Here is a 106,743-nt window from a genome sequence, read left to right on the forward strand (position 1 = left end):
GTCGCGGTAGACGGTGCGCTCGGAGCATTCCAGCTCCTCGGCGAGCTCGGCGGCGGTCATCCGGCCGCGGTTCTGCAGCAGCAGGAGCAGCGAGAGCAGTCGATCGGCGCGCATGGGCCCAGTATGCGGCGCTCGGCGGGCCCGCCGGGTCAGCCTTCCGGGCGCCGCTCGTGCTCGGCGCGGGTCAGGGCGTACTCGACGTCTCCGTGCTCGGACCCGGGGATGGGCGGACCGGGCTCGCGGAACGTGCGCACCGGGCGCATCCCGATCTTCTCCATCACACGGCGCGAGGCGGTGTTGACGGCCATGGTCCGGGCCAGGACGCGGCGCACCGACGGGTCGGCGAACGCGGTGTCGAGCAGGGCGCGCGAGCCTTCGGTGGCCAGGCCGCGGCCCCACCGCGAACGGGCCAGGCGGTAGCCGAGCTCGGGTTCGGCGGGATCGCCGCCGCGCGGGGGGCGCAGGTGGAACCAGCCGGCGAAGGCGCCGTCGGCCTCCTCGGCGATCCAGTACCCGCGGTCCGGGCGGGAGCGGTACCACTCCTGGTAGGTGCGGATCCTGCGGTCGATCTCGGCGGGTGCGGACGGCCGGCCGCCGGTGATGTGGCGCATGACCTCGGGGTCGGCGTCGAGGCCGAGCAGCAGGGGAGCGTCGTCGGGGGTGATGCGGCGCAGCGCCATCCGGTCGGTGGTCAGGAGGACCCGCCCGGGGTGCCCGGTCATTCGGCGCCGCCCCGGGGGCCGTAGGCCGTGAGGAAGGTGGCGACGGCTGCTCGGGCGACGGCGTGCAGTTCGTCGTCGGGGACGGGGCGGGTGCCCAGGGCCGAGCGCAGTTCCATGGGGCCGGTGAGCAGGGCGAGGAGTTGTTCGCTCGCCTGGTCGGGGTCGGGGGTGTGCAGGCGGCCGGCCAGGGTGAGGCGGGCCAGGCGGTCGGCCAGGGCGTCCTGGACGCGGCGGGGGCCGGCGCGCTGGACGTCCTCCAGCAGCTCGGGGAAGCGGGGGGCTTCGGTGCCCAGGAGGCGGCGCAGGGCCTGGGCGCGGCGGCAGGTGTGGGCGCGCAGGATCTCCAGGGCGGCCTGCTCCAGTGCGGCGCGCAGGTCGCCGCCGTGGTCGCGCAGGGGGTCCAGGGCGGTGAGGGAGCGCTCGGCGGTGCGGGCGGCGGCGGCCTTCACGGCCTCCTGGAAGAGGGTGTCCTTGTCGTGGAGGTGGTTGTAGACGGTGGGTTTGGCCACGTCGGCCTCGGCGGCGATCTCGCGGACGCAGGAGCGGCCGTAGCCGTCCCGGGCGAAGACGCGGAAGGCGGCCTCCAGGATGGCCCGGCGCTTGTCGATGCGTCCGCGGGCCTCGGCGGGGGGTTCCGCCTGCGGGGCGGTGGCTCGGTTCACGGGCCCATCGTACCCCTCGGCAACGAAGAGTGAACCGGGAGGTTCATTCCGGTCGGACGCGTGTCCGTTCCGGCGCGGTCTGCTAACCTTCCGCGTCCGATTGGTCCACTCGGGGTAGGCGAATCCCTTGTGTCCTGGGAGGAGGGGCGACCGAATCGCATTCGGAGGCCCCGCCCTTCCTTGAATACGCGGAGAGCCGGGCGCGAAGTCCCGCTGAATTCTCGCTCGGGGCCGCTGACGCGCCCCCGCCGCGGCCCCAGGATGAACCCGTGCCTTCTCCGACCTCGGCCCGCACCACCGGCCCGCAGCAGGCCCTCGCCCCGCAGGGGCCGTCCCCCGTCTACCGCCCGGTCGTCGACCTGGAGTCGGGCGCCGTCCTGGCCGTGGAGGCCCAGGACCCCGCGGCGCCGGCCCCCGACGGCGACGCCGCCGCGCAGGCCGAGCGCCTGGCCCGGCTGGCGCGCCGGGTCGCCTCCGACGAGGCGCTGCTGCCCCTGGTCCTGCCGGTGCCCGCCGCCGCGGCCGCCGCCTCCCCCGAGATCGCCGGGCAGCTGGAGCTGGTCCTGCGGCGCACCGGACGCCGCCCGCGCGACATCACCCTGATGCTCGGCCCCGACCTGGCCGAGCTGCCGCGCGCCGCCGCGGTGCGCGCCGTGCGGCACGTGCGCGACACCGGCTTCCGGTGCGCCTTCGCCACCGCCGCCGTCCCGGTGGACCTCATCCTGGACCTGGCGCCCTTCCTGATGCGCCTGCCGCGCAACCTGGTGGCCGGGCTGCCGGGCGACGAGCGCAGCACCGCCGTGGCCGAGGGCATGGCCCGCATCGCGCGCAGCGCGGGGGTCTACCCGGTGGCGCCGGGGGTCGGCTCGGCGGACCAGCTCGCGGCGCTGCGCGAGGCGGGCGTGCGCCTGGGGTACGGCCCGCTCCTGGCCGACGACGACTGGACCCCGGGCGCCAAGGTGCACCCGCTGCCCGAGATCGCCCCGGGCGGCGCCGCCCGGCGGCGCGAGGGGCCGCCGATCACCGAGTTCATCGGCCCGCCGGTGGCCCTGGAGCAGGACGCCACGGCGGCCGAGGTGCTCGACGCCTTCACCAACGACCCGGTGCTCAACTCGATCATCCTGCTGGACCACCGCGAGCGCCCGGTGGCGGTCCTGGACCGGTCGCGCTTCCTGCTGTCGGTCTCGGGCCCCTACGGGCACGCCCTGCACGCGGCCCGCCCCGCGCGGCGCCTGGCCGACCCGCCTAAGACGGTGCCGCTGCACACCACCGCCATGGAGGCGCTGCGCGCCGCGGGCGCCTCGGGTGAGCGCGTGCACGACGACCTGGTGGCGGTCAACGCCTTCGGCCAGGCGGTGGGCGTGGTGGCCGTGGGGGACGTGATCGCCGCGCTGTCCCGCGGCTGAGCCGGTGCCTTGACCGGGACGTCGTTTGGCCCCGGCCTCTCGGTGACAGTGGAAGGGCGACGGAACGGCACACCCTCGACCACTGTGGAGGTGAGCGGGATGCTGATGCGCTCCGACCCGTTCCGAGAGTTCGACCGCCTCGCGCAGAGGCTGTTCACCGAGGCCCGCCCTGCGGTGATGCCCATGGACGCCTACCGCAAGGAGAACGAGTTCATCGTCCACTTCGACCTTCCCGGGGTCCGGGCGGACAGCATCGACCTGCAGGTCGAGCGCAACGTCCTGACCGTGAAGGCCGAGCGGCCGGCGCTGGAGGGCACCAAGGGGCGCGAGGCCGTGGTGGCCGAGCGCCCGGCGGGCACCTTCTCCCGGCAGCTCTTCCTGGGCGACACCCTCGACATGGAGCAGGTCGCGGCCGAGTACGCCGACGGGGTGCTGACCCTGCGCATCCCCGTGGCCGAACAGGCCAAGCCGCGCCGCGTCGAGATCCGCGAAGGCGGCGGGGCGGCCCAGATCACGCCCTGAGCGTCGCCGTCCGAACCGATTGGGCCGCCCGCCCCCGGAGGGGCGAGCGGCCCCCTTCATGCATGGCACACCTCGATGGCGCGATCCGTGGGGTGGAGGTCGTTGACGCCATGACGCCACCACCGGCACCGTTGTCGACGTGGACAAGCACCGTGTCGTCTTCCTCCTCTTCGACGGCTTCCAGACCCTGGACCTCGTCGGCCCCTGGGAGGTGTTCCGCTACGCCGGACACCTGACCGGCGGCTACGACTGCCGCACCGTGGCCTCCGCCGCCGGGCCGGTCGCCTCCGGCAGCGGGCTGCCCGTACACGCCGGCCACGGGATCGGGGCCGTGGGCCCCGACGGACCGCCGGCCGCCGACACCCTGGTGGTCGTCGGCGGGGCCGGCGTCGACGCGGCCTGCCGGGACGGGGAGCTGGTGCGCTGGGTCGCCGCGGCCGGCGCGCGGGCCCGGCGGGTGGCCTCGGTGTGCAGCGGGACCTTCCTGCTGGCCGCCGCCGGACTGGTGCGGGGGCGCCGGGTGACCACCCACTGGCGCCGCGCCGAGGCCCTGGCCCGCGCCCACCCAGAGGTGCGGGTCGACGCCGACCCGGTGTTCATCCGGGACGGCCGCGTGTGGACCTCGGCCGGGGTGACCGCCGGCATGGACCTGGCCCTGGCCCTGGTCGAGGAGGACCACGGCCGGCGCGTCGCGCACGCGGTCGCCCGGGAGATGGTGCTGTTCCTGCGCCGCCCGGGCAACCAGTCGCAGTTCAGCGTGCCGCTGTGGTCGCGCCAGCCCTCCACCGACCCCGTCCGGGAGGCGGTGGCGGCCGTCCACGCCCGCCTGGGCGACCGGCACACCGTGGGGTCGCTGGCCGAGCGGGCCGGGCTGAGCCCGCGCCACTTCCAGCGGCGCTTCACCGCCGAGATCGGGGTGGGCCCGGCCGAGTTCGTGGAGCGGGTGCGCGTGGAGGCGGCCCAGCGGGCGCTGGCCGAGGGGGCCGACCCGGTGGACGCGGTGGCCCGCCGGTGCGGGTTCGGCACGGCCGAGACGCTGCGCCGCGCCTTCCACCGGCGGGTGGGCGTGACGCCGTCCGAGTACAGGGAGAGGTTCGGAGCCATGAGGGAGCATGCATGACCGCCTATGGGCTGCTGGTGTTCGAGCGCGCGGAGGAGCTGGACTTCGTCGGGCCGTGGGAGGTGTTCGGGGTCTCGGCGATGCTGCGCGACGGGGCCGACACCCTGGAGCTGGTCGCCGAGGAGGCAGGGCCGGTGCGGTGCAACAAGGGCATGCGCGTGGTGCCGGACCGCGCCTTCGCGGACGTGCCCGGGGACCGGGCCGGGTTCGACGTGCTGCTGGTGCCCGGCGGCAACGGGACCCGGACCCAGGTCGGCAACGCCGTGCTGACCGGGTGGCTGGCGGCGGCCGCGGAGCGCGCGCAGTGGGTGGCGAGCGTGTGCACCGGGGCGCTGCTGCTGCACGAGGCGGGCCCGGCCCGGGACCGGCGGGTGGCCACCCACCACGCCTTCGAGGACGCCCTGGAGGAGCGGGGCGGGGTGACGGTGGTGCGCGACGCGCGGTACGTCGTCGACGGCAACCTGGTCACCAGCCAGGGGGTGTCGGCGGGCATCGACATGGCGCTGTGGCTGGTGGGCCGGCTGCACGGCCGGGACCACGCCCGGCGGGTCCGCCGGTACATGCAGTACGAGCCGGCCCCGCCCTACATGGCCGACGAGCCCGGGACCGAATGAGGGGTCCCGGGGCGAAAGCGCCCTAAGGGAAAGGGGAGCGCCCGGAGTTCCTGTCGGCCCCGGCGGCCGGGAATTGTCATCGGAACTCCGGAAGTGCTCCCCTTTTTCGTGTTCCCGGTGTTTCCCGCGTTTGTCGGGCGGTGCGGGTCACGAAAAGGCGTGTCCTGGTGTCCGTGCAGGTCACAACGGATGAATCGGCGGTGGCCCATTGCGGACACGCCTCAGGCCTCCTCTTCTCGTTCCGCCTCTTCAAGGGCCCATTTCAAGCGGGTCGCGCGTCGATATGAATGCAGTGGGCGGCGTCGTTCCCTAACCATTGGAGGAATCATGTCGCTGATCCAGCCGGGCGAGTACTTCATCAGGTGCGCCGAGAACGACCTGTACATCGACCTGTCCGGCGGCAACGCCGACCCGGAGACCCCCGTCATCGGGTGGCACCTGCACAAGGGCACCAACCAGCGCTGGGACGTGCAGCTCAAGAGCGCGCCCAACGTGTTCACCGTCCGCAGCATGGTGGGGGAGGTCTACGTCGGGCTGAGCAGCCTGAAGATCTTCCCGCCGCTCGTCGCCGCCCAGTCCTTCCCCGAGCCCTGGTCCATCGAGCCGGTGGGCGAGGGCAAGTTCCGCATCCACTTCCTGTACATGGACGCCGTGGTGACCCTGCCCGAGGACCGGGAGGGCACCCAGCTCGTCCTGCGGCCGTGGAGGGGCGAGAACCGCCAGATGTTCGTCTTCGAGAACGCCTGAGGGGCCTGAGGGCCTGAGGGGCCCCGCGCCGGCGGATCCGCACGGGCCCGCCGGCGCGGGGAGAGGCCGGTGAGGGGTGGTGCCCCGCCTCCCGCTCACCGGCCCGTCCATGGGGACGGAGAAGCCCGAAGGGGGCGGCGCCGTCATTTCCCGCGCTTTGGGTGAACGTTTCTCCAGAGAGCGTTCGCACTTCTGTGCGTTCGGGTCCGGGCGGTGGCCCCGTGCCGCTTTCCGGGGTCGGGGCATTCGGCTCCACCCTACCTCCCACCAGGGGTTGTCCGGCGAATGTGCGTCTGCCTCAAACCGGCGCGGGCAGGGGGCCGAAACCCCTCACCGGGCACGATCCCCCGCCTTTCCGGCCCATTGCGGTCACCGTCGCCGGCTCCGCCGCTCCGGGGAATCCGCACGTGCAGCAGAATGCGAATACGGGCGTGTGTGCAGGGCGCCCATTCGCCGGCGGCCGATTCCGCATTCGGCGGACACGCCGGGGCCCTGACGCGGCCCCGGCCGCGGGTGGGGCAGTCTTGGGGGCGTGAGAACGGCAGCCGATCGCCCGGACAGAGGCGCAGAAGAGGTACTGGGTTCCATTCCGCGGGCCGCCCGGCGCCCCACCGACCTGCTCGCCGGCGCGGCCGGGGCGGTGGCGGTGGCGGCGGTGCTGGGGCTGGTCTCGGTCACCGCCGAGGGCCACCAGAGCGCCCCGGCCGAGCTGCGCTCGCTGCTGCCGCCCTCGCTGCTGGCCCTGGTCGCCGCCGCCGCCAACATCACCGTGCTGGTGCTGGCCGCGGTGGTCGCGGTCGAGCGGCTGATCCGGCGCTCGGTACGGGACCTGGTGCGCGGCCTGGCCGCCGCGGCCTTCGGCTACGGCGCCGCCGAGGCGGTCAACGCCGCGGTCCTGGCCCTGTCCGGCCCGGCCGGGCCGCCCGAGGCGCTCTCGGTCGGAGCGCACACCGGCCTGCTCGGCGGCCCGGCCCACGCCTACCTCGCCGCCGCCGTGGCCTACACCGGCGCGGTCGGCCGGGTGCACCTGGCCCGGGTGCGCGGTGCGCTGTGGACCGGCATCGCGGTCACCGCCGCCGCGGTCCTGCTGGCCGGGGTGGCCACCGTCCCGGCGCTGGTCCTGACCGCGCTGCTGGGCGGCACGGCCGCCGCCCTGGCCGGGTTCGCCGTGGGGGGCTCGCGGCCCGAGGCACTGACCGGGCCGATGCTGCAGGAGCTGCGCCGGTTCGGCCTGGAGCCGCTGGCGCTGGCCCCCGCCGGGACCGACGCCGACGGCAACCGCCGTTTCACCGCGGACACGGTCGATCGGCGGCTGGACATCGTGCTGCTGCGCGCCGACGACACCGTGCAGGCCCTCAAGCGCCTGGGCGGCCTGGTCCTGCTGCGGGGCCCGGTCGCCCCTCCGGTGCGCCTGGGCCTGGCGCGCCGCCTGGAGCACGCGGCGGTGATGCAGTACGCCGCGCGGGCGGCGGGGGCGAGCGCCCCCGAGGTGCTGGGCATCGGCGACCTGGGCGCCGGATCTGCGGTGCTGGTCTGCGAGCACGCCCCGCTGCGCACCCTGGACCAGGCCTCCGACGCCGATCTGACCGACGCCGCCCTGCGCGGACTGTGGCGGGAGCTGGCGCTGCTGCACCGCAACCGCATCGCCCACGGGTCGATCGGCGGCGAGACGGCGGGCTGGCGGCTGAGCGGCCGCCCCGCCTTCACCGGACTGTCCGGCGGCGGGGTGGCCGCCGCGCCGCTGAAGGCCTCCCTGGACACCGCGGCCCTGCTGTGCGCGCTGGCGCTGCGGGTAGGGGCCGAGCGCTCGGTGCGGGCGGCCGTGGAGGTGGTGGGCCTGGAGGCGGTGGCCGCCGCTCTGCCGCTGCTACAGCCCGCCGGGATGCCGCACGGCCTGCGAAGACGCCTGCGCGGGCGGCCCGAGGTGCTCGGCGGGCTGCGCAGCCGGATCGCCGGGCTCGCCCCCGAGGCACCGGCCCGCCCGGCCCGGCTGGAGCGGATGCGCCCGCGCACGGTGATCAGCGTCGCCGCGGCCACCGTGGTGGGGCTGGTGCTGGCCAACCAGCTGGCCGGGGTGGACCTGTCCACGATCTCCGGGGCCGACGCGGGGTGGGCCGCGGCGGCGTTCGCCGCCGCCACGGCGTGCATGTTCGCCGCCGCGCTGGCCCTGATGGGCTTCGTGCCGCTCCGGCTGAGCCTGTGGACCACGGTGCTGGTGCAGTACGCCGGGTCCTTCGTGCGCATCGCCGTCCCCGCCGGCCTGGGGTCGATGGCGATCAACACCCGCTACGTCACCTGCCAGGGCGCCTCGGCGGGCCTGGCGGTCTCGGCGGTGGGCCTGTCCCAGGCCGTGGGGCTGCTCATCCACGTGCCGCTGCTGCTGGTCAGCGCCTACCTGACCGGGACCGGGCGCTTCACCGACTTCTCTCCCTCGCCGACGCTGGTGGCGGTGGTGCTGGTGCTGGCGTCCGGGGTGGCGGCGGTGCTGCTGGTGCCGCGGCTGCGCGGCCTGGTCGCCGAGCGGGTCCGCCCCTACTTCCGGGGCGTGCTCCCGCAGCTGCTGGACCTGCTGCAGCGGCCGCGGCGGCTGGCCATGGGGGTGGGCGGCACCCTGCTGCTGACCGCCGGGTTCGTGCTGAGCCTGTACTTCTCGGTGCTGGCCTTCGGGGGCAGGGCCGACCTGGCGGCGGTGGCGGTGGTCTTCCTGGCCGGCAACGCGGTGGGGTCGGCCGCGCCCACGCCGGGCGGCCTGGGCGCGGTCGAGGCGGCCCTGCTGACCGGCCTGTCGACGGTGGCGGGGCTGCCGGTGGCGGTCGGGCTGCCGGCGGTGCTGCTCTTCCGGGTGCTGACCTTCTGGTTCCCGGTGCTGCCCGGGTGGGGCGCCTTCCACCTGCTGCAGAGGTGGAAGGCGATCTGAGCCCCCACGGCGGCACCGGGCAGGGGTCAGGGCAGCGGGATCAGCCCGCGCCGGTAGGCCGCGGCCAGGCGGCGGGGGACCAGGGCGCTGCGGCCGCCGACGGCGACCTCGACCAGGTCGGGGGCGGCGGCCCGCCACTGCGAGTGGCGCTTGCGGGTGTTGGAGCGCGACATCCTGCGCTTGGGGACGGCCATGGGGTCCTCTCGGTCGGGCCCCGCCCGGCGGGGCCGGGCGGGGCGGTCGGTTCGGTGCGGTCCGGTGCGGTCCGGTGCGGTCCGCTCCAGGGTCAGGAGCGGCCGTAGCGCTGCCGGAAGCGCTCGACGCGCCCGGCGGTGTCGACCACGCGGCCGCGCCCGGTGGAGAAGGGGTGGCTCGCGCTGGAGACCTCCACGTCCACGACCGGGTAAGTGTTTCCGTCCTCCCAGGTCACGACCTGCTCGGAGGTGACGGTCGAGCGGGTGGGGAAGGCCGTTCCCCCGGCCTTGTCGCGGAAGACGACGGGGCGGTACTCGGGGTGGATTCCGGGCTTCATGGGGTGCTCCTCTCAGCGGTCCTCGCGGAACTCGGTGTGGTGCCCGACGACCGGGTCGTACTTGCGCAGCACGAGGCGGTCGGGGGTGTTCCGGCGGTTCTTGCGGGTCACGTACGTGTAGCCGGTCCCGGCGGTCGAGCGGAGCTTGACGACGGGCCGTTGGTCGCTGCGGGCCATGGCGGACCTCCTCAGGCGGCGGACGGTGGCACCACCCTACAAGGAAATGACAACCGTTTTCATTCCCAAGTCGGGTGGGCGGTGCCGCGGTGGGAGGATCGGAGGGCGCGGTCGCACGCGAGTGCGGGGCGAGGAAGGGGGAACGCGTGGCTGCGGACAGGACCGCCGAACAGGCCTGGGAGGCGCTGGCACGGGCGCACGTGGCGCTGATGCGCCGCTTCCGGGCCGACTTCCGGGGCGCCGGGGTCGGCATGCGCGAGTACGACGTGCTGTTGACGCTGGCCCGCTGCCCCTATGGGGGAGCGCGGCTGTGCGAGCTGAACGAGCGCGTGCTGCTGGACCAGTCCTCCATCAGCCGCCTGGTGGACCGCATGGCGGGGGAGGGGCTGGTCGAGCGCGGCCCCGACCCGCAGGACCGGCGGGGTACGCGCGTGCGGCTGGCCGGCAAGGGGCGGGAGGTCCTGCGCCGGATGGGGCCCCGGCACGCCGCCGCGATCAGGGAGTCGCTGGGCGGTGCGCTGAGCGAGGAGGAGCTGGTCACGCTCCGGGACCTGGCCGAGAAGCTGCTGCGCGCCCAAGGCGCGGAAGGGCCGGGTGGGCGGGCCGACGGCTGAGGGAGGGTGGCGTCCGGTCTGCTGGGGGACGAGCCTCTGATCTACGGCGTACAGGTCGAAATCGCCGGACATCTCCACCACCGGTCGGGGGTCCGCCCCGGCGATCGCCGGACATTTCCATCGCCCACAACTTGATTGCGCACAACTGAATCGGTAGATTCGCATCCGAACGAGGAGGACGGTCCCGACCATGCCCGACGACCAGCCGCGCGACCCGCTCTCGCTGGACGCCCAGCTCTGCTTCGCCGTGTACGCGGCGTCGCGGGCCATCACCGGCCTGTACCGGGACCTGCTGGCCGAGCTCGGCCTGACCTACCCCCAGTACCTGGTGATGCTGGTGCTGTGGGAGCGCGGTCCGGTCCCGGTCAAGGAGCTGGGCGCCGCCCTGCGCCTGGACTCGGGCACCCTCTCGCCGCTGCTGCGCCGCCTGGAGGCGGCCGGCCTGGTGAGCAGGGAGCGCTCGGGCTCCGACGAGCGCGTGGTGCACGCCGCCCTCACCGGGCGGGGGAGCGCCATGCGGGAACGGGCCGAGCGCATCCCCGAACGGGTGCTGTGCGCCACCGGGCTGGACACGGCGGACGCCCGGGCCCTGCACGCGCTGCTGGACCGGGTCACCTCCTCGCTCAGCGCGGACGCGCCGCCCGAGGGCGCCTCCGCGTGCCAACCGCCACCACAGGAGGATCGAGCATGAACGTGCTGTACACCGCCAAGGCCAGCGTCAGCGGCGAAGGCCGCAAGGGCCGCGGGAGCACCGACGACGGGCGCGTGGACGTCGAGCTGAGCGTGCCCAAGGGCCTGGGCGGCGACGACGGCCCGGGCACCAACCCCGAGCAGCTGTTCGCGGTGGGCTACGCCGCCTGCTTCCACGGCGCGCTGAAGAAGGTCGCCCGCGAGGCCAAGGTCGACGTGGACGGCTCCACGATCGCCTCCGAGGTGTCCATCGGCAGCGGTGACGACGGCTTCGGCCTGGCCGTGGAGCTCAAGGTCACCATCCCGGGCCAGGCCCAGGCCGAGGCCCAGAAGCTGGTCGACGCCGCCCACCAGGTGTGCCCCTACTCCAAGGCCACCCGCGGCAACATCGACGTGACGGTCACCGCCGTCGGCGCCTGAGCCTGAGGCGCGGCGACGACCGGGGCCGGGGCGCCGTCGGCGCCCCGGCCCTTCGCCTGCCCTCACCGCGGGGTCAGGGCGAGGACACGCGTGCGGGCTCGGGGGCGGGCTCGGGGGCGCGGACCCCGGTCGGCGCGGCCGATCCGCGCGCCAGGGCCATGGCGGTGACCGCGGCCAGCACCACGGCCCCGCCCAGCCACTGGGACCAGGTCGGCTCGGCGCCCAGCAGCGCCACCCCGACCACGGCGGAGACCAGGGGGAAGGACAGCTCGGCCAGGGTGGCGCGGCTGGCGGCGGTGCGCCCCAGCCCCCAGTAGTACAGCGACAGCGCCGCCAGGCCGGGGATCAGCGCCAGGGCCAGCAGCAGCGGCGCCTGGGCGGCGCCGACGGCCGGGGAGGAGCCGGTGGCGGCGCAGATGCCCAGGGCCACGGGCAGGGCGATGGTGAAGCGGACCGTGGTCACGTGCACCGGGTCCATCGACGCGCCGGCCAGGCGGCCCAGGACGGTGCCGCAGGCCCACAGCACCGCCGCCCCCAGGGCCAGCGCGGCGCCCTTGGCGCTGGTGACCGAGACCGCCAGGGGGTCGGGGAAGGCCAGCAGCCAGGCTCCGGCCAGGGCGGGGACGGCGTAGAGGGCGAAGCGGGGGCGCAGGCGCTCGCCGAGCAGCACCACCGCCAGGACGATGGCGAACAGCGGCTGCATCTTCTGCAGCACCTGCGGGGTGACGGGGTCGCCTGCGGTGAAGGCCAGCGTGAACAGGGTGGTGGCGCCGGCGGAGGAGCCGCCGCCGACCACGGCCATGGCCAGCACGGTGCGCCGCCCGGCGGCGGCCAGGGCGCGGAAGGCCGGCACGGTCCAGGGGGTCAGGCACAGCGCGATGATCGCGTGCTCGTAGAGGACGATGGTGGGGGCGGGCAGTACGGCCGAGAGCGGCTCGCGCATCAGCGCCGAGCTGCCCCACAGTCCGGCGGCGATGGCCACCGCCCACATCCGGTCCCCGTGCCGTGCCGAAATCACGTCCGGTTCCTCCCTTGTCGTCGGAAATCCGGGGGAATCATCGCACCGGCGGGGCGGTGGCCGTGCGGGAAGGGCGGCGGATCCGGGAAAGACGCCATGCGATCGTACGCGCGTGCGAATACTGGTCTCCATGCACGAGAGGAGGCAGTATGACCGTCATGAGCACTCAGGGGACGGGGACCGGTCGGCTCACCGTGGACGACCTCGCCAGGATGCCGGACGACGGCGGCAAGTACGAGCTGGCCGACGGGAGGCTTGAGGTGACCCCCGCCCCCGTCTTCGACCACACGCGTGTCGAAGGGCGCCTGCAGACGTACCTGGGGAATCTCGCCCCTGACGGGTTCGAGGTCCTTCCCGACCCGGGGATGAACCTCCACGGCGACCCGAGCCGCCACCGCCGCCCCGATCTCGCGGTGATCCGGGAGGGGGAGGAGGCACGGCCCTACCTCACCCGTCCGCCGCTGCTGGTGGTGGAGGTCCTCTCCCCCGAGAGCACCATCCGCGACACCCACCGCAAGCGGTCCGAGTACGCCGGGTTCGGCATCGAGTCGTACTGGATCATCGCGCCCTCGGTCGAGAAGACCGCCGTCTTCGAGCTGCGCCTGGACGGCGGCGCCTACCGGGACGTCCAGGAAGCCCTCGACACCGACGTGTTCGCGACCGAGGCGCCCTTCCCCCTGCGCCTCGTCCCGCGCTGGCTCACCGCCGACGGCCCCTGGCGGCACCGCATCGCGGGACAGGAGACGGGGCGGGAGGCACCGGAGGACTCCGAGGACGGCTGACCCCCCGCACACGACGAAGCGCGGCCGGGGCGATGGGCCCCGGCCGCGCTCATGCTCTGCCCCGTGCCCCGGTCAGGCGCGCGGCTCCAGGAGCAGCAGCCGGTCCAGCATGTCCTGCATCGTCACCAGGCCCATCAGCCGCGGGCGCGAGCGCCGGGCCTCGGCCGTCCCCGGCTCGGTGCCCTCGACCAGCACCAGGTGGCTGCGGGTCTCGCGCATGATGCCCAGCGCCGCGTAGATCGGCGTGGTCTCCGCCAGTGTGGGCACCGGCCGCATCAGGTCGGCCGCGGTGGTGCCCGAGGGGCTGGTCAGCGCGTCGCGCACGTGCACCACGCCCAGCGGGCGCTCGCCCTCCAGCACCACCAGGCGCAGGTGGCCCGACTCCCGGGAGACCCGCTTGACCTCCTCCAGGTCGGCGTGCGGGCCGACCGCGGCCATCTGGGCCAGCGGGGTCATCACCTCGCGCAGCGGGCGGGAGTTGACCTCCAGGGCGGTGGCCAGCTGCTCGCGGCGCTCCTCGTCCAGGGCCCCGGCCTTGGCCGAGTGGTCCACCAGCTCCCGCAGGTCGTCGGGGCCGTGCCCGGCGGCGACCTCGTCCACCGCCGAGACCCCCACCCAGTGCAGGCACTTATTGGCCATGCCGTTGAGCACCACCAGCGCCGGGCGGGTCACCCACATGAACGCCCGCATCGGGACCGCCAGCAGCGTGGCCGACTTCTCCGGGTGCGAGATCGCCCAGGACTTGGGCGCCATCTCGCCCACGACCAGGTGCAGGAAGGTGACCACGACCAGGGAGAGCACGTAGGCCAGCGCGTAGGACACCGCGTCCGGCATCCACCCGTGGAACAGCGGCTCCATCAGGTGCTTGACGGCCGGCTTGGAGATGGCGCCCAGCGCCAGCGTGCACAGGGTGATGCCCAGCTGGGACCCGGCCAGCAGCAGGGACAGGTCCCGGGCGCTGCGCAGCGCCGCACGCGCCGACAGGCTCTTCTCGGCGGCCTCCTCCAGCCGGTAGCGGCGCGCCGCGACCAGGGCGAACTCGATGGCCACGAAGAAGGCGCTCAACGCGATGATGACCACCGTCAGCGCCAGGGCCAGCATCGGGTTCATGTCGCTCATGCGCGCACCTCCCGGCGGCTCTCGTCGTCCTCGGGGCCGGGCGCGTCCTCCACCAGCTCCAGGCGGACCGTCTCGGGCACGTGGCGGTCCACGCCCTCCACGGTCAGCAGGACCGAGCGCTCGGGCTCGCCGTCCTCGGCGCCGGGGTGGCGGGGGAGCTCGACGGTGACCGCGTCGCCGTTCTCGGGCAGGCGCCGCAGCCGGGCGATGACCAGCCCGCCGATGGTCTCGTAGTCGCCGTCGGGCAGGTCGTGGCCGAGCAGGCGCTCGACCTCGTCCACGTGCTCGGTGCCGGGCAGCAGCCAGCTGCCGTCGTCGCCGACCCGGGCCGCCCCGTCGTCCTCGGGGTCGTGCTCGTCGGCGATCTCGCCGACCAGCTCCTCGGCCAGGTCCTCGGTGGTGACGACCCCGGCCAGGCCGCCGTACTCGTCGACCACGCAGGCGAACTCCTCGCCCGCGTCGCGCAGCCGGTCGAGCACGTCGGGCAGCGGGAGCGAGGCCGGGACCAGCACCGCCGGCCGCTGGACGTCCTTGACCAGGACGGTGTCCAGGTCGGTCCCGCCCAGGGCGAGCACGTCGCGCAGGCACACCACGCCGGTGACGTCGTCGACGTCGCCGCCCATCACCGGGAAGCGGGAGTGGCCCATGGCCATGAGCTCCACCACCCGGCTGACCGGGTCCTCGGCCTGCACGGTGCTCACGTGCGGGCGGGGGATCATGGCGTGCTCGGCGGTGCGGTCGTGGAAGTCCAGCGTGCGGTCCAGCAGGGTGGACAGCTCGGCGGTCAGGTCGCCGCTCTCGCGGGACTCCTCGACGATCCGCTCCAGGTCGGCCGGGGTGGCCGCGTGCTGGACGTCCTCGACCGGCTCGATGCGCACCGCCTTGAGCAGCAGCACCGCCGCCTGGTCGAACAGGCGGATGATCCACCCGAACAGGCGCAGGTAGATCCCGGTCGACAGGGCCAGCCAGCGGGCCACGGGCTCGGGCTTGGCGATCGCCAGGTTCTTGGGGAACAGCTCGCCGAAGACCATCTGCACCACGGTGGAGAACAGCAGCGCCACCGCGGTGCCCACCGCCAGGCCGGTGCCGGCCGGTACCCCGGCCAGTCCCAGCAGGTCGCCCAGGCCGGTGCCGAGCATGGGCTCGGCGACCGCGCCGACGAGCAGGCCGGTGACGGTGATGCCCAGCTGTGCGCCGGAGAGCATGAAGGAGGTGCGGCCGGTGATGCCCAGCGCCCTCTTCGCCCCGGCGTCGCCCTGGGCCGCGCGGGCCTTCAGGCGGGAGCGGTCCACGGCCATGTAGCCGAACTCTTGGGCGACGAAGTAGCCCGTCGCCAGGGTGATCAGCATGATCACCAGCGCTCCGAGGAAGATGTTCAGCAGAATGCTCACCGCTCACGCTCCATGAGCGCGAGCCCGCCGACGGGGGCGCGGCGCGCCGCCTCGGAGCTCTCACTCCCGGCGCGTGCGCCCGATGGTGATGGCGGTTCCTCGGATTCGGGGGTGCAGCGCCCTCTCGAGGTCAGGGCGCTGCCGGTACTTCGGGACGGGTCCACGAGTCCTCTCTCTGAAACGGGGCCGGTGTACGTACGAGGATACGAACAGGGAGTGGGAGAAATTCCCAGGAGGGGGAGGTTGAATCAGGGCCGGGCCGTCGGATTCGCGGCGTCCCCGCGGGCGTCAGTCCCGGGGCGCGGCGGCGTGCCCGGGCGCGGCCCATTCGCGGCGCCGGGCCTCGGCCAGGGCGATGGAGGCGGCCACCGCGACGTTGAGCGATCCGACCCGTCCCACCTGGGGAATGTAGGCGGTGGCGTCGGCGGCGGCCAGCAGGGCGGGGGAGCAGCCGTGGTCCTCGGCGCCCAGGGCGATGCACACGTCGCCCTCCAGAGGCGCCTCGTGCAGCGGCAGGGCGTCCTGGGCCAGCTCCAGGGCGACCACGCGGAACCCGGCCCCGCGGGCGGCGCGCACGGCGTCGGCGCCGGTGCGGGACCGCTCCAGGCGCATCTTCTGGTCCGATCCCAGGGCGGTCTTGCCGACCTGGGGGTGGGAGACGTCGGCGGTGTTGCCGGCCAGCCAGGCGGCCTCCACGCCGAACACGGCGGCGGTGCGCAGGATGGAGCCCAGGTTGAAGGGCTGGGTGATGGACTCGGCGATGAAGGCCAGGCGGCCCTCGGTGCTCCGGCGCCACTGGCGGTTGAGGCGCTTGACGTCGGTGGGGCGCAGCTGCGTGCTCACCTGTGCTCGGGTTTCCTCGTCGAATGGTCGTGCGGGACCGGCGCGGCCGGTCGCCGCCCTGGTGGGCGGTAGGCGCAAGGATAGCGCCTCAGGGGCGGTCCGCCCGCAGGACCCGGTAGCCGGCGCGGGAGGCGGCGCGCTCGGTGGGCCATCCCTGCTCGTTCAGCCAGCGGTGCAGGGAGTCGGCGCCCAGGTTGCGCTGGACGACCAGGTGGGCCGAGGCGCCGGGGGACAGGCGGGCCAGCCAGGTGGTCAGCAGGGCGTGCAGGGCGGTCTTGCCGATGCGGATCGGCGGGTTGGACCACAGGGCGTCGAAGGGGCCCTGTTCGGATCCGGCGGCGGGGGCGCCGGGGTCCGCGGCGGAGCCGTCGGCGTCGGTCCGCAGGAAGGCGGCGTTGTCCAGGCCGGCGGTGCGGGCGTTGTGCGCGGCCAGGTCCACGGCGCGGCCGTTGACGTCCACCCCCAGCACCTGTGCGCCGGGGGCGCGGGAGGCCAGGGCCAGCGCCACCGGGCCGTAGCCGCAGCCCAGGTCCAGCAGGCGGCCGGAGGCGGGCGGGGCGGGGACCGATTCCAGGAGCACCCGGGTGCCCAGGTCGACCTTGCCGGGGGAGAAGACCCCGCTGTCGGTGTCCAGCCGCAGGTGCACGTCGGGCAGGACCAGGTCGACGCTCCCGGGGCGGTGGGCCGCGCCCGGAGCAGGGGCGAAGTAGTGCTCTGACACGCGACGACGCTACCAGCAGGGCGGGTGCGGGCCCGCCGGGCGGCGCGGCGGCGGGGGAGGCGCGCCTCACAAACCGAGCGGTCGGTACCGTGGGGTCGGCCGGGCCGAGTCCGCGGCCCCGCCCGCCGAGATCCGTCGAAAGGACCCCACGTGCAGCGCTTCACCGGCAAGACCGCCGTCATCACCGGCGCCAGCCGCGGCATCGGCCTGGCCGCCGCCCGGCGCATCGTCGACGAGGGCGGCCGGGTGGTGATCACCGCCCGCAACCCCGAGCCCCTGGAGAAGGCGGTGGCCGAGCTCGGCGGCCCCGGCCACGCCCTGGGCGTGCCCGGCAAGGCCCACGACGCCGAGCACCGCGAGCAGGCGGTGGCCCGCGCCCTGGAGGCCTTCGGGTCGCTGGACGTGCTGGTCAACAACACCGGCATCAACCCGGTCTTCGACGCCCTGGTCAACGTCGAGCCCGCGACCATGGCCAAGATCTTCGAGGTCAACGTCACCGCCGCCGCCTCCTGGACCGCCGCGGCGCACGCGGCCTGGATGAAGGAGCACGGCGGCGCGGTGGTCAACGTCGCCTCCCTGGCCGGCCAGCACCCCTCGCCCGGCATCGCCGCCTACGGTGCCAGCAAGGCCGCGCTGATCAACCTGACCCGCCAGTTCGCCTACGAGCTGGCCCCGTCGGTGCGCGTCAACGCGGTCGCCCCGGCCGTGGTCAAGACCGACTTCGCCCAGGCCCTGTTCGCCGAGAACGAGGACGAGGTCGCCAAGGGCTACCCGCTGGGCCGGCTCGGGGTGCCCGCCGACGTGGGCGCCGCCATCGCCTACCTGGCCTCCGAGGACGCGGCGTGGGTGACCGGCCAGACCCTCACCCTGGACGGCGGCCGCACCCTGGGGGCAGGGGTGGAGTGAGTCACCCTCCGGCGCGGCCCCGGCTCCCGCGGCCGCGCCGGAGCCCCGGTGCGCGGCGGGTGTGCGGCACGTGTGCGGCCGTATGCGCAGGTCGCCCCCGCCGGCCCGCTCCTCGGCCGGGCATTGCAATACCGCGCCCGGCCAAGGAAGATGGGGTTAATCGGACATCTCGCAGCCGGGAAGGCCCGCTGTGGGGGGCGGAGGGGGCTCCGCCCCGGTGCCGACGCCCTGATCCAGGGCACCCGCGAGGACGGGGACACAGCGAAGGACACTGGGGGGTGGCCTTCATGCACACCATGAAGCGCTGGAACATCGAGATCATGCTCTCCGAGGAGAGCGAGGGGGAGCAGGCCCGCACGTGGGCCGACGCCGGACTGCACGCCGAGGACGGCACCGACCTGCACGGGCGGGGGATGGCGCGCAAGCACCCGTTCGACTCCGACGCCCCTGAGATCGGCGAGGAGCTGGCCGTCTCGCGCGCGCTGGCCGACCTGGCCCGCCAGCTCCGGCAGGTGGCGGCCGAGGACATCTCCGACAACACCGGCGCCCCCTGGCGCCCGTGAGCCTCGCCCTGCGGCCGGATGTGGACGCGCTCCGTGGCCGGTTTCTCGACCGCTCCGTGATCCTTCTGATGCAGACTCTGCGCTCATGACCACCTCAACGGGCACGCAGGGCGCTCCGACGGCGCTCACCGGCGCGGCGGCACTGGCCGGCGCCGGTGTCTTCGCCGTGCTCGCGCCCGCCGCCGACGAGGCCGGGACTTGGCTCACGGCGGCGGTCCCCCTGGCCGCCGCCGTGGCCCTGTGCACCGCGGTGTCGACCGCCCGGCTGGCCGCCGCCCACCCGGGCCCAGGCGGCGCGCGCGTCTACGCGCGCGAGCGCCTGGGCGACCCCTGGGGGGCGATCGCGGCCTGGGCCTGGGCCGTGGGCGCCACGGCCGCGGCGGCCGCCATGGCGCTCGCCCTGGCCGACAACCTGGCGCCGGTGGGGGGCCGCCCCGCCGCGCTGGCCGCCCTGGCGGTGGCCGCCGCCCTGTCGTGGGCGGCGGGGCCGGTCCGCCGCGGGGCCGGCCTGCTGGCCGCGGCGGCCCTGGTGACGGGCGTGCTGGCCACGGCCGCCCTGGTCGCCGCCGCCTGGACCTCGGGCGCGGCCGCCCCCGAGCGGCTGGAGCTCGACGGGGCCTGGCCCGGCTCCTTCGGCGCCCTGGGCGCGGCCGGCACCCTCTTCCTCGTCTTTGCCGGTGCCGTGCGCACCGCCGAGGCCGCCCCGCGCCCCCGGCGCGGGGCCGTGCCGATCCTGCCCGCCTTCGCCCTGGCCGCGGTCGGCCTGCTGTACCTGACCGTCGGCGCCTGGGCGGTGGCGGTCCTGGGGCCCTACCGGGCGTCGGCGGGCTCGCCGGTGGCGGCCGCTGTCGCGGCCGCCGACGGCCCCGGCCCGGGGGCGCCCGCGGTGGCCGCCGCCGCGGTGGTGGCCTGCCTGGCCGCGGGCGCGGTCCTGATCTCCTCGGCCGCGCGCACGGTCGGGGTGCTGGCCGGACAGGGGGACCTGCCCGAGGCGCTGCGGGGGCGCACCCGCGCGTGGGCGGCCACGGCCCTGGCCGCGGCGGCCGCGGTGGCGGTGCTGGAGCCCTCGACGGCGGTGGGCGTCGCCGCCTTCGCCCTGCTCGCCTACCACCTGCTGGCCAACGCCTCGGCCCTGCGGCTGGGCCCCGACGAGGACCGCCCGCCCCTGCTGGTCGCGCTGGGCGGCCTGGCCGGGTGCGTGGTGCTGGGGCTGAGCCTGCCGCTGCCGACGGTGGTCATGGCCCTGGCGGCCCTCGGCTCGGCCGCGGCGGCCTGGCTGGCCCGCCGCCTCCTGCACGGCGGAGCCGGCGAGCGCGGCGAGCACCAGCCGGCCGAGTGAGCCCGAGGGGAGGGGGCGGCCCCTCCGCTCAGCCCTGGACGCGGGCCAGGGCCCACAGCACCGCGAACGGAACGGGGACCAGCGCGGCCGAGGCCGCCCAGAGCCGCCGCCGCGGGGAGCCGCGGCGGCGCGGTGCGGCCACGTCCGTGGCGAACACCATGAGTGCGACCACCAGGGCGCTCACCGCACCGAAGAACATCACGACACCGGCGTGGTCGAGGGTGTGCAGATTGCACTCGGTCACCTCGCGCTCGTAGAGGTCGGAGACGTCCCGGCAGTCCATCGGCAGGTATCGGGTCCACAGCCACCAGCCGCACAGCAGGGGCACGATCGCAGGGATCCCCAGCAGGAGGTTCACCCCGACCGGGACCGCCGCTGCGAGCACGCTCCGGACCGGTGCGGGCGTCATCGGCCCGCCTCCTCCCGGAGGCCCTGGCCGGCCGCCTGGTCGGCCAGGAGGCGCAGGCAGTTGCGGTGCAGGTCGCGGGTGAGCGGGTCCAGGAAGAACATCCGCGGCACCGACGGGCGGCGCTCGGGGTCGCCAGGGGCGCCGAAGTCCGCGTGCTCGGCCGTCAGCGCGTGCCCGGCGCGGTTCCAGGCCAGCACCTCGCCGCGCCGTCCCAGGACCACGGCCGGGGCGGAGTCGCCCAGCGACTCCAGCAGTGCCAGCACCCGGCGGTGGGGCCGCTCGGGGGCGGGGCGCGTCAGCCCCGGCGCGGACGGGCGGGCGGCCAGGTTGTCCAGGTGCGCCCGCTCGGCGGCCTCCAGGCCCAGGACCCGGGCCAGCGCGTCCAGCACCTGCCGGGAGGCGGTCCCGGCCTGGTCCTGTTCCAGGCGGGTGTAGTAGCCGGCGCTGACCCCGGCGAGCTGGGCGAGCTCCTCACGGCGCAGGCCCGGAACGCGGCGGGTGGTGCCGTAGGTGCGCAGTCCGGCGTCGGCGGGGGTGACCCGGTCCCGGCGGGACTTGAGGAACAGGCCCAGGGTCTCTTCGTCCATGGCCGCGACCCTAGCCCGCCCGTCCGCGCCCGCGGGTATCCCCGTCGGGTGTACCCACGGCGGTGGTCTGGCTCCTCCCTGCGCACCGCACCACCGTTGTCGCCATGAGCACACGACACGCACCCCCTGAAGCGAAACGATCGCCCGGCCTGAAGGCCTGGCTCGGTCTCGCGATCATCCTCGGACCGGTCCTGCTGGTCGCCATGGACAACTCCATCCTTTACCTCGCGATGCCGCGCATCACCGACGCGCTGACGCCGGCCTGCACGTGGTGGTGGTCGTGGCGGGCCTGCTCCACGCGGGGCTGGGCGTGCTCGCGCTGCGCTGGTTGCCCGCCTCCGCGCCGGCTCCGGACGAAGAGGGGAACGGCGGTTCCCCTGCCGGAGCGCTGGATGATGCGGTCGGCGCGCGCTGACCGCCAGGGGCATGGGAGGGCGGAGCGCCGCCTGCGGGGAACCGTGGGCGGCGCCCGGGCGCGTTAGAAGGGTCGTACTGTTTCGATCTCCCAGCGCTTCACAACGGCGATTGCTTGAATCTACGTTATAAAGCCGCGGATGATATGCCGCGCCACAAACACAACGACACACCACTACAGCGGCAACGACCGAATATGAGGATCCTCACACCGGCCACCGGGCCGCGTTCAGCCGTCCTGCTCGACCCGTTCGGCGCGGCTCAGCAGCGCAAGGCCCTTGCGGGCGGTGGTCGACAGGGGCAGGTGGGGCAGGTCCTCGGGCAGGAACCAGGCGCAGTCGGAGGTGGAGCCGCCCACCTCCTGTACGCGCGGCTCGCCCGGGTCCTCCACGTGGGCGTGGAAGAACACCCACACCCCGTAGACCTCGGTGTCCTGCGCCTCGGGCCCGCGCACACCGGTGCGGTGGTGGTGGACCACCCCCACCATCCGGCCCACGCCCGCGGCCTGGCCGGTCTCCTCGGCCACCTCCCGGCGCAGCGCCGCGCGCACCTGCTCGCCGTGGTCCACGCCCCCGCCGGGCAGGTGCCAGGTGCCCGCGCCGGGGAAGCCCTCGGCGATGCGCGACAGCAGCAGCCGCCCCGCGGGGTCGGTCACCAGCCCGTAGCCGCCCAGCCGGCGCAGCGCCGGCCCCGGCCGCGGCGGCTCCTCGGCCAGCAGCTCGGCCGCCGACGGCGACGGGGCGCCGCCGGGCCAGGCCGCACCGGGCTCGCGGACCGCCGCATACGGGGCGAACAGCAGCCGGTCCACGTGCATCTCCACGGGGCCCTCGGGCCCCTCCAGGCGCACCAGCTCGGCGCGCACGTCCAGGGCCTCCAGGCGCTCGTGCGCCCCCAGGCCGGCGGCGCGCCGCGCCGCCTCGGCCGGGTCCTGCCCGAACAGCAGCCGCGCACCGGCGGCGGCCCCGGCCACGTGCACGGCGGTCCGGCGCACCCGTCGCGCCTCCGGGGCACCGGAGGCGCCGGTGGTCACCGCAGCTCCGGGGCGGCGAGCAGGCCCGCCAGGTCGCCCAGCCCCGTGACCACGCGGACGTCCTGCTGGTCGCGGTGGGCGCCGCGGCGGTCCACCAGCACCGGGTGCATGCCGCCGGCGGCGGCCCCCAGCGCGTCGGCGTGCACCTGGTCGCCCACGTGCCAGCACATGTGGGGTTCCACACCCATCCGGGCGGCCGCGGTGTGGAAGATGCGCGGGTCGGGCTTGCCCGCCCCGGCCGTGTCGGCGCACACCACCGCCCGGAAGTGCCCGGTCAGGCCCATCCGGTCCAGCTTCTGGCGCTGCAGCTCCTCCACCCCGTTGGTGATGACCCCCAGGCCGATGCCGGCCTGGGCCAGCTCGGCCAGGGCCGGGGCGGCGTCGGGGAAGGCCTGCCAGGAGGCGCTGTGCGCCTCCAGGTACTGGCGGTACAGGTCGTCGCAGGCCTGGTCGGGCACCGAGGAGTGGCCGGCCTGCACCGCGAGCGCCCGCACGCGCTCGCGGCGCTGGTCCTGCAGGCCCTGCCGCCCGTCCAGGTAGGCGCCGAAGGAGATCTCGGTCTGCACGTCCCACAGGGTGCGCGCGGCGTTGAAGTCGGGGTGCCCCAGCCGGTCCATGAGGGTGCGCAGGCCCGCGTCGCTGGCCGCCCTATCGTCCAGCAGGGTGTCGTCCAGGTCGAAGAAGATCACCGCGGGCGCGGTGGCGGTATCCGGCATCGTTCCCATTCTCTTGTGACTCGGCTTCGCGCGGAAGCTCTTCGGTCAGCGGCAAACAGGGCTACGTTACCGGTCGAACTGGGACGATGCGCCACCGGCGGTCCGAATGGCGCGGTGCGGGCGCGTGTGCGGGAGCGATGCTGCCGGGCCCGCTCAGGGCAGGCGCCGGGCCCACAGGAGCGACGCCGCGGCGGCCGCGGCGCCGAGCAGCACCGCCGCCCGCACCCACCAGACCACGTTCTCCTGGTATTCGATCTCACTCCCCAGCGAGGAGCCGATGTCCTCGTAGACCCGGCTGAGCTCGGTCTCGGACTCGGCCTCGTAGAAGTAGCCGCCGGTGTCGTCGGCCAGGCGCTCCAGCGCCTCCTTGTCGATGTCGGCCTCCACCGGCTCTCCGTTGATCTCCACCAGCGCCGTGCCGCTGCCGAAGGCGATGGTGGAGACGGGGACCTCGGCCTCGCCGGCCGCTCGTGCGGCCGAGGCCACCGGCCGTCCGCTGGTGTTCTCCCCGTCCGAGAGCAGCACGACCGCCGAGGGCGGGGGGTCCTGGCCGGACTCGGAGTCGAAGGACTCGATGGACTGCAGGGAGGCGAACACCCCCTCGCCGATGGCGGTGCCCGGAGAGATCTGCAGGTTCTCGATGGAGTCGGCCACCGCCTGGTGGTCCTGGGTGGGAGAGGCCACCACCCCGGCGGTGGCCGAGAAGCTGACCAGGCCCACGTTGAACCGGTCGGGCAGCGCGTCGACGAAGCCCACCGCCGACTCCTTGGCCGCGCTGATGCGGTCGGGGTCGACGTCGTTGGCGACCATGGACGGCGACACGTCCATGGCCACCATGATGGTGGCGCGCTCGCGCGGCACCTCCACCGGCATCGCCGGGCGCCCCACGGCCACCGCCAGCGCCAGCATCATCGCCAGGAACAGCGCCGCGCCCACGTGCCGCTGCCAGCCCGGTCCGGTGGGGGCGACCCGGTCCAGCAGCGCCAGGTTGGTGAAGCGCGCGGCCTGGGCGCGGCGCCGCAGCTGGGCCCAGACATAGGCGGCGGCCAGCGCGGCGACGACCACCAGCGCCGCGGCCATCCACCCGGGGGACAGCAGGTTCACGGCATCGTCCTTTCGTCGGCCGGCTCGGTGTTCACCGGATCAGCGGGGCCGGGCCGGGGTGTGGCGGGCCAGGCGGTGGGCGGTGGTGCGCTGGGAGACCACGAACCGGGCCATGTCCACCACCCAGTCCCGGTCGGTGCGCAGCACCAGGTGCGGCACGCCGCAGCGGCGCAGCCCCGCGGCCACCGCGTCGCGCTGGGCCCGGGCGGCGGCGCGGTAGCGCTCGCGCACCCGGGGTGTGATCTTGACCTCGCGGGCCCGGCCGGTCTCGGGGTCGCTCAGCTCGGCCCAGCCCACGTCGGGCACGTCCAGCTCGCGCGGGTCGAGCACCTCGACGGCCAGGACCTGGTGGCGGGCGGTCAGCCGCCGCATGGACCGCTCCCAGGGCGGTTCGGCGCCGTCCGGCGGGGTGTCCAGGAAGTCGGAGACCACGACCCGCAGGCCACGCCGGGTCTGGGAGCGCGCCAGTTCCTCCACGGCCTCGGCCAGACGGGCCCGGCCGGCGGGCCGCGCGGGGCCGGCCGGGGCGTCGCCCCGGGGGGCGGCGGCCACGGTGGCCAGCAGGGTGGTCAGCGCCGAGCGGCCGGAGCGGGCCGGCCAGCGCCGCACCCGGCCCCGGTGCAGGAAGTAGGCGCCGAAGCGGTCGCCGACCTTCTGGGTGAGCACGGTGACCGCGGCCAGGGCGCCCACCGCCACGTCGCGCTTCTCGCAGCCGGCGGTGCCGAAGTCCATGCTGGGCGACAGGTCGAGCAGGGTCCAGGTCTCCAGTTCCCGGTCGGCGACCTGGTCGCGGACGTGGGGCACGGTGGTGCGGGCGGTCACCGCCCAGTCCATGTGCCGCACGTCGTCCTCGCCGGGCAGGTAGCGGCGGGCCTCGGCGGGCTCGCTGCCGGGGCCCTGGCGCAGGCCCAGGTGCTCGCCGTGCAGCAGGCCCTCCATCCGCCGCACGATCCGCAGGTCGAGCCGGCCCAGGGCCTCGTGGGCGCGCGGGTCCAGCAGCGGTGCCGGGCGGCGGAGCGGGGCGGCCACGGCTCAGCCCGCCGCCATCGTCGCGGAGGCCTCGCCGCCGTGCGGCTCGTCCCAGATGACCCGGGGCGGGGGCACCGCCGCCAGCACCCGGTCCACCACCTGCTCGGTGCCGACGCCGTCGGCCAGGGCGTCGAAGGTCAGCACCAGGCGGTGGGCCATGACCTCGCGGGCCAGTTGGCGCACGTCGTCGGGGAGCACGTAGTCGCGGCCGCGCAGCAGGGCCAGGGCCCGGGCCGAGGCCACCAGGCCCAGGGTGGCGCGGGGGCTGGCGCCCACCTCCAGCACCCGCCGCAGGTCGCCCACGCCGTACTGCTCGGGTTCGCGGGTGGCCATGACCAGGCGCACCACGTAGTCGGCGATGAGGCGGTGCACGTGCACCTTCTCGGCGGCCTCCTGCAGCTCGCGCAGGGTGACCGGGTCCAGGACCTGGTGGGCCTGGGGCGGGTCGGTGCTCATCCGCCGCAGGATCTCCATCTCCTCGTGCGCGCGCGGGTGGGGCACGACGACCTTCATCAGGAAGCGGTCGCGCTGGGCCTCGGGCAGGGGGTAGACGCCCTCGGACTCCACCGGGTTCTGGGTGGCGACCACGATGAAGGGGTCGGGCAGGGGGTGGGTCTGCCCGCCCAGGGAGACCTGGCGCTCGGCCATCACCTCCAGCAGCGAGGACTGCACCTTGGCCGGGGCCCGGTTGATCTCGTCGGCCAGGACGAAGTTGGCGAAGACCGGCCCCAGCTCCACGTCGAAGCGCTCGGTGGAGGGGCGGTAGATGCGGGTGCCGACGATGTCGGAGGGGACCAGGTCGGGGGTGAACTGGATGCGGGAGAAGGAGCCGCCGGCGACCTTGGCCAGGGTGGAGACCGCCAGGGTCTTGGCGATGCCCGGAACGCCCTCCAGCAGGCAGTGGCCGCGGGCGATCAGCGCCACCATGGTGCGCTCGACCATGGAGTCCTGGCCGACGATGACCGAGGAGACCTCCTGCAGGGCCGCCCGGAGCAGCCGGGTGGAGTCGGCCGGGGCCTGCTCGCCCGCGCCCTCGGGTCCGGTGCCCTCGGATCCGGAGCCGGGTGCGGCCCGGTCCGCGGTGTCGTCGTCCTGCATTCGTCCAGCCTTTCCGCCGGCGCCCCGCGGGGCGCCGGAAGCCTCGTCGCCGCCCGGCGTGTCGGGCCGCTGTCGCGCCGACCGGGCGGCCGCATAGCATTGGGCCCGCGTTCCCTGCGTCCCCTCCGGACGGCGGATGGATACCGCACGGAGAGTCGGGAATGCTCACACATCGGCGATGCTACCGCCGCGCGGGCGGGCGGGGGCGCCCCGCAGCGGCGCGGCGGGGATGCGGATCGGGGGTGCGCGTGGAGGAGGGTGCTCGGCTGCACGACGGCGACCCGCGCCAGCTGGGCGGCTTCCGCCTGCGCGCGCGCCTGTCGTCCGCGCCGGAGGGCACGGTCTACGCCGCGGTGGACGCGCACGGCGAGCCGGTGCAGGTGGCCCTGCTCAGCGAGGGCGCCGCCGGCGATGCCGAGGCCCGGGAGCGCTTCCGCGCCGCGGTGGCCGAGGGGCGCGGGGTGGGACGGGCGCCGCGGGTCCTGGCCAGCAGCACCCGCTCCTCGGCGGCGGCGTGGGTGGCGGTGGCCGGCGACGGCGGGCGGCGCGGTGCCGCGGCCTACCTGGCGCCGGTCTCGGGGGGCGCCGGGCGGGTGCGCTCGGGTGCGCCGTCGCTGCAGCCGCACTGGGCGGCGCGGGCGGCCCCGGCCTCGGCGCGGTGGTTCTGGCCGCTGCCGGGCGGCGGCGGGGCGGTGGCCTCGCCGCGCGCCAACCGGGCGGTGGTGCTGGGGATGGTGCTGCTGTTGCTGCTGGCGGTGCTGCTGGCGGTGCTGCTGTACTTCTGGCTGTCGATGCTCTCGCAGCAGGCGGGGGCGCAGGCCGAGCCCTCTCCGTCGCCGTCGCCGAGCCCGAGTTCCTCGCCCTCGCCGTCCCCCTCGCAGGAGGGGGAGGAGCGGCCCGAGGACGACGGGGAGAGCCCGGCCCCCTCGCCGTCGCAGGAGCCGGGGGAGGACCTGCCCAGCGTGCCGCTGGACGACGACGACCTGTCCACTCTTCCCCAGGAGCCCCAGAACCTGGCCTGAGGGCCCGGCCCGATCCGGGACGGGCGCCCCCGCCCGGGAGGGACCTTGGGTCCGGCCCGCCCCCGGGGCCCTTTCCGGTGGCGGGGCCGCGGTCTAGCGTCGGCCGCATCCGCGGGGGCGCACCCGCGGCCGTCGGCGGCCGGGCCCCGCGCGGAGGGGGAGGGGACGCGATGCTCGGCGGCCTGTCGCCGGCCCGCGGTGCCGCCGCGGCCGGATGCGCCGTGCTGCTGGTGGCGGCGGCGGGCGCGGCCCTGCTGGTGGGCGAGTTCCCGGTGCCCGGGCGCGAGCTGGCGCGGGCGCTGGCGACCCCGGGGGGCGAGCCGGGGTCGGTGGGCTTCATCGTGTGGGAGCTGCGGGTGCCGCGCCTGGTGGCCGGGGCGGCCGCGGGGGCGGTGTTCGCCGCCGCGGCGGTGCTGCTGCAGGGCGCCTGGGGGGTTCGGGCCATGGACGTGCGCCTGCTGGGCATGGGCGGGGGAGCGGTCCTGGGGGCGGTGCTGGCCGGTCCGGTCGGGCAGGCGGGGCCGCTGGTGCGGGCGGCGGGCGCGGTGGCGGGCGCGCTGGCGGCCGGGGCGCTGGTGACGGCCGCGGTGCGGCGCCTGGGCGTGGCGTGGGGGCCGGCGGGTCGTGCCGTGGCGGGTGCGGCGGTCGACGGGCTGCTCACGTGCGCGGCGGTCCTTGCGGCGGTGCGGGCCGCCGGGGGGTGGGAGGCGGCGGGTGCGGCGGGGCCGGCCTGGGTGGCGCTCGGGTCGCTGTCGGGGGCGCTGGAGCAGGCGGTGCCGCTGGGGGCGCTGTGCGGGGCGGCGCTGGCGGCGGCGCTGGTGTGGGGGGCCTCGGACACGGGGCGGGGGAGCGGTGCGCCGTGGCGGGTGCTGGGCCCGGTCGCGGTGCTGTGCGGGTGCGGGACGGCGCTGGCCGGGCCCGTGGCGCTGGCGGGGCTTCCGGCCGCCCTCGCGGGCCGCTGGATGGGCCGGGGGAGGCCGGTTCGGTCGCTGCTGGCGGCGGCGCCGGTGGGGGCGTGCACGGTGCTGGCGGCCGACGCGGTGCTGCGTGCGGCGGGCGGGGCGGCCGAGCCTGCGGTGGGGGCGGCGACGGCGGCGCTGGGGGTTCCGGTGCTGGCGGCGCTGGTCGCGGGCCGTGCCCAGGAGGGGAGCGCGCACGCGCCGGGCTCCCCGGCCGCCCGCGGGTAGGGCGGAGAAGGACGGGAGAGCGTCCGGCGCCGCAATCCAAATCTACGTTATAAAGGTGGCGGTTTCCGGCCTTCCAGCCCCAAGCACAAAGGAGCGGCTCCGCCGCACCGAACCCCAAGGCGCCACGCCGTGTGGAAGGATCTGGGCCCATGGGTCTGGGAACGTGGCTGAAGCCCTGGACATGGAGGCGTCCGCGCGACTTCGCATCCCGGCCGGCCGCCCTGCAACCCCGGTTGCAGGGCCACCGCCGGCGGGCGGCCGAGGAGCTCGCTCGGGCCGAGGCCGCGCGCACGAAGGCCGCCATGGAGAGTGAGCGCCGGCGCCTGATCGAGCGCATGGCGGATCTGGGCCGGGAGATCCGGGCCGCGGAGCGCGGGGTGGATCAGGGGGCGTGGGATGAGTACCACGACCGGTTCGTGGAACAGCTGGTCGAGCTCGACCGGACCATGGGGCGCGAGGGCGGTGCGGAGGGGGTCCGCGCGGAGCTGCGGCGCCGCATAGACGGGGGCTGAGGGCCGGTGGGCCCTGAAGGCGGAAAACCGGTGGCCCGCCGCTCGGGGCCGCCGTTAGCCTGCACCCCGCCCTGCCCCGCCGTTTCCAGGAGGCCGTCCGTGGAGCAGCAGCCCGTCAGTCCCGAGGACCCCGTGCCCGAGCGCGCCGTCCGTCCGCTGCTGGGGCGCGGCGCCCTGGTCACCGGGGTCAGCCGGCGCGACGGGATCGGCTACGCCGTCGCCCGCCGCCTGGCGGCCTACGGCGCCTCGGTGTTCTGCCACCACTTCGCGTCGCACGATGCCGGGCAGCCGTGGGGCGGCGACGACGTCGGGGCGGTGTTGGAGGGGGTGCGGTCCGCCTGCAGTGATCCGCGGGCGCGGGTCGGGGGCGCGGAGGCCGACCTGGCCGTTGCGGACGCGCCGCGGGAGGTGTTCGGGGCCGCCCGGTCGGCTCTGGGCCGGGTCGACATCCTGGTGTGCAACCACGCCCGTTCGGGCGGCGACGCGGACCTGGCCGGCGTCACCGCGGACATGCTGGACGGCCACTGGGCGGTGGACGCGCGGTCGGCGCTGCTGCTGGCGCGGGAGTTCGCGGCGGCCCGTGACCGGGCGGAGGGCGGGCGTGTGGTGTTCCTGACCTCGGGGCAGGGGCAGGGGCCCATGCCGGGCGAGGTGGCCTACGCGGCGGCCAAGGGGGCGTTGGCGGCGGTCACGCTGACGGTCGCCGATGAGCTGGCCGACCGGGGCATCACCGTCAATACGGTCGATCCGGGGCCGGTGCAGACCGGGTACATCTCCGCGGGGGCCGAGGCGTATCTGATGCACAAGATGCCGATGGGGCGTCTCGGGCGCCCTGATGATCCGGCGCGTCTGATCGCGTGGCTGGCCACGGACGAGGCGTGTTGGATCACGGGGCAGGTGCTGCACAGCGAGGGCGGTTTCGCGCGGTGGCGGGATCCGTCGTGAGGGCCGGCCGGTCCTTGATTGGAACGGGCGGCGGTGAGGTAGGACAGCCGGGGGGTGCGTCGTACCCCCGGTAGGGGACCGTGCCGGGACAGGGCCGGGGCGGGGTGCCGTTCGACCGCGGAGGCGATGGGCCATGGCAGTGCTGGACGACAAGCAGATCGCCGATGGGCTGGAGCTGCTGGAGGGGTGGGAGTGGCGTCCTGAGGAGGCCGAGATCCGCCGGACGGTGGTGATGCCGGACTTCATGTCGGTGATCCACCTGGTGGAGGGGATCGCGCACGCCGCCGAGCAGGCGGGGCACCATCCGGACATGGACGTGCGCTACAACCGGCTGACGCTGCACCAGACCACGCATGCGGCCGGGGGTGTGACGGAGGCCGATTTCGCGCTGGCGGCGCGTATGGACGAGTTGATCGCCGATGCTCTGCCGGGGCAGGGGTCCGGGGAGGGCTGAGCGGCCGGCCGGGCCGGGCGGGTTCACCGGTCGCCGGGGGCGGCCTGTTCGCGGACGGCGAGGTAGTGGGGGCTGTGCATGAGCCCCAGCGTGTTGCCGAAGGGGTCGTTGACCAGGGCGGTGACGAAGCCGTCCTCGCGCTGGGTGGGGCCGTCGAGCGGGGTGGCGCCGAGCCCGGTGAGCCGGTCCAGGGCGGCGGCGACGTCGTCGACGTGCCAGTAGGCGACGGGGCCGAGGGTGCCCCAGGTGGAGCCGGGCGGGGCGTAGCGCCGGTCGACGATGCCGAGTTCGTCGGGGCGGTCGCCGATGCGGAATTCGGCGTAGGCGGTGCGGCCGTCGGGTCCGCTGCGTTCGAAGTAGGGGGCCTGGGAGAGCGCGTGGGTGTACCAGTCCTTGGCGGCGTCGACGTCGTCGGCCCATAGTCCGGCGTTGGCCAGTCCTCGCAGCATGGTGGCGCCTTTCGTGCCGGGTGGGTTCGCGTGGTCCGAGGCTAGGGGTGGTTGCGGACGGCCTGTGTCCTCGTTTCGGGGTGCCATCCGGTGGCGGACAGCGAGGCGACGGGGGCGAAGAGGGGTTCGGGCAGGTCCTCCCAGGGGTGCCAGGACGCAGACGCGGTGGAGGGGCATGGGGCCATGCTCGCATGGGCGGGCGGGGGTTTCTCGGCGGGGAATCGCGGACGGGAATTGATCTCGCCGGTTTCTAGGGTTCCCGTATGGATCACATGAGCACTGACATGGGTACCGGCACCGTTCCTGCGACCGCCGCCGTCACGGGGGGCTCGCGGAGGATCGGGCGGACCCTGGCGGTGCGGGCCGATGGGGGGCTGGTGTGATGCCGGAGGGGTTTCGGGTGGTGCGGCCCCATCGGGCGCTGGAGGGGCTCGTGGCGCCGTATGTGGGTTATGCGCATGGGGCGGATGTGCCGCCGGTGCATCTGGGTTTGCCTTCGGGGTGGGTGACGGTGGTGGTGTCGTTGGGCGGGCCGCTGGAGCTGTTGGGCGGTCCGGGGGCCGAGCGGGGGCCGGTGCGTTTGCAGGCGGCGGTGGGCGGGCTGCACATGGAGCCGGTGGTGCTGGGCCGCCGGGGGCTAGGGCGGGGTGTGCAGGTGGCGGTGCACCCTTTGGCGGCGCGGGCGCTGTTGGGCGCGGGCTCGGCCGAGCTGGCGGGGGCGACGGTGGCGGTGGAGGACCTGGGGGTGCCGTGGCTGCGGGGGCTGGCCGAGCGGGCGGCGGAGGCCGGGGGCGGTCGGGAGGTCTTCGCGGTGGTGGAGGGGGCTCTGCTGCGGGGGCTGGAGGAGGGGGGCGGTTCCGGGCCGGGCGGTGCGGTTCCGGCTGAGGTGGTGCAGGCCTGGCGGCTGCTGCGCGGCGGGGCGCGGGTGCAGGAGGCGGCCGACGGTGTGGGGTGGAGCAGGCGCCACCTGGCCCAGCGGTTCGGTTCGGAGGTGGGCCTGTCGCCGAAGCAGGCGGCCCGTCTGGCGCGGTTCGAGCGCAGTTCGCGTGCGCTTCGCGCCGGGCTGGGGCCGCTGTCGCGGGTGGCGGCCGAGTGCGGGTACGCCGACCAGGCGCATATGACCAACGACTGGCGCTCCCTGGCCGGGTGCACCCCGGCCCGGTGGGTACGCCAGGAGCTCCCATTCCTTCAAGACGGGGCGGTGTCCGAGGGGGCAGGGTGAGGGCATGAGTGATGAGCAGATGGCCGGAGGCGGTGCGGGGCCCGGGGTGTGGCCGTGCCTGGGGTATCGGGACGCCGAGGGCGCGCTGGAGTTCTTGACCGGGGTCCTGGGGTTCTCGGAGGCCTTGACCGTGCGCGGGGCCGGGGGCGTCGTGCACGGCGAGGTCCGCTGGCCCGAGGGCGGGGGGCTGATGTTCGGGACCAAGGAGGAGGCGGTCTCGGGGTGGGTGTACGTGGTCACGGCCGACCCCGACCGGGTGCATGCGCGTGCGGTGGCCGGCGGGGCCCGAGTCGTGGAAGGGCCGGTCGATACCGATTACGGGTCGCGCAACGTGACGGTGGTCGATCCTGAGGGCAATACGTTCACGTTCGGTACCTACCGGGGGACCGAGCCGGGGGGCTGAGCGGGTTCTAGGGTGGTCGGTGCCTGGGGCGCCCCGTCCCTTGATCCCCCGTGAGAGGCCCCTGTTCCCGTGAGCCGTCCGCCTTTGCTGTTCCTCGACGTCGATGGTCCGCTGAACCCTTTCCGGTGCCCTTTTCCGGGGCCTCGGGGGTACGCCAGTCACCGGATGAAGCCCGCGTCCTGGCTGCGGCAGCATCCGGGCGTGCCCGCCGATCGGGTGCGGCCGCTGACGGTTCGGCTGGATCCCGGGATCGGTCCGCGGTTGCTGGGGCTGCCGATGGAGCCGGTGTGGGCGACCACGTGGGAGCACGACGCCAACACCTGGATCGGGCCGCGGCTGGGCCTGCCGGAGCTGCCGGTGGTGGAGTGGCCGGCCGCGCGTGCGGGGGGTTCGGGCGGGCTGCACTGGAAGACGCGGGCGCTGTCGGCCTGGGCGGGGGAGCGGGCCTTCGCCTGGGTCGACGACGAGCCGGGCGAGGCCGACCGCCGCTGGCTGGAGGCGCGGCATCCGGCGCCGTTCCTGGTGGTGCGGGTCGATCCGGCGCGGGGGTTGGGGGAGGAGGACTTCGCACGGCTGGGCGCGTGGGCCGAGCGGACCGCGGCGGCCTGAGGGGCTGGGCGCTGGGGCATCGTTCGGGCCGGTCGGGGGAATCCTGTGCCTGCGGGGCGGGGCGCCCCGGGGAGGGGCTGGTGGCGATGGACCGGTGGGGGGCCGCGCGGGCCCGGGCTCTGGGGCCGATGGTGATCGCGGCGGTCGACCAGTGCCTGCCCACGCAGGAGCGGGTGGTGCACGACCGGCTGGTGCTGCGGCTGCTGCCGCGCGGGGCCCGGTTGGCGGTGGGGGCGTGCCGTGTGGGGGCGGTGCGGGCGTGGGCGGTGCGTGCGGGGGAGCGGCGGGCCCCGGGGGTGTGGGCGGCGGCGCTGTGCCGCCGGCGTTTCGGCGATGACGTGGTGGCCCGGGCGGTGGCCGAGGGGATCGGCCAGGTGGTGGTGCTGGGGGCGGGACTGGACACCCGGGCGTGCCGTCTGGTGGTGCCGGCGGGGGTGCCCGCGTTCGAGGTGGACGGGCCCGGGGCGGTGGTGCGCAAGCGCCTGCGGTTGAAGCGGGCCCTGGGGCGGGTGCCGGTGGGGCTGCGGCTGGTGGCGGTGGGGGCCGATGCGCGGTCGTTGGCCGCGGGGCTGGAGGCGGCCGGGTACCGGTCGGACCGTTCGGCGCTGTTCGTGTGGGAGGGGGCGGCGCGGCGGCCGGGCCGTGCGGGGGCGGTGCTGGGGGTTCTGGAGTCGGCGGCGCCGGGCAGCGGGCTGGTGCTGTGGGGCGGGCCGGGGGCGGAGGCCGGCCGGGTGGGTGCGGTGCTGGCGGGGTCCGGGTGGTGTGAGCGTGAGCGCCTGCGGGGGCCGGGGTATGCCGAGCGGTACCTGCGGGCGGCCGGGCGGGAGGGGTTGGCGGTCCGGTCGGCAGAGTGGTCGCTGTACGCGGTCAAGCGGGCCCGGTGATGCGCGGGGGCACGTGGGGCAGGCGGGGGCGGTGCTCCATGCAGGTGGTGTCGGGGGCGGCGGAGCCGTATTCGGCGTGGAGGCCGTGGGCGTCCTCGGTGTGCAGCATCCGCCGGAAGTCGCGCCCGGGGCCGTTGTCGGTCATCTCGGTGAGGATGGCGCGGCCCAGTCCCCGGCCGCGTGCTGAGGGGTCGGCGTAGACGTCGGCGAGGTAGGCCAGGGCGGCGCCGTCGGAGGCGGTGCGGGCGAAGCCGACCATGCGCCCGGTCGTGGTCCGGTGCTGTGGTCAGTGTGCGCCAGGGCCATGGGCGGTCGGTGCGGGCGGGGTCGTGCGGGCGGGGTCGGTGCTGATGTCGATCCCTTGCATTCGGGGGGTTCCTTTCAGGGGGCGGCGGGGACGTGTGCGGCGGGTTTGCCGGTGAGCATGCGGGTCATGAGGCGGCCGGTGCCGGGCAGGGCGAGCAGGCCCAGCATCAGGCGGCGGGCGTGCAGGCGGGTGCGGGAGCGGGGCAGGAACCAGTGGGCGGTGCGCAGGGCGGCGCGGCGGCGCTGTTCGGCCACGGGGCGCCAGGCGCGTTCGTAGGCGGCCAGGCCGAGTTCGGGGGTGGCGGCGCGGGCCAGGTGCTCGGCCAGGGTGTAGGCGCCGCCGACGGCCAGGGAGGCGCCCTGTCCGGCGAGCAGGGAGACGGCGTAGGCGGAGTCGCCCACCAGGACGGCGCGTCCGCTGGACCAGGAGGGCACGTGGGTCTGGGCGACGTGGTCGTAGTAGATGCGGTCGGGTTCGGGGCAGGCCCGCAGTGCGCGGGGGACGAGCCATCCCAGGCCGGAGCAGGCGCTGCGCAGGGCGGCGCGGGGGTCGTGGGGCAGGTGGGTGTCCTGGGTGCGGAAGACGATGAAGGCGGCGATGAGTCCGTTGCCGAGTCCGTACAGGCCCATCTGGGCGCCGGTGGTGTCGGTGAGGAAGAAGCGGTCGCGGACGTGTTCGTGGACGTGGGGGTCGTGGAAGGTGTAGGCGGCGGTGTGGAAGCCCAGGTGGCGCAGGTGGTCGGGGGTGTCGCCGAACAGGGCGCGGCGGACGGGGGAGTGGATGCCGTCGGCGCCGATGAGCAGGTCGGCTTCCAGGTCGGTGCCGTCGTGGAGGCGGGCGGCGGCGCCGTCGGGGGCGGTGCGGGCGCCGGTGACGCGGGCGCCGTAGCGCAGTTCGACGGTTTCGGGCAGGGCCTGGCGCAGGACGTGTTCGAGGTCGGGGCGCAGGATGGAGATCAGGCCGCCGGTGGCCTGGGCGAAGGCGGAGAAGGGGGCGGTGGCGCGGACGCGGCCGTGTTCGTCGACGAAGGCGGCGTCGCGGAAGCGGTGGCCGGCCTGTTCGATGGCGGGCAGCAGGCCCATGGTGCGGGCGGCGTCGTGGCCGGGGCCGAAGAAGTCGATCATGAAGCCCTGGGGGCGCGGGCCGGGGGCCTTGTCCAGGACGGTGACCTGCCAGCCGTGGTGGGCCAGGCGGTGGGCGGCGGCGAGTCCGGCGATTCCGGCGCCGCTGATGAGGGCTTTCATCGGTGTCCTTCCGGTTCTTGCGGTCCCTGCTGTGCGGTGGGGTCGGTGGGGATGAGGCGGGTCAGGACGGGGGTGACGGCGGCGGAGGTGAGGGCGGGGTCCAGGGTGCGGTGGAGCATCATGCCGTCGACGGCGGCGGCCAGGACGGCGGCGGTGCGGCGGGGATCGGGCACGCCCTGGGCCTGCAGCCGGTCGGTGAGCCGGGTGCGGAACCGGTCGAGCAGGTCGGCCATGGCGGTGCGCAGGGCCTGGTTCCGGGTGGCGGTGAGCATGGCTTCGCTGATCAGGCGGGAGGCGGGGTCGTCGCCGGGGTAGTGGTCCAGGTCGGCCAGGAGCAGGTCCAGGGCCTGGGGGGCGGTGCGGGCCCGGTCCAGGGCGTCGGCGGCGCTGTCGACGACGTTCTCCATGACCTGCAGGGCGGCTTCGGTGAGCAGGGCGGGCAGGGAGGCGAAGTGGTAGTGCACCAGGCCGGGGCCCACGCCTGCGCGTTCGGCGACCATGCGGGTGCTGACCGCGTTCCAGCCCTGTTCGGCGACGAGCTCGGCGGCGGCGTGCAGGAGTCGGGTGCGGACGTGGTGTCCGCGTTCGGCGCTGGTGGCCACGGCCGGTCCTCCTTGGTCGTTCGTTCCGGGCACTCGCCTTGGGCGGCTGCCCAATTCCAGCATGGCACGTCCGGCCCTCCGGTGGGAAGGGGCGGTCCGCGGGCGGTGCGCGGGCCCGGTAGCGTCGTCGCCATGCCGCGAGTCGCCGCACTGATCAGTTATCCCGTCAATGGCTGCGCGGGCACGCCGCTGGAGCGGGCCGTGTCCGCCCCGGCCGGGCTGCCCCACGACCGGGCGTTCATGGTGGTCGATGAGGAGGGGGCCTTCCGCAGCCAGCGCGGGAGCCCGCGCCTGGCGCTCATCCGCCCGGGCGTGGAGGAGGGCGGGCGGCTCCTGCTCCTGGATGCGCCGGGCGCCGCGCCGGTGCGGGTGCCGGTCCGGGCCGAGGGGCCGCGCAGCGGTGCCACCATGCACGGGCGGCCCTTCGAGGCCGTCGACCAGGGCGAGGGGGCCGCGCGCTGGCTCACCGGGGTCCTGGGCGAGCCGAGCCGCCTGGTGCGCGTGGCCCCCGGGCACGACCGCGTGGTCACGGGGCGCTTCACCGGGACCAGCGCCTTCGCCGACAGCTCCTCGGCGCTGGTGCTGTCGCTGTCCTCGCTGGACCTGCTCAACGGGCGCCTGGCCGAGGCCGGGGCGCCGGCGCTGCCCATGGACCGCTTCCGCCCCAACATCGTGGTCTCGGGCTGGCCCGAGCCGCACACCGAGGACGGCGTGCTCACCATGCGCATCGGCGGCACCGGGCTGGGCTTCTCCAAGCCGTGCAAGCGCTGCGCGGTGACCACGGTGGACCAGGACACCGGCGAGAAGGCGGGCCCCGAGCCGCTGCGGACGCTGGCCTCCTACCGCCGGTGGGCCGAGGGCGGTGTGGTGTTCGGCGCCAAGTTCGCGGTCCTGGAGCCGGGGCCGATCGCGGTGGGCGACGAGGTCGAGGTGCACGATTGGGCCGAGGGCGAGCGCGCGCTGGTGGAGCTCGCGGGCCCGGGCCGGGCGGCCCGCGGGTGAGGCGGCGCCCGGCCCGCCGGGTGCTCGGAGGCGGCGACCGCGACCCTAGTGCGGGGCGCCGTCGCCGCCGAGGGACTCCTCCAGCAGCGCCAGGAACGCGGCCGCGGCAGGGGAGGGCGGCAGCGGCCCCCACACCAGGCGCTCGGCCCTGACGGGGGCGTCGCCCACCGGTACCGCCCGAACGCCCTCCAGTCCGGGGACGAAGGGCTCGGGCAGCATCCCCACCCCCAGGCCCTCGCGGACCAGGCGCACCATCGTGTCGGCCCCCGACACCTCGAAGGCGACCTCGCGGTGCAGCCCGGCGGCGGTGAAGGCCTGGTCGGACTGGGCGCGCCCGGCGGATCCCTCGGGGAAGTCGACGAACACCTCGGCGGCCAGCTCGCGCAGGCCCACGTGGTCGCGCCCGGCCAGGGGGTGGTGCGGGGCGGCGATGGCCGCGAGCCGGTTGGTCGCCAACTCGCGCATGCGCAGGCCCGGGACCTGCACGTCGGGCAGCACCCCCAGCAGGGCGGCGTCGAGCTCGCCCCGGCGTACCTGCTCGATCATCAGCTCGCTGCCGATGGTGCGCAGCGCCACCCCGGCCCCGGGGTAGCGCTGGCGGAAGCGCCCCAGCAGTGCGGGCAGGTCCACGGCGGTGACGGTGGGGACCGCCCCCAGGCGCAGCCTGCCCCGGACCTCGCCGGCGGCGGCGCCGGCCTCGGCGCGGGCGCGCTCGGCGGCCTCCAGGGCCTGGCGGGCGGCGGGCAGGAACGCCTCGCCGGCCGGGGTGGGGCGCACGCGGCGGCTGGTGCGCTCGAACAGCCGGGTCCCCAGCTCCCGCTCCAGGCGGGCGATCTGGTGGCTCAGGGCGGACTGGACGACCCGGCACCGCTCGGCGGCCCGGGTGAAGTTGCGCTCCTCGGCGACGGCGATGACGTAGCGCATCTGCTGCAGATCCACACCGTTGATCGTAGTCGTTCATCGATCGGATGAGAACAATGTGTTGGACAGATCGGCCGGGGCGGGCCGACGCTGGGGCCATGACGACGACACCCCTGCGCGCGGCCCCGCCCGCGCACCCGTCCGGGGCCGAGCCGCCCGCCCCCGGCATCGGCCGCGCACTGCTGTTCCTGATGTCGGCCGCCACCGGCCTGGCCGTGGCCGGGAACTACCTGGCCCACCCGCTGCTGGAGCGCGTCTCCGGCGCGCTGGGCGCCGCCCCGGCGGCGGCCGCGCTCATCGTCACCGCCGCCCAGGCCGGCTACGGGGCCGGGCTGCTGCTGGTGGTGCCGCTGGCCGACATCGTCGAGCGGCGCCGGCTGGCCTGCGCGCTGCTGGCGGCCGCCGCCGCGGGCCTGGCCGCCTCGGCCGCGGCGCCCTCGCTGCCGGTGCTGCTGGCCACCACCGCGGCCACCGCCTTCGCCTCGGCCGCCGCGCAGGTGCTGGTGGGCACCGGCGCGGGGATGGCCGCGCCGCGGGACCGGGGGCGCGTGGTGGCGGCGATGATGTCGGGCCTGCTGACCGGTGTGCTGGCGGCGCGCGTGGCCTCCGGGGCGCTGGCCGAGGCCGGGGGGTGGACGGCGCCCTACTGGGCGGCCGCGGCCCTGCTGGCGGCGGCCGCGGCGGCCCTGCGCCTGGCCATGCCGCGCTCGCACCCGCCGGTGCCGGCGGGAGGGCGCCCCGGCTACCCGGCGCTGCTGGCCTCCACGCTGGGGCTCATGGCGGCCGAGCCGGTGCTGCGGCGCCGCGCGGGCATGGCGGCGCTCTCGGCTGCGGGGTACATGGGGCTGTGGACGGGGCTGGCGCTGCTGCTGGGCGGCCCGGCCTACGGCTGGTCGACCACGGCCATCGGCCTGTTCGGGCTGCTGGCGGCCGCCGGCCCGGTGGCCGTGCAGGTCGCCGGGCGCCTGGCCGACCGCGGGCACGTGCGCGGGGTGACCGCGGCCGGTGCGGCGGCGGTCGCGGGGGCCTGGGCGGTGCTGGCGGGCGCGGCCGGGGCGCTGCCGCTGCTGGTGGCGGGGCTGCTGCTGGCCGACGTGGGCCAGCAGCTGGTGCTCAACAGCTCCCAGAACGTGCTGTACGCGCTGCGGCCCGAGGTGCGCAACCGGATGAACTCGGTGTTCATGACCGCGTTCTTCGCCGGCGGGGCGCTGGGGGCGGCGCTGGCCGGGAGCCTGTGGGGCGCGTGGGGGTGGAACGGCGTGGTGGCGCTGGGGGCGGCGTCGGCCCTGGGGGTGGCGGTGCTGTGGGCCGTGGACCGGTGGCGGTGAGGGGCGCGCCCATCGGGGTGCGTGCCCGGGTCCGTCGTCGCATCCGGGGCGGTGTCGATCACGTCGGTCGCCGCGGCCCGCGGGGAGGGCGGTGGTCCTCACCCCTCATCGGCTCTGTGCCGGCCGATGGCCCCCGCCCCCCGTGCGCGGGTTCGATGAGCAGGGGCGGAGCCCGGCGTGCGGCTCCGCCCCGGGCGGGCCTCAGTCCAGGCGGTGGCCGAAGGCGAACACGTCGGTGGGGTCGTGCTCGGCCTTCAGGCGCCGGAGCAGGTCGAGGTCCTGGGCGGGGTAGGCGCTGCGCACCACCTCGGGGGTGCTGTGCGGCCCGCTGGGCAGGAAGGTGGGCAGGCGGCCCAGCGACCAGGGCGCCAGCGCGGAGGCGGTCTCGCGCACGCGGCGCGCCGCCTCGGGGTCGACCTCGGCGCCGGGCATGGTCAGCACGTTGGTGAAGTAGGCCGCCTGGCGGTGGCCGACCATCGCCTGCCCGTCTGCGGCCAGCGCTCCGCCCATGTGGCGCACTTCGGCGATGAGCGGCGCGCCCGGCCCCGGCTCGGCGGCGCGTGCCAGTGCGCCCAGCGCCCGGTGCGGCAGGTCCCGCACGAGCGCGGTGTCCCCGAACCAGGCCACGGGGGTGTCCGGTTCGCCGTGCACGCTGCCGGACTCGCAGGCGGGCATGTCCGTCAGTTCGCCCATGAGCACGGGCCCGGCCTCGAGGCGCCGCACCAGGTCCCGTCCGCGCTGGGCGGGCCCGGTGTAGGCGACGCGCAGGTGCATGACGGTGCGCCCGGTGATCGCCTCGGGGACCCCGGGGGCGTCGGGGACGGGGATCAGCGCGGCCGAGGAGTTCATCTCGGGCGGCAGGTCCCGCGTCCAGGCGGTGTAGGCGCCCAAGGCGGCGGCGGGGTCGGCGGCGTCGAGGTAGAGGCCGCCGCCGAAGAGGCGCTCCAGTTCCACCAGTTCGGTCTCCACCTCGGTCACGGCCGCCAGTGCGCCGCGGCCGCCCAGCAGCCCGCGCACCAGTGCGGGCTCGTCCCGGGGGGTCAGGGTGCGCAGGCGCCCCTGGGCGGTGACGACCTGCAGCCGGCGCACCCGGTCGGCGGCCCAGCCGAAGGTCCGCCCGAGCAGGGGCAGGCCGCCGCCCAGCAGGTAGCCCACCGCTCCCACGTGCGGGGCCGACCCGCCCAGCGGTGCCAGGCCGTGCTCGGCCGCGGCCCGTGCCACGGCGCCCCCGCGGGCGCCGGCCCGGATGCGGGCGGTGCGCCGGTGCGGGTCGATGCCGACCCGGGCCATGCGGTGCGTGGTGATGAGCACGCCCCCTTCTGCGGGCCGGCCGGGGCCGTGCCCGGTGCCCTGCACGGCGGCCGTGAGCCCGTGCTCGGCGGCGAAGGAGACGGCCAGGCGCACGTCCTCGGGGCGTGCCGCCCCCACGGCCAGGCGGGGCCGGTGCGGCTGGGAGGTCTGGAAGTTGGCGCACTCGGCGTCGAAGCCCTCGTCCCCGGCGATGAGGACCGGCCCCTGCACCGCCGCGGCCAGCGCCCGCGCCCGGTGGTCCGGCGTGTCGGTGGTGGTGGTCGTCTGGCTCATGCCCGTCCCTTCGGTGTTGCGGTCCGGCGCCCCGCCTTCGGGGCTCCGGCTGACGGGGGGAGCATTCCGGGCAAACTTGACAGCTTCCGTCATGTTTTCGGGCCATCATGGGGGCATGAAGTCCGACCGGTTGCTGTCGATCCTGCTGCTGTTGCAGACCCGGTCCCGTGTCACCGCCGCCGAGCTGGCCGAGCGCCTGGAGGTGTCGGTGCGCACGGTGTACCGCGACGTCGAGGCGCTCTCGGCCGCCGGCGTGCCGGTCTACGCCGAGCGCGGGCGCCGCGGCGGCATCGCGCTGCTGCCGGGTTTTCGCACCGACGTCAGCGGGCTGACCGCCCCGGAGGCCCAGGCCCTGTTCGTGCTGGCCTCCGGGGGCGCGCACGGCGCGCTGGGGCTGGAGGGGGCGCTCGGTTCGGCGCTGCGCAAGGTGATGGCGGCCCTCCCGGCCCCGCACCGCCCGGCCGCCGAGCAGATGAGCCGGCGCGTCATCGTGGAGGCCGGGCGCTGGCGCAGCGGCGCGCGGGCCGACGCCGACCTGCGCGTGCTGCAGGGGGCGCTCTTCGGCGACCGGCGGCTGCGCCTGGGCTACCGGCACGGCGGCGGCCGCGAGGCCGAGTACACCGCCGACCCCTACGCGCTGGTGGCCAAGGCCGGCATCTGGTACCTGGTGGCCGACGTGGAGGGGGAGCCGCGCCTGTTCCGCGCCGACCGCGTGCTGTGGGCCCGGGAGCTGCAGGAGCCGGTGCGCAGGCGCCCCGGGCAGGATCCGGTGGCGGTGTGGGAGGGGCTGCGCGAGGAGGTGGAGCGCCGCCCGGAGGGGGTGCGGGTGCGCGTGGCGGTGCGCGCGTCCAAGGCGGGGCTGTTCACCCGCATCGTGGGCCCCTTCCTGGTCGAGCCGCCCCGGCCCGAGGCGGGCCGGCAGTGGTGCGAGGCGGTGCTGGCCTACCCCGAGGTGCGGGCCGCGCGCCAGCTCCTGCAGTTCGGCGCCGACGTGCGGGTGCGGGCGCCGCGGGCCGCGCGCCGGGTGATGGCCGAGGGGGCCGCGGAGCTGGCCGGCCTGTACGGGGCGGGGGGCGAGGCGGGGCAGGGGTAGCGGCCTCAGAGCAGGAGGAGGCCCGCCGCCCCGGCGGCGGCCACCACGGCCCAGGCCGGGGCGCGCCAGACCGACAGGGCCGTGAAGGCCGCCGCGGCGACCGCCATCGTCGCCGGGGAGGTCACCCCTTCGGTGAACACCGGGTCGTACAGGGCCGCGGCCAGGACGCCCACCACGGCCGCGCCCGCCCCGGCCAGGGCGGCGCGGGTGCGGGCGTCGGCGCGCAGGCGCTCCCAGTAGGGCAGGGCGCCGGCGACCAGCAGCGCGGAGGGGGTGAAGACCGCGGCCAGGGCCACCGCCGCCCCCAGCAGCGGGCTGCCGCCGACCGGGACCAGCGCCCCCAGGTAGGCGGCGAAGGTGAACAGCGGTCCGGGCACCGCCTGGGCGGCGCCGTAGCCGGCCAGGAAGGACTCGCGGTCCACCGCGCCCGAGCCCACGACCTCGGTCTGCAGCAGGGGCAGCACCACGTGGCCGCCGCCGAAGACCAGCGCCCCGGCCCGGTAGAAGCCGTCGGCCAGTCCCAGGGCGGTGGAGGGGAAGAGGGCGGCGAGCGCGGGCAGGGCGGCCAGCAGGGCGGCGAAGGCGGCCAGGAAGGCCGGTGCGGTGCGGCGGCGCGCGGGGGCGGCGGCCGGGGCGCGCCCGCCCGCCTCCTCGGTCCCGTCCTCCTCGTCCTGTCCGCTCTGGTCGTCGCGGTCGGCGCCGGGGCCGCGCAGCAGGACCAGGCCCGCGGCGGCGCCGGCGGCGATGGCCGCCACCTGGCTCAGGGCCGAGGGCAGCAGCAGGACCAGGACCATCGCGGCCAGGGCGAGGGCGGCCCGGCGCCCCCCGCCGGCCAGGCCGGCGGCCATTCCGGCCAGCGCGTGGGCGACCACCGCCACGGCGGCGGCCTTGAGGCCCAGCAGCCACCCGGCGCCGGGTCCGGGCTCCAGGGCCTGGGCGCCCAGGGCGAAGGCGACCATGAGGGCGGCCGAGGGCAGGGTGAAGGCCGTCCAGGCGGCCGCCATGCCGGCGTAGCCGGCGCGGCGCAGCCCCAGGGCCATGCCGACCTGGCTGGAGGCGGGGCCGGGCAGGAACTGGCACAGCGCGACCAGGTCGGCGTACTCGCGCTCGCCCAGCCAGCCGCGCCGTACCACGAAGGCCTCGCGGAAGTAGCCCAGGTGCGCCACGGGTCCGCCGAAGGAGGTCAGCCCCAGGGCGAGGAAGGCGCGGAAGACCTCTGCGGCGCTCCCGCGGGCGGGGGCGCCGCTCACCGGGGGGCCTGGGGGCGGGGGCGGGGCATGGTCCTCCTCGCGGGCGCTGCGGGGTGTTCGACAGGGGGCAGGCTAGCCGACCGCCGGGCCGTCCGGGGTCCGCCGGTGCCGTGCGCCGCCGGCGGTCGTAGCATGGGCCGGTCGACGTGTCGGGGTGCCGGGGGCGCCGCGGGGAGCGGGAGAGAGGGTGGGCATGCGCACGGGTATTCGCGTGGCCGGGGCCGAGCTGCGCCGGGCGGGGGCCGCCGACGTCGGGGCTCTCGTGGCCCTGGTCAACTCCGCCTACCGGGGCGATGAGGCGCGCAAGGGCTGGACGACCGAGGCCGACCTGCTGGAGGGCCAGCGGGTGGACGCCGAGGGCGTGGCCGAGCTGGTGGCCTCGCCCGGCGTCCTGCTGCTGCTGGCCCAGGATGCGGGCGGTGGGCCGGTGGCCTGCTGTGAGCTGCGCGGGGAGCAGGGGGGCGACGCCTACTTCGGCATGTTCTCGGTCAGCCCCACGGCCCAGGGGCGCGGGCTCGGCGCGGCGATCCTGGCCGAGGCCGAGCGGATCGCGGTCGAGCACTGGGGCGCCCGCCGCATGACGATGATGGTCATCCGCCAGCGCGAGGCCCTCATCTCCTGGTACGAGCGCCGCGGGTACGGGCTGACCGGTGAGCGCGCCCCCTTCCCCTACGGCGACGAGCGGTTCGGCGTCCCGCTGCGCGAGGATCTGGAGTTCGTCGAGCTCGCCAAGGAGCTGAGGGGGCCGTGAGGGCCGGCGGCGGCCCCGGGGCGAGGCGCGCCGGGGCCGCCGCGGGCGCGGGGGCGCCGGCTCAGTCGGGGGTGTCGGGCGGTGCCGCGGCGGCCGCTGGGGCCTGCGGCGCGCCGGGGCCGCCGGCGGCGCCCGGGTCGTCGGGGTCGTGGGGGTCGTGGGGGTCGGCCAGCATGCCCTTCTCCGTCCCGGCGATGATGCGGGTGCCGGTCAGGTCGCCGGTGACGTTGCACATGGTGCGGGCCATGTCGAGGATGGCGTCGATGCCGGCGACCAGGCCCACCGGTGCCATGGGCAGCCCGGTGGAGGTGACCGTCATCGACAGCATGATCAGGCCGGCGCCGGGCACCCCGGCGGTGCCCACCGAGGCGAGCACGCCCACCGCCACCACGGTCAGGATCTGGCCGATGGTCAGCTCGACCCCGGCGATGTTGGCGACGAAGACGGTGGCCGCGCCCACGTAGATGGCGGTGCCGTCCATGTTGATGGTGGCGCCCAGGGGCAGGCTGAAGCCGTAGACGCCCTCGTGCACGCCCATCTTCTCGGCGGCCCGGGTGGAGACCGGCAGGGTGCCGCTGGAGGAGCGGGTGACGAAGGCGGTGAGCATGGGGTCCTTGGCGGCGCCGAAGAAGCGGCGCACGTTGGCCCGGAAGGCGAGCAGCAGCAGCGCGTAGACGCCGATCTGCAGCGCGATGGCGACGTAGACGACGCCGGTGAGCTTGGCCAGCGGCAGGATCGCCTCGGCGCCGGTGTCGGCCATGACGCCGGCGATGAGCGCGAAGACGCCGACGGGGGCGTACTGCAGGACGCCGCGGATGACCAGGAAGACCAGTTCGACGGCGCCGTCCACGCCGCGGCGCAGGAACAGGCCCAGTCCGCGGATGCGCTCGTCGTCGCTGCCGGTCATGAAGGTCAGGGCCAGGCCGAAGACGATCGCCATGAGCATGATGGCCAGGACGTTGCCCTCGACCAGGGCCTGGAAGGGGTTGTCGGGGACGATGTTGAGCAGCGTCTCCGAGAGCGGGGGCCGGTCGGCGGCCTCGGCGTCCTCGCCCTGCACGCCGGACAGGTCCAGGCCGGCGCCGGGGGAGACGGCCAGCGCCAGGAGCAGGCCGATGGCGATCGCGAAGGCGGAGGTGGCCAGGTAGAACAGGAAGACCTTGAAGCCGATGCGCCCCAGGCGCTGCGGGGTGACCGAGGAGACGCCCGCGATCAGGGTGCTGATGATCAGGGGGAAGACCAGCATCGTCAGCAGGCGCAGGAAGATCTCGCCGAGGACCTCCAGGACCTGGCGGGCCGCGTCGGTGTTCCACCCGGCGCCGGTCTGCAGCGCGTTCAGGGCAAGGCCGGCGGCCAGGCCGGCGGCCAGGGCGGCGGCGAGCTTCCAGATCAGGGGAAACTCCAGGTAGCGCCGCCACAGGGTGCGGCGCTGGGTGGGTGGGGACATCGGTGTCCTTCCACGGATCGGGGGCACGGAATGCGGGGTTTATACCGGTTTCGCGGCGGTGTACACATCACAACCCCGTCACTGTGCGGCGCACTCGTGAACACGGAGCGCACTTCCCTGACAAATCCGGCAGGCCGGACGGGGCCGGGCGGGGCGCGGTCAGCCTCCCTCGCCGGGGGCGGCGGTCCACGTCTCGTGCAGGTGGTGCCACAGCAGCCCGTTCCGCGCGCGGGGCCCGCGCACGAACAGCACGGTGCTGCGCCGCGCCGTGCGCCCGGCGGCCCGGGCCTGGTGCTCCTCGTAGGCGGCGGCCACCAGCGCACCGTCCTCGGCGACCACGCGGGGCCCGCGGATGCTCAGCTCCAGGTCCGGGGCGCTGCCGTGCGCGCCGGGCAGGGCCTTGCGCAGGGCGCGGGCGTCCAGGACCTCGCCGCCCGGCGCCAGGAGCCGGAAGCCGGGGGTGTGCGCGTCGAGGAAGGCCCCGAGGGCGCCGGGGTCGGCCCTGCCGCGCAGCCATGCCTCGATGAAGCGGTGGTGCTCGATGATCTCTGCGATGGCGCCGTGCACGGCCTGCTCCCCGCCCTTCCGTCCGCCGGTGGCACGCCCCGGCCGGGTGCGGGGGCGTGTGGGGCTTCCAGCCTGCCCCGGCCTGCCTGTACCGTCGATGAACGCGAGTCCGATCCCGTTGAAGGATCGTCCATGAGAGCCGAAGACCCTCCCGTGCGGGCCGAGGGCCCCGCCGTCCCGGAGGACCTGCTCAGCGCCGTGCTGGCGCCGGTGCGGCTGCGCGGCGTGTACTCCAGCCACTGGTCGGTGCGCGCGCCCTGGAGCGTGCGGGGGCGGCGCGAGCCGTGCGCGGTGGTGCACTACCTGTGCGAGGGGTCGTGCGCGGTGAGCATGCCCGGCCGCGCCTCCCCGCTGTGGCTGGGCCCCGGCGACCTGGCGCTGTTCCCGCACGGCGCCGAGCACACGCTGGCCGACGCCCCCGCGACGGCGGCGGTGCCGCTGGAGGCGCTGCTGCCCGGGCGCCGGCCCGGCTCGGTGGGCCGGGTGAGCATCGACGGGCCCGGCGAGGCCGCGCGGCTGCTGTGCGGGGGGCTGCACTACGACGAGGCGGCCGCGCCCCCGCTCTACCGGGCGCTGCCCGAGGTGGTGGTGCTGGAGGCCGCCGCGGTGGCCGGCGAGCCGCTCCTGCAGGCCGTCCTGGAGTGGCTGTCCGCGGGCGCCGACCGGGGGGCGCCGGGGGCCGAGCTGGTGGAGCTGCGCGCCTTTGAGACGGTGTTCGTGCTGGCGCTCAGGGTGGCCGCGCTGCGCGCCGGGGTCTCATCGCCCCTGCTGCGCGCCCTGCGCCACCCGGGCATCGCCCGCGCGCTGCTGGCCGTGCACACCCGCTTCGCCGAGCCGTGGAGCCTGGAGGCGCTGGCGGCCGAGGCGGGCATGTCGCGCTCGGCGTTCGCCTCGGCCTTCCGGGGGCTGGTCGGCGAGACCCCGGGCGCCCACCTGCTGGGCCGGCGCATGCAGGAGGCGGCGCGCCTGCTGGGCGAGACGCCGGTCGCGCTGAGCGCGGTGCCCGAGCGCGTGGGGTACGGGTCGACGGTGGGGTTCCACCTGGCCTTCCGCAAGCGCTTCGGGGTGACGCCGGGGGAGTACCGGCGCCGGTGCGAGGGCGACGGGCAGGACGGCGGCCGGGAGCGGGCCCTGCCCGAGTGAGCGCTTCACCCCTGGTCGGAGCGGCGGCCGCGGTAGGAGCGCATCTTGTGGCGCGCCCCGCAGACCTCCATGCTGCACCAGCTGCCGTTGTTGGCCGGTGAGCGGTCGTAGTAGACCCACCGGCACTCGGGCGAGCGGCACACCTTCAGGCGCGCGCTGCGCCCGGCGAAGCGCCCCAGCGCCAGCGCCGCCACCACGCGGGCGGCGACGGCGTGCACGGGGTCGCCCGCGGCCTCGGGCAGGGTCGCCCGCCCCTGGCCGTCCCACCGGGGCGGGCCCAGGAGCTGTTCGGAGAGCGCGCTGAGGCGGGCGTGGGCCTCCTGCCGGCCTTCGAGGTGGTCGCGCACCGTCTCGCGGACGCGTACCAGGAACGACAGGCCGCCGCTGTCCAGGGCGCAGCCGGCCTGGATGTGCCCGTGCTCGTGCAGCCAGGAGCGGGCCCCCTCGAGGCCGGAGAGGGAGTCCTCCCCGTAGAGGAGGCGCGCCGAGTTGCAGAACTCCTCGATGACCAGCAGGTCCTCCGGCGCCGGCGGGCGGTTGTAGGCCATGCCGCACAGGTTACCCCCTTTACTGCGGTGTCGGTAACGGGCTAGTGTTACCGTCAAACAGCCAAAGACGGTAACGGAGTGGTGATGGGAACCGAGTGGACGCTGGACCGCACCTTCGACTCGCCCAACGGGACGGTGCGCTGGGCCCGCAGCGGGCAGGGCGACCCGCTCGTGCTCGTGCACGGCTGGCCCTTCTCCTCCTACATCTGGCGGGACCTCGCCCGGGCGCTGAGCACCCGGCACACCGTCTACGTGTGGGACCTTCCGGGCTACGGGGCCTCGGAGCGGTACGAGGGCCAGGACGTCTCCCTGGCCGGGCACCAGCAGGTCTTCGCCTCCCTGCTGGACCACTGGGGGCTGGAGCGGCCGGCGGTGGCGGCCCACGACATCGGCGGGGCGGTGGCCCTGCGCACCGCGCTGCTCTCGGGGCGGCGCTTCGAACGGCTGGCCCTGGTCGACGCCGTCGCCGCCGGGCCCTGGGGCAGCCCCTTCTTCCAACTGGCCAACCGGCAGGCCCCCACCTTCGCGCAGGTGCCCGCGCACCTGCACGAGGCACTGGTGCGCGCCTACATCGCCGACGGGGCCGACCGGCAGCTGCGGGAGGAGACCCTGAAGGCGCTGGCCCGCCCCTGGACCGGCGCGCACGGGCAGGCGGCCTTCTACCGCCAGATGGCCCAGGCCCACCAGCGCCACACCGCCGAGTACGAGGACCGCCTGGGCGAGCTGGACCTGCCTGTCGCGGTGGTCTGGGGCGAGCGCGACCGGTGGCTGCCCCTGCAGCGCGGCAGGGAACTGGCCGAGCGCCTGCCCCGGGCGCGCCTGCACGTCCTGGAGGGCAGCGGACACCTGGTGCAGGAGGACGCCCCCGCACAGCTGGCCGCGGTGCTCGGCGACTTCCTGGCACGGTAGCGGGCAGGCCCGGCAGGGGGCCGCTCAGCCCAGGGCCGGGAAGCGCACCCCCGACCCCTCGAGGTCCCCGGCGCCCGGACCGCCCTGCAGGGCGCGCCCGGTCGCGGCGCGCAGGGCCTCCAGGCGGCCCATCGGCGCGGGGCGGCCGCCCGCGCCGAACAGCAGGCGCTCGACGGCCCCGGCGCCCTGCGGCGAGGTCCACGGCGGGCGCCCCAGGGCGTCGGCCAGGTCCAGCCCGTGCAGCACCAGCTCCACGACCCGGGTGAGCAGGAAGTCCTCCAGGGCCATGGCGTCGCCGTGGCGGGTGCGCACCACGCGCCCGGCGGGCTCGTCGCGCAGCCGCGGCTCCAGGTGCGCCCACGCCTGCCGCAGGCGGCGCCCGGGCTCGGCGGCGTCGGCGCGCCCGGCGGCGGCGCGCACGGCGCTGTCGATGCGGTCGGCGTCCACGGCAGGGGAGAAGCGCTCGTCGGGCGCGTAGTAGCCGGCGGCCGAGACCTCGGCACGCGGCGGCTCCTGGGCGTCCAGGGCCGCCTCCACCCGCACCAGGGCGCCGACGGTGTGCGCGGCCAGCGCCGCCACGTCCCAGGGGGCGCACCGCGTGGGCAGCACCGCCTCGCGCTCGGTCAGGCCCAGCAGTACCTCTTCCAGCCGCCGGGCCTCGGCGCCGAGCGCGGCTGTCACAGGGGGCACGGGGGCACCAGGGGACGGCTCCATGGACGCAAAGACTAGCCCGCGCAACGCCGGGCCCCGCGGGCGCCCCGGTGCTGTCGGTGCCCCGTCCTAGTCTCGGCGCATGGGATCCCGATTCTGCGCACTGGCCATCGACGCCATCGACATCCGCACGGTCGCCGCGTTCTGGAGCAGGGTGCTCGAGTGGCCGATCATCGAGGACACCGAGGAAGGCGTCGGCCTGGCGCCCGGGGAGGGCACAGGGTTCGGCCTGGACGTGCTGCCGGTGCCGCCGGGCGAGCGCAAGACGGTCAAGAACCGCCTGCACATCGACATCCGCCCCCGGGCGGGAAGCACCGCCGAGGAGGAGCTCCAGCGGCTGCTCGGCCTGGGGGCCGAACGCGTCGACGTCGGCCAGCCCGACGACGCCCCGTGGACGGTGCTCGCCGACCCCGAGGGCAACGAGTTCTGCCTGCTCCACCGCGCCGACGAGCACCCGGCGCCGTGAGCCGCTCACCCGGGGCATCGCGGCCGTCTAGGTCGGTCCGGGCGCTGAGCGGTGAACCCGCGGCGACCTGCGGGGCTGGCCCCGGGCGGGTGAGGCGCCGCCCTCGGGCAGGCGGGTACGGCCGGGGCGGCAGGAGCGTCAGCCAGTGTGTCCGGCCTGCTCCACCGCGGCGGCCCGGCGGCCCGGTGATCCGGGTAATAGGGTCGGCCCGTGCTGAACGAGCGAACGCGAACCGAGCGATACGACAAGGCCGAGCACCTGCGCGCCCTGCACAGGCCCGGCGACCCCCTGGTCCTGGTGAACGTGTGGGACGCCGCCGGCGCGCGCGTGGTCGCCGCGGCGCCGGGCACCAGGGCCCTGGCCACGGCCAGCCACTCGGTGGCCGCGGCCTACGGGCTGCCCGACGGCGAGCACCTGCCTTTCGAGGAGCTCGCCGCGCTCGTCCGGCGCGTGGCCGGGGCGGTGTCCCTGCCGCTCACCGTCGACATGGAGCGCGGGTACGGCCGCGACGCCGCCGAGGTCGGCGAGCGGGCCGGGCAGATCATCGCCGCCGGGGCGGTGGGGTGCAACATCGAGGACGGCCTGGAGGAGGACGGCGGCCTGCGTCCGGTGGACGAGCAGGCCGAGCGCCTGCTCGCGGTGCGCCGGGCCGCCGACGCGGCCGGGGTGCCCCTGGTCGTCAACGCCCGCACCGACGCCCTGGCCCAGGGCCTGGGCGCGGACGAGGCCCTGCGCCGCGGCCGCGCCTACCTGCAGGCGGGCGCCGACTGCGTCTTCGCGCTCGGGGCCTCCTCGCTGCCCGTCGTGGAGCGCCTGGCCGGCGAGCTGGGCTCGGTCAGTGTCCTGGCCACCGCCGACGGGCCCTCCCTGGAGGAGCTGGCGGGCGCCGGGGTGGCCAGGATCAGCATGGGTCCGGGCCCCATGGGGGCCGCCTACGCGGCCCTGAGGCGCCTGGCCGAGGACGCGGCCAACCGGCGCCCCCTCCCGGCCGACCTGTCCTACCGCCCGTGACCGGCTCCCCTCCCTGAGGGCAGGGGCCCCGCCCCTGGCGGGGCCACTGGCGTCACCGGCGGCCGCGCGCGAGCAGGACGAACCCCGCCGCAGGGGGAAGGGCGGCGGTCAGGGGGCCCACGGCATCCACCCGGTCCTGGGCACGCTCCTCGGAGCACACGGCCTCAGGATCCGGCACCCCGGCCTCCTCTGCCTCCTCCACGCTCTCTTCAGAGCCCGCGCACCAGATCCACGTGCCCTCGCCGGCCTGGACCAGGGGAACGAACACCAGCACCGCCGCCCACACCCACAGGGCCAGCGCGCCCGCGCCGCACCCCCACACGGCCAGCGACCGGAGGGGCACTGCGGCTTGGGCCCGCCTGGCCTCCCGCTCGCTGCGCGCCTTGGCGGCGGCCCGGTTCAGAATCTCCTCGGACGACACACGCCCCTCCCCTTCTCACATCGGCTTCGGAGCGGCGGCCGCGGCCCGGCCCGTGCGGCGCCGGTCCGCGTATGGGCGACCTGGCAGGATCGACGCCATGTCCGTACGCGAACTCGTGGTCCTGGGAAGCTCCAGCGCCGTGCCCACCAAGCGCCGCAACCATAACGGCTACTTCCTGCGCTGGGACGACCACGGGGTGCTCTTCGACCCGGGCGAGGGGACACAGCGCCAGATGCGCCACGCCGGACTGTCCGCCCACGACATCACCCGTATCTGCATCACCCACTTCCACGGCGACCACTCTCTGGGCCTGCCCGGGGTGGTGCAGCGCATCGCCCGGGACCGGGTCGAGCACACCGTCCGGGCCGCCTTCCCCGCCGCCGGGGCCGCCTACTGGGAGCGGCTGCGCCACGCCACCGCCTTCGGCGACACCGGCGTCATCGCCGAACAGCCCGTGGACGGGCTGGGGGCCTGCCCCCTGGACGGCGACGGGCTGCGCATCACCGCACTGCCCCTGGACCACCGGATGCCCACCTACGGCTACCGGCTCCAAGAGCCCGACGCCCGGCGGATGCTGCCCGAGCGCCTGGCCGCCCTGGGCGTCTCGGGCCCCGACATCGGCCGCCTGCAGCGCGAGGGCCGCCTGGAGGGGCCCGGGGGCCGCACCGTCACCCTGGAGGAGTGCTCGGTCCCGCGCCCCGGCCAGTCCATGGCCTTCGTCATGGACACCGGCGAGTGCGACAACGCGGTGCGCCTGGCCCAGGACGCCGACATGCTGGTCATCGAGTCCACCTACCTGGACTCCGAGGAGCGCCTGGCCGCCGACTACCGGCACCTGACCGCCGGGCAGGCGGGCCGCATCGCCGCCCGGGCCCGCGCGCGCCTGCTCGTGCTCACCCACATCTCCGAGCGCTACGAGGCCGGCGACGAGCCGCGCTTCGTCGAACAGGCCGCGGCCCGCTTCGACGGCCCTGTCGTGCTCGCCCAGGACCTGGACCGCATCGGGGTCCCCAAGCGCCGGAGCTGACGGCCCCGCCCGGCCTCAGGTGTGCCGGTCGGCCTCGGCCGCCTCCTTGAGCAGGGCCAGCCCCACCTGCCAGGCGCGGGTGTTCTCCTCGGCGTGGTCGCGCCGCCGCCCCTCGGGCAGCGGCAGGTCCTCGAAGCCGGTCTCGCGCAGCTCCACCCGCGTCCCGCCGCCCTCCTCGGGCCGCAGCCGCAGCTCCACGCGGGTGCTGCGGCCCGGCAGGGGGTCGGCCCCGGGGTCCAGCGACCAGCGGAAGGCGAACACCCGCCCGGGGTCGGCCTGCTCGACCACGCCCCGGTAGGTGCCGTGCTCCTTCCAGGTGAAGGCGGCCGCGCCCCCGGGCACCGCCTCCACCTCGGCCCCGTCGAAGGCGAACCACCGGCACAGCCCCTCCGGCGAGGTCGCCAGGCGCCACACGCTGGAGGGCGGGGCGTCGACGGTCACACGGCAGCTGATGGCGTCCCGGGCATCCCGGGAGTCCTGGGCGCTCACGCGGTCCTCCCCTGCCTCCGCCCTCCGGCCGGGGTCCGCTTGGAGCCGGGGGTGCAGGCGATCTCGGTGACCGGGCGCAAGCGCAGGGCCGACCAGTCGGCGTCGACGGCCACCTGGGCGACGGCGTCCCACCCGGGCGCCACGCCCGTCCTCGGTGCGAGCGTGCGGCTCATCGTGCCCCCTCGGCCTGCCTGCCCTGCGCCGGCCGCGGCCGGTTCCGCGCTCGGTCGCCGTGGGTCCGACGGTAGTACCCGGGGGCGGTGCGGGCCGAGGAGGCGCGCTGCCGGGACGCGGGGTCAGGGGGCCAGTGCGGTCAGGGCGATGCAGGCCGCGGTGCCGGCCAGGATGCTCACCACGGCGTTGCGCAGCCACAGGTGGAGCCCGACGGTGACGGCCAGGGCCGGGGCGGTCGGCCCGGCCGAGGAGGCCGCGCCCCAGTCCGCCCCGCGCAGGGTGCAGGCGGCCAGGATCACCATGATCCCCGCGGGCATGGCGGTGTCGAGGTAGGCCGCCAGGGGGCTCTGGCGCAGCCGGGAGAGCACCGCGAAGGGCAGGGCGCGCAGGGCCCAGGTGATGGCCGTGCACACCGCCACGGCGGCCGCCATGTATCCGGTCTCAGGCATGGGCCCGCCTCCGTCGGGTGAGGGCGTGGCGCACCAGCAGGACGGCCGTGAACGCCGTGAACGCCGCCGGCAGCATCCGCTCGGGCGGCAGCAGGAGGGCGGCCGCGGAGCAGCCCAGCGCGGCGAGGGGGGAGCAGGCGTCGCGGTGCCGGGCGAAGGCGTCCAGGGCCAGCACCGCGAACAGGGCGGTGACGGCGAACTCCAGCCCTTCGACGGGGCCGGGGAGCAGGCCCGCCGACAGCGCGCCCAGCACCGATCCGCCCGCCCAGTACAGGTGGACCAGCCCCTGCAGCAGCAGGATCCGGCGCCGGGGCCAGCGGCGGGCGCGCCCGCCGGCGGTGACGGCGTAGGCCTCGTCGGTCAGGGCGAAGGTGCTGTAGGCCTTGGCCCACGGGCCGTGGACCCGGTGCAGCGGGAAGGACAGGGCGTAGAAGACGTGGCGGACGTTGACCAGGAGCGCCGCGAGCGCGACCTGGCCCAGCGGGGCGGCGGCGGTGGCCATCGCGACCAGCAGGAACTCCAGGGAGCCGGCGAAGACCGCGGCGGAGAGGACCGGGGCCCACCACCACTGGAGGCCGGACTGGACCGCGAACAGCCCCAGGGCCGCGCCCATGGGCAGGGCGCCCAGGCCCACCGCGGCCGAGTCGGCGGCGGCCGAGCGCAGATCGGCGGCGAAGCCGGGGACGGGGCGGCGGGAGCCGCCCGGGAGCGCATCCATGCTGGAATTTTAGTTCGGCAAGAGCCTCATGCGATTGCGTTCTATTTCGCTAAACTGGTGCTGTGCGCAATGAACATGCACTGGATGCCATCGATCGTGAAATCATCGACCATCTCTCGCGGGACGGGCGGATGAGCAACGTCGAGCTGGCCCGGCGCGTCGGGCTGACCCCGCCCCCGTGCCTGCGCCGGGTCAAGCGGCTGGAGGAGGCCGGGGTGATCACCGGCTACCGGGCGCGCGTGGACCCCGCCGCGCTGGGGCGCGGGCTGGAGGTGTTCGTCGACGTGGAGGTCGGCGTCAGCGACCGGTCCACCCTGGAGGAGCTGGAGAGGGTGCTGGCCGGCTACGAGGAGGTGGTGGAGCTGCGGCGGCTGTTCGGGCGCCCCGACTACTTCATGCGGGTGCGCGTGGCCGACCACGCCGCCTACGAGGAGTTCCAGACCCGGCGGCTGATCGGGCTGCCGGGCGTGCTGCGGGTGGTCTCGCACCTGACGATGAAGACCGTCAAGTCCGAGGGGTGAGCGCCCCGGCGCCGGCGCCGGGGCGGCGGTCTACTTCTCGGCGATCATGATGTCGCCGCCGTCGGGGTCCTCGACCTTGATGTAGGTCCCCCACGGCTCGGTGACCGGCTCGGTGGCCGTCGCCCCGCGCTCGCGCAGCCTGCGGGCGGTGGCGGCCGCGTCGTCGCAGGCCAGGATGAGGTAGGCGCCCTCACCCGGGGAGCGGTTGAACTCGGAGGCGGTGTGCACGGTGATGCGGGTGCCGCCGCCGGGCGGGGTGAGCTCGACCCAGCGGGCGCCCGGCCACATCTCGGCGTCGGTGGTCTTCTGGAAGTCCAGCACGCGGGTGTAGAAGTCGACGGTGGCCGCCTGGTCGCGCACGTACAGCACGGCGAGGTCGATGCCGGTGATCATCTGCGCCTCCGCGGTCCGGTGGGGTGGGCGCGGCCCCGCGCCCGGCGCGGTGCCGCCTGGGGCCACCGTAGCCTCCGGGGCGCGGCCGCAGGGCGCGGACGGCCCCCGGGCGCGTCGCGCGCGCCCCCGGCCCCCGGGGCGCGGGCGCACGCCTCGGCGGCACGTCCTACGATGACCACCCCGAGGGCGGGAGACTTCAGGAAGGGGCGGCATGTCCAGGCAGTACACCGGCAGCGGCGATCCGGGGCGGAGCCTGGCCCTGATGTGGCGCACCCTGCCCGCGCCCACCCGCAAGCGCTCCACCCGCCTGGACCCCGACCGGGTGGTCGCCGCCGCGGTGGAGATCGCCGACGCCGAGGGCCTGGTCGGGGTGTCGATGCGCAAGGTCGCCGACCGGCTGGGCGTGGGCACGATGTCGCTCTACAGCTACGTCCCCGGCAGGGCCGAGCTGGCCGACGCCATGCTCGACCAGGTCTACGGCGAGCTGCCCGACCCCGCCGGGGCGGGCCCGGGCTGGCGCGCGCGTCTGGAGCGCGCCGCCCGCAGCACCCGGGACCTCTACCGCCGCCACCCCTGGACGCTGGAGATCGCCACCGGCAGGCCGCTGCTGGGGCCCAACGCCATGCGCCGCTACGAGCGCGAGCTGTGCGCCCTTGAGGGCACCGGCCTGCCGGACGTGGAGATGGACGCCGTGGTCGCCCTGGTGGGCGACTACGTGCACGGCGCCGCGCGCGGGGCGGTGGACGCCGACGCCGCCGAGCGGCGCACGGGCATCAGCGACCAGGAGTGGTGGCGCGCCCACGCCCCGGCCCTGGAGCGCCTCGCCGGCGCCGGCGCCTTCCCCGTGGCCGACCGGGTCGGCTCGGCCGCCGCCCGGGCCTACGGCGCCGCGCACGACCCGGACCGGGAGTTCGAGTTCGGGCTGGCCCGCGTGCTGGACGGGGTGGCCGCGCTGATCGGGGCCCGCGCCGCAGGCGGCGCGGGCCCCGAAGACCCCCGCTGAGGGAGGGGCCGGGGCGGTCAGCCGCGGCGGGCGCCCCGGGCGGCCTCCTCCTCGATGATGTCGGCGGCGAACCCGGTGCCGCCCCGATGCCCCAGCTCGGTGCTGATCTCGGCCAGCCTGCGGGCCACCTCCTGGGAGGACGTGAGCTCCTCCAGGGCCGAGCGCAGCGCCTCGGCGGTCGCCTCCTCGGTGTCGATGCGCCGCGCCACCCCCGCGGCCTGAAGCATGTCGGCGTTGCTGAACTGGTCGGCGAACTGCGGCACGGCGATCATCGGCACCCCGCAGGCCAGGCCCTCGCTGGAGCCGCCCATGCCGGCGTGGGTGACGAAGGCCGAGGCGCGGCGCAGGACCGACAGCTGCGGCACCCAGGGGTGCACCTCGATGTTGGCGGGGATCTCGCCCAGGTCCTCGGCGCGCACGTGCTTGCCGATCTGCAGGACCACGTGCCAGCCGGGCAGGTCGCCGAAGGCCTTGATGCACTCGGCGTAGAAGTCCGGCAGGTCGGTGAAGGCCGAGCCCAGCGACACCAGCAGCACGCGGTCGTCCTCGGCTCCGGGCGGCGGGGTCCACTCGCCCTGGTGGGAGCGGTCGCCCAGGCAGGGGCCGACGAAGGTGACCACATCGGTGTCCACGGTCTCGGAGAAGGGCTGCATGGCGCGGGGGATCAGCGCCAGGGCGCGCGGCGGGCGGCCGGCGAAGTCGTCGACCGACAGCTCCACCCCCTGATCGGCGAGCCAGGCCCCGAAGCGCGCGAAGTAGTCATCGGCTCCCGGCAGGGACCGGATCTGGGCCCCGACGGTGTCCTCGTAGCCCTTCCAGGCGACGTAGGTGGGCGAGAGCTGCACGGCGGGCACGCCCCAGTTCTCGGCCAGCACGCGGGCCGGGTAGCTCGCGATGTCGTACAGGAAGACGTCGGGGCGGTCGTCCTCGTAGGCGGCGCGGACGGCGGGCATGATCGCGCGCGCCTCGGACAGGAAGACGTCCATCGCGGAGATCGCGTCCTCGGGCCAGGAGTCGTCGTCGATGGGCAGGGTGCTGGTGTAGGGGACCAGCTCGGCCCCGGCCGAGGAGACCAGGTCGGCCGCGCGCGGGTCGTTGGCGTAGGTGAGGCGGTGGCCGCGCGAGGCGAGCTCGCGGATGATCTCCAGGCTGGGCATGATGTGGCTGACGGCGGGGATGCCGACCATGGCGATGTGCAGGCGTTCGTTGCGGTGCACGGGGTGCTCCAATGCAGGTCTACGGCGGTTCTGGCGTGCGCAGGAGGGCCCGGCTGCGCGGCGGGTGCGGCCGCGGGCCGGGCGCGGGGGGCGGCTGGGGACGGCGAGGGGCGCTGCGCGCCGCACCTCGGCCCGTCCGGGGCTAGCCGTAGATCTGCAGGAAGTGCATGCGGAGAGCGTAGCGGTTCGCGTGTGCGCGGGGCACGTGGTTTTCGGTGGGGGCCGGGATCGGCCGTCGAGAGCGGAGGAACCACCGCCGTCGGCGCTTCAGAGGGGCGGTTGCGCCGCTCTCGCCGCACGAGGGGGCGCCGGTCGCCCTACAGCAGCGCGGAGACGCCCGGTAGGCGGCCTGCCGGGGGGTTAGGGTGGCCGGCATGAGCGCGACCGGTTTCACCCCGCGGCTGGACAAGGCCATCGTCCGGGCGCGGGGGATCGCCGCGGACTTCGGTGTCGTCGACGACCAGGGGCGCCCGGTGGTGGGGACCGAGCACCTGGTCCTGGCCGTCCTGGACGACGAGTACGCGGTCCCGACCCAGGCCCTGGCGGATCGCTACGACGTCGGGGCCCTCAAAGCCGAGATCCTGCGCCTCATGCGCTCCCCGGGGTACCAGGGGCGTATTCCTCCGCCGTGATCGCCCGGAGCGCCGCGGCCAGTTCGGCGCGCAGGCCGTCGTGGCGCGGCCCCAGGGCGTGCTCGGGGGCGAACCGCTCGGGGCCGTAGAGCCACACCGGGCCGGAGCGGCGGTGCTCGGGCTCCCAGGAGTAGCGGGCGTGGACGTGGCCGTGCAGGTGGTGCATGGCGTTGCCCAGCACCTCGTAGTTGGCGCGGGTGCAGGCCGCGTCGCGCGCGCTGCAGACCGCCTCGACCGCCTCTCCCAGCAGCGACAGGTCGGCCAGGAACCCGGCCCGGTCCCTGCGCGGCAGCTCGGTGAGGCGGTCGGCGCTCCCGTCGTGCAGAAGCACGCAGTACCCGGGCAGGTGCTGGGTGTCGCCGATCACCGCCCACCCGGTGCGCATGCGCAGCAGCACGGTGGGGTTCTCTCCCCGGCGGGCCGAGCCGACGCGGTCGGCGCGCCAGTCGGCCCGCTCCTCTCCGCCGCCGGGAGTCATCGGTCCCCCTTCTCCAGGTCGAGCAGGAAGCGCTTGCGGTCGGCGCCCCAGGCGTACCCGGTCAGGGTCCCGTCGGCCCCCACGACGCGGTGGCAGGGGACCACGACGGAGATCGGGTTGGCCCCGTTGGCCGATCCCACGGCCCGGGCCGAGGACGGGGCGCGGCCGATGCGCTCGGCGATCTCGCCGTAGGTGGCGGTGGTGCCGTAGGGGATGGCCTCCAGCTCCTTCCACACGCGCTGCTGGAACGGCGTCCCGTTCGGCCGCAGGGGCAGGTCGAAGGCGGTGCGCCGCCCGGCGAAGTACTCGCGCAGCTGGCGCTCGGCCTCGGCGAAGGCGCCCCGGTCCGGCTCGCCGAGCTCGCCCGGGGGGCGGGTGGCGGTCTCGTCGCCCATGTACAGGCCGACCAGCGCGCCGTCGTGGGCCACCAGGGTCAGCGGTCCGACCGGGCTGTCCAGGACGGTGTGCACCCGTCCCGTACGCGCCGCGCCGGCCGCGGTCTCGATCGTGCTCATGGCGACCAGTCTGCCGCCCGGCCCGCCCTGGGGCTGGCGGGAATCGGACGTCCGGTCGCAAGGAGAGGGGCGAGGGCCTGGCGCGCCCATACGTCGGGCCTGGTGGAGCGGACGGCGTCGGCGGCCCGGGCCGGCGCCCAGTCGGCCGGCCGCGCGTGCCGGTGCGCGGCGGCGGGAAGACCGGGCCCTAGGATCCCTGTGGGCCCTTCCGCACCCCGCCTCCCGACCCCGAAAGGCCGCGATGAGCACCCCCGAACAGCGGTTCACCGAGATCACGTCCCTGGAGGAGCTGCGCGAGCTCGTGCCCGACCCGCTGCCGGTCGCGCGCGACAAGGAGCGCAGCGCGCTGGTGGAGGTGGACCGGGCCTGGCTGGAGGCCTCGCCGTTCTGCCTGATCGCCACGAGCGACGCCGAGGGCAACTGCGACGTCTCGCCCAAGGGCGACCCGCCCGGGTTCGTCAAGGCCCTGGACGAGCACACCGTCGCCGTCCCCGAGCGCCCCGGCAACCGGCGGGTGGACGGATTCCGCAACGTGCTGTCCAACCCGCACGTGGGCCTGCTGTCGATCATCCCGGGGCGCGGGGACACGCTGCGCATCAACGGGCGGGCGCGCCTGGTGCGCGACGCCCCCTTCTTCGACGACATGGTGGTCAAGGGGCACCGGCCCGTGCTGGCGCTGGTGGTGGAGATCGACACGGTCTTCCACCACTGCGCCAAGGCGTTCCTGCGGTCCCACCTGTGGTCCCCGCAGACCTGGGACGAGGTGGGGGCCGGGGTCCCGTCGCGCCCGCGCATCGCCAAGATGGTCGACCGCCCCGAGGAGTCATTGGAGGAGCTGGAGCGGTACTACGGCCGCGAGTACTCCGCAAGGCTCTACGGCTGAGCGGCGCCGGCGCGCGCCCTGAGGCTCCTCAGGAGGCGCGCAGGTCCCCCTGCTCCCGGGGCGGCGCCTCCTCGCCCTCGCCGAGGGCCGCGGCCAGCTCGTTGAGGTCCATGCCCAGGGCCTTGGCCAGGGCCGAGACGGTGAAGAAGGCCGGGTTGGGGATGGCGCCGCGCTCGATCTTGCGCAGGGTGTCGATGGAGATTCCGGCGTCGTGCGCGACCTCGGCCGCGGTGCGGGGGGCGCGCGCCGCCCGCAGGATCTGCCCCAGCGCGCGGCCCCGGTCGCGCTGTCCTTCGGTGAGCGGAGTGCGAACCATGGAGGAACAGTAACCCATCGCGCGCAAAGACCGGCTGGTAGCCGAATACCGGCCGATCAATCCTGCCGCCCGGCGGCGTCAGTCCCGGGAGTCGCGCTCGGCGCGCCAGCGCTCGAAGAGCAGGGGCAGCTCCCGGAACATGAAGGTGTAGAAGTCGTGCATCTCCTGCAGGCGCCCGCGCGCCGGGCTGTCGGCCTCGGTGGCGGCGATGCCGTCCGCGGCGGCGGCCATCATCCTGCGCACGGCCTCGTTCTGGCTGCTGAACAGGCGCTCCCAGGCGTCCCTGCGCAGCCGGTGGTGGTCGCGGCGGCTGCCCGGGACGGGAACGCGTTCGAGCATCCCGACGTGGTGCAGGGACTTCAGGGCGCCCGAGACCGACCCCTGGCTGGCGTCGAGCTCCTCGGCCAGCTCGCCCAGGGTCAGGGTGGGGCGGTCGGTGAACAGGAAGGCCGCCATCACCCGGGCCGACATGCGCTGCATCCCCAGGTCCGAGAGCATCAGCGCGAGCTCTTCGGCGCGGCGTCGGGCGTCGTCGTGGGCGGGCACGGGGACCTCCGGGGCGGGTGGGATGCGGCCCCACCATGCTAGGCGACCTTCAGAAGATTCCGAAGGGCGTGCACGGGCGGTGCGCACCGGCCCGGACCGCGCGGCGATTCCAGCAGGTGCCGTTCCTGGCGGATGCGCGCCCGGTGCGGCCACTGCAGCCGAGGTCGGCCCGCAGCCGGTCCAGGAGCGGCTCCGGGGTGCGCCGTCACCGGTGGCGGTGGTCCCGCCGCAATCCGGTTGAGGCCGGGTGCATCGCCGCACTACCGTTCAGCCGTGCACGACTTCTCGCGCTCGTGGGCCGCCCTGCTGGACACCGTCGCCGAACTGCCCGACGAGGACTTCGCCCGTCCCTCCGGGTGCGCCGGATGGCTCGTGCGGGACCTGGTGTGCCACCTGGTCATCGATGCCCAGGACGTCTTGATCACCCTGGCCACCCCGGTCGATGGCGAGCCCACCCGCGATGCGGTGACCTACTGGAACGTCTCCCGGGAGCCTCCGGGCGGCGACGGCCCGCTGGACGCGCTCGTCGTCCGCCTGGCCGCCGCCTACGACGACCCCCGGCTGCTCAAGTTCCACCTGGACGACGTCGGCGCGGCCGCCGGACGCGCCGCCGGACTGGCAGACGGGCGCCTGTGCGTGGGTACCCAGGGCCAGGTCCTGACCGTCGGCCACTACCTGGAGGCCTACGTCATGGAGGCCACACTGCACCATCTCGACCTGGTCGCCGGCCTTTCCGGGGCGGCCGGTCCGCCCGCCGAGGGGCTGGCGCGCTCGCGCCGAATGCTGGAGGAGATCGCCGGAGCGTCGTTTCCCGCCTCCTTCGCCGATGCCGACGTCCTGCTGGTGGGCACCGGCCGCCGCGAGCCCTCCGGCCGGGAGCGCGCCGCCCTGGGGGCGCTGGCCGCGCGGCTCCCCTTCGTCCTGGGGTGACGAGCGGGGGTCAGGAGGCCGGAGTCCAGGGGGTGAGGCGGGGCAGCCAGGCCCGCACGTTCCTGCGGTAGGACCGGTACTCCTCGCCGAACAGGCAGACCAGCGTCGGCTCCTCGTAGAAGCGCACGAAGGCGGCCGACACCGCCCAGCACACCCCCGCGTAGACCAGCACCCCCGCCGAGGCGAACAGCAGCGCCTGGCCGATGAGGGCCCCGATGACCGCCACGTACATCGGGTTGCGCACGAACCGGTTGGAGCCGCTCACCACCAGGTGCTCCGGCGGGGCCGCGGGTGCGGGCGTGCCGTGGGCCCGGGTGAACTCCACGAAGGCGTGCACCAGGGCCGCCAGGCCGACGGCGATCAGCAGCACGCCCACCGCCTGGGCGGGCATCCAGGCCGCCGAGGCCTCCGGCAGCCGCCAGTCGCTGATCAGCCAGGGGATGGCGCCGAGCACCGTGCCCGGCGCCACGATGAAGAACGCGGTGCTTCCGAGGGCCGCTTTGGCGACGGAACGCATGGCCACCACTCCTTGTCCGTGTGCGCTACTGCTCGTACTGCTCCTGTTCCGTGCCGCCTGCGCCGCCCGCCCCCGGCCCGTGGCCGGGCGCGGCGATCGCGCGCAGGCACGTCTCGGCGAACACCCCGCACGCCTCCTCCACCGGCGGCAGGTCCGCCTCCCGCCGCTGCTCCAGCGCCGGCCGCAGCATCAGGTGCACCGCGACCGGCCCCAGGATCTGCTGGATCAGCAGGGGGAGCGGCAGCGGCCGCACGCGCCCGCCCCGCACGTGGGGCAGGAGCAGCGTGCCGAAGGCGGCGTACAGGCGGGGGAACCCGGCGTGGAACATGGCGCTGCCGGGGCCGTCGGGCCGGCTCGCGGTGTCGGCGAGCAGGGCCGGCATCACCCGCGGGCGCCGCTGGAAGGCCTCGGCCAGCGCGGCGTGCAGCGCCCGGACCGTCTCCTCCAGGCCCTCGGGCGGGTCGGCGGCCAGCCGCTCCAGCTCGCGCACCGGCCCGTAGCGCTCGAAGACCGCCGCCAGCAGCCCGTCCCGGCCCTCGACCACCGCGTGCAGGCCGGGCAGCGAGCACCCGGCGCCGTCGGCGACGGCGTCCATGGTCAGCGCGCCCAGTCCGCGCTCGTCGATGACCCGCGCGGCCGCCTCGACGGCCCGCTCGCGCACCGGGGTCCGGGCGCCCGGGTCGACGCCGGCGGCGCGCACCGCCTCGTCGAGGGCGGCCCGGGTGCCGCCCAGCCGCCGCAGCAGTGTGCTGCGGGAGACCCCTGCGGCGGCCGCGATCGCGGTCACGGGCACCGATGCGACGTCGGTCCGGCGCTCCCGCGCGGCGGCGAGGGCGGCGTCGACGAACTCCTGTGGGACCCGTTCCTCCATGACACGTGATATTACTCAATATCTGTAGTCGTGTCACGTGTCAGAAGGGGGCGCCGCTCCCGCGGACCGGGGCGGCCACCGGAGCGCCCCGCCGCCCCGCTATCGTCGACCGGTCCGCCTTTGGCGCCCGCCGTGCGAACCCCGGGAAGGCAGGTCGACCGATGACGCTCCGCTGTGCCGTGCTGGACGACTACCAGGGCGTCGCCCTGTCGATGGCCGACTGGAGCCCCCTGCAGGGCAGGGTGGACGTGCGCGTCCTGCGGCGGCCCATCGCCGACCCCGACGAGCTGGCCGCCGAGATCGGGGACTGCGAGATCGTCGTGGCCATGCGCGAGCGCACCCCCTTCGGCGCCGCCCTGCTGGGCCGCCTTCCCCGGCTGCGGCTGCTGGTGACCACCGGCAGGCGCAACGCCTCCATCGACCTGGAGGCGGCCGAGGCCGCCGGCGTCACCGTCTGCGGCACCTCCAGCACCATCAGCCCCACCGCCGAGCTGACCTGGGCCCTCATCCTCGGCCTGGCCCGGCACCTGCCGGCCGAGAACCGGGCGTTCCGACAGGGCGGCCCGTGGCAGTCCACGGTCGGGGCGGACCTGCACGGGCGCACGCTGGGCGTGCTCGGGCTGGGCAGGATCGGCGGCCGGGTCGCCCGCGTCGCCACCGCCTTCGGGATGCCGGTGCTGGCCTGGAGCGAGAACCTGACCGAGGAGCGCGCGGCCGAGGCCGGCGCCCGGCTCGCCAGGGGCAAGGAGGAGCTGCTGGCCGGCAGCGACGTCGTGTCGGTCCACCTCCAGCTCTCCGAGCGCACCCGCGGCCTGCTCGGCGAGGCGGAGCTGCGCGCCATGCGCCCGCACGCCTACCTGGTCAACACCTCCCGCTCCGGGATCGTCGACCGCTCAGCGCTCCTGCGCGCACTGCGCGGGGGATGGATCGCCGGGGCGGGACTGGACGTCTTCGACACCGAGCCCGTGCCGGAGGACGACCCGATGCGCACGCTGCCCAACGTGCTGGCGACCCCTCACCTCGGCTACGTCACCGAGCGGAACTACCGGACCTTCTACACCGAGGCCGTGGAGGACATCGCGGCCTTCCTGGACGGCGAACCGGTGCGGCTGCTGGGAGAGGACTGAGGAACGCCCGGGCCGGCCCCGGGGCGCTGTCGGGGGCGCGCACTAGCCTGGTGCGATGGAGCGCCACCACCGCATCGACTACATCGAGTTCACCGTCACCGACATGGCCGCCGCCAAGCGGTTCTACGGGGCCGCGTTCGGGTGGGAGTTCACCGACTACGGCGGCTCCTACGCCGGCATCAAGGGGGCGGGCGGCGGGCCCGAGGCGGGCGGGCTGGCCCTGGCCGGGCACGTGGCCCCCGGAGGCCCGCTGGTGATCCTCTATAGCGACGACCTGGACGCCTCCCGGGCCGCGGTCGAGGCCGCAGGGGGCACCGTCACCGACGAGCCCTTCGACTTCCCCGGCGGGCGCCGCTTCCACTTCGCCGACCCGAGCGGGAACGTGCTGGCCGTGTGGACCGGGACCGGCTGAGGACGGACGGGCCCGGCCCGGTTCAGGCGCCCGCCAGCAGCCGCAGGGCCCGCTCGGAGTCCGACCCCGGACCGGCGGTGTACAGGCAGACGGTCTGGTCCTGGTCGGCGGGGAAGGCCAGCGTCTCGTGGTGCAGGGCCACCTCCCCGACCGCCGGATGGCGCAGCCGCTGGGGCCCGTAGGCGCACTCCCGCACCCGGTGGTCGTCCCACCAGGCGCCGAACTCGGGGACCTTGACCATGAACTCGCCGACCAGCTCGTTGAGGAGCCGGTCGTCGGGGTGGCGGCCGCAGGACAGGCGCAGGTTGGCGACCAGCTCCTGGGCGATCTCCTCCCAGTCGGCGTACACCTCCCGGGCCGCCGGGTCGAGCAGGATGAAGCGGGCGAGGTTGCGCCTGCGGTAGGGCAGCGCCTCGAAGTCGGCGATCAGCGCGCGGGCCAGGAGGTTGGCGGCCAGGACGTCCTTGCGGTGGTTCACCACGATCGCGGGGCTCACGCCGTTGAGGACCTCCAGCATCCGGTGGACCTCCGGCCGCACCCGCTGCACGTCCGGGGGACCCCCGCCCCTGGCCGCCTCCGCGCGGGGCCGCGCGAGCTCGAAGAGGTGGTCGCGCTCCACACCGTCCAGGCGCAGCGCGCGGGCCACGGCGGCCAGGACCGACTCCGAGACGTTGGGGTGCCGCCCCTGCTCCAGGCGGGTGTAGTAGTCCGCGCTGACCCCGGCCAGATGGGCGACCTCCTCCCGCCGCAGGCCGGGCACCCTGCGCACGCCCCCGTTGGGGGCCGCGCCGGCCTGCTCCGGACTCAGCCGCGCGCGGCGGGCGCGCAGGAAGTCCCCGAGTTCCGCGTTGCCGTCCATGGCCCCCAGTATCGCCGCGCGGCGCGGCGGCGCGCCCGGCGAGGGTGGCCCAGTCGGACCCCGGTTCGGCCGGGCCCCTTCCGGCGCTCCGCGGCCCGTCGCGGAGCGCGAGGCTGGAGCCGGGGCCGAACGGTCCCCCCGGAACCCGACGACAGGAGACTGCGTCTTGAGCACCATCGGACTCATCGGAAGCGGCAACATCGGCGGCACCGTCGCCCGGCTGGCGGTCGCGGCCGGCCACGAGGTCGTGCTGAGCAACCGGCGCGGCCCCGACACCCTCAAGGACCTGGTGGAGGAGCTGGGGCCGGCGGCCCGGGCGGCGACGCCGGCCGAGGCGGCCGCCGCCGGGGACTTCGTCGTGGTCGCCGTCCCCCTGGCGGCCTACGCGGCCGTCCCGGCCGAGGAGCTGCGCGGCAGGACCGTCATCGACACCGGCAACTACTACCCCGGGCGCGACGGGCGGATCCCGGAGCTGGAGGAGGAGGCCACGACCACGAGCGAGCTGCTGCAGGCGCACCTGCCGCATTCGCGGGTGGTCAAGGCCTTCGGCAACATCTACTTCGAGCACCTGGGCAACCTCGCGCGCCCCCACGGGCACCCGGAGCGGTCCGCGCTGCCGATCGCGGGCGACGACGCCGGGGCCAAGCGGGAGGTCACCGGCCTGCTGGACTCGCTGGGCTATGACGCCGTGGACGCGGGGCCGCTGGCGGAGGGGTGGCGCTTCCAGCGCGACACCGCCGCCTACACCCCGCTCTACGTCGGCGAGGGGTGGGACGTCCCGGGCCCGGACAAGGAGTTCGACGCCGGGCCGGGCAGCCCTGCCCCGGCCCGCGAGGTGAGGCAGGCCCTGGCGCAGGCCCGCCGCTACCGCGACATGTAGGGCGGGTGCGGACGGCAGGACGGGGACGGGAAGGGTGAGTACGCGTACTCATCCCCGCCGGCCCCTTCCGGGAGATGCTGTCGGGCATGACGACACCGCCGGTGAACACCAAGGTCACCCCCGCCTTCCATCTCCAGTCGGTCATCGCCTTCGGCGTCTCCAGCGCCGGGCTGTGCGCCGGGGTCGCCCTGCTGCCCGTGGACATCTGGATCCGCGCGTTTCTGGGGATGGGACTGCTGTTCGTGATCACCTCGACCTTCACCCTCGCCAAGTGCGTGCGCGACCGCCAGGAGGAGGCCGCCATCGAGGCCTGGACCGAGCAGGTCCAGGCCTACTCGGCGGGCAACCAGACCGCCTACGCGAAGAACTGAGGGGCGCCCGCGCGGTCGCGCGGGCGCCCCCGGGTCTGCCGGTCGCCGCTGTACGGAGACGGCCTCAGCAGGAGGTGTTGTCCAGGACGACGTCGTGGAAGTTCCAGCCGGGTGCACTGCCGTCCTGGTGATCGACGGCCCCGCGTGCGCGGTTGGTGCCGGGGGAGTAGACCATGTCGCCCCAACGGGTCCCGGACAGCGAGGTGCCGCCGTCGAACGTCTCGAAGACCTCGCAGACCAGTTGGTCCCGCGCATCGCCGACCTGGGCCCCGGCCCGGCCGACCCCGGCACCCGGGCCGGCATGTTCGCCTCCCGGCTGCTCGGCGCGGCCCTGTGCCGGTACGTCCTGCGCCTGCCCCCGCTGGACACCATGGACACCGAGGAGGTCGTCGCCTGGATCGGCCCCGCGCTCCGGCGCTACCCGGTGGAGTGAGCGCCGCCCAACGCGGACACGCACCGACCGCGATCGCTGCCACGGTGGTCCGTGTGCGGGAGGGGCGCCTCCCGACGCCCGCCCCAGGCCGCCGACCCGTGAGGGGGACCACGCCCCGATGACCGTACTCACCGTCCGGGAGCTCAACCGCGCCACGCTCGCCCGCCAGCTGCTGCTGGAACGCGCGGACCTGCCGGCGCTGGACGCCGTCGGGCACCTGTGCGGCCTGCAGGCCCAGGAGCCCCAGGAGCCCTTCGTCGGCCTCTGGTCGCGGCTGCGCGGTTTCACACCCGCCGACCTCTCCGGGCTGCTGACCGGCCGCACGGCCGTGCGCACCCACCTGATGCGCCGCACCGTCCACCTGGTCACCACCGCCGACGCCCTCGCCTGGCGCCCCCGCCACCAGGCCATGCTGCGCCAGAAGGCCATGGGGGCCTACCGCGACGAGCTCGCCGGGGCCGACCTGGAGGAGCTGGCCGCGGCGGGCCGGGCGCTGCTGGCCGAGGGCGGACCGCGCCCGATGGGCGACCTGGCCCGGCAGGTCGCCGCGCAGTGCCCCCGGGCCGTGGGCGGGGCCGGGACCCGCGCCCTCGCCGAGATCCTGGGCGTCCTGGTCCCGGTGGTGCAGTGCCCTCCGCGGGGGCTGTGGCGCGCCAAGGGCGGGGTGCGGGCCGCCCCGCTGGAGGCCTGGGCGGGCCGGGAGGCCGGCCCCCGGGACGCCGACGGCGACGACGCGGTGGGCCGGGAGCTGGTCCTGCGCTACCTGGCCGCGTTCGGCCCGGCCGCCACCGCCGACCTGCGCGCCTGGTGCGGCCTGGCCGGGCTGCCGGCCGCCGTGTCCGCGGTACGCGGCCGGCTGGCCTCCTTCCGCGGCGAGCGGGGCAGGGAGCTGCTCGACCTTCCCGGCGCGCCGCGCCCGGCGCCCGACACCCCCGCCCCGGTGCGCTTCCTCCCGGCCTTCGACAACGCGGTCCTGGGGTACCAGGACCGCACCCGCATCATCGACGACGCCGACCGCGGGCTCTCGGTCGCCGGGAAGCGGGCGGTGCTGGTGGACGGCCGGGTCGCGGCGACCTGGGACACCGACGGCGCCACCGTGACCGTGGCCCCGCTGCGCGCCCTCACCCCCGCCGAGCGCTCCGCGGCGGGGGAGGAGGCCGAGGAGCTGGCCGCGTTCCTCTCCGAGGGCGAGAGCCGCCGGGTGCGCATGGAACCGCCGCCCCGCTGACCGGGCCGGCCCCGCCGCCCGGCCGGTTCAGCGGTGCGGGGCCGGGGCGGCGGCCCTCCTCCGGTCGTCGATCCGCTCGGCCCTGACCTTGGCGACCAGGACGCAGACAGCGGCCGGCAGCACGGGGAGGATGCGGAGTATGAGGAGTACAGGCCCTCGGGACTCGACAGGGGACATCGGAAGCGGGGGACCGCCCGCCTTCGTGAGGCGGGAGGGGGATACCGGTGCGGCGCGGGCCCGCGGCCCGCGGTTCCGCCCCGGTGGCGGCCGGGCCGAGGGCGGCTTGTAGGGTCGGCGGCACGGCGCGGGGTGCGCCGGTGGGCCTTCCGCTGGGCAGCGTGGGGGTCCGTCGGCGCTGAGATCACACCCGTCGAACCTGCACTAGCTCGTACTAGCGAAGGGACGCCTACTGTGGGCGGATTCTGTGCTGAAGTGTGGCAAGCGACCGCCGAGACGCGCGCGGCGATCGACGAGCTTCCGTTCGTCAAGGGACTGGCCGACGGCAGCCTGGAACGGGACCGCTTCGACTACTACATGGTCCAGGACGCCCTCTACCTGCGGGGCTACGCGCGCGCTCTGGCGGTGACCGCCTCGCGCGCCGACCGGGCCGAAGAGATCGCCTTCTTCGCCAAGGCCGCACACGACGCGATCATGGTGGAGAGCTCCATGCACGAGGGCAACGTGGGCAGCGTCGAGGGCGCCAAGCCTTCGCCCACGGGCACCGAGTACGTGTCCTACCTGCTGTCGCTGGCGCAGACGCAGGGGTACGGCGAGCTGGCGGCCGGGGTGCTCCCGTGCTTCTGGGTGTACATGGACGTCGGGTCGCGCCTGATGGACAAGGCCGGGGACCTGGGGGGCCACCCGTACGGGGAGTGGATCGCGACGTACGCGGACGAGGCGTTCGCCGAGTCGACGCGGCAGGCGTGCCGGATCGCGGACGGCGTCGCCGAACGGTCCGACGAGGCGACCGTGCAGCGGATGCGGGAGGCCTTTGTGACGGCGACGACCTACGAGTGGAAGTTCTGGGACGCGGCCTGGAAGAAGGAGGCCTGGCCGTTCACGGCCTGAGGGAGCCCTGAAGGAGCGGGGGAGGAAGCGGAAAACCCTTTGCGGCGCCCCCGCCCCCTTCTGCAGTCTCTTCGGGGACGGCCACCCCCGAGGAGAGGACCCGCGTTTGTCGACCGGAGGCCCCGAAGCGGCGACCCCCGAAGCAGTGCCCATCGACGCCGGACTGGCCCACCGGCTGATCGACGAGCAGTTCCCGCAGTGGGCGCACCTTCCGGTCGTCCCGGTCCCCGTCTCCGGAATGGACAACGCGACGTTCCGCCTCGGCGAGGACATGTCGGTGCGGATGCCCCGCTTCGACCGGTGGGCCGAGCAGGTCGAACGCGAGCACCGCTGGCTGCCGTTCCTGGCCCCGCAGCTGCCCATGCCCGTATCGCTTCCCATCGCCAAGGGGGCGCCGGGCGCGGGGTACCCGTTCGCCTGGTCGGTGTACCGCTGGCAGGAGGGGGAGGCCGTGCACGGCTGTGCGCTGGCCGACCCCCGGCGCGCGGCGCTCGACCTGGCCGGGTTCGTCACCGCGCTGCAGAAGGCCGATGCCTCCGGCGCGCCGGGGCCCCGGGCGGGCAACGCCTTCCGGGGCGTCCCCATGGGCGACGAACGCGACTCCATCGCGGTCGAGGCGCGGGTCCGCCCCAAGATCGCGGCCCTCGAGGGCCTGGTCGACACCGACCGGGTGACCGCCGTGTGGGAGGCGGCCCTGGCCGCACCGGCCTGGGACGGGCCCCCGGTCTGGTTCCACGGGGACCTGGCCGCCGGGAACCTGCTGGCCGTGGACGGGAACCTGAGCGCCGTCATCGACTTCGGGACGATGGGCGCGGGCGACCCGGCCGTCGACCTCCTCCCGGCGTGGAAGTTCCTCCCCCCTGAGGCACGAGGGGTGTTCCGCGAAGCGCTCGGCGTGGACGAGGCCACCTGGGCCCGCGGGCGCGGGTGGGGGCTGGCCTCTTCCCTCCCCGTCCCCGACGACCCCTATTTCAGCGGGCGTCCGGACCGTATGGAGGACGCCCTGCGCCAGCTCCACGAGATCCTCGACGACGCCGACCGGACGCCCACGAGCGGAACCGGGGCCCCGGGTCCCGCGTCCTAGGCTTCGCCCCCATGACGAACAGCGGAGGACCCCTGTGGAGCGACGGCTCGCCGTGATCGTGTTCCCCCTCGCCCTGGCGCTCGCCGCCGCCGGGTGCTCCTCAGGAGGGGAGTCCGGCGGCCCGGGAGGGGGCGGGGAGGCCTCGGACGAGCCGTCGGAGCAGGCAGCGGACCCCCTTGAGGCCGAGGACGCCGACCCGGACGCGTGCACGGGCGACAGCGTCTTCATCGAGGCGGTCGAGATCCCCGGGCTCACGACCGACCCCGTGACGATCCCCGAGGTCGAGAACGAGGCGGGCGAGGTCGTCCAGGAGGAGCAGGAGATCCCGGGGGTGGAGATCCCCGACCGGCGCGTGCCCGCCCAGTGCGCCACGGTCGAGGAGGCCCCGGCGGGCTGCCTGGGCGGCGTCTCCATTCCGCCGAGCGCCCTGCCTCCGGTCACCATCCCCGAGACCACCGTCCCCGGCTTCGAGTACGACGGCACCGAGCTGGAGGAGGTCGTGGCCGAGGAGGCCACGCAGGAGGGCGCAGAGGTCGAGGGCGCCTCCGCCGAGGAGGTGTGCCAGATCAGCGAGGAGGAGGTCGGCGAGAACGGGCTGATCGCCTCGGTGGTTCGCCCGTCGGTCCGGCGCGACTCCCTCCTGCGCGACTCCGTGCAGCGCCCGTCGGTCACCCGCCCCAGCGCGACCCTGGAGGACGGGACCTACATCCCCTCGGTCCACGTCCCCCACGTCTTCGTGGAGAGCGCCTACCTCGAAAGCGTCTACGTCGAGAGCCAGTGGCTGGAGACCCGCAGCGTCGGCGACGTCGAGGTCCTGGAGAACGAGGAGAGCATCGCCTTCAACCTCGACGCCGACGTGCTCTTCGAGGTCGACTCGGACCAGGTGCGCTACGAAGCCGAGGAGACGCTGGGCGAGGTCGCCGCGCAGATCGAGGAGGAGCTTCCCGCCGACGCCCCGGTCAAGGTGGACGGGCACACCGATTCCGACGGCGAGGAGGACTACAACCAGGACCTGTCCGAGCGCCGGGCCCAGTCGGTGGTGGACTGGCTGGTCGCCGAGGAGGGCTTGGACGCCGACCGGTTCACGGTGGCCGGATACGGCGAGACCAAGCCCGCGGCCTCCAACGACACCGACGAGGGCAAGCAGAAGAACCGCCGTGTGATGGTCTCGGCCCGGGGCTGAGAGGCTCGGACGGGGGTATTTTCGGAAACCGCGTCGGGAGGCGGCCATGGCCACGATGATCGTGCGCGCGGCGTCCGGGGCGGCCTACGGGCTCGTCCTCGGCTGCTCCCTCACCGTGATCACGGTCGTGGCCGTGCTCGCGCTCTCGTTCCTGACGGGGTCCGCCGTCGGCGTCCCGTACGTCATCGCGGCCTCCTACGCGGAGGCCGACGGGCTCCCGGAGCTGTCCTTCACCCTGGACCCCGACGGCGTGCTCGGCGTGGTCGCCGCAACCGCGATCGGCGCCATGGCCTACTGGGCGGCGGCGGGTCGGCCCGGCGGCCTGCAAGCGATTTCGCGGGCGTGCTCGGGGCGCACGCCCGGGCCGATCGCGTAGGCCGGGACCGCCGAGGCCGGGGGAGTCCCTGAGCACCGAACGGGACGGTCGGCGGCCCCCTGCCCCGCCCGCCGTTCGGCTGATCTCCCGCGGCCTCGGCGGGCGACACGGCCATGGCCGACCCCGCCCCCGGAAGGACCCGGCCCGGCGCCGGTGCCCCGGCGAGGCCCGATCCCCGGGGCCGTGAATGCGCAAAGCGGCGACGGCTGACCAATCTCGCCAATCCGCCGGACCGCACCCGGGCCGGACATGTAGCTTTGAGCGACCGAATGGAAACGGTGCGGAGTTTGCGCCCTTCGGGAAGGCCGAAACGCCGCACCGGATCCAGCGGCGTACGGGTCCCGCGCCCGCATCGCCCGATCTCCCGCCCGGCCGCACGCGCCACGGGAGGGCCGCCGACAACCGAAAGGTCTTTCACCGGTGCTTCAGGCCCCGATCACCGATCTCGACATCGCTCCCGGACACGTCATCGAGTGGAGGCTGCGTCCCTCGCGGTCCTCCGGCGCGTCCGCGAGGGACGACAGGAGCGGCTCCTTCAATCAGGAGAAGCACTTCAGCGCGGCCGTGGACGCCCGCGCCGACGACGATCCACTGGCCTCCTATGTGGCCTGCACCTTCGAACTGCCCGGCCCGCCGGACCGTGCGGCCCTGGAGGCCGCGCTCCTGTACTTCGTGCGCCGCCACGAGGTGCTGCGCTGCGAGTTCCGCCACCTCGCCGGCGACCTGACCTGCCGGCCGATGGCCGCCGAGGACGCCGTCCTGGACCCCGTCGACATCGGCCCGGTCGCCACCCGCGAGGGGGTCCGCGGCCACGTCGACGACTGCTTCCACCGCATCGACACGCTGTCCTGGCCGCTGCTGGTGATGGGCGCCGTCGTCCGGCCCGAGTCGACCACCGTCTTCCTCGGCTTCGACCACCTGGTCTCCGACGGGCTGTCCACCCCGATCGCGGTCAACGACATCGCCACCGCCTACACCGCCGCCGTCCGCGGCGAGGAGCCCGGGCAGCCCGAGGTCGGCAGCTACCTCGACTTCGGCCACGAGCAGCGCCTCCGGTACGCCCCGGTCGGCGCCGACGACCCCCGCCTGGACCCCTGGAAGGCGTTCATGCGGAGCAACGGCGGGTTCTTCCCCGCCTTCCCGCTCGACCTGGGCGTGGAGCCGGGCGAGATGTACGGCACCGTCAACGACACCGACGCGCTCCTGACCGGCGCGGAGGCCGAGGCCTTCGAGGCGCACTGCCGCAAGGCCGACGGCAAGGTGTTCATGGGGGTGCTCGCCGCGGTGGGCGAGGCGCTGCGCCGCGAGGGCGGCCCCGAGGTCTACCGCGGCCTGATGCCGCTCAGCGACCGGGGGCGCGGCCGGTACGCCGAGGCGATGGGCTGGTTCGTCAACACCGTGCCCATCGAGTTCCCGGTGCCGGCCGGGGCCGGCTTCGCGCAGGTGATGGCCGGGGTGCGGGACGCCGCCGGTGCCATCCGGGAGCGCGGTGACGTGCCCTTCGTCAAGGCCTGGCGGCTGCTCGCGCCCGAATACGCCGACCTGCGCTCCTGGCCGTACGCGGTGAACTTCTTCTCCTACCTGGACTTCCGCCGCAGCCCCGGAGGCGAGAGGCAGCACGCTCTGCAGGCCCGCAAGCACATCTGGGCCTCGCACAGCAACGGCATCTGCTTCTGGTTCCACCGCAACGAGACCGGCATGTACGTCAACGCGATCTACGCCGACACCCCGCAGGCCCACAGCACCAAGGCCTCGCTCACCGCCACCCTGACCGGGGTGCTGGCGGGCCTGGCCGACAGCGGCGAGTTCTGACCCCCGCCCCGGCCCCCGCCGTCGGCCGCCCGGCAAGCGGGCCGGAGCGGACGCCCCGCCCTTCCGGCGCCGCCTGCCGGGGATGGCGTACCCGACGGCCTCAGCCCTGCCTGCGGGCGAACTCGGGGGCGTGTTCGGGGCGTACGCCCAGGCCGATCGCGTAGGCCAGGACCGCCGAGGCCGGGGGGAAGTGCCTGAGCACCGCGAGCGGGACGGCCGGCGGCCCGTCCCGCTCTGCGCGCAGCACCGGGTCCAGCGCGCCCCGGTGCATCCCCAGCTGCATGCCCTGCGTCACGACCGTGGGCAGCCACCGGCGCCGCTGCACCGCCATCAGGTCGCCCACCGACACCCGCCTGCGCTTGAGCGGCCCGGCCAGCCGCGTGGCCGCCGCCACCGCGTCCTGCACGGCCAGGTTGATGCCCACCCCGCCCACCGGCGACATGGCGTGCGCGGCGTCCCCGATGCACAGCAGGCCCCGCCGGTACCACACCGGCAACCGGTCGACCTGGACGTCCAGGTGCTTCACGTCGTCCATCGAGCGCAGCGCGCCCACCCGGTCGGCGGCGTCGGGCAGCAGCCGGGCCACGTCCGCGCGGAAGGCCTCGATGCCGCGCTCGCGCAGCTGGAAGTCGGTGCCCTTGGGGCCCAGGTAGGCGATCTGCAGATAGCCCTCGCGCGGGATCACCACCAGCATGCGCCCCTTCTCCAGCCGCGGGCTGAGCGCCTCCCCGGTCCACACGTCCCCGGGCAGGCGGAACCACCAGGCGTCGATGTCCACCGGGAGCTCCCGCGTGGCCAGCCCGGCCGCGCGCCGCAGCCCGGAGTCCCGGCCGTCGCAGGCCACCACCAGGTCGGCGCGCAGCTCGCCGTCCCCGTCGGGGCCGCTGGTGCGCACGCCGCGGACCGCACCGCGCTCGCGGATGATGCCGGTGGCCTCGGTCTTCATCCGCAGGGTGAACGAGGGCTCCTCGGCGGCGGACTCGGCCAGCAGGTTGAGCAGGTCCCACTGCGGGACCATGGCGATGTAGGGGTGGGGGACGCGCAGGCGCCGCAGGTCGGCGACGGTGACCGTCTCCGAGTCGCCGACCGGGAAGACCGCCTGTTCGACCCTGCTCTGCGGGATCTCGGAGAAGCGCCGCCACAGTCCCAGCTCGTCCAGCAGGTTCAGGGTGGAGGGGTGCACGGTGTCCCCGCGGAAGTCGCGTAGGAAGTCGCCGTGCTTCTCCAGGACCGTCACGTCCACGCCCGCCCTGGCCAGCAGCAGGGCCAGGACCATTCCGGCCGGCCCCCCGCCGACCACCGCGCACGTCGTCGTCTCGCGTTTACCGGCCGATGCGCCCATGGGACTCCAATGGTCGAGCCGTGGCCCCGCCCGTGCGGGGCCGATGCGTTCTCGGGCCCTACCTACCCCGCGGCCGCGGTGGTCGTGTGCTCAGCGCCGGATGTAGCCGAGATCGGCCGCGGCGGCCACGGCGGCCGTGCGCGAGTCCACTCCGAGCTTGGTGTAGACGTGCGCCAGGTGGGACTTGACGGTCCCCTCGGTCAGGTGCAGCCGCTCACCGATCGCCAGGTTGGACAGCCCCTCGGCGACCAGCCCCAGGACCTCGATCTCCCGTCGGGTGAGCGCGTTGCCCCGCGCGCGCAGCCGGGTCATCAGGCGGTCCGCGACCGAGGGGGCCAGGGTGGTGCGCCCGGCCGCCGCGCTGCGCACGGCGGCCGCCAGCTCCTCGGGCGGGGCGTCCTTGAGCAGGTAGCCGGTGGCCCCGGCCTCGATGGCGGGCAGGGTGTCGGCGTCCGAATCGTAGGTGGTGACGACCAGGACCCGCGGGGCGCCCGCGCGCGCGGTGATCGCGGCGGTGGCCTCGGCCCCGCCCATGCCGCCGCCGAAGCGCAGGTCCATCAGGACGACGTCGATGCCGCCTTCGGCGGCGCGGGCGACGGCCTCCTCGGCGGTGCCGGCCTCGGCCGCCACCGTGATCCCGGGCTCGGTCTCCAGGACCGCGCGCAGACCGGAGCGGACCACGGGGTGGTCGTCGGCCAGCAGCAGCCGGACCGGGGCCGGGGCCGGGTCGGTGTTCATGGGCGCTCCTCGGGTGCGGGCCGGTTCTCGGGGGCCGCCCCGCGGTCGGCGGGGTCGGCCAGGGGCAGCCGGGCGGTGACCGTCGTGCCGTGCCCGGGCGAGGCGCCGACGGTGAAGGAGCCGCCCAGCTCGCTCATGCGGGCGCGCATCGCGGCCAGGCCGAACCCGCCGCCCCCGTCGGCGGGGGCGGGCGGTGGGCCGGTGTCGAAGCCGTCGCCGTCGTCGGCGACCTCCAGGACGGCCTGGGGGTGCGGGGCGCCGGTGAAGCGCAGCGTGACATCGGCGGTGTCGGCCCGTGCGTGCCGGACGGTGTTGCCCAGCGCCGACTGGGCGGTGCGCAGCAGCGCCACCTCGTGCGCCGTCGCCAGCGGGACCGGTTCCCCGGCCAGGTGGAACCGCGCGGAGAGGGGGTGCCGTTCGGAGACGGTGGCGCACAGCCGCTCAAGGGCGTCGGGCAGGGTCCGTCCTTCCAGGTCCGGCGGTGTCAGGGCCGCCACGAGGCGCCGCGCCTCGTCGAGGTTGTCGGCGGCGGCCTGGCGCGCGCGGCGGACATGGGCGGCGGCCGCCTCGGGGCGGTCGGGGACGGCCTTCTCCGCGGCCCGCAGCAGCAGTTGGATGCTGGAGAACCCCTGGGCCAGGGTGTCGTGGATCTCGCGGGCCAGGCGCTCGCGCTCGGCGAGGACCCCGGCGGTGTGCTGGGCGCGCGCCAGGTCGGCGCGGGTCGCGGTCAGCTCCTGGATCAGGCGGCGCCGCTTCTCGCTCTCCCGGTACAGCGCCTGGTAGCTCCAGACCACCGCGACGGCGACGGCGGCCCCCAGCGCCGGGCCGAGCGCCACCGCGGGGGTGAGCCCGCCCCGGTGGACGGCGAACCCGGCGACGGCCGCGGCCGCGGTTGCGGCGACGGCGGCCAGCCCGCCCCAGCGGGGCAGCAGGTGCAGCTGGAGGAGGTAGAGGGGGAAGGCCAGCCACACCGCCTCGGCGGACAGCACCAGCAGCGCGGCCCAGCAGACCCCCAGCAGGGCCAGCCACAGTGCCGCGGCGCGGCGGGAGGCGCCGATGCCGGGGACGAGCGGGCCGGCCGCGTACACCGCCCCGGTGGCGGCCGCGGCGGCGGCGACCCAGGCGGCGTCGGCACGCGCATCCACCACGGCCCGGGCCGCGACCAGCAGCAGGAGCCCGGCGACCAGGAGGTGCAGGCACCAGGCGAGCACTCTGAGCGTGGGAGTCAAGCGGTTCACGGGGACCTCACCCTAGCGCCTTGCTGCGCCCTGACCTGGGACGGCGCCCCGGGCGGTGGGGCGGGCGGCGGGGTGGCGATGAGTCCGCGGCCTCGGGGGAGTCATCTCGGGGCGGAATGCGATCGGCCTGCCCCGGGGAGCGTTCGCCGCTCAAGGGGGCACGAGTGGAAGGACGTGCGTCATGACGGTCATCGTCGCCGGGAAGGTGTACGTGGATCCGGGGGACAGGGACCGGTTCCTCCGAGGCGTCGAGGCGATCGTGGCCGAGGGGAGGAAGGCCCCCGGGTGCCTGGACCTGGCGATCTCGCCGGACCCCCAGGAGGAGGGGCGGGTGAACCTCTTCGAGTCCTGGGAGTCGCACGAGGCCCTGGAGGCGTGGCGCGCCGTCGCGCCCGCGCCCTCGGCCGCCGTCGAGATCACCAGGGACGAGGTTCTCAAGCACGAGGTCTCCTCCTCCGGGCCTCCGTTCGACTGATTCCACGGGCCCCTCGCCTGCGAGGGGCCCGGTGATTCTCCACCGGTGCGGACGGTGCCGGCATCTGTCGAAAGGTGGAGACCGCCCTCCGCCCTCCGGACGGACGAGAGCCCACTCCTTCCAGATGCCCGGGAACGGGCCGCGCGACGACAGTGGAGGGGTTGTCACACGTCATCGGAAGGGACGGCCGCACATGTTCGTCGCCTGGAGGGACCTCAGGTTCGCCAAGGGGCGCTTCGCGCTGATAGGCGCGGTGATCGTACTGATCACCCTGCTGGTGGGGATGCTGTCGGGGCTCACGGCGGGCCTGGCGCGGGAGAACGTTTCGGCCGTGACCGGCCTGCCCGCCGACAGGATCGTCTTCGCCGACCCGGGCGGGGAGGGCGAGCCCTCCTTCGCCGACTCCGTCGTCACCGAGCCCCAGTGGCGGGAGTGGGCCGGGACGTCCGGGGTGCAGAGCGCTGAGCCGCTGGGCATCGCCACCACCAAGGCCGAGACCGGAGACGGGGACACTGCCACCGTCTCGGCATTCGGTGTGCGCCCTGGGGCAGGCCTCGCGCCCGAGGCGGGCCAGGTGCGGGGCGACTCCGCCGTGCTGTCCGAGGGCGCCGCCGAGGCCCTCGGCGCGGAGGCGGGCGACACCCTCACGCTGGCGGGGCGCGAGGTCACCGTGGCGGCCGTGGCAGGGGACGCCTCCTACAGCCACACCCCCGTGGTGTGGACGAGCCTGGACGCCTGGCAGGACATCGCCCCGCCGACCGGCACCGACAACGGGCCGAGGGCCACGGTGATCGCGCTTGAGACCGGCGACGTAAGCGGCGGCGACGCCGAAGGCGCCGCGATCGCGGATACCGCCGAGCGGGCCGGGACACTGACCGTGGGCAAGGACGAATCCCTTGCGGCCATCGGCTCCTATGCCTCCGAGAACGGCTCCCTCCAGCTGATGCGGGGGTTCCTGTTCGCGATCTCGGCGCTGGTGATCGGCGCGTTCTTCACCGTGTGGACGATCCAGCGCAGCCCCGACATCGCGGTGCTCAAGGCCCTGGGCGCCTCCACGGCCACCCTGCTGCGCGACGCGCTCGGACAGGCGCTGGTGCTGCTGGTGGGCGGGACCGCCGCCGGAACGGCGGCCGCCGCCGCGCTGGGGGCGCTGGTCTCGGGCTCGGACGTGCCCTTCGAACTGGCACCGGGGACCGTGCTCGCCCCGGCGGCCGTCATGGTCGCGCTGGGTGCGCTGGGAGCCGCCCTGTCCGTGCGCCGCATCACCTCCGTCGACCCGCTGACCGCCTTGGGGAGTGCACGATGAGCCTGGAACTGAACGACGTCACCCTGACCTACCCCGACGGCGACGGGCGGCTCACCGCCCTGGACCGCGTGGCGCTGGAGGTGCCCGCGGGGACGCTGACGGCGGTCGTGGGCCCCTCGGGATCGGGCAAGTCCAGCCTGCTGGCCGTGGCGGCCACCCTGATCCGCCCGGACTCGGGGACCGTGGTCGTGGACGGGACCGCCACCCGCGGCCTGGGGGCGCGGCGGCTGGCCGAGCTGCGCAGGCGCCGGATCGGCATCGTGTTCCAGCAGGCCAACCTTCCGGCGTCGCTGACGGCGGCCGAGCAGCTGCAGGTGATGGCGCAGATCGACGGCCGGTCCCCGCGCAGGGCGCGCCCGCGCGCGCTGGAGCTGCTGGAGGCGGTCGGCCTCTCCGGGCAGGCGGACCGGCGCCCCCACCAGCTGTCCGGGGGCCAGCGCCAGCGGGTGAACATCGCGCGCGCGTTGATGAACCAGCCCAATGTGCTGCTGGTGGACGAGCCGACCAGCGCCCTGGACCATGAGCGCGGGGCGGCGGTGATCGACCTGATCGCCCGGATGACCCGCGAGGAGGGCACCGCCACGGTGCTCGTCACCCACGACCGTGCGCACCTGGGCGAGGCCGACCGGGTCGCCGAGATGGCGGACGGACGGCTGCGCCTGCCCGTCCCGGCCGAGTGAGGGCCGGGGGCGGGTTTCGGACGGGGGCGCTCCCGGGGTGTACACGGTCGTGGAGCCGCGGAACCCCCGCGGCCGCTCCAGGCGGCGCCGCTCCGGCCGAAGAGCCGGGATAAGGGCCGGGAACAGGGCTCGGCACGGGGAGGGGCGCCGACCCCGTCGGCCGCCCGCGCCCCACCGAAAAGAGAAAATGGAAGGCATGCCCGGAATGACGGCGATGAGGATGCATGTCCGCCATGTCGAACCGGAATGCGCCGCACCTTACCTCTGGGGGGCAGAACTTCTATGGGCGCCCTTGCGGAGACCCGATATCCGGACGCCCGCGCTGTTTCGCCCACAGAGTGGAAGGAAAGGGGAGAGGCATCGATGTCCCTCACCACCTGCGGAAAAGCGGGCATCATGGACGGCGCGGGGAAGGAGGGAGGGCGGCGGGAGAGGTTTTTACGGGCGCCCGCCCGGTTCCAGTGGCGCCCCGAACGGCGGCGAATTCCTTGTCGCCTCCGCATCGGCCGTGCAACGCTTTTTCGCGTCGGGCGGACTCGCGCCTTACGGGCGGATCCGCCCTTTCCGCACCCCCGAATGCGACGGGAATTCTATGATCAGGCATCATATGACCGCCTCCGCCGCCGTCCTCCTCTCCTTCGTCACCGCCGCCGTGCTGGGCATCGCGCTCCCCGCCTCCGCGGCCCCCGCCCCGCCGGCCCAGGGGACCGATTACCAGATCCGGTTCGAGCCCAACGAGGCGCGGATGGTCCCCTACGCCGGCGCGGCCACCCGCGTCGACGTGCGGGTCTGGCCGGCCGACCACCGGGGCATGGACTGGGAGCTGACCCGCACCGGCTCGGTGGACGGGCACCCCACCTACGAGATCCGCAACCTGTACAGCAACCTGTGCCTGGAGCCCAAGAACGGCCTGCCCGCGGTCGGCCAGCGGGTCGAGCAGACCGGCTGCACGGGGCGGGACCGCCAGGAGTGGCTGCTGCCCTACGTCGACAACGCGCACCAGATCGTGCCCGTGCGCAACACGCGCCTGGGCGTGACCCTGGAGAACCCCGCCTGGAACGGGTCGTTCCTCAAGCTCGGCTACCGCAGCTTCGCCGACTCCGGCTACCGGTGGGCCTTCGAGGCGCTCTAAGGCGTCGACCGATCCGGCTCTACAGGCCCGCCCCGGGAGGCCCGGGGCGGGCCCCGACCGTTCGGCGCCGAAGGGCGGTCAGGGGCGCCTCCCGGTCAGCGGGCGGCGGATCGGCCGACGTCCGGCCGGGGCCCGCGGGGGTCATGGGCGACGCCGCCCAGGATCCGCTCGAACATCGCCGTCGGCGCCCGCCGCGGGATCAGGCGGGCCAGGCGCATCATCGTGTCGGTCTGCAGCAGCGTCCGGGGGCCGGAGGTGGCGATGCTGCCGGTCGCGCCGTCGCCCGCCTTGACCGCCCGGGCGTTCCGCGCCCGCTCGTAGGCGCCCAGCGCCGCGCCCAGGTCCGGGGCGCCGTCCGCCCCGGACGCGCGGACGGCCCCCTCCAGCGCGTCCCTGAGCGCCGCAACGTCCTCCAGCGCCTGGCCCACCCCCTGGGCCAGGATGGGCGGCATCGCGTGGGCCGCGTCGCCGATCAGGGCGCACCGGCCCTTCCGCCAGCACAGCGGCGGGTCGTGGCGCCGGTGCGGGAACAGGGCCAGGTCCTGCTCGGTGAGCGCCTCCAGGAGCCCGCGCACCTGGGGCGCCCACGAGGAGTAGCGCTCGCGCAGCAGCGGAAGCGCGCGCCCGGGGTCGTCGTGCGCCGGGCCGGCGGGCCACTCGGTGTCGATGAGCCACTGCATCAGGCCGCCGGCCACCGGGCTCATCCCGACGCTGCCCTCGCGCCCCAGGAACATGGTGAACCGCGGCCCCGGGTCGAAGGGGGCGGGGACCAGGCCCTGCCAGGTGGCCGCGCCGGTCGGCCGGGCGCGCAGCCCGGGGCCGTCCCCGACCACGTGGCCGCGCACGGCCGAGTTCACCCCGTCGGCCCCGACCAGCAGGTCGCCGGTGAACTCCCGGCCGTCCTCGGTCCGCACCGCGACCTGGCCGCCCCCTTCGCGGACCCCGGTCACGCGGGCGCCGAAGCGGATCCGGTCCGCGGGCACCCCTTCGGCCAGGCGGGCGACCAGCGAGCGGCGCGTCACCGCGACGGCCGGTGCGCCGTAGGCGGCTTCGAGTCCGGCCAGGGAGACCGTCATCGCCGGCCGCCCGGTGGAGCTGCGCACCGCGACCCCGGGCAGGGGCCGTTCGTCGCCGGAGGTGCCGACGCCCAGCCCGCGCAGGATCGCGGTGCCGTTGGGCCACAGGACGACCGCGCACCCGCCGTCGCGCAGACCGGGGGCGCGCTCCAGGACGGTGACACGGTGCCCCGCGTCGAGCAGCGCCCGCGCCGCCGCCAGCCCCGCGATCCCGCCCCCGCTGATGAGAACCCGCATGACTCCATCCTCGACATCGAGTAGTACGACAATTAGTAGTACTAGACGGTGTCGTCGAACGGCAGGGGGCGGCGGAGGGGTGACCGGATGCGGCCAGTCGGCACGCGCGCGCCCCGGGCGGCCGGGCGTACCCGGGACCAGGGGGCGGGAGCGGCGGAGGAAGGAGCCCGACCGCGGGCGCCGGGAAGATCACGTGAAACGGTGCTCCCGGCGCCCGGAGTTCTCCGGCCCTGAAGACCCTTGACCCGCCCCCGCGCTGTTGGTTGCGTTGGCCGCGGCCCGCATGCGCGTTCCGTTCCGGAATATCCGGGAAACGGAGCGGCGCCCCTCGCCTGCCCGGAACGGGCCCCATCGACGATTCGCGCGCGAACGGCGCGGGTGAAAGCGCGCCTTCGGCGCGGGGATTTCGCAGGGAACGGAACGGCGGCCGGTATTGCGGGCCGCGACGGCGAACGGGAGGACGGATGCGCAGGGATCGGCTCTGGAAAACGAGCGTCGGGCGACTTTTCGACCATCGGGCGCACTCGGGCGGCCGACCGATGATCTTCCGCCTCGACCGCCCCCTCGACATCGCCCCCGAGGCCGGCACCGTACTGGAGGTCCACGAGCTGGCGCGGTGCGTCCGCAGGGCCGCCGGGGCCCTGCACGAGGCGGGGGCCGGACGCGGCGACCGGATCGCCGTCCACAAGGACGACCACCTGGACTGCCTGCTGCTCGCGGCGGCCGCGATCCGGATCGGGGCGGTGCCGGTGATGCTCTCGGGCGGGCTGCCCGGCGAGGCGGTCCGGGCGCTGCTCCGCCGCACCGAGCCCCGCCTGCTGGTCTCCGGGCGGCGCCTGCTCACCGCGGGCGGCGGCGCGGAGAAACCGCTCACCGAATTCGCCGAACGCACTCTGAGCGTGGACCCGGGGGTTCCCGGGGCGCTGGACTTCGCCGATTTCTCCGGCGCCTCCGAACCGGCGCCGAATCCGCGCCGCGACGACGAGCTCATGATGCTCACCCACACCTCCGGGACCACCGGCGTTCCCAAGCTCATCATGTACACCCCCGAGAAACTCCAGGGGCAGATGGCGCGGCTGGAGACCAACCGGCTTCCCGTGATCACCTTCCGGCCCGACGACACCGTCGCCGTTTTCATGCCGTTCGTGCACGCCCGCGCATTCACCTGGATCTATTCGGTGCTGAGCCTTTCTCCGGCCAAAGTCCTGGTGATGAGCTCCAGCGCCCCCGAGACCGCCGGACCGCTCCTGCGCGAGCACCGTCCCACGATGGTCGAAGGCCTGCCGATCGACTTCGCCAACCTGAAGGGGCTGGCCGCCGAACCCGGCCCTGGCCCCTTCTCGAAGGTGCGGATGTACGCCAGCACCTTCGACGCGGTGCACTGGTCGACGATCCGCACCTTCCTCAACGCCTCCCGCCACCCCTTCCCCGTGTGGCGCTACGCCTGGGGCCAGTCGGAGACCGGCGGCCTGGGGATGACCTTCATCACCCGCCGCACCGCCAACCGGCGCCGCGACGCCGAGCGCGGACCGCGCACCGTCGGGCGCCCCATGCCCTCCTTCGTCCAGATCAAGGTCGTGGACCCGAAGACCTTCCGGCCCGTGCCCAGCGGCCGGCCCGGACTGGTGCTCGCCCGCACCAAGGCGCGCTGCGTGGGCTACTACGGCGAGCCCGAGCGCTGGGAGGAGAAGGCCCACGGCGAATGGTGGAACACCGGCGACATCGGGGTCAGGACCTGGAGCGGCAACGTCCGGCTGCTGGACCGCGAGGTCAACCACACGCCCGGCGTGAGCTGCCTCGAGGTCGAGGACGTCCTCGTCGACAACCTGCCCGAGGGGCACGACGTGGCGCTGCTGTCGGTCTCCGGGGGCCCACCGGTCCCGGTGGTGGCCGCCCCCGGCGGGCGGCTCGACCCGGACGCCTGGAGCAGCGCCGTCCGGCGCCTCCCGGCGCTGGCCGACCCGGTGGTCGTGGCCCCCGGCGAGGTGCCGCGCACGGGCACCGGCAAGATCCGCAGAGAAGAGCTGCGCCGCCGCTTCCTGGCCGAGGCCGGGCGTCCCGGGACCGGCCGGTGGACGTGAGCGGGACCGGTCCGGAGCCGCAGCGCCCGGTGTTCACCGCCGAGCCCTTCGGCCAGGACGGCCGGACCGTCCTGGAACTGGGCGACCACGCGGTCCTCGGCCTGAGCCCGGGCAACCGCTACTTCAGCGTCCCCGTGCTGACCGGGCTCCTGGAGTGGCTGGGCGAGCGGTTCGCGCGCATCGACGCGGTGGTGCCGGACTCGGCGCTGGAGCACACCTACCGCGCACTGGGGTACGAGCCCCGGCGCGCCGCGAAGAAGGCCCGGGGCGAGACCAACGTCCTCCGCAACCGGGCGGCGCGGGCCTGGGAGTCCCTGGGCGGTCCGCGTGGCACCGACGGCCTGCACCGGATGTCCGAACTCGCCTCCGGGGACGTGTACCGGGAGAGGTACGCCGAATGCGAGCGCGCCCTGGCGGACGACCCCGTGCTCCACGAGACCTGCGCCGAGATGAGCACAGAGGTGCTCGCCGCGCGCGGCAGCACGGGGCCGCCCACCGGGCAGGCGCTGGAGACCGCCATGCGCTACCTGGTGGCCGAGCTCCCGTTCTTCCTGGCCTCGGCGGACATCTTCGGGGCGCCCTCGTCGCTGAACTTCTACCACCGGCGCCTCCCCCTGGCCGAGCTGGTGTTCTCCGGCGACTCGGTGCTCAAGGCCCCGCCGTGGCAGGGGTATGCCACCGTCCGCCCCGTGGAGCCCGGAGGAGGGTGAGGGGCGCGGGGGCGGGTCCGTCCGTCCCCGCGCCCGCCGGTCATCGGGCCCGGGGCCGCCCTCCGGGCCGGCGCGCCGACCACGGCCACCACGGCCGCCGGCAGCACCGGCACCCGCACCACCATGGCCGCGTTGCCCGCCATGCCCTCGCGTTCGCGCGCGTAGACCGAGTACGTCAGGTACAGCCCCCACCCGGCACCGGTGGAGAAGGCCACCCGGGTGAAGGCCTCCAGCCGCATGCGCCATCGGTTGTGCCCACGTCCGTCAGCGCGCTTCCACCCCTGTTCGGCGGGCCTCGTCCGCGACAGGGCCCGCCCGGATCCACGGATTCCGCGGACAGGGTCCGGGACGGGTGGCTACCTTCAGAAGAGTGGACCGCCTGCGCTTGAGGGATCTGAATCGGCCGATGACGCTGCCCCTGGAAACTGCCGAATGCCCCCACGATTGACCCATCACCTGTTGGACCGCCTGCGCCAGAGGGACATCCGCGAGGCGGATGTCCTGGCCGTCGTGGCCCGACCTATTGTCGAGGTGCACGACCCCGACAACCACTCCTTCAAGCTCTTCGGTTGGACGGTGGACGGCCGCAAGATCTGCGTGGCAGTACGGGATGACTCCTGGGAGACCGACGATCCTGTCGTTAAGACCGTCATGGAAGTACGGTGAGGAGTATGGCCCAGATGCCGGACGTCTCCATTGATCACGAAGCAGATGCTGCCTACGTGACCTTGAGGTTCGGGGCCGTGGCTCGCACCGTCGACCACGGTCGGTTCATCGCCGACTACGACGGTGACGGAGAGGTCGTCGGCATTGAGATCCCGACGTTGCAGAGGATCCCTGAAGCCTCGGAGATTCTCCGCGTGGTTCCCGGGGACGCGGAGGCGCTGGTCCGCCAAGGCATCGAGAAGGTCACCGAGCAGCTCGCAAGCCCCTCCTCAGGCGCCCCCGGCGGGACACCGCCCGCTACGGGAACAATGCGCAGGTCGGCGCGCCCGGCCGGAGGAGGCCGCTCGAAGGCGCCGCTGGAGGAGGTCCGGTTTCTGAGCGTGGCGGAAGTGGCCACGATCCTGCGGGTGACGAAGATGACCGTATACCGGATGGTGCACAGCGGCGCATTGCCTGCGGTCCGTGTGGGCCGTTCGTACCGGGTCCCTGAGCGTGCCGTCCACGACTACCTGCATGAAGCCGATCTCAGGCTGGAGCAGCGCCGGAGCCGATGATCCCGCCCGCCCTGCGGGCGTCGGGGAGTCGCGCCCCGGAATGCGCGGTGGGGGCCGGCGCACTCCGCCTCCCCATCGGTAGCCGAGCCCTTCTTCCCGCCCTCCGGGCCGGCGCGGTGGCGCCGACCAGTGCTTGCAAACCGACCGGTCGGTAGCACCGATGTGCGGGGCGGCGGTGCACACGCGCACCGATCGGCTACACACGGTCGCGTTTTCCTGAGAGAATCCACATTCCTGAGAGAGTTCCCAGGAAAGTCGGCGAGGCGCGCCGTGCGGCGGCGGTACCGGGCGCCGTGCCCCGCCGCGACCAGGTGACGGCCCCGATACGCAGGCAAGGACCTCCGTGACGACTCGATCCCAGCCCGCGCCCCCAGCCCCGAGCCCCGCCCCCGCCGCCCCGCCACCGCGCCGCTTCTTCCCCGAAGTGCAGGGCCTGCGCGCCCTGGCCGTCGGGCTCGTGGTCGCCTACCACATCGACAAGGACCTGCTCCCCGGCGGCTACGTCGGCGTCGACGTCTTCTTCGTCATCTCCGGCTTCCTGATCACCACCCTGCTGCTGCGCGAGGCGCGGGAGAAGGGCCGGGTGTCCCTGTCGGGCTTCTACGTCCGCCGGGTGCGCCGCATCCTGCCCGCGGCCACCGCGGTCCTGGCGGTCACCGGAGCCGCGGCCGTCCTGCTGCTGCCCTCGGCGCAGCTGATCGACACCGCGAAGCAGATCCTGGCCTCGGCCGCCTATGTGCAGAACCTGCTGCTCGCCCAGCAGTCGGTGGACTACCTGGCCGCGGGGTCGGCCGAGAGCCCGGTCCAGCACTTCTGGTCGCTGGCCGTGGAGGAGCAGTTCTACCTCCTGTGGCCGCTGCTCTTCGTCGGCTGGACCGCGCTGCCGGCCCGCCTGCGCCGCGCCCGGACGCTGCTGCTGGCCGGGGGCTCAGTGGTGGCGCTGTCCTTCGCCTGCTCGGTGTGGATCACCCTGAACGACCCCAGCCCGGCCTACTTCCTGCCGCAGACCCGCATCTGGGAGCTGGCCGTGGGCGGGGTGCTGGCGATCGTGCTCGCCCACCGCCGCCTGCCCGAATCCGTGCGGGCCGGGCTGGGGTGGGCAGGACTGCTGGCCATCGTGGCCTCGGCCGCCGCCTACGACGACGCGGTCGCCTTCCCCGGGTGGGCCGCCGCGCTGCCGGTGCTGGGCACGGCCGCGGTCATCGCCGCCGGCCACACCCGCGGCCCGCTGTCCACCTACCGGCTGCTGAGTGCGGCGCCCGCCCGCTTCGTCGGCGACATCTCCTACGCCCTCTACCTGTGGCACTGGCCGCTCATCGTCTTCGCGCTCGCCGCCACCGGGTCCGGCTCCCTGGGCCCGGTCGCCGGGGCGGCCGTGGCCGCCGGGTCGGTGCTGCTGGCCTGGGCCACCAAGATCGCGGTGGAGGACCCCGTGCGCACCGGCGGGCTGCTGCGCACCGGCCGCTCGGCCCTGGTGTTCGCGGTGGCCGCGGTGCTGGCGGCCGCCACGGTCAGCGCCGTGCAGTACGGCCACGTGCAGGCCAAGCGCAACGTGGACTTCGACCCGTCGGTGCACGTGGGCCCGCAGGCCATCGGCGACAGCACCCCCGAGGGCGACACCGCGGCCGACATCTTCCCCTCGCCCGTCGACGCCCTGGACGACCTGCCCAGCGTCTACGACGACGACTGCCAGTCCATGCCCGGCGACCGGAGCGCGGACCCGTGCGCCTACGGCCCCGAGGACGCCGACGTGCGCGTGGCCGTGGTGGGCGACTCGCACGCCGCCCACTGGGTCCCGGCGGTGCGGGAGGTCGCCGACGAGCACGGGTGGCGGGTCTCCACCTTCACCAAGTCCTCCTGCCCCTTCACCAGCGAGACGGTGACGCGCGACGACCGGCCCTACAAGGAGTGCACCGACTGGAACGAGGACGTGGTCGGGCGGCTGACCGGTGAGGACGCGCCCGACCTGGTCTTCACCAGCTCCCGCAGCACCGCCGACAGCGTGCGGGCGGACGGCGAGGAGGGCAAGCGCCGCATCGCCGAGGGCATGGCCGAGCAGTGGGACGCCGTGGAGGAGGCGGGGGCCGCGGTGGTCGCCATCGCCGACACCCCCGCGCAGCGGGCGCGCGTGCCCGAGTGCGTGGAGCTGAACGCCGACGACCCCGCGGTCTGCGCCAAGGAGCGCGACGACGCGCTGGCGGAGGACGACCCGCAGCTGATGGCGGCCGGGATGGACGGCAACGGCGCCAAGGTGGTCGACCTCAACGACCGGCTGTGCACCGACGACAGCTGCCCGGCGGTCGTCGGCAACGTGCTGGTCTACCGGGACAGCCACCACCTGACCGCCACCTACTCCCAGATGCTCGCCGCCGACCTGGAAGAGGCGGCGGCCGAGCCGCTGAGCCGGCTCTGAGGCACCGGGTCTGATGGCGGCCATCGGCGCGCCGATGGCCGCCATCAGACCCCTGATTGGTGCTCCCGGGCGGCGCGGCCCTAGGGTCGGCCCGTCCCGAGCAGTGGGCCGGGCGGACCGGAGAGGGCAGGGGCGCCGATGGCGGACTTCTACCACGTGTGCTTCGCCGTTCCCGACATCGAGCGGGCCATGGCGGACCTGACGGCGGCCACCGGCGCGCAGTGGGCGCGGCCCAGGAGCCGGACCATGGGGGAGTGGGAGTTCCGCATCGTGTTCTCCCAGGGGGACGCCCCCTTCGTCGAACTGGTCGAGGGGCCGCCGGGGAGCCCGTGGGACTGCCAGGGCCGCGCGCGCTTCGACCACCTCGGCTACTGGGCCGCCGACCTGCACCGGGAGGCCGAGCGCCTGGAGGCGGCCGACGCCCCGCAGGACTTCTCCGGATGCCCCTACGGCCGCCCGTTCGCCTACCACCGGCTCGACTCCGTCGGGGCGCGCATCGAGATCGTGGACGCCTCCCGGCGGCCGGGGTTCGCGGCCTCATGGGGCCTGGACTGCGGCGGAACCGCGGTTCTGGGCGGCTGAGCGCCGCCGCGCACCCCGTCCGGGCTCACGCCCGCCGGTACCGGGCCGGGCTCAGCCCGTACACCCGCTTGAAGGCGGTGCTCAGCGCGAACGGCGAGCCGTAGCCGACCCTGCGGGCGATCGCCTCCAGCGTCTCGTCGCCCTCGCGCAGCAGGTCGGCGGCCGCGGCCAGGCGCAGCCCGGTCAGGTAGGCCATCGGCGGCTCGCCCACCCGGTCGGCGAAGCGCCGGGCAAGTGCGGCCCGGGAGCAGCCGCACTCGGCCGCCAGCGCCGCCACCGTCCACGGCCGCGCCGGTGCGGCGTGCATCAGCCGCAGCGCCCGCCCGGCCACGGGGTCGGCGCCGGCGCGGAACCACGCGGGGGCGGCGCCGCCGCGGTGACCGCCTGGGCGGCGTTCGTGCTGGTGGCGGCGGTGTTTGTGCTGACGGTCGCGGTGAACGTCCCGCTCAACGACGCCTTGGACGCGGCCGGCCCCGTCCACGGGGACCAGGCGGCACAGGTCCGCGCGGCCTTCGAGCGCCCGTGGGTCCGCTGGAACGCCGTGCGCACGGCGCTGTCGGCGGCGGGCGCGGTGTGCCTGGCGTTCGCCCTGGTCAGCGCCGCCTGAGGAACGGGCGGCCCGCTGTGAGCACCACGGCCAGGCCGGCCGCGCCCGCGGCCGCCACCGCCAGGTGCGGCGGGACCGCCTCCGCCACGGCCCCGGCCGCCGCGAACCCCGCCCCCTGGGTGATCATCAGCCCCGCCGAGCTCAGGGTGAACACCCGGCCGCGCATCTCCTCCGGCGCCGCCTCCAGCAGCAGGGCGTCCAGCGCCAGCGTGTACCCGAACCCCAGCGCACCCGCCCCCAGCAGGGCGACGGCCGCCACCGGGCCGGGCGCGGCGGCGAAGGCGGGGAAGGGGGCGAAGACCGCCAGCGCCAGCGGCACCATCCAGCGGCGGCGGCGCTCGGCGTCCAGGAGCGCACCGGCCAGCAGCTCCCCGGCCACCGTGCCCACCGGGCCGGCGGTTAGCAGCAGGCCCACCAGCACCGGCCCGCCGCCCATGCCGTGCGCCAGCGGCGCCGCCAGCGCCTCGGGCCAGACCACCAGGGCCGGGGGCAGCCAGGTCAGCAGGAGCACCGAGCGCAGCCGGGGGATCCGCAGCGCCCGGGCGAGCCCGGACAGCGAGGTGCCCACCAGGCGCTCGGGGCCCGAGCCCCGCCGGGCCGGGCGGGCGGCCGTTCCCAGCAGGATCAGCAGCGCCGAGGCCGCCATCATCGCGGCCGCCACCGCCAGCACCGTGCGCGCCGGCAGCACCATCAGCAGCGTCCCGCCCACACCGAAGCCGGCGATCTGCGCGGTCTGGGCCGCCATCCGCAGCAGCGACCGGCCGAGCGGGAAGCCGTCGCCGGGCAGGACGTGGGCGACGGCGGCCGCCCGGCACCCCTGGTAGACCGGCGCGATCAGACCGGTCGCCGCCAGCAGCGCCAGCATCGCCGGCACCGGCGCACCGGGCAGCGACATGCCGGCCACCAGGGCGGCGTTGACCGTCTGGGCCCCCGTCATCAGCGAGCGCGCGGGCAGGCGGTCGGCCGCCGCCGACAGCAGCGCCGCGCCCACCAGCTGCGGGGCGAACCCCAGGGCGAAGGCCAGCGCGGACAGCAGCGGCGAGCCGGTGCGCTCGAACACCAGCACCGACAGCGTGATCTGGACGGCGACCAGCGCCAGGACGGACAGCACCTCGGCGGCGAACAGGGCGCGGAACTCGGCGACGGCGAGCACGCGCAGGTAGGTCGCGCGGCCCGCCGGGGCCGCGGGGGCAGGGGTGGACATGCCCCGACCGTGCCGCGCGCCGACCGCCCCCACAACGGATTCGGCTATGGTCGAATCGAAGGGGGCGGCGGGTGAGCGGACGGGTGTACTTCGCGCACGAGGACCTGATGCGGTGCAGGTTCGCCCTCTCGCCGCTGTGGGAGGCCTTCGCCGCCGCGCACACCCTGCTCGAACCGGACCGCCAGGGCTACCACCTGCCGTGGGTGCGGCGGGCGCGCCTGCCCGAGGGTGCCGACCTGGAGACGTTCCGCCTGCTGGTGCCCCGGCCCGGCTATGTGCCCGACTTCCTGACGCCCGCCCCCGAGGGGCCGCTGACCTCGGTCGCCGACCAGCTGGCCGGGGTGCGCGCGACCCCGGCCGCCCGGGTGGAGGCCGAACTGCGCCGGTGCCTCCTCGACCCGCGCCGCCGGCTCCCCTCCGAGGCGGTCGACCCGCTGCTCCGCGCCCCCGCTGCCACCCGCGACGCCCTGGCCGACCTGCTGGGGGCCTTCTGGGATCACCTGGTGCGCCCCCACTGGCCCCGGATGCGCGCGCTTCTGGACGCCGACATCGCCGAGCGGGCGCGCGTGCTGGCCGAGGGCGGCCTCGAGCGCCTCATGGCGGGGCTCGATTCCCGCCTGAGGTGGGACGGGGCCGCGCTCGCGGTCCGCGGGCCGACCGCGCCCGATGAGCTGCACCTGGAAGGGCGCGGGCTGGTGCTCATGCCCAGCGTGTTCGTGTGGCCGGAGCTGATCCTGGTCAGCGACGAGCCGTGGCAGCCCACCCTGGTCTACCCGGCGCGCGGGGTCGGAGCCCTGTGGTCCCCGGAAGGTCCGCGCCCGCCCGAGGCGCTGGCGGGGGCTCTGGGGCGCACGCGGGCGACGCTCCTGCTCGCGCTGGCCGAGCCCGACACCACCACGGGCCTGGCCGTGCGCCTGGGAATGAGCCCGGGCAGCGTCTCGGGCCATCTGACCGCCCTGCGGGCGGTGGGGCTGCTGGAGTCCTGGCGGGTCGGCCGGAGGGTGCTCTACGCGAGGACGCCGTTGGGCACCGCACTGACCGGCGGCGGCTGAGGCACCGGCGGCCCCGCTTCCTGGCCATGCCGATCCCGGTTGAGAGCGCTCGTCGACGGCTTCTGGCGGCGCCCGGAGGGCGCACGGTGCGTCGACGCCGCCCCGGGAGGCAGTGGGACCCTCCCCCGTCGCCGGGTGCGGCCGCCGCTCGCCGGGCCTCACGGCCGTTCGTCCTCGCTTCGCTGCGGGCGCTCCTCCTTGGCCTGCGCTCCGCAGACGGCGATGGCAGCGGCCGGCGAGGAGGGGAGGGGGTGCGCTGGGCCTTCCGGCGGTGCTGTCGGAGGTCACCGACACGCCCCCGCTGTGCACCGCCCTGCCCGGCCGGGGTCGGGGCGGCGGCCGGTCTCCGGCCGCCGTCAGCGGCGAGCGGCTCCGGAGTCGGAGGCGAGGTGGACGCCGCCCACATCCTCGGCCTCGGCAGCCCCCAGCAGAGCCCCGACCAGTCCGGGGAAGCGCTCGTCGAGGTCCCGGCGGCGCAGCGCGACGAAACAGCGGGTGCCCTCCTGGCGCGTGCGGGTCACCCCCGCGTCGCGCAGGACTCGCAGGTGGTGGCTGAGCGTCGACTTGGCCACCGGAGCCCGCAACTCCCCCCACCCGCGCTCGGCGCCGTCGGCGAGCACCCGCACCAGCCCGATGCGCAACGGGTCGCTGAGCGCCGCCATCACTTCGGGCAACGACAGGTCCTCGGTCGCCGGGTGGTGTGCGTATCTCATCCGGCCATGCTCGCTTGTTCGATATTCGACGAACAACGAACAAAGGGGGGCGGGTTGATCGAGCAGCACCACCAGCGCACCGACCTCGACGACCTCGACGATCGGGTCGCCATCGTCACCGGCGCCGGATCGGGCATCGGCCGCGCCACCGCGATCGCCCTGGCCCGGGCCGGCGCACACGTCCTGGGGGTGGGGCGGCGCCACGAGGCGCTCCAGGCCACCGCCGCCCACCACCCCGGCATCACCGCTCACCCCGCCGACCTGCGCGCTCCCGACGCCCCCGCCCGGGTGGTCCAGGCCGCGACGCACCAGTGGGGCCGTATCGACGTGCTCGTCAACAACGCCGGCGCCACCGAGATGATGCCGCTGGCCGAAACCGATGCGGACCGCATCGCCGCGCTGTTCGCGCTCAACGTCACCGCCCCCAGCCTTCTGGCCGCCGCGGCCCTGCCGCACCTGCGCGACCGGAGGGGAACGATCGTCAACATCTCCAGCACCTATGGCCATAGGCCGCTGCCCGGCGCCGCCCACTACGCGGCCTCCAAGGCCGCCGTCGAGCAGTTGACACGCTGCTGGGCGCTGGAACTGGCCCCCGAGGGGGTGCGGGTCAACGCCTTGGCGCCGGGCCCCACCGAGAGCGAGGCCCTGTCGGCGGCCGGGATCGCCGAGGCCGACGTGTCCCGGATCAAGGAGACCGAGGCCGCGCGGATCCCGCTGGGCCGCCGCGGAGAACCCGACGAGGTCGCCCAGTGGGTGCTCCGGCTCGCCGACCCGGGCACGACCTGGCTCACCGGGCAGGTCCTCACCATCGACGGCGGCCTCGAACTGGCCTGATCCCGGGGGCCGTCCCCAGGGCGCCGGGGCTTTCCAGGCGGACGGGACCGGCCCCGCGGCCGCCCTCCCGAGCACGGCGGGCGGGGGCCGAGGGGCCGGGCGGCTGCGGAGGGGGCCCTGGTCAGCCGGGGGCGGGTGCGTGCTCCGGGAAGGGGACCGCCCCCGGGCGGCGATGGGCCCACGGGCGGGCCTCCTCGAGCTGGGAGGCGAGGCGGATCAGCAGGGACTCACCGCCCGCGGCCGCGATGAACTGCACCCCCAGCGGCAGCCCCCGCTCCGTCCAGTGGAGCGGCAGCGACACCGCCGGGGTACCGGTCAGGTTGGCGGTCAGCGTGAACGGCGTCGCCGTCAGGTTGTTCACCACCTCCCTGGTGACCAGCCCGGTGGCCGCCACCAGGCGCTCGGTGCCGGTGCGCACCAGCGCCCGCTCGGCGGCGCGCAGCCAGCGCGGCGGGTCCAGGCGCCCGACCGCCACCGGCGGGCCGGCGATGGTGGGCGTCAGCAGCAGGTCGTAGCGCGCGTGGTACGCGCTCAGGGCCAGCGTGTGCGTGTTCCACCGGTCGGCGCCGCGCACGTAGTCGGCCGCGCTCATCGCCCGGCCCATCGCCGCCAGCATCAGCGTGTCGGCCTCGAAGCCCTCGTCGCCGCAGCCGGTCTGCTCCTTGACCCCCTCCACCAGCGCCGCCATGGAGCCGTACCACAGCGTCAGGAAGTCCTCGGTCAGCCGGCGGCCGTCCAGGTCGGGCCCGTCCTCGACGACGTCGTGGCCCAGCTCCTCCAGGAGCGCCGCCGCCGAGCGCACGGCGGCCACCGCCTCGGGGTGCACCGGCGTGCCCAGCGGTGAGCGGTCGGTGAAGCCGATGCGCAGCCGCCCGGGCGCGCGCCCCACCTCGTGGGCGTAGGGCCGCTCGGGCGGGGCGATGGGGAAGGGGGAGGTGGGCTCGGGCCCGGCCACCGCGTCGAGCAGCGCGGCGGTGTCGCGCACCGTGCGGGTGACGGTGCCGTTGACCGCGGCCCCGTGCATGGGCTCGGCCATGTCCGGGCCGAACGGCACCCGGCCGCGCCCGGGCTTGAGGCCGACCAGGCCGCAGCAGGCGGCGGGGATGCGGATGGACCCGCCCCCGTCGTTGGCGCCGGCGGCGGGGACGACGCCCGCGGCCACCGCGGCGGCCGAGCCGCCGGAGGACCCGCCGGGGGTGTGCCCCGGGTTCCAGGGGTTGCGGGCCGGGCCGAAGGCCTCGGGCTCGGTGACCCCCTTGGCCCCGAACTCGGGCAGGTTGGTCTTGCCGAAGGGGACCAGGCCGGCGTCCAGCCACCGGCGCACCACCTCGGCGTGGCGGGGCGCGGGCAGCTCCCTCAGGGCGCGGCACCCGGCCGAGGTGGGCACACCGGCGTAGTCCTGGAACAGGTCCTTCAGCAGGAAGGGGACCCCGGCCAGGGGCCCGTCCAGGGGGCGGGCGACGCGCCGCCGCGCCTCCTCGTACATCGGCCGGACGACCGCGTTGAGCAGGGGGTCGACCTGCTCGCACCGGGCGACGGCGGCGTCCAGCACGTCCGCGGCCCCCACCTGCCCCTCGCGGATCAGTCCGGCCAGTCCGACGGCATCGTGTTCCAGGTACTCGTCCACACGCATGCAGGGAACCTAGCACTCCGGGTGGAACCTGTTCTCGTCCATCGGGGCGGCGTGGCGCGCGGGCCTGCGGCCCGCGCGCCGCACGCGCCCAGGGGCATCAGTGGGCAGGGGATCAGGGGAGGGACTCGGGGTCGACCGCGCCGGGGCGGCCGTCCTCGATGACGTACCGGGCCAGGTCGCGGATGGGGGCGCCCGGCTCGGAGACGCGGTCGACGACGCGGTAGTCGGCGGTCCACTCGGTCGGGGTGACGGTGTTGCGCACGTAGCCCCGGCGGCGGTTGATCATCCGGATGTGCGGGTTCTCCTGCAGCTGCACGGCGTCGCCGGGGTTCTGGTCGGTGCCGTCGCCGCCGCTGGTGAAGGAGGTGCCGACCAGCTCGGTGGCCACGGTCGCCGAGTCGGGGTCGTCGAAGTCGGCCTTGACGTCGCACAGGTAGTTGGCGTGCACGTCCCCGGTGATCACGACGGGGTTGGAGGGGCCCGAGGCGAGGACGTCGCGGACGCGGTCGCGCTCGTACCGGTAGCCGTCCCAGGCGTCGTTGCTGAAGTTGGTCGCCGGCCCCTCCACGAAGTCGCGCTGGCTGAAGAACACCTGCTGCCCCAGCACGTTCCAGCGCGCGGTGGGCCCGTTCAGGCCGTCGAAGAGCCACCGGCGCTGGCGCTCGCCCAGCAGGGTGCGGTCGGGGTCGTCGTGCTGGGGGTCGCCGACCTGGTCGCTGCGGTACTGGCGGGTGTCGAGCAGGTGCAGGTCCACCAGGTCGCCGAAGGTCAGGCGCCGGAACATCTGCACGTCGGCCCCCCGGGGGCGCTGGGCCCGGCGCAGGGGCATGTTCTCGTAGTAGGCCCGGAAGGCGGCGGCGCGCCGGCGCAGGAACTCCTGGGGGTCGCCCCCGTTCTCGGGGATGTCGTCGGCCCAGTTGTTGTCGACCTCGTGGTCGTCGAAGACCAGCGCCCAGGGGAAGGCGGCGTGCGCGGCCTGCAGGTCGGGGTCGCTCTTGTACTGGGCGTGGCGGATCCGGTAGTCGGACAGCGAGACCGTCTCCCAGGAGGGGATGTGGGGACGGCCCAGGTCGCCCTCCTCGCCGTACTCGTAGATGTAGTCGCCGAGGAAGACCACCAGGTCCAGGTCCTCCCGGGCCAGGTGCGCCTGGGCGGTGTAGTGGCCGTTGGTGTAGCTCTGGCAGCTGGCGAAGGCGAAGGAGAACCGGTCGGGGCTCGAACCGGGCGCGGGGGCGGTGCGGGTGCGGCCGACGGGGCTGAGGTGGCCCTGTACCCGGAAGCGGTAGAAGTACTCGGCCCCGGGGCGCAGGCCCGAGACCTCCACGTGCACCGCGTGGGCCGACTCGGGGGAGGCGGTGCAGGTGCCGGCGGCGGTGATGCGTCTGAACCGCTCGTCCTCGGAGATCTGCCACTGCACCTGGAAGCGGCGCTCGGGCATGCCGCCCAGCCCGCTCTCGGCCAGCGGCTCGGGGGCCAGGCGGGTCCACAGGACCACGCCGTCGGGCAGCGGATCGCCCGAGGCCACGCCGAGGGTGAAGGGGTCGTGCAGGCGGCCGCGGCCGGCGTGCGCAGGGGCGGGGGTGAGCGCGCCGATCGCCGCGGCGCCCATGGCGGCGGCACCGCCGAGCAGGACGCCGCGGCGGGTGGCGCGGTGCCGGCCGGCCTCAGAGGCGGAGGGGGAGGAGGGGGATTGGGGAAGGGGGACGTCCGACATTCACGGTCTCCTCGGACTCATCGAGCGTCCGCCCCTCGGGGCGGACCGGACCGTGGTCCATGAGGACATGCCGGGGGCACGCGCCCCAACCATCACGCGATGAACGTTGGTCCCTCATCGGTGACCGGACGGTGACGCACTGTCTCTTCCCAGGTCAGCGGGCCGGCGACGGATGGCCGCTTCAGGTCGGGCGGGGGCCGTGGACGCGCCTCCTTTTCACTCCTTCCTGATGTTCCCAGTCTTCAGAAATTTCTGAACATAACGTAGTGTGGGCAGGGGCGGACCACCCGCCGCACACCCACCGCATTGCGAGGCGACCATGACCGCTTCCCCGACCCCCTCCGACGCCGTCTTCGACCTGGGCTCCCCCGGGTTCATGGACGACATCCCGGGCTCCTACGCCCGCATGCGCGACCGCGCGCCGCTGGTGCGCATCGCCTTCCCCGGCGTGGACTACACGACGTGGATGGCCACCCGGTACGAGGTCGTGCGCGACGTGCTCAACGACCCGCGCTTCGTGCGCGACGCGGCCGGCGTCCCCGGCCTGGAGGGCGCGGGCGTCCTCGACCAGATGGTGAGCGCCTTCGGCGTCCCCGAGGACTACAAGCGCTACATGGACGGCCTGCTCACCACCGACGGCGCCGACCACGCGCGGCTGCGCAAGCTCGTCTCCCGCGCCTTCACCGTGCGCAGGGTCAACGACCTGCGCCCGCGCATCCAGGGCATCGTCGGGGGCGTCCTGGACGGGCTGGAGGGCCGGGAGGGCTTCGACGTCCTGTGGGACTTCGGCTTCCCGGTCTCGGGCAACGTCATCTGCGAGCTCGTCGGCATCGGGGAGGAGCAGCGGCCCCGGTGGCGCGCGTGGATGCACGCCATCGCCGGGGGCGAGCCGGAGCGCTACGGCGAATCCCTCACCGGGATGGTCGACGCGGTGCTGGAGGCCGTCGCCGACCGGCGCGCGCTCGCCGAGCGGGGGCGGGCGCCCGACGACCTGCTGAGCGCGCTCATCCGCGTCCGCGACGAGGGCGGCGGCCGGCTCGGCGAGGACGAGCTGGTGGCGATGGTGCTCATCATCGTCCAGGGCGGGCACCACACCACCGCCCACTTCGTGGCCAACGCCGTGCTGGCCCTGCAGCAGCACCCGGACCAGCTGGAGGCGCTGCGCGCGGACCCCGGGCTGATGCCGCGGGCCGTGCACGAGCTGCTGCGCCTGCACGGCCCGGCGCCGATGGCCGGCGTCGCCCACGCCAAGGAGGACGTGCTCCTGCACGGGGTGCGCATCCCGCGCGGCGACGCGGTGGTGTGCGCGCTGGCCGCGGCCAACCGGGACCCCTCGGCCTTCGACGCCCCCGAGCGGCTGGACCTGGCCCGCGCGCCGGCCGGCCGGCGCGAGAGCCACGTGGCGTTCGGCCACGGCCCGCACTACTGCCTGGGCGCGGCGCTGGCGCGCACCGAGGGGGAGGTCGCCCTGGGGGCGCTGCTGGAGCGCCACCCGCACCTGCGCCTGGCGGTGGCGCCCGATCGCGTGGAGCGGTTCGACCAGCCCGGCTCCCGCCACCTGCGGTCCCTGCCGGTGACCGGCTGAGGCGGGGCGCCCTCAGCCTTCCGGCGCCAGGTCGGCGAGGAACCCCGGGTCGGCGTTGGCGCCGGTGACCACGGTGGCCACCGAGGCGCCCGGGACGGCCTCCGGCCCGCGGGCGACGGCCGCCAGGCCCGCCGCCCCCGCCGGCTCGGGGAGCACGCCCAGGGCGGCCGCGGCCAGGCGCGCCGCCCGCACCAGCTCCCCCTCCTCGACCAGCACCACGCCGTCGACCAGCGCCCGCACCCGCCGCACCGCCTCGGGGTGGGGCGCGGTGATGCTGATCCCCGCGGCGAAGGCGGAGGAGGGCGCCACGGGCTCGGCGCGGCCGGTGCGCCAGGCGCGCGCCATCGCCGGGGCCGCGGCCGCCCCGGCGCCCACCACCCGCACCCCGGGCGCGTGCGCGCGCAGCCACCGGGACACGCCGGTGATCAGGGCCCCGTCGCCCAGTGGCAGGACCACCGTGTCGAAGCCGCCGGTGCGCAGCAGCTCCACCCCGATGGTCCCGGCGCCCTCGGCGATCGCGGCGTCGCGGCCGTCCACCGCCGGCACCAGGCCGCTCCCCTCGGCCGCGAAGGCGTCGGCGGCGGTCTGGGGGTCGCCGCCGACCCGGTGCACCCGTGCGCCCAGCGCCTCCATGCGGGCGGTCTTGACCGCGGAGGTGGGCTCGGGGACGAACACGTCGGCGGTGATGCCGCGGCTCCGGGCGGCGTAGGCCACCGCCTGCCCCGAAGTTGCCCCCTCCCGAGGCGCACACCAGCCCCGAGGCCTCGGGCAGCCGCGCCGCCAGGTGCATGGCGCCGCGGCCCTTGAAGCTGCGCAGCGGGTTGAGCGTCTCGACCTTGACGAGCACGGGGCGGCCCATGCGGGCGTCGAGCACGGTGTCGCGGTACTGCGGGGTGTCCAGGAAGACGGGGTCGATGTGCTCGCGGGCCGCGGCGATGCGGTCCGGGTCCAGATCGTCGGCGCCCTGCACGGGGGCGGTGCCCTCGGGCGGTGCGGCGTCGGCAGGGGTGCGGGCCATGGCGGCCTCCCGGGTCATCGGAGGTCTCGAAGCGGACGCCGCCACGGTAGGCCGGGACGCGGTGGCGGCGATTGCCGGTTTCCCGCCGCCCGTGCAAGATTCTTGCATGCGCGACACGCCCTCCCTCGACGACCTGGACCGACTGCTGCTCGGGCTGGTGCAGCGGGACGCCCGGCGCCCCCTGCACGAGTTGGGCGAGCAGGTGGGCCTGTCGCCCAGCGCGGTCCAGCGCCGGCTCACCCGCATGCGCCGCTCGGGGGTGGTCCGCGCCGACGTGGCCGTGGTCGACCCCGAGGCGGTGGGGGCGGGGTTGACGTCGCTGGTCCTGGTGGCCCTGGCCGACGACGACCCGGAGCACCACGCGGCCTTCCGCGAGCGCATGCGCACGGAGGCCTGCGTGCAGCAGTGCTACGCGATCGTCGGCCAGTGGGACTACGCGGTGCTCCTGGTGACCCGCGACATCGCCCAGAACAGGCAGGTGTCGCGCCGTCTGTTCGTCACCGACTTCGGGGTGCGCCGGTACGAGACCTTCCCGGCCTCCGAGGCGGTCAAGGCCGGGCTGACCGTCCCCCTCGGCTGAGCAGGGCGGAGTACCTAGACAGGTCGGTCGAGGACCCGGCGGACGCCTCGGAGGAGCGTCTCGGCGAACGTGCCGTAGGTCCCCGCGGCCACGCGGTGCCGGAGTCGCCGACCCGCCCATGCGGGCGGGCCGACCACGCGAACCGGGACGGCGCCGGCCGGTCGGACCAGTCCCGGACCGGGACGGACGCCGACCACACGACAGGGGCGGCCACTTCCCCGGGCCCGCCTGCCGGGCGGCGGGCCATCTGGGGTCGGGTGGTCGGCGGCGAGGAGAGGCGAGCGCTTCCCCGGACCTGCTTGCCGGCCGCCCGGCTCCTGGCGGTCCAGGCGAACAGCGGCGATGACGGAGCAGCAGGTACCCCGCTCGCGGGCTCCGGCCCGTCTGCCGGGTGGCGGGGGTGTAGGGGCGCCGGGTCGTGGCCGTGTCCGGCACCGTGGTGTGGCTTCCGCCCGCTCCCGTGCCGATCCCGGGAAAAGGGGCCCCTGGAACCGCGCCCGCAGGGGCGTTCTCCCCGAGAGGGAAGGGGAAGGCCTCGCACTCCCTTGTTGATCTCGGGGAAGTCGGCCTTGTACCGGTCGGTACAAGGCCGACTTCCCCGAGATCAACAACGAGGCCCGCCGTTCGCGTCCATCGCCGGCGTCGGCGGGTGCCCTGATGGAGCCTGGACGTCCGCCGGCCCCCCCGACCGACCTGTCGCAGTACCAGCCCCCGCGCGCAGCAGCACCTCCACCACGCGCCACCGGGCATCGTCGTCGCGGCGGGGCGTCTCCAGGCCGTCGGCGCCTCTCACGCCAGGCCGCACTCGGTCAGGGCGGCGCGCAGGCGGCGCACCCCTTCGTCGATCTCCGGCGGGCCCGTCGTGCCCCCGAAACTCAGGCGCAGGTGCGGGGCCGGGGGCTCGGCGGGGAAGTAGGGCCGCCCCGGGGCGACGGCCACGCCCGCCCGCAGGGCCGAGACCACCAGCGCCTGCTCGTCGGCCGCCTCCGGCAGCCGCAGCCACAGGTGCAGCCCGCCCCGCGGCGGCTCGGGCGGCGTCAGGGACGGCAGGTCGTGCAGCAGCGCGGCGACCATGTCCCGGCGCCGTCCGGCCAGGCCGGCGGCGACCGCGCGCAGGTGCCGGCCCCAGGCCGGGGACCCCACCAGCTCCAGCGCCGCCTCCTGCAGCGGCCGCGGAACGAAGAAGCTGTCCACCACCTGGATCGCCCGGAGCCGCCGCATCACCGGCCCCCGCGCCGCCAGCGCCCCCACCCGCAGGTTGGGCGAGGTCGCCTTGGTCAGCGAGCGCACGTGCACCACGGTGCCGTGCTCGTCCTCGGCGGCCAGCGGCGGCGGTAGGGACGGCAGGTCGGCGTGGGCCAGGTGCCGGGCGAAGTCGTCTTCGAGCACGAACGCCCCCGCCGCGCGCGCGATCTCCAGCACCGCGCGCCGCCGCTCGGCGCCGAGCACCCGCCCCGTGGGGTTCTGGAACAGCGGCTGGCACACGAACACCCGCGCCCCGGAGGAGCGCAGGGCCTCCTCCAGCAGCTCGGGCCGGACCCCGTCCCGGTCCATCGGGACGGGCAGCGGCCGCACCCCCGAGGCCCGCGCCGCCGCCAGCATGCCCGGGTAGGTCGGCGACTCCACCAGCACCGGGGCGCCCGGCGGGGCCAGTGCGCGCAGCGCGGCCGTGAGCGCGCTCTGCCCGCCCGCGGTGACCAGCACGTCCGAGGCGTCCAGGACCCCCTCGGCGCCGCCGATCTCGCGGGCGAACCAGCCCCGCAGCTCGGGCACGCCCTCCACCGGCGGCCGCTCCCAGGCCGATGGGCGGCGCCCGGCCCGGGCCAGCGCGGTCGACAGCGCCCGCTCCGGCTGCATGCCGGCGTGCAGGTAGCCGCCGTTGAAGGCGATCGTGCCCGGGGGAGGGGAGGACAGGGTGGCCAGGATCCCGGCGTCGTCCACGCTGCGCGGCACCGGCTCGGCGCCGCCCAGGGTCGGCTCGGCGCTCAGCGACACCTCCTGCCAGGAGGTGTCGCCCTTGGCGCGGGCGCCCGCGGGGGCGGGCGCGCGGTAGGCCCCCGAGCCCGGCCGGGTGACGACCAGGCCCTCGGCGGCCAGCGCGGCGACGGCGCGCGAGACCGTCACCGGGCTCACCCCGAACCGCTCCACCAGCTTCCTGCTCGGCGGGAGCTTCTCACCGGGCGAGTAGCGGTCGACCTCGTGTCGCAGCGATGCCGCCAGCTCCGCCACACTGCTACTCTTTTTCATGAGAGCTGATAATAGCGCTATCGCTTCGGATCGGGTAGCGGCCCGGCGCGGCACCGCACTGGCGGCGCTGGGGGTCGCCGCGTTCTCCTTCACCTTCCCCGCGACCAGCTGGGCCCTGGAGGGCTTCGGGCCCTGGACCGCCACGGGCCTGCGGTGCGCGCTGGCCGGGCTCGTCGCCGCGGCCGCGCTCAAGGCCTCCGGCGCCCGCCTGCCCGAGCGGCGCCACGTGCCGGGGCTGCTGGTGGTGGCGCTGGGGTGCGTGCTGGCCTTCCCCCTGCTGACCTCGCTGGCGCTGCAGACCACCTCCACCGGCAACGCCGCCGTGATCATCGGGCTGCTCCCGCTGACCACCGCCGTGGTCTCCTCGCTGTGGTCGCGCTCGTGGCCGCCGGGGGTGTTCTGGGCCGCCGCCGCCGTCGGGGCGGTCGCGGTCGCCGGGTTCACCGCCCTGCGCACCGGCGGCGCGCCCGGGCCGGGCGACCTGTACTTGTTCGCGGCGCTGGTGCTGTGCGCCGCCGGGTATGCGGCCGGCGGCCGGCTCTCGGCCCACATGCCCGGATGGCAGGTGATCGCCTGGGCTCTGGTGGCCTCCCTTCCGGTGACGGCGCCGCTGACGGCGGCGGGGCTGGCCCTGGAGCCGTTCCACCTGGCCCCTCTGCCGCTCGCGGGCATGGCCTACCTGGCCCTGGTCTCCCAGTTCGGCGGCTTCGCCGCCTGGTACCGGGGGATGGCGCTGATCGGGGTCGCCAAGGCCAGCCAGCTGCAGCTGGCCCAGCCGCTGCTGACGCTGGTGTGGGCCTTCCTGGTGCTGGGCGAGGCCTTCAACCCCTGGGCCCCGCTGACGGCCCTGGTGGTGCTGGGGTGCATCGCCGTCACCCAGCGCTCCGCCCGCAGGCGCGCGGGTCCGCCCGCGCGGGTGCCGGACACCGGAGAGGAGGAGGCGCAGGGAGCGGAGGCGCCGTCACCGGGGCGGCCCTGAGTGCCGGTACTCAGGGGACTTAGGGGTCGGAGGCGATGTGCGGCCCGTGCGGGCGGCCGTAGTTTCACGGCATGCTCTACCTGTTCATCGGGCACGCCGCGGCGCTCCTGCACTTCCTCTTCCTCGGCTACGTGGTCTTCGGCGGCTTCCTCGCCTGGAGGCGGCCCCAGGCGATCCGCCCGCACCTGTTCGTGGCCGCCTATGCCGTCGGGATCGTCCTGATCGACTGGCCCTGTGTGCTGACCGAGCTGGAGAACTGGGCGCGCGCCATGGGCGGCCGCGAGGTCATGCGGTACGGGTTCATCGACCACTACCTGACCGGCACCCTCTACGCCCGCGAGGACCTTCTGGCCTCGCGCGTGGTGATGGGCGCCGTCGTGGCCGCCTCCTGGGCCGGCGCCCTGGTGTGCGAGCGGGCCCGGAAGGGCCGGAGCGCGGAGGCGCCCGATCAGCGCCTGACCGCGGTCACCCTCAGCCGGCGGTAGTCGGCCCACCAGGCGCCGTCCTGGTACAGCCGGGGGCGTGCGCGCTCCTGGACCTCGGCAAGGAAGGCGTCCACGGCTCCGGCGTCGTCGGCATCCCCGGCATCTCCGGCCCCGCCGGTGCCGCCGGTGCCGCCGACCCCCTGGAGCAGGTGCGGACCGAACATCCGCAGCCACACCGCCACGCCGTCCGCGCCCTTCAGGCGCGTGGGGCGGTCGAACAGCCAGGCCCCCGTCACCTCGAACCCCGCCCCCTCCAGCACCCGCGCGTACTCGGCGATACCGGGGAAGTACCAGGGCGAGGGCGCATCGGGCAGGCCGGCGTCGGCACGCGCCGCGCGGGCGGCCGCCTCGATCGCCGCGACGTTGCCCGCACCGCCGAACTCGGCGGCCAGCCGGCCCCCGGGGCGCAGCGCCGCCGCCAGGGACGCCGCGGCCCGGTCCGCCTCGGGGACCCAGTGCAGGACGGCGTTGCTGAGCACGGCGTCGAACCCGCTCAGCCCCAGGTCGCGCAGGTCGCCCACGCGCACGTCCAGGCCGGGGAAGCGCTCGGCCGCCCGCTCGGCCATCTCGGGGGAGGCGTCGACGCCGACGACCGTGGCCCCGCGCTCGCGGAGGGCCTCGGCGTGGTCGCCCGTCCCGCACCCGGCGTCCAGGACCCGCTCTGCCGGGCGCGGGGCGAGCAGGTCGACCAGATCGGCCCCCAGGGCGGAGACGTAGGCGTGGCGGGTGTCGTACAGCTCGGCGTCCCAGCGCAGGTTCGGCATGCCCGAACCGTACACCGGTATATCACATTATAAAATAGTCGTCTCACGATGTGAGAGATGGGCAGGTGGTGGTCACACGCGTCCGGCGGGGGCCATCTCCACCACCGAGATCCGCCCGGCCGGGTGGACGCCCACCGTGCGCAGGCCCGCCTCCTCGCCCAGCTCCCGCAGCTCGCCCACGCCCCGGTCCTTGCCTCCGAAGAAGGCCAGCATCCGCAGGTCCAAGGCCGTGTCCGGGGACTCCCCGTCGGCCCCGGTGTTCTCGGCGACCAGCACGCGCCCCTGCGGGGCGGCCGCCTCGGCGCACCGGCGCAGGATCTCCACCGCCGAGGCCCGGTCCCAGTCGTGCACCACGGCCGAGAGCAGGTAGCCGCCGTACCCGCGGGGGAGAGGCGAGAAGAAGTCCGCCGCCACGGCGCCCGCCCGGTCGCCGAACCCCGCCTCCCGCAGGAGCGACCGTGCCCGCCGCGCGGTGTCCGGCCGGTCGACCACGGCGCCCCGCAGCCCGGGGTGGGCCCGCAGCAGCGCGGCGAGCAGGGTCCCGTCGCCCCCGCCGACGTCGGCGACGCCGCCCAGCGCGCCCCAGTCGTAGGCGGCCGCGATGGCCTCGGCGTCCTTGGCCACGTCGGTGCCCATCCGCCGGTCGTAGACTTGCGCGCGCTCGGGGTCGTCGGCCAGCACCTCCCAGAACCCCCGCCCGAAGCGCTCGGGGAAGGCCGCCCCGCCGGTGCGCACACTGTGCACCAGCTCCGTCAGCGCCAGTTCGGCGCGGGGCAGGTGCTCCTCCAGGTCCAGTTCGGCCCGCAGCGAGTCCGGGTGGTCCGACCGCAGCCGCTCGCCCTCGCCGCGCGTGCGGTGGCGCCCCTGCGCGTCGCGGTCGACCACCCCGACCCGCACCAGGTGCGCCAGGAGCCGGCCCAGGGCGTCGGTGTCGGCCCCGCAGGCCCGCGCCAGCTCGGGGGCGGTCCGCGCCCCCTGCGCCATGTGGTCGGCCAGGCGCAGGGTGGCGGCGGTGCGCACCGCCATGGGGGTCAGCAGGTCGGCCATGTCCCACAGGTCCGCGGGTCCGGTCATGGGGGTCCTTCCGTTCTCGGGGCGGCGCCGGGCCGCTCCGGCGCGCCGACACCCTACGGCCGCGCACGGCGATGCGGCCCCGGAATGCACGGGAGAACGGCGGGGCCGGGGCCGGACCGCACGCAGCGGTCCGGCCCCGGCCCCCTCTTCACAGAGCCGCCAACCGCTCCAGCGGGAACGGCGGGCTCGCCAGCGGGCGGGTCGCCGTGCGCATCAGCAGCAGCGGGTTGTCGTCGCCGGCGCTCCGGTTGGCGACCAGCGTGTCGCACCGGGTGCACCGGTGGATGAGCACCCACTCGCCGTCGCCGCGTACGGTGACCGCGATGGGCTCCATGCGGGCCCCGCAGTCCGATGCCCGGTCGCCCGGGACGCCGTCGTCGACGTGCTTGCTGTACAGGCAGTTGGGACAGTGGTTGCGGTGCCGCGTCCCCGGGGCGCCCAACGGCACGTCGAGGCTGCAGTGGGCGCAGCGGAAACTGTCGGCTCCCTGGTGGGAGCGCTTTCGGTGGTCGCGTCGTCGTGACACGAAGGTGACTCCTCGCGGGTGGAACGGCCGGATCGGGCGCTCGGCGCCGTCCGCCGCCCCGCGAAGGGCCTCAGCAGGTCAGGCGTCCGAAGCCCTCCGCGGGGTAGCGACGACGCGGGACCGGGGCACAGACCTCACCGAATTCGACATGCAGGCCACACACTCGCTCACTGTGGGACGGGGACGGGACGGGCGGGCCGAAGGACCCGCGCAAGTCGATCCAACCCCGGCGCCCCGTGCGAGGGCAACCGGTTTTTCCCGTCAGCCCGCCAGCACCGATCGCACCTGCTCGGCGCTCCACCCTCCGGCCGCACCGGGACGGGACGCCAGGTAGGCGGCCGTCCGCACCGGGCCCCACCGGTGCGCGGCCTCAAGGCCGGCGCCGATCACCCTGAGGTAGCCGGCGGACGGCGGCGTGTGCTCAACCTCCCGGCTCGACCAGTGCGCCGTGAAGGTCAGCATCGGCAGCCCGTCCATGTCCCCGCAGTGCAGCAGCGTCTCATAGCGGCCCTCACCGAGGACCGCGCGTCCCGCACCGACCGCCTCGGCCGGGTCGGGCCCCCGGCCGGGGGAGCGGTACATCTCCTGGGCGGCGATGTCGGAGAACTGCCCGGCCCCCACCAGGTAGGCGCGCGCGGGCGCCGCCCCCGGCAGGTCCGGGTCGAGCATCGCCAGGCCGCCGCCCCACATCGGCGATTCGAGCCCGAAGTACACCCCGCCGGGCAGCCACACCGGCCGGTCGGCGCGCGGCGGGGTGCGGTCCCGGCAGCCCGGGTTGGCCC

At 75.6% G+C, this 106,743-nt stretch carries 121 protein-coding genes and 2 pseudogenes (2 of these 123 cut by a window edge); 65 read left to right on the forward strand and 58 right to left on the reverse strand.

The annotated features are described in order from the left end of the window. The 3 genes in view from C892_RS0101390 to C892_RS0101400 are tightly spaced (at most 35 nt apart) and all read right to left on the reverse strand, a layout consistent with a single transcriptional unit that may run on beyond the window. Positions 1–114, reverse strand: partial view of a helix-turn-helix transcriptional regulator gene (locus C892_RS0101390; protein ID WP_017555717.1) — the beginning only. 888 nt of this gene lie to the left of the window's left edge; 114 of the gene's 1,002 nt are visible here — the first part of the coding sequence; it begins with the start codon at positions 112–114; its stop codon lies beyond the left edge, outside the window. A gap of 35 nt (positions 115–149) precedes the next feature. Continuing rightward, positions 150–722 carry a GNAT family N-acetyltransferase gene (locus C892_RS0101395; RefSeq protein ID WP_017555718.1) on the reverse strand — a complete coding sequence of 191 codons (573 nt, stop codon included), beginning with the start codon at positions 720–722 and terminating at the stop codon, positions 150–152. Next, positions 719–1,384, reverse strand: a complete 666-nt coding sequence (locus C892_RS0101400; protein WP_017555719.1) for a TetR/AcrR family transcriptional regulator — start codon at positions 1,382–1,384, stop codon at positions 719–721. Before C892_RS0101400 ends, C892_RS0101395 begins: the two co-directional genes overlap by 4 nt. A 269-nt stretch (positions 1,385–1,653) precedes the next feature. Here C892_RS0101400 and C892_RS0101405 point away from each other — a divergent pair, with 269 nt between their 5' ends. From C892_RS0101405 to C892_RS0101430, 6 genes are all read left to right on the forward strand, one after another. After that, complete coding sequence (locus tag C892_RS0101405) at positions 1,654–2,790, forward strand: EAL domain-containing protein (protein WP_017555720.1); 1,137 nt, start codon at positions 1,654–1,656, stop codon at positions 2,788–2,790. Between the two features lie 99 nt (positions 2,791–2,889). Beyond that, complete coding sequence (locus tag C892_RS0101410; RefSeq protein ID WP_026124069.1) at positions 2,890–3,312, forward strand: Hsp20/alpha crystallin family protein; 423 nt, start codon at positions 2,890–2,892, stop codon at positions 3,310–3,312. Between the two features lie 139 nt (positions 3,313–3,451). Then, positions 3,452–4,432, forward strand: coding sequence for a GlxA family transcriptional regulator (locus C892_RS0101415; protein ID WP_017555722.1), 981 nt, complete (start codon positions 3,452–3,454; stop codon positions 4,430–4,432). After that, on the forward strand, positions 4,429–5,046 hold the full coding sequence (locus C892_RS0101420; protein ID WP_017537515.1) for a DJ-1/PfpI family protein: 618 nt from the start codon (positions 4,429–4,431) through the stop codon (positions 5,044–5,046). Before C892_RS0101415 ends, C892_RS0101420 begins: the two co-directional genes overlap by 4 nt. A 327-nt stretch (positions 5,047–5,373) precedes the next feature. Continuing rightward, on the forward strand, positions 5,374–5,793 hold the full coding sequence (locus tag C892_RS0101425) for a ricin-type beta-trefoil lectin domain protein (RefSeq protein ID WP_017537516.1): 420 nt from the start codon (positions 5,374–5,376) through the stop codon (positions 5,791–5,793). 640 nt (positions 5,794–6,433) lie between these two features. Further along, positions 6,434–8,710, forward strand: a complete 2,277-nt coding sequence (locus tag C892_RS0101430) for a lysylphosphatidylglycerol synthase transmembrane domain-containing protein (protein WP_017555723.1) — start codon at positions 6,434–6,436, stop codon at positions 8,708–8,710. 26 nt (positions 8,711–8,736) lie between these two features. On the opposite strand, the gene rpmF is transcribed toward C892_RS0101430, so the two are convergent. From rpmF to rpmG, 3 genes are all read right to left on the reverse strand, one after another. Next, a complete protein-coding gene (rpmF, locus tag C892_RS0101435) occupies positions 8,737–8,904 on the reverse strand; it encodes a 50S ribosomal protein L32 (RefSeq protein ID WP_017555724.1) in 168 nt (55 codons plus the stop codon). Positions 8,905–8,996: 92 nt separating this feature from the next. Next, complete coding sequence (locus tag C892_RS0101440; RefSeq protein ID WP_017555725.1) at positions 8,997–9,242, reverse strand: type B 50S ribosomal protein L31; 246 nt, start codon at positions 9,240–9,242, stop codon at positions 8,997–8,999. Between the two features lie 12 nt (positions 9,243–9,254). Continuing rightward, positions 9,255–9,419: a 50S ribosomal protein L33 gene (gene rpmG, locus C892_RS0101445; RefSeq protein ID WP_017537520.1), complete on the reverse strand. Its 165-nt coding sequence runs from the start codon at positions 9,417–9,419 to the stop codon at positions 9,255–9,257. 146 nt (positions 9,420–9,565) lie between these two features. Between rpmG and C892_RS0101450 the strand changes: the two genes are divergently transcribed. The 3 genes from C892_RS0101450 to C892_RS0101460 all read left to right on the forward strand — a co-directional run bounded on the left by C892_RS0101450 (position 9,566) and on the right by C892_RS0101460 (position 11,143). Continuing rightward, entirely contained in the window at positions 9,566–10,033 is a 468-nt protein-coding gene (locus tag C892_RS0101450) for a MarR family winged helix-turn-helix transcriptional regulator (RefSeq protein ID WP_017555726.1), read from the forward strand. A gap of 190 nt (positions 10,034–10,223) precedes the next feature. Further along, on the forward strand, positions 10,224–10,724 hold the full coding sequence (locus tag C892_RS0101455) for a MarR family winged helix-turn-helix transcriptional regulator (RefSeq protein WP_017555727.1): 501 nt from the start codon (positions 10,224–10,226) through the stop codon (positions 10,722–10,724). Next, on the forward strand, positions 10,721–11,143 hold the full coding sequence (locus tag C892_RS0101460) for an organic hydroperoxide resistance protein (protein WP_017555728.1): 423 nt from the start codon (positions 10,721–10,723) through the stop codon (positions 11,141–11,143). The genes C892_RS0101455 and C892_RS0101460 overlap by 4 nt, the downstream gene beginning before the upstream one ends. 73 nt (positions 11,144–11,216) lie before the next feature. On the opposite strand, the gene C892_RS0101465 is transcribed toward C892_RS0101460, so the two are convergent. Continuing rightward, entirely contained in the window at positions 11,217–12,161 is a 945-nt protein-coding gene (locus C892_RS0101465; RefSeq protein WP_239647222.1) for a DMT family transporter, read from the reverse strand. A gap of 149 nt (positions 12,162–12,310) precedes the next feature. Here C892_RS0101465 and C892_RS0101470 point away from each other — a divergent pair, with 149 nt between their 5' ends. Then, the gene (locus tag C892_RS0101470; RefSeq protein WP_017555730.1) at positions 12,311–12,943 is read left to right on the forward strand and encodes a Uma2 family endonuclease; all 633 of its coding nucleotides are present in this window, start codon (positions 12,311–12,313) and stop codon (positions 12,941–12,943) included. A gap of 72 nt (positions 12,944–13,015) precedes the next feature. On the opposite strand, the gene C892_RS0101475 is transcribed toward C892_RS0101470, so the two are convergent. The 4 genes from C892_RS0101475 to C892_RS0101490 all read right to left on the reverse strand — a co-directional run bounded on the left by C892_RS0101475 (position 13,016) and on the right by C892_RS0101490 (position 17,017). Beyond that, complete coding sequence (locus C892_RS0101475; protein WP_017555731.1) at positions 13,016–14,062, reverse strand: hemolysin family protein; 1,047 nt, start codon at positions 14,060–14,062, stop codon at positions 13,016–13,018. Beyond that, positions 14,059–15,453 carry a hemolysin family protein gene (locus tag C892_RS0101480; RefSeq protein WP_017555732.1) on the reverse strand — a complete coding sequence of 465 codons (1,395 nt, stop codon included), beginning with the start codon at positions 15,451–15,453 and terminating at the stop codon, positions 14,059–14,061. The genes C892_RS0101475 and C892_RS0101480 overlap by 4 nt, the downstream gene beginning before the upstream one ends. A gap of 288 nt (positions 15,454–15,741) precedes the next feature. After that, the gene (locus tag C892_RS0101485) at positions 15,742–16,296 is read right to left on the reverse strand and encodes a TrmH family RNA methyltransferase (RefSeq protein WP_017537528.1); all 555 of its coding nucleotides are present in this window, start codon (positions 16,294–16,296) and stop codon (positions 15,742–15,744) included. 88 nt (positions 16,297–16,384) lie between these two features. After that, positions 16,385–17,017, reverse strand: a complete 633-nt coding sequence (locus C892_RS0101490) for a class I SAM-dependent methyltransferase (protein WP_017555733.1) — start codon at positions 17,015–17,017, stop codon at positions 16,385–16,387. Between the two features lie 150 nt (positions 17,018–17,167). Here C892_RS0101490 and C892_RS0101495 point away from each other — a divergent pair, with 150 nt between their 5' ends. From C892_RS0101495 to C892_RS28340, 3 genes are all read left to right on the forward strand, one after another. Beyond that, positions 17,168–17,923 carry an SDR family oxidoreductase gene (locus tag C892_RS0101495; protein ID WP_017537530.1) on the forward strand — a complete coding sequence of 252 codons (756 nt, stop codon included), beginning with the start codon at positions 17,168–17,170 and terminating at the stop codon, positions 17,921–17,923. A gap of 287 nt (positions 17,924–18,210) precedes the next feature. Beyond that, positions 18,211–18,486, forward strand: coding sequence for a DUF1876 domain-containing protein (locus C892_RS0101500; RefSeq protein ID WP_026124070.1), 276 nt, complete (start codon positions 18,211–18,213; stop codon positions 18,484–18,486). Positions 18,487–18,571: 85 nt separating this feature from the next. After that, positions 18,572–19,825, forward strand: coding sequence for an amino acid permease (locus C892_RS28340; protein WP_017555734.1), 1,254 nt, complete (start codon positions 18,572–18,574; stop codon positions 19,823–19,825). Between the two features lie 28 nt (positions 19,826–19,853). Here the strand turns inward: C892_RS28340 and C892_RS0101515 are convergent, their stop codons facing one another. From C892_RS0101515 to C892_RS0101550, 7 genes are all read right to left on the reverse strand, one after another. Next, on the reverse strand, positions 19,854–20,234 hold the full coding sequence (locus C892_RS0101515; protein WP_017555735.1) for a hypothetical protein: 381 nt from the start codon (positions 20,232–20,234) through the stop codon (positions 19,854–19,856). After that, positions 20,231–20,821 (reverse strand): MmyB family transcriptional regulator, encoded by a 591-nt coding sequence (locus C892_RS28345; protein WP_017555736.1) that lies wholly within the window; start codon positions 20,819–20,821, stop codon positions 20,231–20,233. The genes C892_RS0101515 and C892_RS28345 overlap by 4 nt, the downstream gene beginning before the upstream one ends. A gap of 643 nt (positions 20,822–21,464) precedes the next feature. Further along, positions 21,465–22,265, reverse strand: a complete 801-nt coding sequence (locus C892_RS0101530; protein ID WP_017555738.1) for an NUDIX hydrolase — start codon at positions 22,263–22,265, stop codon at positions 21,465–21,467. Then, positions 22,262–22,981, reverse strand: coding sequence for an HAD family hydrolase (locus C892_RS0101535; RefSeq protein ID WP_017555739.1), 720 nt, complete (start codon positions 22,979–22,981; stop codon positions 22,262–22,264). The genes C892_RS0101530 and C892_RS0101535 overlap by 4 nt, the downstream gene beginning before the upstream one ends. Before the next feature lie 153 nt (positions 22,982–23,134). Continuing rightward, on the reverse strand, positions 23,135–24,061 hold the full coding sequence (locus C892_RS0101540) for a VWA domain-containing protein (RefSeq protein WP_040685225.1): 927 nt from the start codon (positions 24,059–24,061) through the stop codon (positions 23,135–23,137). 63 nt (positions 24,062–24,124) lie between these two features. Beyond that, complete coding sequence (locus C892_RS0101545) at positions 24,125–25,114, reverse strand: DUF58 domain-containing protein (RefSeq protein WP_017537541.1); 990 nt, start codon at positions 25,112–25,114, stop codon at positions 24,125–24,127. A 3-nt stretch (positions 25,115–25,117) separates the two neighbouring features. After that, on the reverse strand, positions 25,118–26,212 hold the full coding sequence (locus C892_RS0101550) for an AAA family ATPase (protein ID WP_017555741.1): 1,095 nt from the start codon (positions 26,210–26,212) through the stop codon (positions 25,118–25,120). Positions 26,213–26,460: 248 nt separating this feature from the next. On the opposite strand from C892_RS0101550, the gene C892_RS0101555 reads away from it, so the two are divergent. The 5 genes from C892_RS0101555 to C892_RS0101575 all read left to right on the forward strand — a co-directional run bounded on the left by C892_RS0101555 (position 26,461) and on the right by C892_RS0101575 (position 30,332). Next, the gene (locus tag C892_RS0101555) at positions 26,461–27,234 is read left to right on the forward strand and encodes a hypothetical protein (RefSeq protein WP_239647223.1); all 774 of its coding nucleotides are present in this window, start codon (positions 26,461–26,463) and stop codon (positions 27,232–27,234) included. A 170-nt stretch (positions 27,235–27,404) separates the two neighbouring features. Further along, entirely contained in the window at positions 27,405–28,421 is a 1,017-nt protein-coding gene (locus tag C892_RS0101560) for an iron chelate uptake ABC transporter family permease subunit (RefSeq protein WP_017555743.1), read from the forward strand. 149 nt (positions 28,422–28,570) lie between these two features. Next, on the forward strand, positions 28,571–28,933 hold the full coding sequence (locus C892_RS0101565) for a hypothetical protein (RefSeq protein WP_017555744.1): 363 nt from the start codon (positions 28,571–28,573) through the stop codon (positions 28,931–28,933). 99 nt (positions 28,934–29,032) lie between these two features. Further along, the gene (locus C892_RS0101570; protein ID WP_017555745.1) at positions 29,033–29,878 is read left to right on the forward strand and encodes an SDR family oxidoreductase; all 846 of its coding nucleotides are present in this window, start codon (positions 29,033–29,035) and stop codon (positions 29,876–29,878) included. Between the two features lie 133 nt (positions 29,879–30,011). Then, on the forward strand, positions 30,012–30,332 hold the full coding sequence (locus C892_RS0101575) for a 4a-hydroxytetrahydrobiopterin dehydratase (RefSeq protein ID WP_017555746.1): 321 nt from the start codon (positions 30,012–30,014) through the stop codon (positions 30,330–30,332). Between the two features lie 23 nt (positions 30,333–30,355). Here the strand turns inward: C892_RS0101575 and C892_RS0101580 are convergent, their stop codons facing one another. Then, entirely contained in the window at positions 30,356–30,781 is a 426-nt protein-coding gene (locus C892_RS0101580) for a VOC family protein (protein WP_017555747.1), read from the reverse strand. Positions 30,782–31,292: 511 nt separating this feature from the next. Here C892_RS0101580 and C892_RS0101590 point away from each other — a divergent pair. The 4 genes from C892_RS0101590 (at position 31,293) to C892_RS32500 (ending at position 33,899) form a co-directional block, all read left to right on the forward strand. Continuing rightward, positions 31,293–32,003, forward strand: a complete 711-nt coding sequence (locus tag C892_RS0101590) for a helix-turn-helix domain-containing protein (protein WP_239647224.1) — start codon at positions 31,293–31,295, stop codon at positions 32,001–32,003. Between the two features lie 4 nt (positions 32,004–32,007). Then, a complete protein-coding gene (locus tag C892_RS0101595) occupies positions 32,008–32,406 on the forward strand; it encodes a VOC family protein (protein WP_017555750.1) in 399 nt (132 codons plus the stop codon). Positions 32,407–32,607: 201 nt separating this feature from the next. Then, positions 32,608–33,015 carry a hypothetical protein gene (locus C892_RS31980; protein WP_239647225.1) on the forward strand — a complete coding sequence of 136 codons (408 nt, stop codon included), beginning with the start codon at positions 32,608–32,610 and terminating at the stop codon, positions 33,013–33,015. An 86-nt stretch (positions 33,016–33,101) separates the two neighbouring features. Next, positions 33,102–33,899 (forward strand): class I SAM-dependent methyltransferase, encoded by a 798-nt coding sequence (locus C892_RS32500; RefSeq protein ID WP_040685228.1) that lies wholly within the window; start codon positions 33,102–33,104, stop codon positions 33,897–33,899. On the opposite strand, the gene C892_RS28350 is transcribed toward C892_RS32500, so the two are convergent. From C892_RS28350 to C892_RS0101620, 3 genes are all read right to left on the reverse strand, one after another. Further along, on the reverse strand, positions 33,883–34,158 hold the full coding sequence (locus C892_RS28350; RefSeq protein ID WP_017555753.1) for a GNAT family N-acetyltransferase: 276 nt from the start codon (positions 34,156–34,158) through the stop codon (positions 33,883–33,885). The genes C892_RS32500 and C892_RS28350 overlap by 17 nt on opposite strands. Before the next feature lie 122 nt (positions 34,159–34,280). After that, positions 34,281–35,450: an FAD-dependent monooxygenase gene (locus tag C892_RS0101615; protein ID WP_017555754.1), complete on the reverse strand. Its 1,170-nt coding sequence runs from the start codon at positions 35,448–35,450 to the stop codon at positions 34,281–34,283. Beyond that, positions 35,447–36,052 carry a TetR/AcrR family transcriptional regulator gene (locus C892_RS0101620; RefSeq protein WP_017555755.1) on the reverse strand — a complete coding sequence of 202 codons (606 nt, stop codon included), beginning with the start codon at positions 36,050–36,052 and terminating at the stop codon, positions 35,447–35,449. The genes C892_RS0101615 and C892_RS0101620 overlap by 4 nt, the downstream gene beginning before the upstream one ends. Before the next feature lie 132 nt (positions 36,053–36,184). On the opposite strand from C892_RS0101620, the gene C892_RS0101625 reads away from it, so the two are divergent. Continuing rightward, positions 36,185–37,054, forward strand: a complete 870-nt coding sequence (locus C892_RS0101625; RefSeq protein ID WP_083934299.1) for an MOSC domain-containing protein — start codon at positions 36,185–36,187, stop codon at positions 37,052–37,054. Between the two features lie 45 nt (positions 37,055–37,099). Here the strand turns inward: C892_RS0101625 and C892_RS0101630 are convergent, their stop codons facing one another. Beyond that, entirely contained in the window at positions 37,100–37,993 is an 894-nt protein-coding gene (locus C892_RS0101630) for a LysR family transcriptional regulator (protein ID WP_017555757.1), read from the reverse strand. An 80-nt stretch (positions 37,994–38,073) separates the two neighbouring features. Between C892_RS0101630 and C892_RS32505 the strand changes: the two genes are divergently transcribed. Continuing rightward, positions 38,074–39,303: an MFS transporter gene (locus C892_RS32505; RefSeq protein WP_017555758.1), complete on the forward strand. Its 1,230-nt coding sequence runs from the start codon at positions 38,074–38,076 to the stop codon at positions 39,301–39,303. Between the two features lie 201 nt (positions 39,304–39,504). On the opposite strand, the gene C892_RS0101640 is transcribed toward C892_RS32505, so the two are convergent. Beyond that, positions 39,505–40,887 carry an FAD-binding protein gene (locus C892_RS0101640; RefSeq protein ID WP_017555759.1) on the reverse strand — a complete coding sequence of 461 codons (1,383 nt, stop codon included), beginning with the start codon at positions 40,885–40,887 and terminating at the stop codon, positions 39,505–39,507. Positions 40,888–41,002: 115 nt separating this feature from the next. Here C892_RS0101640 and C892_RS0101645 point away from each other — a divergent pair, with 115 nt between their 5' ends. Continuing rightward, positions 41,003–41,980: a helix-turn-helix transcriptional regulator gene (locus C892_RS0101645; RefSeq protein ID WP_026124073.1), complete on the forward strand. Its 978-nt coding sequence runs from the start codon at positions 41,003–41,005 to the stop codon at positions 41,978–41,980. A 5-nt stretch (positions 41,981–41,985) separates the two neighbouring features. On the opposite strand, the gene chrA is transcribed toward C892_RS0101645, so the two are convergent. Beyond that, positions 41,986–43,230, reverse strand: coding sequence for a chromate efflux transporter (gene chrA / locus C892_RS0101650; RefSeq protein WP_017555761.1), 1,245 nt, complete (start codon positions 43,228–43,230; stop codon positions 41,986–41,988). Positions 43,231–43,423: 193 nt separating this feature from the next. On the opposite strand from chrA, the gene C892_RS0101655 reads away from it, so the two are divergent. Continuing rightward, positions 43,424–43,981, forward strand: a complete 558-nt coding sequence (locus C892_RS0101655; protein ID WP_040685214.1) for a GNAT family N-acetyltransferase — start codon at positions 43,424–43,426, stop codon at positions 43,979–43,981. Positions 43,982–44,042: 61 nt separating this feature from the next. On the opposite strand, the gene C892_RS0101660 is transcribed toward C892_RS0101655, so the two are convergent. Both C892_RS0101660 and C892_RS0101665 read right to left on the reverse strand, forming a co-directional pair. Then, on the reverse strand, positions 44,043–45,428 hold the full coding sequence (locus C892_RS0101660) for a dicarboxylate/amino acid:cation symporter (RefSeq protein ID WP_017555763.1): 1,386 nt from the start codon (positions 45,426–45,428) through the stop codon (positions 44,043–44,045). A gap of 159 nt (positions 45,429–45,587) precedes the next feature. Continuing rightward, a complete protein-coding gene (locus tag C892_RS0101665) occupies positions 45,588–45,995 on the reverse strand; it encodes a DUF4440 domain-containing protein (RefSeq protein WP_017555764.1) in 408 nt (135 codons plus the stop codon). Positions 45,996–46,127: 132 nt separating this feature from the next. Between C892_RS0101665 and C892_RS0101670 the strand changes: the two genes are divergently transcribed. Further along, the gene (locus C892_RS0101670; protein WP_026124074.1) at positions 46,128–47,138 is read left to right on the forward strand and encodes an AraC family transcriptional regulator; all 1,011 of its coding nucleotides are present in this window, start codon (positions 46,128–46,130) and stop codon (positions 47,136–47,138) included. A 5-nt stretch (positions 47,139–47,143) separates the two neighbouring features. On the opposite strand, the gene C892_RS0101675 is transcribed toward C892_RS0101670, so the two are convergent. Beyond that, positions 47,144–47,686, reverse strand: coding sequence for a CGNR zinc finger domain-containing protein (locus C892_RS0101675; RefSeq protein ID WP_017537567.1), 543 nt, complete (start codon positions 47,684–47,686; stop codon positions 47,144–47,146). A gap of 84 nt (positions 47,687–47,770) precedes the next feature. Here C892_RS0101675 and C892_RS0101680 point away from each other — a divergent pair, with 84 nt between their 5' ends. Continuing rightward, positions 47,771–48,595 (forward strand): alpha/beta fold hydrolase, encoded by an 825-nt coding sequence (locus C892_RS0101680; protein ID WP_017555766.1) that lies wholly within the window; start codon positions 47,771–47,773, stop codon positions 48,593–48,595. A 24-nt stretch (positions 48,596–48,619) separates the two neighbouring features. Here the strand turns inward: C892_RS0101680 and C892_RS0101685 are convergent, their stop codons facing one another. Beyond that, positions 48,620–49,276, reverse strand: a complete 657-nt coding sequence (locus C892_RS0101685) for a maleylpyruvate isomerase family mycothiol-dependent enzyme (protein ID WP_017555767.1) — start codon at positions 49,274–49,276, stop codon at positions 48,620–48,622. 112 nt (positions 49,277–49,388) lie between these two features. Between C892_RS0101685 and C892_RS0101690 the strand changes: the two genes are divergently transcribed. Both C892_RS0101690 and C892_RS0101695 read left to right on the forward strand, forming a co-directional pair. Beyond that, complete coding sequence (locus C892_RS0101690; RefSeq protein ID WP_017555768.1) at positions 49,389–49,772, forward strand: VOC family protein; 384 nt, start codon at positions 49,389–49,391, stop codon at positions 49,770–49,772. Between the two features lie 210 nt (positions 49,773–49,982). Then, entirely contained in the window at positions 49,983–50,783 is an 801-nt protein-coding gene (locus tag C892_RS0101695) for an isocitrate lyase/PEP mutase family protein (RefSeq protein WP_017537571.1), read from the forward strand. 52 nt (positions 50,784–50,835) lie between these two features. Here the strand turns inward: C892_RS0101695 and C892_RS0101700 are convergent, their stop codons facing one another. Beyond that, positions 50,836–51,204: a hypothetical protein gene (locus tag C892_RS0101700; RefSeq protein WP_017555769.1), complete on the reverse strand. Its 369-nt coding sequence runs from the start codon at positions 51,202–51,204 to the stop codon at positions 50,836–50,838. A gap of 97 nt (positions 51,205–51,301) precedes the next feature. Between C892_RS0101700 and C892_RS0101705 the strand changes: the two genes are divergently transcribed. Beyond that, a complete protein-coding gene (locus tag C892_RS0101705) occupies positions 51,302–52,231 on the forward strand; it encodes a ribonuclease Z (RefSeq protein ID WP_017555770.1) in 930 nt (309 codons plus the stop codon). A 15-nt stretch (positions 52,232–52,246) separates the two neighbouring features. Here the strand turns inward: C892_RS0101705 and C892_RS0101710 are convergent, their stop codons facing one another. The 4 genes from C892_RS0101710 to C892_RS0101725 form a co-directional block, all read right to left on the reverse strand. Further along, the gene (locus tag C892_RS0101710) at positions 52,247–52,720 is read right to left on the reverse strand and encodes an SRPBCC domain-containing protein (RefSeq protein WP_017555771.1); all 474 of its coding nucleotides are present in this window, start codon (positions 52,718–52,720) and stop codon (positions 52,247–52,249) included. After that, complete coding sequence (locus C892_RS31550; RefSeq protein ID WP_161631976.1) at positions 52,717–52,893, reverse strand: hypothetical protein; 177 nt, start codon at positions 52,891–52,893, stop codon at positions 52,717–52,719. Before C892_RS31550 ends, C892_RS0101710 begins: the two co-directional genes overlap by 4 nt. A 123-nt stretch (positions 52,894–53,016) precedes the next feature. Beyond that, a complete protein-coding gene (locus C892_RS0101720) occupies positions 53,017–53,343 on the reverse strand; it encodes a branched-chain amino acid transport AzlD family protein (protein WP_017555773.1) in 327 nt (108 codons plus the stop codon). Next, positions 53,336–54,061 (reverse strand): AzlC family ABC transporter permease, encoded by a 726-nt coding sequence (locus tag C892_RS0101725; protein ID WP_017555774.1) that lies wholly within the window; start codon positions 54,059–54,061, stop codon positions 53,336–53,338. Before C892_RS0101725 ends, C892_RS0101720 begins: the two co-directional genes overlap by 8 nt. A 62-nt stretch (positions 54,062–54,123) precedes the next feature. On the opposite strand from C892_RS0101725, the gene C892_RS0101730 reads away from it, so the two are divergent. Beyond that, a complete protein-coding gene (locus C892_RS0101730) occupies positions 54,124–54,582 on the forward strand; it encodes an Lrp/AsnC family transcriptional regulator (RefSeq protein WP_026124075.1) in 459 nt (152 codons plus the stop codon). A gap of 30 nt (positions 54,583–54,612) precedes the next feature. Here the strand turns inward: C892_RS0101730 and C892_RS0101735 are convergent, their stop codons facing one another. Beyond that, positions 54,613–54,975, reverse strand: coding sequence for a VOC family protein (locus tag C892_RS0101735; protein WP_017537579.1), 363 nt, complete (start codon positions 54,973–54,975; stop codon positions 54,613–54,615). A gap of 211 nt (positions 54,976–55,186) precedes the next feature. Between C892_RS0101735 and C892_RS28355 the strand changes: the two genes are divergently transcribed. Then, positions 55,187–55,978, forward strand: coding sequence for a TetR/AcrR family transcriptional regulator (locus tag C892_RS28355; RefSeq protein WP_017555775.1), 792 nt, complete (start codon positions 55,187–55,189; stop codon positions 55,976–55,978). A gap of 17 nt (positions 55,979–55,995) precedes the next feature. Here the strand turns inward: C892_RS28355 and C892_RS0101745 are convergent, their stop codons facing one another. Further along, complete coding sequence (locus C892_RS0101745) at positions 55,996–57,195, reverse strand: macrolide family glycosyltransferase (RefSeq protein ID WP_017555776.1); 1,200 nt, start codon at positions 57,193–57,195, stop codon at positions 55,996–55,998. Between the two features lie 374 nt (positions 57,196–57,569). On the opposite strand from C892_RS0101745, the gene C892_RS0101750 reads away from it, so the two are divergent. Further along, positions 57,570–57,827: a hypothetical protein gene (locus C892_RS0101750; RefSeq protein ID WP_239647227.1), complete on the forward strand. Its 258-nt coding sequence runs from the start codon at positions 57,570–57,572 to the stop codon at positions 57,825–57,827. Here the strand turns inward: C892_RS0101750 and C892_RS0101755 are convergent. Next, entirely contained in the window at positions 57,784–58,305 is a 522-nt protein-coding gene (locus C892_RS0101755) for an HIT family protein (protein ID WP_017555778.1), read from the reverse strand. The genes C892_RS0101750 and C892_RS0101755 overlap by 44 nt on opposite strands. Then, entirely contained in the window at positions 58,302–58,820 is a 519-nt protein-coding gene (locus tag C892_RS0101760) for a methylated-DNA--[protein]-cysteine S-methyltransferase (protein WP_017555779.1), read from the reverse strand. The genes C892_RS0101755 and C892_RS0101760 overlap by 4 nt, the downstream gene beginning before the upstream one ends. A 241-nt stretch (positions 58,821–59,061) precedes the next feature. Between C892_RS0101760 and C892_RS0101765 the strand changes: the two genes are divergently transcribed. Then, positions 59,062–59,703 carry a pyridoxamine 5'-phosphate oxidase family protein gene (locus C892_RS0101765; RefSeq protein WP_017555780.1) on the forward strand — a complete coding sequence of 214 codons (642 nt, stop codon included), beginning with the start codon at positions 59,062–59,064 and terminating at the stop codon, positions 59,701–59,703. A gap of 28 nt (positions 59,704–59,731) precedes the next feature. Here C892_RS0101765 and C892_RS0101770 read toward each other — a convergent pair whose 3' ends face one another. Together C892_RS0101770 and C892_RS0101775 are read right to left on the reverse strand one after the other, a co-directional pair. Continuing rightward, entirely contained in the window at positions 59,732–60,019 is a 288-nt protein-coding gene (locus C892_RS0101770; protein ID WP_017537586.1) for a helix-turn-helix domain-containing protein, read from the reverse strand. Between the two features lie 78 nt (positions 60,020–60,097). Beyond that, a complete protein-coding gene (locus tag C892_RS0101775; RefSeq protein ID WP_017537587.1) occupies positions 60,098–60,565 on the reverse strand; it encodes a GbsR/MarR family transcriptional regulator in 468 nt (155 codons plus the stop codon). 273 nt (positions 60,566–60,838) lie between these two features. On the opposite strand from C892_RS0101775, the gene C892_RS0101780 reads away from it, so the two are divergent. Further along, complete coding sequence (locus C892_RS0101780) at positions 60,839–61,495, forward strand: maleylpyruvate isomerase N-terminal domain-containing protein (RefSeq protein WP_017555781.1); 657 nt, start codon at positions 60,839–60,841, stop codon at positions 61,493–61,495. A gap of 10 nt (positions 61,496–61,505) precedes the next feature. Here C892_RS0101780 and C892_RS0101785 read toward each other — a convergent pair whose 3' ends face one another. Then, on the reverse strand, positions 61,506–62,012 hold the full coding sequence (locus C892_RS0101785; protein ID WP_017555782.1) for a methyltransferase family protein: 507 nt from the start codon (positions 62,010–62,012) through the stop codon (positions 61,506–61,508). 25 nt (positions 62,013–62,037) lie between these two features. Beyond that, the gene (locus C892_RS0101790) at positions 62,038–62,883 is read right to left on the reverse strand and encodes a TetR/AcrR family transcriptional regulator (protein WP_017555783.1); all 846 of its coding nucleotides are present in this window, start codon (positions 62,881–62,883) and stop codon (positions 62,038–62,040) included. 161 nt (positions 62,884–63,044) lie between these two features. Here C892_RS0101790 and C892_RS0101795 point away from each other — a divergent pair, with 161 nt between their 5' ends. Together C892_RS0101795 and C892_RS0101800 are read left to right on the forward strand one after the other, a co-directional pair. Further along, positions 63,045–64,010 (forward strand): D-2-hydroxyacid dehydrogenase family protein, encoded by a 966-nt coding sequence (locus tag C892_RS0101795; RefSeq protein WP_017555784.1) that lies wholly within the window; start codon positions 63,045–63,047, stop codon positions 64,008–64,010. 55 nt (positions 64,011–64,065) lie between these two features. Beyond that, entirely contained in the window at positions 64,066–64,422 is a 357-nt protein-coding gene (locus C892_RS0101800; RefSeq protein ID WP_017537592.1) for a VOC family protein, read from the forward strand. Positions 64,423–64,444: 22 nt separating this feature from the next. Here C892_RS0101800 and C892_RS0101805 read toward each other — a convergent pair whose 3' ends face one another. Then, on the reverse strand, positions 64,445–65,281 hold the full coding sequence (locus C892_RS0101805; protein WP_017555785.1) for a helix-turn-helix transcriptional regulator: 837 nt from the start codon (positions 65,279–65,281) through the stop codon (positions 64,445–64,447). Positions 65,282–65,447: 166 nt separating this feature from the next. Between C892_RS0101805 and C892_RS0101810 the strand changes: the two genes are divergently transcribed. The 9 genes from C892_RS0101810 (at position 65,448) to C892_RS0101855 (ending at position 73,716) form a co-directional block, all read left to right on the forward strand. Next, positions 65,448–66,161, forward strand: a complete 714-nt coding sequence (locus tag C892_RS0101810) for an NADPH-dependent F420 reductase (RefSeq protein ID WP_017555786.1) — start codon at positions 65,448–65,450, stop codon at positions 66,159–66,161. An 86-nt stretch (positions 66,162–66,247) separates the two neighbouring features. Next, on the forward strand, positions 66,248–66,532 hold the full coding sequence (locus C892_RS0101815; RefSeq protein WP_026124076.1) for a YiaA/YiaB family inner membrane protein: 285 nt from the start codon (positions 66,248–66,250) through the stop codon (positions 66,530–66,532). A gap of 241 nt (positions 66,533–66,773) precedes the next feature. Beyond that, positions 66,774–66,965: a TetR/AcrR family transcriptional regulator gene (locus C892_RS28360; protein ID WP_017555789.1), complete on the forward strand. Its 192-nt coding sequence runs from the start codon at positions 66,774–66,776 to the stop codon at positions 66,963–66,965. Positions 66,966–67,083: 118 nt separating this feature from the next. After that, positions 67,084–68,193 (forward strand): winged helix DNA-binding domain-containing protein, encoded by a 1,110-nt coding sequence (locus tag C892_RS0101825; protein WP_017555790.1) that lies wholly within the window; start codon positions 67,084–67,086, stop codon positions 68,191–68,193. A 432-nt stretch (positions 68,194–68,625) separates the two neighbouring features. Continuing rightward, positions 68,626–69,261, forward strand: a complete 636-nt coding sequence (gene tenA / locus C892_RS0101835) for a thiaminase II (protein ID WP_017555792.1) — start codon at positions 68,626–68,628, stop codon at positions 69,259–69,261. Positions 69,262–69,367: 106 nt separating this feature from the next. Then, complete coding sequence (locus C892_RS0101840) at positions 69,368–70,345, forward strand: aminoglycoside phosphotransferase family protein (protein WP_026124077.1); 978 nt, start codon at positions 69,368–69,370, stop codon at positions 70,343–70,345. Between the two features lie 34 nt (positions 70,346–70,379). Beyond that, positions 70,380–71,528: an OmpA family protein gene (locus C892_RS0101845; protein WP_017555794.1), complete on the forward strand. Its 1,149-nt coding sequence runs from the start codon at positions 70,380–70,382 to the stop codon at positions 71,526–71,528. Between the two features lie 46 nt (positions 71,529–71,574). After that, a complete protein-coding gene (locus C892_RS0101850; protein ID WP_017555795.1) occupies positions 71,575–71,904 on the forward strand; it encodes a hypothetical protein in 330 nt (109 codons plus the stop codon). Positions 71,905–72,324: 420 nt separating this feature from the next. Then, positions 72,325–73,716 carry a condensation domain-containing protein gene (locus tag C892_RS0101855; RefSeq protein ID WP_017555796.1) on the forward strand — a complete coding sequence of 464 codons (1,392 nt, stop codon included), beginning with the start codon at positions 72,325–72,327 and terminating at the stop codon, positions 73,714–73,716. Between the two features lie 100 nt (positions 73,717–73,816). Here the strand turns inward: C892_RS0101855 and C892_RS0101860 are convergent, their stop codons facing one another. From C892_RS0101860 to C892_RS0101870, 3 genes are all read right to left on the reverse strand, one after another. Next, the gene (locus C892_RS0101860; RefSeq protein ID WP_083934300.1) at positions 73,817–75,058 is read right to left on the reverse strand and encodes an FAD-dependent oxidoreductase; all 1,242 of its coding nucleotides are present in this window, start codon (positions 75,056–75,058) and stop codon (positions 73,817–73,819) included. Between the two features lie 90 nt (positions 75,059–75,148). Further along, complete coding sequence (locus tag C892_RS0101865) at positions 75,149–75,796, reverse strand: response regulator (protein WP_017555798.1); 648 nt, start codon at positions 75,794–75,796, stop codon at positions 75,149–75,151. After that, the gene (locus C892_RS0101870) at positions 75,793–77,034 is read right to left on the reverse strand and encodes a sensor histidine kinase (RefSeq protein ID WP_026124078.1); all 1,242 of its coding nucleotides are present in this window, start codon (positions 77,032–77,034) and stop codon (positions 75,793–75,795) included. The genes C892_RS0101865 and C892_RS0101870 overlap by 4 nt, the downstream gene beginning before the upstream one ends. A 181-nt stretch (positions 77,035–77,215) precedes the next feature. Here C892_RS0101870 and C892_RS0101875 point away from each other — a divergent pair, with 181 nt between their 5' ends. The 4 genes from C892_RS0101875 to C892_RS0101890 all read left to right on the forward strand — a co-directional run bounded on the left by C892_RS0101875 (position 77,216) and on the right by C892_RS0101890 (position 80,627). Continuing rightward, positions 77,216–77,509, forward strand: coding sequence for a putative quinol monooxygenase (locus C892_RS0101875; protein WP_017537609.1), 294 nt, complete (start codon positions 77,216–77,218; stop codon positions 77,507–77,509). Between the two features lie 193 nt (positions 77,510–77,702). Beyond that, positions 77,703–78,815: an ABC transporter permease gene (locus tag C892_RS0101880; protein ID WP_017555800.1), complete on the forward strand. Its 1,113-nt coding sequence runs from the start codon at positions 77,703–77,705 to the stop codon at positions 78,813–78,815. After that, the gene (locus C892_RS0101885; RefSeq protein ID WP_017555801.1) at positions 78,812–79,495 is read left to right on the forward strand and encodes an ABC transporter ATP-binding protein; all 684 of its coding nucleotides are present in this window, start codon (positions 78,812–78,814) and stop codon (positions 79,493–79,495) included. The genes C892_RS0101880 and C892_RS0101885 overlap by 4 nt, the downstream gene beginning before the upstream one ends. A 607-nt stretch (positions 79,496–80,102) precedes the next feature. Further along, a complete protein-coding gene (locus tag C892_RS0101890) occupies positions 80,103–80,627 on the forward strand; it encodes an RICIN domain-containing protein (protein WP_017537611.1) in 525 nt (174 codons plus the stop codon). Positions 80,628–80,722: 95 nt separating this feature from the next. On the opposite strand, the gene C892_RS0101895 is transcribed toward C892_RS0101890, so the two are convergent. After that, positions 80,723–81,940, reverse strand: coding sequence for an FAD-dependent oxidoreductase (locus C892_RS0101895; RefSeq protein ID WP_017555802.1), 1,218 nt, complete (start codon positions 81,938–81,940; stop codon positions 80,723–80,725). Between the two features lie 539 nt (positions 81,941–82,479). Here C892_RS0101895 and C892_RS0101900 point away from each other — a divergent pair. The 7 genes and pseudogenes from C892_RS0101900 to C892_RS0101925 all read left to right on the forward strand — a co-directional run bounded on the left by C892_RS0101900 (position 82,480) and on the right by C892_RS0101925 (position 88,946). Then, positions 82,480–84,021, forward strand: a complete 1,542-nt coding sequence (locus C892_RS0101900) for a class I adenylate-forming enzyme family protein (RefSeq protein ID WP_017555803.1) — start codon at positions 82,480–82,482, stop codon at positions 84,019–84,021. Further along, the gene (locus tag C892_RS0101905) at positions 84,012–84,731 is read left to right on the forward strand and encodes a tRNA-dependent cyclodipeptide synthase (RefSeq protein ID WP_017555804.1); all 720 of its coding nucleotides are present in this window, start codon (positions 84,012–84,014) and stop codon (positions 84,729–84,731) included. Before C892_RS0101900 ends, C892_RS0101905 begins: the two co-directional genes overlap by 10 nt. Before the next feature lie 432 nt (positions 84,732–85,163). Next, on the forward strand, positions 85,164–85,397 hold the full coding sequence (locus tag C892_RS0101910) for a DUF4258 domain-containing protein (RefSeq protein ID WP_017555805.1): 234 nt from the start codon (positions 85,164–85,166) through the stop codon (positions 85,395–85,397). 14 nt (positions 85,398–85,411) lie between these two features. Next, positions 85,412–85,537, forward strand: a pseudogene (locus C892_RS32510) (excisionase family DNA-binding protein); the annotation flags it as partial. A gap of 168 nt (positions 85,538–85,705) precedes the next feature. After that, a complete protein-coding gene (locus tag C892_RS32065; RefSeq protein ID WP_051060465.1) occupies positions 85,706–85,951 on the forward strand; it encodes a helix-turn-helix domain-containing protein in 246 nt (81 codons plus the stop codon). Positions 85,952–86,294: 343 nt separating this feature from the next. Then, positions 86,295–88,364 (forward strand): acyltransferase family protein, encoded by a 2,070-nt coding sequence (locus C892_RS0101920; protein ID WP_275041804.1) that lies wholly within the window; start codon positions 86,295–86,297, stop codon positions 88,362–88,364. Between the two features lie 138 nt (positions 88,365–88,502). Continuing rightward, entirely contained in the window at positions 88,503–88,946 is a 444-nt protein-coding gene (locus C892_RS0101925; RefSeq protein ID WP_017555808.1) for a VOC family protein, read from the forward strand. Positions 88,947–88,971: 25 nt separating this feature from the next. Here C892_RS0101925 and C892_RS0101930 read toward each other — a convergent pair. Then, positions 88,972–89,313: pseudogene (locus tag C892_RS0101930) on the reverse strand (helix-turn-helix domain-containing protein); the annotation flags it as partial. 51 nt (positions 89,314–89,364) lie between these two features. Between C892_RS0101930 and C892_RS28365 the strand changes: the two are divergent. Further along, positions 89,365–89,553 carry an anthrone oxygenase family protein gene (locus C892_RS28365; RefSeq protein WP_338040823.1) on the forward strand — a complete coding sequence of 63 codons (189 nt, stop codon included), beginning with the start codon at positions 89,365–89,367 and terminating at the stop codon, positions 89,551–89,553. Here the strand turns inward: C892_RS28365 and C892_RS0101940 are convergent. Next, positions 89,540–90,757, reverse strand: coding sequence for an MFS transporter (locus C892_RS0101940; RefSeq protein ID WP_051060466.1), 1,218 nt, complete (start codon positions 90,755–90,757; stop codon positions 89,540–89,542). The genes C892_RS28365 and C892_RS0101940 overlap by 14 nt on opposite strands. An 83-nt stretch (positions 90,758–90,840) precedes the next feature. Between C892_RS0101940 and C892_RS0101945 the strand changes: the two genes are divergently transcribed. Continuing rightward, on the forward strand, positions 90,841–91,809 hold the full coding sequence (locus tag C892_RS0101945; RefSeq protein WP_017555812.1) for a DUF5937 family protein: 969 nt from the start codon (positions 90,841–90,843) through the stop codon (positions 91,807–91,809). 356 nt (positions 91,810–92,165) lie between these two features. Here the strand turns inward: C892_RS0101945 and C892_RS0101950 are convergent, their stop codons facing one another. Next, positions 92,166–92,522, reverse strand: a complete 357-nt coding sequence (locus C892_RS0101950; RefSeq protein ID WP_017555813.1) for an ArsR/SmtB family transcription factor — start codon at positions 92,520–92,522, stop codon at positions 92,166–92,168. 54 nt (positions 92,523–92,576) lie between these two features. Here C892_RS0101950 and C892_RS0101955 point away from each other — a divergent pair, with 54 nt between their 5' ends. Continuing rightward, on the forward strand, positions 92,577–93,356 hold the full coding sequence (locus C892_RS0101955) for an SDR family NAD(P)-dependent oxidoreductase (protein ID WP_017555814.1): 780 nt from the start codon (positions 92,577–92,579) through the stop codon (positions 93,354–93,356). A 121-nt stretch (positions 93,357–93,477) separates the two neighbouring features. Here C892_RS0101955 and C892_RS0101960 read toward each other — a convergent pair whose 3' ends face one another. Both C892_RS0101960 and C892_RS0101965 read right to left on the reverse strand, forming a co-directional pair. After that, entirely contained in the window at positions 93,478–94,989 is a 1,512-nt protein-coding gene (locus C892_RS0101960; RefSeq protein ID WP_017555815.1) for an amidase, read from the reverse strand. A gap of 112 nt (positions 94,990–95,101) precedes the next feature. Further along, on the reverse strand, positions 95,102–96,703 hold the full coding sequence (locus tag C892_RS0101965) for an alkaline phosphatase D family protein (protein WP_017555816.1): 1,602 nt from the start codon (positions 96,701–96,703) through the stop codon (positions 95,102–95,104). A gap of 319 nt (positions 96,704–97,022) precedes the next feature. Between C892_RS0101965 and C892_RS0101970 the strand changes: the two genes are divergently transcribed. After that, on the forward strand, positions 97,023–98,288 hold the full coding sequence (locus tag C892_RS0101970; protein ID WP_017555817.1) for a cytochrome P450 family protein: 1,266 nt from the start codon (positions 97,023–97,025) through the stop codon (positions 98,286–98,288). 12 nt (positions 98,289–98,300) lie between these two features. Here the strand turns inward: C892_RS0101970 and C892_RS28370 are convergent, their stop codons facing one another. Continuing rightward, positions 98,301–99,002, reverse strand: a complete 702-nt coding sequence (locus tag C892_RS28370) for a pyridoxal-phosphate dependent enzyme (protein WP_017555818.1) — start codon at positions 99,000–99,002, stop codon at positions 98,301–98,303. A 410-nt stretch (positions 99,003–99,412) separates the two neighbouring features. On the opposite strand from C892_RS28370, the gene C892_RS0101980 reads away from it, so the two are divergent. Continuing rightward, the gene (locus C892_RS0101980; RefSeq protein WP_017555819.1) at positions 99,413–99,886 is read left to right on the forward strand and encodes an Lrp/AsnC family transcriptional regulator; all 474 of its coding nucleotides are present in this window, start codon (positions 99,413–99,415) and stop codon (positions 99,884–99,886) included. 789 nt (positions 99,887–100,675) lie between these two features. On the opposite strand, the gene C892_RS0101985 is transcribed toward C892_RS0101980, so the two are convergent. Continuing rightward, the gene (locus C892_RS0101985) at positions 100,676–102,115 is read right to left on the reverse strand and encodes an aminotransferase-like domain-containing protein (protein ID WP_017555820.1); all 1,440 of its coding nucleotides are present in this window, start codon (positions 102,113–102,115) and stop codon (positions 100,676–100,678) included. Positions 102,116–102,131: 16 nt separating this feature from the next. Between C892_RS0101985 and C892_RS28375 the strand changes: the two genes are divergently transcribed. Further along, the gene (locus C892_RS28375; protein WP_017555821.1) at positions 102,132–103,112 is read left to right on the forward strand and encodes a DMT family transporter; all 981 of its coding nucleotides are present in this window, start codon (positions 102,132–102,134) and stop codon (positions 103,110–103,112) included. 71 nt (positions 103,113–103,183) lie between these two features. Continuing rightward, positions 103,184–103,597 carry a DUF2784 domain-containing protein gene (locus tag C892_RS0101995; protein ID WP_017555822.1) on the forward strand — a complete coding sequence of 138 codons (414 nt, stop codon included), beginning with the start codon at positions 103,184–103,186 and terminating at the stop codon, positions 103,595–103,597. Here C892_RS0101995 and C892_RS0102000 read toward each other — a convergent pair. From C892_RS0102000 to C892_RS0102015, 4 genes are all read right to left on the reverse strand, one after another. Then, positions 103,561–104,361 (reverse strand): class I SAM-dependent methyltransferase, encoded by an 801-nt coding sequence (locus tag C892_RS0102000; RefSeq protein WP_026124084.1) that lies wholly within the window; start codon positions 104,359–104,361, stop codon positions 103,561–103,563. The genes C892_RS0101995 and C892_RS0102000 overlap by 37 nt on opposite strands. A gap of 72 nt (positions 104,362–104,433) precedes the next feature. Next, positions 104,434–105,435: a methyltransferase gene (locus C892_RS0102005; RefSeq protein ID WP_017555824.1), complete on the reverse strand. Its 1,002-nt coding sequence runs from the start codon at positions 105,433–105,435 to the stop codon at positions 104,434–104,436. 148 nt (positions 105,436–105,583) lie between these two features. Next, positions 105,584–105,961 carry an RNHCP domain-containing protein gene (locus tag C892_RS28380; RefSeq protein ID WP_026124085.1) on the reverse strand — a complete coding sequence of 126 codons (378 nt, stop codon included), beginning with the start codon at positions 105,959–105,961 and terminating at the stop codon, positions 105,584–105,586. A 261-nt stretch (positions 105,962–106,222) separates the two neighbouring features. After that, positions 106,223–106,743 carry the 3' portion of a hypothetical protein gene (locus C892_RS0102015; protein ID WP_017555825.1) on the reverse strand. It continues 94 nt past the right edge of the window, so 521 of the gene's 615 nt are visible here — the last part of the coding sequence; its start codon lies beyond the right edge, outside the window — the gene reads right to left on this strand; its stop codon occupies positions 106,223–106,225.

Source organism: Nocardiopsis baichengensis YIM 90130 (assembly GCF_000341205.1).
GTDB lineage: Bacteria > Actinomycetota > Actinomycetes > Streptosporangiales > Streptosporangiaceae > Nocardiopsis_A > Nocardiopsis_A halophila.

What these genes read in the sequence shown, in the direction of transcription:
- C892_RS0101885 (WP_017555801.1), top strand. Translation starts at nt 78,812, where the DNA reads ATGAGCCTGGAACTGAACGACGTCACCCTGACCTACCCCGACGGCGAC.
- C892_RS0101910 (WP_017555805.1), top strand. Translation starts at nt 85,164, where the DNA reads ATGCCCCCACGATTGACCCATCACCTGTTGGACCGCCTGCGCCAGAGG.
- rpmF (WP_017555724.1), bottom strand. Translation starts at nt 8,904, where the DNA reads ATGGCCGTCCCCAAGCGCAGGATGTCGCGCTCCAACACCCGCAAGCGC.
- C892_RS0101395 (WP_017555718.1), bottom strand. Translation starts at nt 722, where the DNA reads ATGACCGGGCACCCCGGGCGGGTCCTCCTGACCACCGACCGGATGGCG.
- C892_RS32505 (WP_017555758.1), top strand. Translation starts at nt 38,074, where the DNA reads ATGACGACGACACCCCTGCGCGCGGCCCCGCCCGCGCACCCGTCCGGG.
- C892_RS0101425 (WP_017537516.1), top strand. Translation starts at nt 5,374, where the DNA reads ATGTCGCTGATCCAGCCGGGCGAGTACTTCATCAGGTGCGCCGAGAAC.
- C892_RS0101860 (WP_083934300.1), bottom strand. Translation starts at nt 75,058, where the DNA reads ATGGGCGCATCGGCCGGTAAACGCGAGACGACGACGTGCGCGGTGGTC.
- C892_RS0101720 (WP_017555773.1), bottom strand. Translation starts at nt 53,343, where the DNA reads ATGCCTGAGACCGGATACATGGCGGCCGCCGTGGCGGTGTGCACGGCC.
- C892_RS0101770 (WP_017537586.1), bottom strand. Translation starts at nt 60,019, where the DNA reads ATGGTTCGCACTCCGCTCACCGAAGGACAGCGCGACCGGGGCCGCGCG.
- C892_RS28350 (WP_017555753.1), bottom strand. Translation starts at nt 34,158, where the DNA reads ATGGTCGGCTTCGCCCGCACCGCCTCCGACGGCGCCGCCCTGGCCTAC.
- C892_RS0101890 (WP_017537611.1), top strand. Translation starts at nt 80,103, where the DNA reads ATGACCGCCTCCGCCGCCGTCCTCCTCTCCTTCGTCACCGCCGCCGTG.
- C892_RS0101960 (WP_017555815.1), bottom strand. Translation starts at nt 94,989, where the DNA reads ATGCGTGTGGACGAGTACCTGGAACACGATGCCGTCGGACTGGCCGGA.
- C892_RS0101705 (WP_017555770.1), top strand. Translation starts at nt 51,302, where the DNA reads ATGTCCGTACGCGAACTCGTGGTCCTGGGAAGCTCCAGCGCCGTGCCC.
- C892_RS0101970 (WP_017555817.1), top strand. Translation starts at nt 97,023, where the DNA reads ATGACCGCTTCCCCGACCCCCTCCGACGCCGTCTTCGACCTGGGCTCC.
- C892_RS0101880 (WP_017555800.1), top strand. Translation starts at nt 77,703, where the DNA reads ATGTTCGTCGCCTGGAGGGACCTCAGGTTCGCCAAGGGGCGCTTCGCG.
- C892_RS0101455 (WP_017555727.1), top strand. Translation starts at nt 10,224, where the DNA reads ATGCCCGACGACCAGCCGCGCGACCCGCTCTCGCTGGACGCCCAGCTC.
- C892_RS0101560 (WP_017555743.1), top strand. Translation starts at nt 27,405, where the DNA reads ATGCTCGGCGGCCTGTCGCCGGCCCGCGGTGCCGCCGCGGCCGGATGC.
- C892_RS0101580 (WP_017555747.1), bottom strand. Translation starts at nt 30,781, where the DNA reads ATGCTGCGAGGACTGGCCAACGCCGGACTATGGGCCGACGACGTCGAC.
- C892_RS0101675 (WP_017537567.1), bottom strand. Translation starts at nt 47,686, where the DNA reads ATGGCCTACAACCGCCCGCCGGCGCCGGAGGACCTGCTGGTCATCGAG.
- C892_RS0101645 (WP_026124073.1), top strand. Translation starts at nt 41,003, where the DNA reads ATGAAGTCCGACCGGTTGCTGTCGATCCTGCTGCTGTTGCAGACCCGG.
- C892_RS0101940 (WP_051060466.1), bottom strand. Translation starts at nt 90,757, where the DNA reads ATGTCCACCCCTGCCCCCGCGGCCCCGGCGGGCCGCGCGACCTACCTG.
- rpmG (WP_017537520.1), bottom strand. Translation starts at nt 9,419, where the DNA reads ATGGCCCGCAGCGACCAACGGCCCGTCGTCAAGCTCCGCTCGACCGCC.
- C892_RS0101790 (WP_017555783.1), bottom strand. Translation starts at nt 62,883, where the DNA reads ATGGAGGAACGGGTCCCACAGGAGTTCGTCGACGCCGCCCTCGCCGCC.
- C892_RS0101800 (WP_017537592.1), top strand. Translation starts at nt 64,066, where the DNA reads ATGGAGCGCCACCACCGCATCGACTACATCGAGTTCACCGTCACCGAC.
- C892_RS0101595 (WP_017555750.1), top strand. Translation starts at nt 32,008, where the DNA reads ATGAGTGATGAGCAGATGGCCGGAGGCGGTGCGGGGCCCGGGGTGTGG.
- C892_RS0101900 (WP_017555803.1), top strand. Translation starts at nt 82,480, where the DNA reads ATGATCTTCCGCCTCGACCGCCCCCTCGACATCGCCCCCGAGGCCGGC.
- C892_RS0101805 (WP_017555785.1), bottom strand. Translation starts at nt 65,281, where the DNA reads ATGGACGGCAACGCGGAACTCGGGGACTTCCTGCGCGCCCGCCGCGCG.
- C892_RS0101565 (WP_017555744.1), top strand. Translation starts at nt 28,571, where the DNA reads ATGGGTCTGGGAACGTGGCTGAAGCCCTGGACATGGAGGCGTCCGCGC.
- C892_RS31550 (WP_161631976.1), bottom strand. Translation starts at nt 52,893, where the DNA reads ATGAGCCGCACGCTCGCACCGAGGACGGGCGTGGCGCCCGGGTGGGAC.
- C892_RS28355 (WP_017555775.1), top strand. Translation starts at nt 55,187, where the DNA reads ATGTCCAGGCAGTACACCGGCAGCGGCGATCCGGGGCGGAGCCTGGCC.
- C892_RS0101475 (WP_017555731.1), bottom strand. Translation starts at nt 14,062, where the DNA reads ATGAGCGACATGAACCCGATGCTGGCCCTGGCGCTGACGGTGGTCATC.
- C892_RS28340 (WP_017555734.1), top strand. Translation starts at nt 18,572, where the DNA reads ATGACCACCTCAACGGGCACGCAGGGCGCTCCGACGGCGCTCACCGGC.
- C892_RS32500 (WP_040685228.1), top strand. Translation starts at nt 33,102, where the DNA reads ATGGACCGGTGGGGGGCCGCGCGGGCCCGGGCTCTGGGGCCGATGGTG.
- C892_RS0101750 (WP_239647227.1), top strand. Translation starts at nt 57,570, where the DNA reads ATGAGCGCGACCGGTTTCACCCCGCGGCTGGACAAGGCCATCGTCCGG.
- C892_RS0101875 (WP_017537609.1), top strand. Translation starts at nt 77,216, where the DNA reads ATGACGGTCATCGTCGCCGGGAAGGTGTACGTGGATCCGGGGGACAGG.
- C892_RS0101535 (WP_017555739.1), bottom strand. Translation starts at nt 22,981, where the DNA reads ATGCCGGATACCGCCACCGCGCCCGCGGTGATCTTCTTCGACCTGGAC.
- C892_RS0101660 (WP_017555763.1), bottom strand. Translation starts at nt 45,428, where the DNA reads ATGTCCCCACCCACCCAGCGCCGCACCCTGTGGCGGCGCTACCTGGAG.
- C892_RS0101575 (WP_017555746.1), top strand. Translation starts at nt 30,012, where the DNA reads ATGGCAGTGCTGGACGACAAGCAGATCGCCGATGGGCTGGAGCTGCTG.
- C892_RS0101825 (WP_017555790.1), top strand. Translation starts at nt 67,084, where the DNA reads ATGACCGTACTCACCGTCCGGGAGCTCAACCGCGCCACGCTCGCCCGC.
- C892_RS0101625 (WP_083934299.1), top strand. Translation starts at nt 36,185, where the DNA reads ATGCCGCGAGTCGCCGCACTGATCAGTTATCCCGTCAATGGCTGCGCG.
- C892_RS0101865 (WP_017555798.1), bottom strand. Translation starts at nt 75,796, where the DNA reads ATGAACACCGACCCGGCCCCGGCCCCGGTCCGGCTGCTGCTGGCCGAC.
- C892_RS0101615 (WP_017555754.1), bottom strand. Translation starts at nt 35,450, where the DNA reads ATGAAAGCCCTCATCAGCGGCGCCGGAATCGCCGGACTCGCCGCCGCC.
- C892_RS0101655 (WP_040685214.1), top strand. Translation starts at nt 43,424, where the DNA reads ATGCGCACGGGTATTCGCGTGGCCGGGGCCGAGCTGCGCCGGGCGGGG.
- C892_RS0101895 (WP_017555802.1), bottom strand. Translation starts at nt 81,940, where the DNA reads ATGCGGGTTCTCATCAGCGGGGGCGGGATCGCGGGGCTGGCGGCGGCG.
- C892_RS28375 (WP_017555821.1), top strand. Translation starts at nt 102,132, where the DNA reads ATGAGAGCTGATAATAGCGCTATCGCTTCGGATCGGGTAGCGGCCCGG.
- C892_RS0101755 (WP_017555778.1), bottom strand. Translation starts at nt 58,305, where the DNA reads ATGACTCCCGGCGGCGGAGAGGAGCGGGCCGACTGGCGCGCCGACCGC.
- C892_RS0101550 (WP_017555741.1), bottom strand. Translation starts at nt 26,212, where the DNA reads ATGCAGGACGACGACACCGCGGACCGGGCCGCACCCGGCTCCGGATCC.
- C892_RS0101515 (WP_017555735.1), bottom strand. Translation starts at nt 20,234, where the DNA reads ATGACGCCCGCACCGGTCCGGAGCGTGCTCGCAGCGGCGGTCCCGGTC.
- C892_RS0101725 (WP_017555774.1), bottom strand. Translation starts at nt 54,061, where the DNA reads ATGGATGCGCTCCCGGGCGGCTCCCGCCGCCCCGTCCCCGGCTTCGCC.
- C892_RS0102005 (WP_017555824.1), bottom strand. Translation starts at nt 105,435, where the DNA reads ATGACCGGACCCGCGGACCTGTGGGACATGGCCGACCTGCTGACCCCC.
- C892_RS0101670 (WP_026124074.1), top strand. Translation starts at nt 46,128, where the DNA reads ATGAGAGCCGAAGACCCTCCCGTGCGGGCCGAGGGCCCCGCCGTCCCG.
- C892_RS0101925 (WP_017555808.1), top strand. Translation starts at nt 88,503, where the DNA reads ATGGCGGACTTCTACCACGTGTGCTTCGCCGTTCCCGACATCGAGCGG.
- C892_RS0101460 (WP_017555728.1), top strand. Translation starts at nt 10,721, where the DNA reads ATGAACGTGCTGTACACCGCCAAGGCCAGCGTCAGCGGCGAAGGCCGC.
- C892_RS0102000 (WP_026124084.1), bottom strand. Translation starts at nt 104,361, where the DNA reads ATGCCGAACCTGCGCTGGGACGCCGAGCTGTACGACACCCGCCACGCC.
- C892_RS0101500 (WP_026124070.1), top strand. Translation starts at nt 18,211, where the DNA reads ATGCACACCATGAAGCGCTGGAACATCGAGATCATGCTCTCCGAGGAG.
- C892_RS0101795 (WP_017555784.1), top strand. Translation starts at nt 63,045, where the DNA reads ATGACGCTCCGCTGTGCCGTGCTGGACGACTACCAGGGCGTCGCCCTG.
- C892_RS0101850 (WP_017555795.1), top strand. Translation starts at nt 71,575, where the DNA reads ATGGCCACGATGATCGTGCGCGCGGCGTCCGGGGCGGCCTACGGGCTC.
- C892_RS0101815 (WP_026124076.1), top strand. Translation starts at nt 66,248, where the DNA reads ATGACGACACCGCCGGTGAACACCAAGGTCACCCCCGCCTTCCATCTC.
- C892_RS32065 (WP_051060465.1), top strand. Translation starts at nt 85,706, where the DNA reads ATGCGCAGGTCGGCGCGCCCGGCCGGAGGAGGCCGCTCGAAGGCGCCG.
- C892_RS0101760 (WP_017555779.1), bottom strand. Translation starts at nt 58,820, where the DNA reads ATGAGCACGATCGAGACCGCGGCCGGCGCGGCGCGTACGGGACGGGTG.
- C892_RS0101765 (WP_017555780.1), top strand. Translation starts at nt 59,062, where the DNA reads ATGAGCACCCCCGAACAGCGGTTCACCGAGATCACGTCCCTGGAGGAG.
- C892_RS0101690 (WP_017555768.1), top strand. Translation starts at nt 49,389, where the DNA reads ATGGGATCCCGATTCTGCGCACTGGCCATCGACGCCATCGACATCCGC.
- C892_RS0101995 (WP_017555822.1), top strand. Translation starts at nt 103,184, where the DNA reads ATGCTCTACCTGTTCATCGGGCACGCCGCGGCGCTCCTGCACTTCCTC.
- C892_RS0101410 (WP_026124069.1), top strand. Translation starts at nt 2,890, where the DNA reads ATGCTGATGCGCTCCGACCCGTTCCGAGAGTTCGACCGCCTCGCGCAG.
- C892_RS0101980 (WP_017555819.1), top strand. Translation starts at nt 99,413, where the DNA reads ATGCGCGACACGCCCTCCCTCGACGACCTGGACCGACTGCTGCTCGGG.
- C892_RS0101540 (WP_040685225.1), bottom strand. Translation starts at nt 24,061, where the DNA reads ATGGCCGCGGCGCTGGTGGTCGTCGCCGCGCTGGCCGCCGCCTATGTC.
- C892_RS0101735 (WP_017537579.1), bottom strand. Translation starts at nt 54,975, where the DNA reads ATGATCACCGGCATCGACCTCGCCGTGCTGTACGTGCGCGACCAGGCG.
- C892_RS0101785 (WP_017555782.1), bottom strand. Translation starts at nt 62,012, where the DNA reads ATGCGTTCCGTCGCCAAAGCGGCCCTCGGAAGCACCGCGTTCTTCATC.
- C892_RS0101440 (WP_017555725.1), bottom strand. Translation starts at nt 9,242, where the DNA reads ATGAAGCCCGGAATCCACCCCGAGTACCGCCCCGTCGTCTTCCGCGAC.
- C892_RS0101950 (WP_017555813.1), bottom strand. Translation starts at nt 92,522, where the DNA reads ATGAGATACGCACACCACCCGGCGACCGAGGACCTGTCGTTGCCCGAA.
- C892_RS0101420 (WP_017537515.1), top strand. Translation starts at nt 4,429, where the DNA reads ATGACCGCCTATGGGCTGCTGGTGTTCGAGCGCGCGGAGGAGCTGGAC.
- C892_RS28345 (WP_017555736.1), bottom strand. Translation starts at nt 20,821, where the DNA reads ATGGACGAAGAGACCCTGGGCCTGTTCCTCAAGTCCCGCCGGGACCGG.
- C892_RS0101470 (WP_017555730.1), top strand. Translation starts at nt 12,311, where the DNA reads ATGACCGTCATGAGCACTCAGGGGACGGGGACCGGTCGGCTCACCGTG.
- C892_RS0101640 (WP_017555759.1), bottom strand. Translation starts at nt 40,887, where the DNA reads ATGAGCCAGACGACCACCACCACCGACACGCCGGACCACCGGGCGCGG.
- C892_RS0101965 (WP_017555816.1), bottom strand. Translation starts at nt 96,703, where the DNA reads ATGTCGGACGTCCCCCTTCCCCAATCCCCCTCCTCCCCCTCCGCCTCT.
- C892_RS0101680 (WP_017555766.1), top strand. Translation starts at nt 47,771, where the DNA reads ATGGGAACCGAGTGGACGCTGGACCGCACCTTCGACTCGCCCAACGGG.